General features: G+C 58.2%; 97 protein-coding genes and 3 pseudogenes (2 of these 100 running past the window's edge). 53 read left to right on the top strand and 47 right to left on the bottom strand.

Going from position 1 to position 115,343, the window contains the following annotated elements; translation table 11 throughout:
* The 7 genes and pseudogenes from AC13Q5_RS16065 to AC13Q5_RS16035 form a co-directional block, all read right to left on the bottom strand.
* A pseudogene (locus AC13Q5_RS16065) lies at nucleotides 1-158 on the bottom strand (PIN domain-containing protein) (it extends 264 nt beyond the left edge of the window).
* A pseudogene (locus AC13Q5_RS16060) lies at nucleotides 155-426 on the bottom strand (type II toxin-antitoxin system Phd/YefM family antitoxin). Before AC13Q5_RS16060 ends, AC13Q5_RS16065 begins: the two co-directional pseudogenes overlap by 4 nt.
* Before the next feature lie 146 nt (nucleotides 427-572).
* Nucleotides 573-1,730 carry a site-specific integrase gene (locus tag AC13Q5_RS16055; protein ID WP_488502358.1) on the bottom strand — a complete coding sequence of 386 codons (1,158 nt, stop codon included), beginning with the start codon at nucleotides 1,728-1,730 and terminating at the stop codon, nucleotides 573-575.
* A complete protein-coding gene (locus tag AC13Q5_RS16050) occupies nucleotides 1,727-1,981 on the bottom strand; it encodes a type II toxin-antitoxin system Phd/YefM family antitoxin (protein ID WP_488502447.1) in 255 nt (84 codons plus the stop codon). Before AC13Q5_RS16050 ends, AC13Q5_RS16055 begins: the two co-directional genes overlap by 4 nt.
* A gap of 6 nt (nucleotides 1,982-1,987) precedes the next feature.
* Nucleotides 1,988-2,365: a type II toxin-antitoxin system VapC family toxin gene (locus AC13Q5_RS16045; protein WP_488502357.1), complete on the bottom strand. Its 378-nt coding sequence runs from the start codon at nucleotides 2,363-2,365 to the stop codon at nucleotides 1,988-1,990.
* Nucleotides 2,362-2,646 carry a type II toxin-antitoxin system Phd/YefM family antitoxin gene (locus tag AC13Q5_RS16040; RefSeq protein ID WP_488502356.1) on the bottom strand — a complete coding sequence of 95 codons (285 nt, stop codon included), beginning with the start codon at nucleotides 2,644-2,646 and terminating at the stop codon, nucleotides 2,362-2,364. The genes AC13Q5_RS16045 and AC13Q5_RS16040 overlap by 4 nt, the downstream gene beginning before the upstream one ends.
* A 240-nt stretch (nucleotides 2,647-2,886) precedes the next feature.
* The gene (locus AC13Q5_RS16035; protein WP_488502355.1) at nucleotides 2,887-4,041 is read right to left on the bottom strand and encodes a site-specific integrase; all 1,155 of its coding nucleotides are present in this window, start codon (nucleotides 4,039-4,041) and stop codon (nucleotides 2,887-2,889) included.
* 124 nt (nucleotides 4,042-4,165) lie between these two features.
* On the opposite strand from AC13Q5_RS16035, the gene AC13Q5_RS16030 reads away from it, so the two are divergent.
* Nucleotides 4,166-5,119 (top strand): DUF1403 family protein, encoded by a 954-nt coding sequence (locus AC13Q5_RS16030; RefSeq protein WP_488502354.1) that lies wholly within the window; start codon nucleotides 4,166-4,168, stop codon nucleotides 5,117-5,119.
* A gap of 2 nt (nucleotides 5,120-5,121) precedes the next feature.
* Nucleotides 5,122-5,811 (top strand): SMC-Scp complex subunit ScpB, encoded by a 690-nt coding sequence (scpB, locus tag AC13Q5_RS16025; protein ID WP_488502353.1) that lies wholly within the window; start codon nucleotides 5,122-5,124, stop codon nucleotides 5,809-5,811.
* Between the two features lie 221 nt (nucleotides 5,812-6,032).
* On the opposite strand, the gene AC13Q5_RS16020 is transcribed toward scpB, so the two are convergent.
* The 3 genes from AC13Q5_RS16020 to AC13Q5_RS16010 are packed head-to-tail and all read right to left on the bottom strand — an operon-like array spanning nucleotide 6,033 to nucleotide 9,369.
* On the bottom strand, nucleotides 6,033-6,890 hold the full coding sequence (locus AC13Q5_RS16020; protein WP_488502352.1) for an aldo/keto reductase: 858 nt from the start codon (nucleotides 6,888-6,890) through the stop codon (nucleotides 6,033-6,035).
* A gap of 40 nt (nucleotides 6,891-6,930) precedes the next feature.
* Nucleotides 6,931-7,914, bottom strand: coding sequence for an aldo/keto reductase (locus tag AC13Q5_RS16015; protein WP_488502351.1), 984 nt, complete (start codon nucleotides 7,912-7,914; stop codon nucleotides 6,931-6,933).
* Nucleotides 7,915-7,929: 15 nt separating this feature from the next.
* On the bottom strand, nucleotides 7,930-9,369 hold the full coding sequence (locus tag AC13Q5_RS16010) for an MFS transporter (protein ID WP_488502350.1): 1,440 nt from the start codon (nucleotides 9,367-9,369) through the stop codon (nucleotides 7,930-7,932).
* A gap of 131 nt (nucleotides 9,370-9,500) precedes the next feature.
* Between AC13Q5_RS16010 and AC13Q5_RS16005 the strand changes: the two genes are divergently transcribed.
* From AC13Q5_RS16005 to AC13Q5_RS15995, 3 genes are all read left to right on the top strand, one after another.
* Nucleotides 9,501-10,394, top strand: a complete 894-nt coding sequence (locus AC13Q5_RS16005; protein WP_488502349.1) for a LysR family transcriptional regulator — start codon at nucleotides 9,501-9,503, stop codon at nucleotides 10,392-10,394.
* A 115-nt stretch (nucleotides 10,395-10,509) separates the two neighbouring features.
* Complete coding sequence (locus AC13Q5_RS16000) at nucleotides 10,510-11,586, top strand: alpha/beta hydrolase (protein WP_488502348.1); 1,077 nt, start codon at nucleotides 10,510-10,512, stop codon at nucleotides 11,584-11,586.
* A 150-nt stretch (nucleotides 11,587-11,736) separates the two neighbouring features.
* Nucleotides 11,737-12,234, top strand: coding sequence for a GNAT family N-acetyltransferase (locus tag AC13Q5_RS15995; RefSeq protein ID WP_488502347.1), 498 nt, complete (start codon nucleotides 11,737-11,739; stop codon nucleotides 12,232-12,234).
* A gap of 292 nt (nucleotides 12,235-12,526) precedes the next feature.
* On the opposite strand, the gene AC13Q5_RS15990 is transcribed toward AC13Q5_RS15995, so the two are convergent.
* From AC13Q5_RS15990 to AC13Q5_RS15955, 8 genes are all read right to left on the bottom strand, one after another.
* Nucleotides 12,527-13,582: a Fic family protein gene (locus AC13Q5_RS15990; protein WP_488502346.1), complete on the bottom strand. Its 1,056-nt coding sequence runs from the start codon at nucleotides 13,580-13,582 to the stop codon at nucleotides 12,527-12,529.
* Between the two features lie 483 nt (nucleotides 13,583-14,065).
* Nucleotides 14,066-15,067: a glycine betaine ABC transporter substrate-binding protein gene (locus AC13Q5_RS15985; protein ID WP_488502345.1), complete on the bottom strand. Its 1,002-nt coding sequence runs from the start codon at nucleotides 15,065-15,067 to the stop codon at nucleotides 14,066-14,068.
* 137 nt (nucleotides 15,068-15,204) lie between these two features.
* Entirely contained in the window at nucleotides 15,205-16,134 is a 930-nt protein-coding gene (locus tag AC13Q5_RS15980; protein ID WP_488502344.1) for an NAD(P)-dependent oxidoreductase, read from the bottom strand.
* Nucleotides 16,135-16,636: 502 nt separating this feature from the next.
* The gene (locus AC13Q5_RS15975) at nucleotides 16,637-17,707 is read right to left on the bottom strand and encodes a quaternary amine ABC transporter ATP-binding protein (protein WP_488502343.1); all 1,071 of its coding nucleotides are present in this window, start codon (nucleotides 17,705-17,707) and stop codon (nucleotides 16,637-16,639) included.
* Nucleotides 17,700-18,587, bottom strand: coding sequence for an ABC transporter permease (locus tag AC13Q5_RS15970; protein ID WP_488502342.1), 888 nt, complete (start codon nucleotides 18,585-18,587; stop codon nucleotides 17,700-17,702). The genes AC13Q5_RS15975 and AC13Q5_RS15970 overlap by 8 nt, the downstream gene beginning before the upstream one ends.
* A gap of 124 nt (nucleotides 18,588-18,711) precedes the next feature.
* Nucleotides 18,712-20,181, bottom strand: a complete 1,470-nt coding sequence (gene betB / locus AC13Q5_RS15965) for a betaine-aldehyde dehydrogenase (protein ID WP_488502341.1) — start codon at nucleotides 20,179-20,181, stop codon at nucleotides 18,712-18,714.
* A 51-nt stretch (nucleotides 20,182-20,232) separates the two neighbouring features.
* Nucleotides 20,233-20,550, bottom strand: a complete 318-nt coding sequence (locus AC13Q5_RS15960) for a hypothetical protein (RefSeq protein WP_488502340.1) — start codon at nucleotides 20,548-20,550, stop codon at nucleotides 20,233-20,235.
* Complete coding sequence (locus AC13Q5_RS15955) at nucleotides 20,528-22,216, bottom strand: choline dehydrogenase (protein ID WP_488502339.1); 1,689 nt, start codon at nucleotides 22,214-22,216, stop codon at nucleotides 20,528-20,530. The genes AC13Q5_RS15960 and AC13Q5_RS15955 overlap by 23 nt, the downstream gene beginning before the upstream one ends.
* A gap of 136 nt (nucleotides 22,217-22,352) precedes the next feature.
* Between AC13Q5_RS15955 and AC13Q5_RS15950 the strand changes: the two genes are divergently transcribed.
* The 7 genes from AC13Q5_RS15950 to AC13Q5_RS15920 all read left to right on the top strand — a co-directional run bounded on the left by AC13Q5_RS15950 (nucleotide 22,353) and on the right by AC13Q5_RS15920 (nucleotide 37,594).
* Entirely contained in the window at nucleotides 22,353-23,216 is an 864-nt protein-coding gene (locus tag AC13Q5_RS15950) for a LysR family transcriptional regulator (RefSeq protein ID WP_488502338.1), read from the top strand.
* A 615-nt stretch (nucleotides 23,217-23,831) separates the two neighbouring features.
* Complete coding sequence (locus tag AC13Q5_RS15945; protein WP_488502337.1) at nucleotides 23,832-24,416, top strand: GNAT family N-acetyltransferase; 585 nt, start codon at nucleotides 23,832-23,834, stop codon at nucleotides 24,414-24,416.
* A gap of 80 nt (nucleotides 24,417-24,496) precedes the next feature.
* On the top strand, nucleotides 24,497-25,063 hold the full coding sequence (locus AC13Q5_RS15940) for a hypothetical protein (RefSeq protein WP_488502336.1): 567 nt from the start codon (nucleotides 24,497-24,499) through the stop codon (nucleotides 25,061-25,063).
* Between the two features lie 1,338 nt (nucleotides 25,064-26,401).
* On the top strand, nucleotides 26,402-33,382 hold the full coding sequence (locus AC13Q5_RS15935) for a beta strand repeat-containing protein (protein ID WP_488502335.1): 6,981 nt from the start codon (nucleotides 26,402-26,404) through the stop codon (nucleotides 33,380-33,382).
* 75 nt (nucleotides 33,383-33,457) lie between these two features.
* The gene (locus tag AC13Q5_RS15930; protein ID WP_488502334.1) at nucleotides 33,458-35,653 is read left to right on the top strand and encodes a type I secretion system permease/ATPase; all 2,196 of its coding nucleotides are present in this window, start codon (nucleotides 33,458-33,460) and stop codon (nucleotides 35,651-35,653) included.
* Complete coding sequence (locus tag AC13Q5_RS15925) at nucleotides 35,650-37,125, top strand: HlyD family type I secretion periplasmic adaptor subunit (protein ID WP_488502333.1); 1,476 nt, start codon at nucleotides 35,650-35,652, stop codon at nucleotides 37,123-37,125. Before AC13Q5_RS15930 ends, AC13Q5_RS15925 begins: the two co-directional genes overlap by 4 nt.
* 55 nt (nucleotides 37,126-37,180) lie before the next feature.
* Nucleotides 37,181-37,594 carry a hypothetical protein gene (locus AC13Q5_RS15920; RefSeq protein ID WP_488502332.1) on the top strand — a complete coding sequence of 138 codons (414 nt, stop codon included), beginning with the start codon at nucleotides 37,181-37,183 and terminating at the stop codon, nucleotides 37,592-37,594.
* A 333-nt stretch (nucleotides 37,595-37,927) separates the two neighbouring features.
* Here the strand turns inward: AC13Q5_RS15920 and AC13Q5_RS15915 are convergent, their stop codons facing one another.
* The gene (locus AC13Q5_RS15915) at nucleotides 37,928-38,956 is read right to left on the bottom strand and encodes a LacI family DNA-binding transcriptional regulator (RefSeq protein ID WP_488502331.1); all 1,029 of its coding nucleotides are present in this window, start codon (nucleotides 38,954-38,956) and stop codon (nucleotides 37,928-37,930) included.
* Between the two features lie 295 nt (nucleotides 38,957-39,251).
* Between AC13Q5_RS15915 and AC13Q5_RS15910 the strand changes: the two genes are divergently transcribed.
* From AC13Q5_RS15910 to AC13Q5_RS15850, 13 genes are all read left to right on the top strand, one after another.
* Nucleotides 39,252-40,274 (top strand): sterol desaturase family protein, encoded by a 1,023-nt coding sequence (locus tag AC13Q5_RS15910; RefSeq protein WP_488502330.1) that lies wholly within the window; start codon nucleotides 39,252-39,254, stop codon nucleotides 40,272-40,274.
* 124 nt (nucleotides 40,275-40,398) lie between these two features.
* Nucleotides 40,399-41,367, top strand: a complete 969-nt coding sequence (locus tag AC13Q5_RS15905; RefSeq protein ID WP_488502446.1) for a substrate-binding domain-containing protein — start codon at nucleotides 40,399-40,401, stop codon at nucleotides 41,365-41,367.
* 119 nt (nucleotides 41,368-41,486) lie between these two features.
* Nucleotides 41,487-42,509 (top strand): ABC transporter permease, encoded by a 1,023-nt coding sequence (locus AC13Q5_RS15900; RefSeq protein ID WP_488502445.1) that lies wholly within the window; start codon nucleotides 41,487-41,489, stop codon nucleotides 42,507-42,509.
* Between the two features lie 8 nt (nucleotides 42,510-42,517).
* Entirely contained in the window at nucleotides 42,518-43,345 is an 828-nt protein-coding gene (locus tag AC13Q5_RS15895) for an ATP-binding cassette domain-containing protein (protein ID WP_488502329.1), read from the top strand.
* A 39-nt stretch (nucleotides 43,346-43,384) separates the two neighbouring features.
* Nucleotides 43,385-43,699 (top strand): MocE family 2Fe-2S type ferredoxin, encoded by a 315-nt coding sequence (locus AC13Q5_RS15890; RefSeq protein ID WP_488502328.1) that lies wholly within the window; start codon nucleotides 43,385-43,387, stop codon nucleotides 43,697-43,699.
* Nucleotides 43,700-43,703: 4 nt separating this feature from the next.
* A complete protein-coding gene (locus AC13Q5_RS15885; protein ID WP_488502327.1) occupies nucleotides 43,704-44,483 on the top strand; it encodes a TIM barrel protein in 780 nt (259 codons plus the stop codon).
* A 4-nt stretch (nucleotides 44,484-44,487) separates the two neighbouring features.
* Nucleotides 44,488-45,312, top strand: coding sequence for a 3-methyl-2-oxobutanoate hydroxymethyltransferase (locus tag AC13Q5_RS15880; protein ID WP_488502326.1), 825 nt, complete (start codon nucleotides 44,488-44,490; stop codon nucleotides 45,310-45,312).
* Between the two features lie 18 nt (nucleotides 45,313-45,330).
* The gene (gene iolG, locus AC13Q5_RS15875) at nucleotides 45,331-46,332 is read left to right on the top strand and encodes an inositol 2-dehydrogenase (protein ID WP_488502325.1); all 1,002 of its coding nucleotides are present in this window, start codon (nucleotides 45,331-45,333) and stop codon (nucleotides 46,330-46,332) included.
* 411 nt (nucleotides 46,333-46,743) lie between these two features.
* Nucleotides 46,744-47,970 carry an NAD(P)/FAD-dependent oxidoreductase gene (locus tag AC13Q5_RS15870; RefSeq protein WP_488502324.1) on the top strand — a complete coding sequence of 409 codons (1,227 nt, stop codon included), beginning with the start codon at nucleotides 46,744-46,746 and terminating at the stop codon, nucleotides 47,968-47,970.
* Between the two features lie 39 nt (nucleotides 47,971-48,009).
* Nucleotides 48,010-48,894: a formyltetrahydrofolate deformylase gene (gene purU / locus AC13Q5_RS15865; RefSeq protein WP_488502444.1), complete on the top strand. Its 885-nt coding sequence runs from the start codon at nucleotides 48,010-48,012 to the stop codon at nucleotides 48,892-48,894.
* A 3-nt stretch (nucleotides 48,895-48,897) separates the two neighbouring features.
* Nucleotides 48,898-49,803: a bifunctional methylenetetrahydrofolate dehydrogenase/methenyltetrahydrofolate cyclohydrolase FolD gene (folD, locus tag AC13Q5_RS15860; RefSeq protein WP_488502323.1), complete on the top strand. Its 906-nt coding sequence runs from the start codon at nucleotides 48,898-48,900 to the stop codon at nucleotides 49,801-49,803.
* Nucleotides 49,804-50,085: 282 nt separating this feature from the next.
* Nucleotides 50,086-50,772, top strand: coding sequence for a response regulator (locus tag AC13Q5_RS15855; protein ID WP_488502322.1), 687 nt, complete (start codon nucleotides 50,086-50,088; stop codon nucleotides 50,770-50,772).
* A gap of 10 nt (nucleotides 50,773-50,782) precedes the next feature.
* Nucleotides 50,783-52,711, top strand: a complete 1,929-nt coding sequence (locus AC13Q5_RS15850) for a sensor histidine kinase (RefSeq protein ID WP_488502321.1) — start codon at nucleotides 50,783-50,785, stop codon at nucleotides 52,709-52,711.
* Nucleotides 52,712-52,816: 105 nt separating this feature from the next.
* Here the strand turns inward: AC13Q5_RS15850 and AC13Q5_RS15845 are convergent, their stop codons facing one another.
* From AC13Q5_RS15845 to AC13Q5_RS15825, 5 genes are all read right to left on the bottom strand, one after another.
* Nucleotides 52,817-53,278: a hypothetical protein gene (locus AC13Q5_RS15845; protein WP_488502320.1), complete on the bottom strand. Its 462-nt coding sequence runs from the start codon at nucleotides 53,276-53,278 to the stop codon at nucleotides 52,817-52,819.
* A 25-nt stretch (nucleotides 53,279-53,303) separates the two neighbouring features.
* The gene (locus AC13Q5_RS15840) at nucleotides 53,304-54,149 is read right to left on the bottom strand and encodes a hypothetical protein (RefSeq protein ID WP_488502319.1); all 846 of its coding nucleotides are present in this window, start codon (nucleotides 54,147-54,149) and stop codon (nucleotides 53,304-53,306) included.
* Between the two features lie 65 nt (nucleotides 54,150-54,214).
* Nucleotides 54,215-54,520, bottom strand: coding sequence for a hypothetical protein (locus tag AC13Q5_RS15835; RefSeq protein ID WP_488502318.1), 306 nt, complete (start codon nucleotides 54,518-54,520; stop codon nucleotides 54,215-54,217).
* Between the two features lie 137 nt (nucleotides 54,521-54,657).
* Nucleotides 54,658-55,362, bottom strand: a complete 705-nt coding sequence (locus AC13Q5_RS15830; protein WP_488502317.1) for an outer membrane protein — start codon at nucleotides 55,360-55,362, stop codon at nucleotides 54,658-54,660.
* Between the two features lie 183 nt (nucleotides 55,363-55,545).
* Nucleotides 55,546-56,718 carry a helix-turn-helix transcriptional regulator gene (locus tag AC13Q5_RS15825; protein ID WP_488502316.1) on the bottom strand — a complete coding sequence of 391 codons (1,173 nt, stop codon included), beginning with the start codon at nucleotides 56,716-56,718 and terminating at the stop codon, nucleotides 55,546-55,548.
* Between the two features lie 271 nt (nucleotides 56,719-56,989).
* On the opposite strand from AC13Q5_RS15825, the gene AC13Q5_RS15820 reads away from it, so the two are divergent.
* On the top strand, nucleotides 56,990-57,664 hold the full coding sequence (locus tag AC13Q5_RS15820) for a hypothetical protein (RefSeq protein ID WP_488502315.1): 675 nt from the start codon (nucleotides 56,990-56,992) through the stop codon (nucleotides 57,662-57,664).
* Between the two features lie 731 nt (nucleotides 57,665-58,395).
* Nucleotides 58,396-59,217 carry an LON peptidase substrate-binding domain-containing protein gene (locus tag AC13Q5_RS15815; RefSeq protein ID WP_488502314.1) on the top strand — a complete coding sequence of 274 codons (822 nt, stop codon included), beginning with the start codon at nucleotides 58,396-58,398 and terminating at the stop codon, nucleotides 59,215-59,217.
* A 301-nt stretch (nucleotides 59,218-59,518) separates the two neighbouring features.
* On the opposite strand, the gene AC13Q5_RS15810 is transcribed toward AC13Q5_RS15815, so the two are convergent.
* The 3 genes from AC13Q5_RS15810 to AC13Q5_RS15800 are packed head-to-tail and all read right to left on the bottom strand — an operon-like array spanning nucleotide 59,519 to nucleotide 62,572.
* Nucleotides 59,519-60,361, bottom strand: coding sequence for an ABC transporter ATP-binding protein (locus AC13Q5_RS15810; protein WP_488502313.1), 843 nt, complete (start codon nucleotides 60,359-60,361; stop codon nucleotides 59,519-59,521).
* Nucleotides 60,358-61,152 carry an ABC transporter permease gene (locus AC13Q5_RS15805; RefSeq protein ID WP_488502312.1) on the bottom strand — a complete coding sequence of 265 codons (795 nt, stop codon included), beginning with the start codon at nucleotides 61,150-61,152 and terminating at the stop codon, nucleotides 60,358-60,360. The genes AC13Q5_RS15810 and AC13Q5_RS15805 overlap by 4 nt, the downstream gene beginning before the upstream one ends.
* A 7-nt stretch (nucleotides 61,153-61,159) precedes the next feature.
* Nucleotides 61,160-62,572: an ABC transporter substrate-binding protein gene (locus AC13Q5_RS15800; protein ID WP_488502311.1), complete on the bottom strand. Its 1,413-nt coding sequence runs from the start codon at nucleotides 62,570-62,572 to the stop codon at nucleotides 61,160-61,162.
* A gap of 357 nt (nucleotides 62,573-62,929) precedes the next feature.
* Here AC13Q5_RS15800 and AC13Q5_RS15795 point away from each other — a divergent pair, with 357 nt between their 5' ends.
* A complete protein-coding gene (locus AC13Q5_RS15795) occupies nucleotides 62,930-63,751 on the top strand; it encodes a Crp/Fnr family transcriptional regulator (protein ID WP_488502310.1) in 822 nt (273 codons plus the stop codon).
* A 25-nt stretch (nucleotides 63,752-63,776) separates the two neighbouring features.
* On the opposite strand, the gene AC13Q5_RS15790 is transcribed toward AC13Q5_RS15795, so the two are convergent.
* From AC13Q5_RS15790 to AC13Q5_RS15770, 5 genes are all read right to left on the bottom strand, one after another.
* Nucleotides 63,777-64,733, bottom strand: a complete 957-nt coding sequence (locus AC13Q5_RS15790; RefSeq protein WP_488502309.1) for a HEAT repeat domain-containing protein — start codon at nucleotides 64,731-64,733, stop codon at nucleotides 63,777-63,779.
* Nucleotide 64,734: 1 nt separating this feature from the next.
* Nucleotides 64,735-64,968 (bottom strand): 4Fe-4S dicluster domain-containing protein, encoded by a 234-nt coding sequence (locus AC13Q5_RS15785; RefSeq protein ID WP_064841978.1) that lies wholly within the window; start codon nucleotides 64,966-64,968, stop codon nucleotides 64,735-64,737.
* Between the two features lie 11 nt (nucleotides 64,969-64,979).
* On the bottom strand, nucleotides 64,980-66,716 hold the full coding sequence (locus AC13Q5_RS15780) for a fumarate reductase/succinate dehydrogenase flavoprotein subunit (RefSeq protein WP_488502308.1): 1,737 nt from the start codon (nucleotides 66,714-66,716) through the stop codon (nucleotides 64,980-64,982).
* A gap of 10 nt (nucleotides 66,717-66,726) precedes the next feature.
* Nucleotides 66,727-67,029, bottom strand: coding sequence for a gamma-butyrobetaine hydroxylase-like domain-containing protein (locus AC13Q5_RS15775; protein WP_488502307.1), 303 nt, complete (start codon nucleotides 67,027-67,029; stop codon nucleotides 66,727-66,729).
* Nucleotides 67,030-67,200: 171 nt separating this feature from the next.
* The gene (locus AC13Q5_RS15770) at nucleotides 67,201-68,154 is read right to left on the bottom strand and encodes a sulfonate ABC transporter substrate-binding protein (protein ID WP_488502306.1); all 954 of its coding nucleotides are present in this window, start codon (nucleotides 68,152-68,154) and stop codon (nucleotides 67,201-67,203) included.
* Nucleotides 68,155-68,760: 606 nt separating this feature from the next.
* Between AC13Q5_RS15770 and AC13Q5_RS15765 the strand changes: the two genes are divergently transcribed.
* The 7 genes from AC13Q5_RS15765 to AC13Q5_RS15735 all read left to right on the top strand — a co-directional run bounded on the left by AC13Q5_RS15765 (nucleotide 68,761) and on the right by AC13Q5_RS15735 (nucleotide 76,179).
* Nucleotides 68,761-69,045 carry a hypothetical protein gene (locus AC13Q5_RS15765; RefSeq protein WP_488502305.1) on the top strand — a complete coding sequence of 95 codons (285 nt, stop codon included), beginning with the start codon at nucleotides 68,761-68,763 and terminating at the stop codon, nucleotides 69,043-69,045.
* A gap of 734 nt (nucleotides 69,046-69,779) precedes the next feature.
* Entirely contained in the window at nucleotides 69,780-70,772 is a 993-nt protein-coding gene (locus tag AC13Q5_RS15760; protein WP_488502304.1) for a sugar phosphate isomerase/epimerase family protein, read from the top strand.
* Nucleotides 70,773-70,815: 43 nt separating this feature from the next.
* Complete coding sequence (locus AC13Q5_RS15755) at nucleotides 70,816-71,880, top strand: sugar ABC transporter substrate-binding protein (RefSeq protein WP_488502303.1); 1,065 nt, start codon at nucleotides 70,816-70,818, stop codon at nucleotides 71,878-71,880.
* 52 nt (nucleotides 71,881-71,932) lie between these two features.
* Entirely contained in the window at nucleotides 71,933-73,471 is a 1,539-nt protein-coding gene (locus AC13Q5_RS15750; RefSeq protein WP_488502302.1) for a sugar ABC transporter ATP-binding protein, read from the top strand.
* Entirely contained in the window at nucleotides 73,464-74,438 is a 975-nt protein-coding gene (locus AC13Q5_RS15745) for an ABC transporter permease (RefSeq protein WP_488502301.1), read from the top strand. The genes AC13Q5_RS15750 and AC13Q5_RS15745 overlap by 8 nt, the downstream gene beginning before the upstream one ends.
* Nucleotides 74,435-75,307 carry a MurR/RpiR family transcriptional regulator gene (locus AC13Q5_RS15740; RefSeq protein WP_488502300.1) on the top strand — a complete coding sequence of 291 codons (873 nt, stop codon included), beginning with the start codon at nucleotides 74,435-74,437 and terminating at the stop codon, nucleotides 75,305-75,307. Before AC13Q5_RS15745 ends, AC13Q5_RS15740 begins: the two co-directional genes overlap by 4 nt.
* Nucleotides 75,304-76,179 carry a ribokinase gene (locus AC13Q5_RS15735; protein ID WP_488502299.1) on the top strand — a complete coding sequence of 292 codons (876 nt, stop codon included), beginning with the start codon at nucleotides 75,304-75,306 and terminating at the stop codon, nucleotides 76,177-76,179. Before AC13Q5_RS15740 ends, AC13Q5_RS15735 begins: the two co-directional genes overlap by 4 nt.
* Before the next feature lie 770 nt (nucleotides 76,180-76,949).
* Here AC13Q5_RS15735 and AC13Q5_RS15730 read toward each other — a convergent pair.
* A complete protein-coding gene (locus tag AC13Q5_RS15730; protein WP_488502298.1) occupies nucleotides 76,950-77,849 on the bottom strand; it encodes a LysR family transcriptional regulator in 900 nt (299 codons plus the stop codon).
* A gap of 113 nt (nucleotides 77,850-77,962) precedes the next feature.
* Here AC13Q5_RS15730 and AC13Q5_RS15725 point away from each other — a divergent pair, with 113 nt between their 5' ends.
* Nucleotides 77,963-79,273, top strand: a complete 1,311-nt coding sequence (locus AC13Q5_RS15725; RefSeq protein WP_488502297.1) for an MFS transporter — start codon at nucleotides 77,963-77,965, stop codon at nucleotides 79,271-79,273.
* 2 nt (nucleotides 79,274-79,275) lie between these two features.
* Entirely contained in the window at nucleotides 79,276-80,406 is a 1,131-nt protein-coding gene (locus tag AC13Q5_RS15720) for a mandelate racemase/muconate lactonizing enzyme family protein (RefSeq protein ID WP_488502296.1), read from the top strand.
* Nucleotides 80,407-80,473: 67 nt separating this feature from the next.
* On the opposite strand, the gene AC13Q5_RS15715 is transcribed toward AC13Q5_RS15720, so the two are convergent.
* The 4 genes from AC13Q5_RS15715 to AC13Q5_RS15700 form a co-directional block, all read right to left on the bottom strand.
* Nucleotides 80,474-82,057, bottom strand: coding sequence for a carboxylesterase/lipase family protein (locus AC13Q5_RS15715; RefSeq protein WP_488502295.1), 1,584 nt, complete (start codon nucleotides 82,055-82,057; stop codon nucleotides 80,474-80,476).
* Nucleotides 82,058-82,108: 51 nt separating this feature from the next.
* A complete protein-coding gene (locus tag AC13Q5_RS15710; RefSeq protein ID WP_488502294.1) occupies nucleotides 82,109-83,812 on the bottom strand; it encodes a carboxylesterase/lipase family protein in 1,704 nt (567 codons plus the stop codon).
* 167 nt (nucleotides 83,813-83,979) lie between these two features.
* Complete coding sequence (locus AC13Q5_RS15705) at nucleotides 83,980-85,611, bottom strand: carboxylesterase/lipase family protein (protein ID WP_488502293.1); 1,632 nt, start codon at nucleotides 85,609-85,611, stop codon at nucleotides 83,980-83,982.
* 843 nt (nucleotides 85,612-86,454) lie between these two features.
* Nucleotides 86,455-87,354 (bottom strand): LysR family transcriptional regulator, encoded by a 900-nt coding sequence (locus AC13Q5_RS15700; RefSeq protein ID WP_488502292.1) that lies wholly within the window; start codon nucleotides 87,352-87,354, stop codon nucleotides 86,455-86,457.
* Between the two features lie 94 nt (nucleotides 87,355-87,448).
* On the opposite strand from AC13Q5_RS15700, the gene AC13Q5_RS15695 reads away from it, so the two are divergent.
* From AC13Q5_RS15695 to AC13Q5_RS15665, 7 genes are all read left to right on the top strand, one after another.
* The gene (locus AC13Q5_RS15695) at nucleotides 87,449-88,747 is read left to right on the top strand and encodes an ABC transporter substrate-binding protein (protein WP_488502291.1); all 1,299 of its coding nucleotides are present in this window, start codon (nucleotides 87,449-87,451) and stop codon (nucleotides 88,745-88,747) included.
* A complete protein-coding gene (locus AC13Q5_RS15690) occupies nucleotides 88,747-89,640 on the top strand; it encodes a carbohydrate ABC transporter permease (protein ID WP_349961819.1) in 894 nt (297 codons plus the stop codon). The genes AC13Q5_RS15695 and AC13Q5_RS15690 overlap by 1 nt, the downstream gene beginning before the upstream one ends.
* Entirely contained in the window at nucleotides 89,637-90,419 is a 783-nt protein-coding gene (locus tag AC13Q5_RS15685; RefSeq protein ID WP_174173602.1) for a carbohydrate ABC transporter permease, read from the top strand. Before AC13Q5_RS15690 ends, AC13Q5_RS15685 begins: the two co-directional genes overlap by 4 nt.
* 30 nt (nucleotides 90,420-90,449) lie before the next feature.
* Complete coding sequence (locus tag AC13Q5_RS15680; RefSeq protein WP_488502290.1) at nucleotides 90,450-91,217, top strand: SDR family NAD(P)-dependent oxidoreductase; 768 nt, start codon at nucleotides 90,450-90,452, stop codon at nucleotides 91,215-91,217.
* Between the two features lie 42 nt (nucleotides 91,218-91,259).
* Complete coding sequence (locus AC13Q5_RS15675) at nucleotides 91,260-92,567, top strand: MFS transporter (RefSeq protein ID WP_488502289.1); 1,308 nt, start codon at nucleotides 91,260-91,262, stop codon at nucleotides 92,565-92,567.
* Nucleotides 92,564-93,223 carry an HD domain-containing protein gene (locus AC13Q5_RS15670; protein ID WP_488502288.1) on the top strand — a complete coding sequence of 220 codons (660 nt, stop codon included), beginning with the start codon at nucleotides 92,564-92,566 and terminating at the stop codon, nucleotides 93,221-93,223. Before AC13Q5_RS15675 ends, AC13Q5_RS15670 begins: the two co-directional genes overlap by 4 nt.
* A 291-nt stretch (nucleotides 93,224-93,514) precedes the next feature.
* Nucleotides 93,515-94,651 (top strand): hypothetical protein, encoded by a 1,137-nt coding sequence (locus AC13Q5_RS15665; RefSeq protein ID WP_488502287.1) that lies wholly within the window; start codon nucleotides 93,515-93,517, stop codon nucleotides 94,649-94,651.
* Here AC13Q5_RS15665 and AC13Q5_RS15660 read toward each other — a convergent pair.
* The 4 genes from AC13Q5_RS15660 to AC13Q5_RS15645 are packed head-to-tail and all read right to left on the bottom strand — an operon-like array spanning nucleotide 94,629 to nucleotide 99,302.
* Nucleotides 94,629-96,152, bottom strand: coding sequence for a sugar ABC transporter ATP-binding protein (locus AC13Q5_RS15660; RefSeq protein WP_488502286.1), 1,524 nt, complete (start codon nucleotides 96,150-96,152; stop codon nucleotides 94,629-94,631). The genes AC13Q5_RS15665 and AC13Q5_RS15660 overlap by 23 nt on opposite strands.
* Before the next feature lies 1 nt (nucleotide 96,153).
* The gene (locus AC13Q5_RS15655; protein ID WP_488502285.1) at nucleotides 96,154-97,113 is read right to left on the bottom strand and encodes a sugar ABC transporter substrate-binding protein; all 960 of its coding nucleotides are present in this window, start codon (nucleotides 97,111-97,113) and stop codon (nucleotides 96,154-96,156) included.
* A 21-nt stretch (nucleotides 97,114-97,134) separates the two neighbouring features.
* On the bottom strand, nucleotides 97,135-98,121 hold the full coding sequence (locus AC13Q5_RS15650) for an ABC transporter permease (RefSeq protein ID WP_488502284.1): 987 nt from the start codon (nucleotides 98,119-98,121) through the stop codon (nucleotides 97,135-97,137).
* A complete protein-coding gene (locus AC13Q5_RS15645) occupies nucleotides 98,121-99,302 on the bottom strand; it encodes an ROK family protein (protein ID WP_488502283.1) in 1,182 nt (393 codons plus the stop codon). Before AC13Q5_RS15645 ends, AC13Q5_RS15650 begins: the two co-directional genes overlap by 1 nt.
* A gap of 106 nt (nucleotides 99,303-99,408) precedes the next feature.
* On the opposite strand from AC13Q5_RS15645, the gene AC13Q5_RS15640 reads away from it, so the two are divergent.
* The 3 genes from AC13Q5_RS15640 (at nucleotide 99,409) to AC13Q5_RS15630 (ending at nucleotide 102,098) form a co-directional block, all read left to right on the top strand.
* Complete coding sequence (locus AC13Q5_RS15640; protein ID WP_488502282.1) at nucleotides 99,409-100,653, top strand: metal-dependent hydrolase family protein; 1,245 nt, start codon at nucleotides 99,409-99,411, stop codon at nucleotides 100,651-100,653.
* A gap of 192 nt (nucleotides 100,654-100,845) precedes the next feature.
* Nucleotides 100,846-101,214, top strand: a complete 369-nt coding sequence (locus AC13Q5_RS15635; RefSeq protein WP_488502281.1) for a YybH family protein — start codon at nucleotides 100,846-100,848, stop codon at nucleotides 101,212-101,214.
* 263 nt (nucleotides 101,215-101,477) lie between these two features.
* Entirely contained in the window at nucleotides 101,478-102,098 is a 621-nt protein-coding gene (locus AC13Q5_RS15630) for a periplasmic substrate-binding domain-containing protein (protein WP_488502280.1), read from the top strand.
* A 575-nt stretch (nucleotides 102,099-102,673) separates the two neighbouring features.
* On the opposite strand, the gene AC13Q5_RS15625 is transcribed toward AC13Q5_RS15630, so the two are convergent.
* The 5 genes from AC13Q5_RS15625 to AC13Q5_RS15605 form a co-directional block, all read right to left on the bottom strand.
* Complete coding sequence (locus AC13Q5_RS15625; RefSeq protein ID WP_488502279.1) at nucleotides 102,674-103,171, bottom strand: peroxiredoxin; 498 nt, start codon at nucleotides 103,169-103,171, stop codon at nucleotides 102,674-102,676.
* A 99-nt stretch (nucleotides 103,172-103,270) separates the two neighbouring features.
* Nucleotides 103,271-104,038 (bottom strand): amino acid ABC transporter ATP-binding protein, encoded by a 768-nt coding sequence (locus AC13Q5_RS15620; protein ID WP_488502278.1) that lies wholly within the window; start codon nucleotides 104,036-104,038, stop codon nucleotides 103,271-103,273.
* A gap of 14 nt (nucleotides 104,039-104,052) precedes the next feature.
* Nucleotides 104,053-105,489: an amino acid ABC transporter permease gene (locus AC13Q5_RS15615; RefSeq protein ID WP_488502277.1), complete on the bottom strand. Its 1,437-nt coding sequence runs from the start codon at nucleotides 105,487-105,489 to the stop codon at nucleotides 104,053-104,055.
* Nucleotide 105,490: 1 nt separating this feature from the next.
* Nucleotides 105,491-106,768, bottom strand: a complete 1,278-nt coding sequence (locus tag AC13Q5_RS15610) for an amino acid ABC transporter permease (protein WP_488502276.1) — start codon at nucleotides 106,766-106,768, stop codon at nucleotides 105,491-105,493.
* A gap of 128 nt (nucleotides 106,769-106,896) precedes the next feature.
* Nucleotides 106,897-107,919: an amino acid ABC transporter substrate-binding protein gene (locus AC13Q5_RS15605; protein ID WP_488502275.1), complete on the bottom strand. Its 1,023-nt coding sequence runs from the start codon at nucleotides 107,917-107,919 to the stop codon at nucleotides 106,897-106,899.
* Between the two features lie 731 nt (nucleotides 107,920-108,650).
* Here AC13Q5_RS15605 and AC13Q5_RS15600 point away from each other — a divergent pair.
* From AC13Q5_RS15600 to AC13Q5_RS15590, 3 genes and pseudogenes are all read left to right on the top strand, one after another.
* Entirely contained in the window at nucleotides 108,651-109,061 is a 411-nt protein-coding gene (locus tag AC13Q5_RS15600) for a hypothetical protein (protein ID WP_488502274.1), read from the top strand.
* A 50-nt stretch (nucleotides 109,062-109,111) separates the two neighbouring features.
* Nucleotides 109,112-110,222, top strand: a pseudogene (locus AC13Q5_RS15595) (amidohydrolase).
* A gap of 43 nt (nucleotides 110,223-110,265) precedes the next feature.
* Nucleotides 110,266-111,060 (top strand): aldolase, encoded by a 795-nt coding sequence (locus AC13Q5_RS15590; protein WP_488502273.1) that lies wholly within the window; start codon nucleotides 110,266-110,268, stop codon nucleotides 111,058-111,060.
* 16 nt (nucleotides 111,061-111,076) lie between these two features.
* Here the strand turns inward: AC13Q5_RS15590 and AC13Q5_RS15585 are convergent, their stop codons facing one another.
* Entirely contained in the window at nucleotides 111,077-112,276 is a 1,200-nt protein-coding gene (locus tag AC13Q5_RS15585; protein WP_488502272.1) for an ROK family transcriptional regulator, read from the bottom strand.
* A 489-nt stretch (nucleotides 112,277-112,765) separates the two neighbouring features.
* Here AC13Q5_RS15585 and AC13Q5_RS15580 point away from each other — a divergent pair, with 489 nt between their 5' ends.
* The 3 genes in view from AC13Q5_RS15580 to AC13Q5_RS15570 are tightly spaced (at most 42 nt apart) and all read left to right on the top strand, a layout consistent with a single transcriptional unit that may run on beyond the window.
* Nucleotides 112,766-113,776, top strand: a complete 1,011-nt coding sequence (locus AC13Q5_RS15580; RefSeq protein WP_488502443.1) for an ABC transporter ATP-binding protein — start codon at nucleotides 112,766-112,768, stop codon at nucleotides 113,774-113,776.
* A gap of 24 nt (nucleotides 113,777-113,800) precedes the next feature.
* Entirely contained in the window at nucleotides 113,801-114,916 is a 1,116-nt protein-coding gene (locus tag AC13Q5_RS15575) for an ABC transporter substrate-binding protein (RefSeq protein WP_488502271.1), read from the top strand.
* A 42-nt stretch (nucleotides 114,917-114,958) separates the two neighbouring features.
* Nucleotides 114,959-115,343, top strand: partial view of an ABC transporter permease subunit gene (locus AC13Q5_RS15570; RefSeq protein ID WP_488502270.1) — the 5' portion only. Its footprint extends 1,313 nt past the window's final position; the window shows 385 of its 1,698 coding nt (coding positions 1-385); its start codon is at nucleotides 114,959-114,961; its stop codon lies off the right edge, out of view.

Raw genomic sequence — 115,343 nt, 5'->3', positions numbered from 1 at the left:
ACGTCCATCAAGGCGACGCCCCGGCGAATCTCTGCGATCGATATGACGCTGATGAACGCACGATCTTCATCGAGCCGATCCAGCCATTCAAGAACACGGGCTTCCGGGACAGGCCTTGTCACTTCTGACAGAACGTTGGTGTCAAGCAGGAGTCTCACAGCGGCAGGTCACGCGGTTCGTCGCGTTGACGCTCAACATCGAGGTCGGGTCGGCATCGCGCAGTGGCGATTCCATCAAAAACTGTGCGAGCGAGCCTTTGCGTGACGTCTTCTTCTGCCACTCTTCGGCAGAGACGACAACGACGCTTGGCTTTCCATTTCGTGTAATCGTCTGAGGTACGGATTGAGCCCGCTCGATGACTTCGGAAAGTTTGGCCTTTGCATTGGCGACGGTCCAAGTTTCATCGTCGTGTGGTGATGGCTGCATTGGAGTTCTCTTAACTATATTGGCCAATAACGACTATATGGGCCAGCCCAGCAAAGGCCACAAGCCGCTTGTGGGATGGGCGTCCCAGCAGGGACGTCTCCCTCGGGCTCAAGATACGGCAGCCTGAGCATTCCTTTTGCCAAGGCCTAAATTACCAGACGAGCGGCTCGACCATTCTTCCGTTCGGCGTTGTTATAGTAGCTTGCGGCCTGGGCCACCGACTTATGCAACGACTGTTGCATGGCCTCCTGCAAGGAAACGCCGCGGCGCGCCGCCTCGGTCAGATAGCCAGATCGCAGCCCATGCGCCGAGAATGCTTTCGGATCCAGTCCAGCTTGCTTGCAACGACTCTTGAGGACCAGATTGACCGATTGCGGCGTCAGTGCCCGCCGGTCGATGTTGCCCCATTGATCGATACGCCGGAACACGGATCCCGCGTCGATCTTGGCCTCCGCAAGCCATTGCTTCAGGGAGACGACCGGCCGCCCGATCAAAACGACGTGGACTCGATTTTCCGCCGTTGTTGTCTTCGTGCGGCCGAGATGAATGGTGAGGCAGGGCAAGAGAGGGGAGGCGGGATTGTTCGGATCGGCCCGCACCGGTTCCTCGTCGACCAGATCCTCGATGCGCAGATCAGCAACTTCGGAGCGCCGGCGGCCGCCGGAGGCAAAGGCGGTTAGCAACAAGGCACGATCGCGAAGATCGACTAGGCGTTCTCCGGCACAGGTGGTAAGAAGCTTTTCCAGCACATCACCGGTGACGGCTCGTCTGCTCTTGCGGCGGCGCCGCCGCGGCGTGGCCCGGACCGCCAGCTTGAGAGCAGATTTCAGAGAGGGAGCGGCAAAAGACCCGGTCAGGCCACGCCAACGGGTGAGGATTGACCAGGATGTCAACCGCCGGCGTACAGTGTCCGGCGCATGCGGACCGTCGGCGCGTAGCACCCCTTGGACTCGCAATCCCGTCTCGACCTCGGCCGGCATGCCGTGGTCGGGATTGTCGGCTCGTTTGACCGGATCCCAGAGATGATGGGCGATGAATTTTAGCAACAGACTTTCCGGCGCCGGCCAGGGGAGGGGTGTACCGATCGAAAGCGCGCACCAGGCTTCGAGGTAGCCGAGATCGGAGGCGAGCGCGCGCAGCGTGTTTTCGCCCATGCCCTCCTTGGCCAGATGTTTGAGGGTGGCGACGTCCTCGTCCGTCAGCAGCGTCGCCAGTTGGTCGCGGCGGGCGAATGGCAGGATGGCGCCAAGCGCATCGAGCTCCTCGGCGCGCCTTTCAACCAAAATTGATGACGCGCCGCTCATTTCGGCAGTCCGTTCTCGTCATAGAGATCGTCGTGGTTTGACGTCTGATCACCATTCGCCGGGCGACCCTCGGCTGCCAGCGCCAGGAAATCATCCATCGTGCTTTGGCTGAGCTTCGGGATCGCTGTGAGAATAGCGATAGGCTGCCCGGCACGGCAGATGACGATCTCATCGTTGCGCCGGGCGAGATCCACCAGCTCTTCGAATCGTTCGGCTGCTTCGTGAATATCCGTAAAAATCTTCATCGCTATTGCCCCTCACCAGACCCGTTCGTGCAGCACCGTGTCGAAAGCCACGTCCAGCGATACGAAAGCGCAATGTTCCAGCCGCGTTTGGGCGGCGAGAATGCGATCCCAGGGATCGCGGTGATCCCAGTCGAAGCTTGCCGCCAGCTCGGCATGCAGATCGCTGATGGCGAGCGTCTGTAGGCCGCTGGCGGTGATGGCGGCGCGCAATTCCTGCGGCTTCAGGTCGAGCTTCTTCAGCCGCATCTTGTTGTCGAGCTCGTAGAAGGAGACGGCGCTGACCAGAACGGTGTTGGCCTTGTCCTCGATCAGGCCTCGGGCCGTGTCGGACAGCCGGTTGCTGCCGGTCGTCCACCAGTAGACGGCGTGGCTGTCGAGCAGCACCTTCATGGCTCGCGCTCGGCTGGTCGGCCCTGCCAGATACCGACATCGTCGTTGAAGTCGCCTGCGTCGATCGCCGCCTGCTCAGTGTCGACATCGTCGAACAGGTTGTCGGGCAGGCCGCGCTGGCGCAGCAGGCCGAACGGTCGTTTGCCACCGTCGGCCGGGCCGATGCGGGCGTAGACTTCATTGCCGCGCATGATAACAATTTCTTCACCCTGGTTGGCTCGTTCGAGCACCCTGGCGAAATTCTTGCGCGCTTCGCTGATCTTGTAGCTGGTCTGGGGCATTGTGCGCTCCGATAGTGGCTTTTGACGTTACTGTAGCAGCGTGAACGCTCGCGTACAAGGCGTTTGTACTGATCACTATCGATACTTGATACCTATCGATAATTAACGCTGCAGAAAATCACCGTCCGAGCAACAGAAGTAATGTGGATTTTACTTACCGATTTCAATTGAAGCGCTAAGCTAAAAATCCAGCGCTCAAATTTCATCTAACCACTTCACACCGGGCAGGGGAGGGGCCGCTCAAAGGCCTGACGCTTTGGTCAGATTGACGCGGAAGCGATCGCGCCGGCGCTGGTACTTGCGGGTCATTTCCGCGCTGGCATGCCCGAGCTGCTTTTGAACGTAGCGCTCGTCGACCTCGGCCGAGGAGGCAAGGCCGGCGCGCAGCGAGTGCCCCGAGAATTTTTCGGCGCGTTCGGCCTCGCTGAGATCGCCTCTGACGCCGGCGGCGAGTGCTGCCGTCTTGACGAGGCGGGCCACCTGCTTATCCGTCAGGCGATCGGGGCCAACGTTCTTGCCTTCGCCCGTTACGCGGCGGAAGAGGGGACCGTGGGCGATCTTCGCCAGCTTCAGCCAGGTCTGTAGCGCGATGACAGGGCAGGTGGCGTCCGAGGATCCCCGGCCGATCTCCACTTCGCGCCAGCCGGTTTTTCCGCGCAACGTCAGCAGCAAGCCCTTGTCCATGATCTCGATCCAGCCCGACGAATCCTCGGTCTGGTCGCGCGCGACATCCAGGCCGACAATTTCCGAGCGCCGTAGGCCGCCGGCAAACCCGATGAGCAGCATCGCCCGATCGCGCAAGCCGCGCAAGCTTCCCCTGTCGAGTGTTTCCAACATGGCGATCAGATGTTCTGGCAGCACGGCTTCCTTCTGCCGGGGCGGGGCGGCATGGGTGTTGCGAATGCCGGCGAGCACTGTGGCGATATGGCGGTCCTTGCGATCGAGCGGCGTGCCGCGCTGGGCATAGTTCCAGGTGAGGGCGGAAAGGCGACGCTCGATCGTTGTCACCGAATTCGGCTTGCGATCGGCCGTGGCAGTGCCGGAGGCCAACGCCGTGATATAGAGGCCGACGGTGTGTGGGGCGGGCGGCAGGTGTGCCAGGCCCTGGCGCCGGCACCAGCCGCTGAAATGTTTCCAGTCCGAGGCATAGGCCTTGCGGGTGTTGGTGGAACTCGCCGCCTCGACATAGCCGCGCGCCCGGTCCGCCAGCCGTTCCAGGTGGGCTGGTAGTCTTACCGTTGCTTGCGGAACAGGGGAGGGGAGTCCGGCGCAGCCGGCTAATTGCTCGGCCGACGGCTGCGGCGCGGAATCGTCGTCGCCGGCGGCCGCGCTCTCTGACGGCGCAGAACTCTCCTCGAGGTGATTTTTGCTGTTTTGCTCGATGATTTGGCGCATTTCCCTATAATGACAAAAACGCCCGATAATGCAAGATTATCGGACGTATTTAGTTGTCGACGGGGCGTGCGGTTTGTGGCGATATTTCTGGCATAAACTGCACGCATCGTGTAGCCTCGGCGCCATGGATTCGCCCGTGACCGTTCCCTCGCAAATCACCTCCTGGTCCTCCCGCGTGCCGGACTGGGCCTTGCCGCGCGGCGGCGATCCCAGCGAAACGGATGCCGCCTTTGCCGCCGGCACCGCGCTGAAATCATTGGACGATCTCCTCCGCACCGATTCGGCCTGGGCCGGCTGCTGGCGATCCCGCCAGGCCTTGACATGCGCGGTGGAGGCGGTGCGATTGATGGGGCGAAACGAGGACGAACGGGCGCTTCGTGATGCGGTTTTGCTAACCGCGCCGGGTGACGATCCCGGCCCGGCCGGACGCGTGTTTTTGGCCTACAAAAGACTGTGCAGCCGAAAACCCAACGTTTCGACGAAAATCGTGGCTGAACTGGCCGACCTGCTCGGGCTCGCCTGGGACGACGGTTTGGCGGGCGCCGTCGATTTTGCCGATGCGGCGTCGCAGTCCGGCCGGCCGGCGCCGTTCGCCGCAGCGGCGCTGGTGACGGCGATTTGTGCGACACGTTCAGATGTCGAGCCGCTCGCCTGGGCGCTCGCCGATCTGCTGATCGCCGCGATGCTGCAATGGGAGCGCCCCGTGCCGATATTGATGGCGGAGCGCTATGGCCCGGCCTTCAAGACGATTGGTGGGCGAGGGCGGGTGCGGCCGGCGGAACCCGGTTTTCCACGCGCCGTCTGCCTGGCGTTGGCCGGCGGCGCCGACGCTGCACTGCGCTCGGCTGGCGAGATCAGCCGACGAGCGGAAAGCCTCCTTGCCGTCGCCGCAAAGGTCCGGACCAAGGGCGGCGCGACCGTCATTCAAAAACTGCTGGACGAGGATGCGCTGTCGGCGTCCGCGCGCGGTGCCAACCTGTCGCGCTGGGCGAGTGCCAGGCTGTTCGAACGACTGGAGGCGCTCGGGGCCGTACGCGAGCTATCCGGCCGGTCGTCCTTCCGGATTTATGGGCTGTGACGATGGCGGGGGCGAACGCAACAAAAGCCAGACGACGCAAACCAGGCGAAACGTCGGGACACGATGTGTCCTTTGATCGGGAGCTGGAGGAGCTGCCGGCGGAATTACGCTGGCGGGAATGGATGCTCAGGGTCGAGGCGGTGATTTTTGCCTCGGCCGAGCCGGTCACCCGCGAGACGCTGGCGCGGGTGGTGGGAAAAGACTGCAGCGTCGAGCTACTCATCGATGATTTGCGGGAGGAACTCAGTTCCCGGCCCTATGAACTGGTGTCGGTTGCCGGCGGCTGGCAGCACCGAAGCCGTCCGGCTTACGCGGACGCGATCCGGGCGTCGCAGGCGCCGACGCGCGGCGCGGCAACGATGTTGTCGGAGTTCGAGGCGATGGTGCTGATAGCGGTCGGCTATTTCCAGCCGATCACGCGGGGTGACCTCAGCAAGATTTTCGGCAAGGAAGTGAGCCGCGACACCATCGCCAGCCTGCGCGATGCCGGCTTCATTGGCTCCGGCCCGCGCAGCCCGACGCCAGGGGCGCCCTACACCTATGTGACGACCAAGTATTTCCTCTCCTCCTTCGGCATGCAGACACTGGGGGATCTTCCCAACATCGAAGCGCTGGAGGATGCGAGTCTGCTCGATCGTCACGCGGTTCTCGCAGAATTGTTGGCGGCCGAACCGGAAGACGATGAGGAGTAAGGCAGCCTATTTTGCCTGCATTTGATGCCCTCGCCATTGAGAATACCCCGATATCATTCGCTCTACGGCGTCACAGAGCCTCGGGGATAATCATGTCAGCTAAATCGCCGAGCGAAACGAGCTCTGAGTCTGGCTGCCAGAGGATGAGAGGCGACTGCTCGTCGCCTCCGGAGCTGCGTTGGTCGAGAAAACATCGCGCGAGCAGCATTCGGGTCTCTTGATCAGAGCTTGCGCGTGCCGAGCCACTTCACTTTTTCCGGATCGCGATGATCGAAGAAACTGCTGGTCTTCTGGTCAAGCGCGCTAATCGAGGCGACATCGTCCCGGTCGAGTTCGAAGTCGAAGACCGAGAAGTTTTCGGCCATGCGGTCTTTCCGCACGGACTTCGGGATCGCGACGATATTGCGCTGGATCAGCCACCGAAGCACGACCTGCGCGACGCTCTTGCCGTGCTTCTCGCCGATCGACTGCAGAAGCTCGTTCGTGAACAGCCCGTTCTTCCCTTCCGCGAATGGACCCCAGGCTTCAGGCTGCACGCCGTATTCTTGTAGAATTTGCTGTGCTTCGTCCTGGTGATGAAATGGGTGGATCTCGATCTGGTTGACCGCGGGGACGACCTTGTTGTGGAGCACGAAGTCCACCAGGCGGTCGGGATAGAAGTTGCTGACGCCGATCGCGCGGATGCGGCCCGCCTCGTATAGCTCCTCCATCGCGCGCCAGGCGCCGTAGACGTCGCCGTAGGGCTGGTGGATGAGCCAGAGGTCGAGATAGTCGAGCTGCAGCTTGTTCAACGAACGCTCGAAAGCGGCCTTGGCTCCCTCGTACGTCGCGTCCTCGATCCAGAGCTTGGTTGTGACGAACAGTTCCTTTCGATCGATGCCGTGGTTGCGGATCGCGGTGCCGACCGCTTCTTCGTTGCCGTAGGAGGTCGCGGTATCGAGCAGCCGGTAACCGACGTCGATCGCGTCGCGGACGCTGCGCTCGCATTCGGCGGGATCGGGCACCTGGAACACGCCGAATCCTAGGATCGGCATCTGAACCCCGTTGTTCAGGGTGACAGTAGGTACAGTGGTAGTCATCTTTATATCCTTTGTTTGGATGAGAGCTTGTGCTCTGGCATTATTTTCCAACGCGTGCCTGAAGGTGCGCGGGGTATCTGTCTCCGACGATGTCGATCTTCGCGAGGGCGTCGGCGATGTCGGAAGCGTCGGTGGCGGTGAGCTCGACCGAGGCGGCGCCGAGGTTTTCCTCCAGGCGATGCAGCTTGGTGGTGCCAGGGATCGGCACGATCCAATCCCTCTGTGCCAGCAGCCATGCAAGCGCGATCTGGGCGGGCGTGACGCCTTTGGCTTCGGCGATCTGCGTCAGCGCTGCCACAAGCGCCTTGTTCGCCTTGAGGTTCTCCGCCTGGAAGCGCGGAACCACACTGCGGAAGTCGCCGGGGCCGAAGGTCGCCGTCTCGTCGATCTTGCCTGTGAGGAACCCCTTGCCGAGCGGGCTGAACGGCACGAACCCGATACCGAGTTCCTCGAGCGTCGGGATGATCTCCTTCTCGGGCTCGCGCCAGAACAGCGAGTACTCGCTCTGGAGGGCGGTCACCGACTGGACAGCATGGGCCTTGCGGATGGTCTGCGCACCAGCTTCAGATAAGCCGAAGTGCCGGACCTTGCCCTCGGCAATGAGATCCTTGACCGTTCCGGCGACGTCCTCGATCGGCACGTTCGGATCGACGCGGTGCTGGTAGAGAAGATCGATCATATCTGTTCGCAGCCGCTTCAAAGATCCCTCGACGGACTGACGGATGTAGGCGGGCTGGCTGTTCATGTGCTGGCCGCCATCCGGGCTCGGAAGCTCAAAGCCGAACTTGGTGGCGATCACGACCTTGTCCCGGATCGGCTGGAGAGCTTTCCCGACGACGTCCTCGTTGGTGAACGGGCCGTAGACCTGTGCGGTGTCGAAGAAGGTCACGCCGCGGTCATGTGCCGCCCGAATGAGCGCAACGGCATCCTTCGTGTCGGTCGCCGCTCCGTAGCCGTGGCTGAGGCCCATGCATCCGAGGCCGAGCGTCGATACCTCGAGCGTTCCGATAGTTCGTTTCTTCATGGTCATTCTCCTTGATCAGGCCGCGCATTCGGTCGGCGTGACGTCTTCCTGCGACTGAGACTGCCGTCGTGCGGCGGGAACGATGGTCAGAAGCGAGATCACCAGCGTCGCGATCAGCATGACGGTGCCTGCGTCGAACGCATGGGAAACTCGATACGCTGTCAGGTCGGCTCCATTGAGACCATTCGATCCGATGGCGGCAATGGCTATGAGAACGCCGAGGCCAACCGAGCTGCCGATCTGGTGGGCAACGTTCACCGCGCCGGACGCTGCTCCCGCGTCCGCATGATCAACCCGTGCGACGCCGGACGATGTCAGTGGACTCAGTGTCAGGCCTTGGCTGATCCCGATCAAAACCATCGGCAGCGCCACCGCCGTCCAGTAGTTGGAACCTACTCCCGCTCTGCTTAGCCAGGCCATGGCAACGATGCCGATCAGCATCCCCACGACAAGAACGGCATTCCGGCCGAAGCGTCTGACGAGGCGGGGCACGACCACCGCGACGGGAACATGCAGTATCGTGGCGGGGACGAAGGCAAGACCCGCCAGGGCTGGGCGCAGACCCGCGACCTGCTGCAGATACAGCGTGCTGAAGAAGAAAAAGCCGACCATGGCGCTGATGTAGAGGACACGGGCACCATAGGCGCCTGAGCGCTCGATGTCAGCGAACAGGCGAAGTGGAAGGATCGGCTGCTTCGCACCGCGCTCGATCAACACGAATGCTCCGAGCATGATGAAGGCGGCGACCAGCGTTGCGAGAGTTACGACGTCCCATCCAGCCTGTGCGGAACGGATGAATCCGTAGACGAAAGCGGCCATGCCCAGCGTCGAAGTCACTGCACCGGGCAGATCGAACGCTCCCGGACGCTTGTTTGTCTCGTGGATGTAAATGCGGGCCGCGGTAACCGTGGCGATGCCGATCGGCAGATTGATAAGGAACCCGACGCGCCAGGAGAGCCAGTCGGCAAGCAATCCGCCAACGACGAGACCGACTGTCGCGGATACGCCGGCGGCGGCGCTATAGAGCGAGACGGCCCGCACGCGTTCGTCGCCTTCGTCGAACGTGGTCTGCAGGAGAGCAAGCGTCGTTGGCGCGAGGATCGCGGATCCCAGTCCCTGAATCGCACGCCATGACAGCATCCACGCTGCCGACTGCGAGGCTGCGATGGCAACGGACGCGACGGTGAATATCGTCATGCCAACTACAAACATCCGACGGCGGCCGAGTATGTCCCCGGCACGTGCGCCGAGGAGGAGGAAGCCACCGAAGGTCAGCGTATAGGCGCTCTGCACCCAGGCAAGCCCGGCGTCCGTGAAGCCGAGTTCGTTGTGGATCTTCGGCAGGCCCGTGAGGACCACCGAGATGTCGAGCACGATCATCACGTAGCTGATGAGGATGATCGCAAGGATCGCGGTCTTGTTCGATGGCGAGGTAGCTGTGTTTGCGTCAGACATTGCAGTCCCATTGACTTGCTTGCTTGACCGTCCTCCGCGGCAAGCTGCGTTACGATGACGGGAAGATAGCTCTTGCTCACCATATCGATTAGGGGCAGTAATCGGGATGAAGCTATAAGGAAGCCTAATGAATGCCGCAGGAAAACTTCAACGATCTGGTTGCCTTCGTAACCGTCGCGCGCGAGGAGAGTTTCACGCGGGCAGCGGTGAAGCTCGGAGTGTCGCAGTCGGCGCTTAGCCAGACCGTCCGAGGACTTGAAGAGCGGTTGGGCCTCCGCTTGCTGACGCGGACGACCCGCCGCGTGTCACCGACGGCGGCGGGCGAACGTCTTCTCCAGACGGCCGGGCCGCGCTTCGAGGAAATACAGGCGGAGCTTGCGGCCCTCACCGAGATGCGTGACAAGCCAGCGGGGACGGTCAGGATCACGGCTGGAGAGCACGCCGCGATCTCAGTCCTCGCGCCCTCGCTCGACAAGTTCCTGCCTGACAATCCCGATGTCAATGTCGAGATCACCGTCGACTACGGCCTGACCGATATCGTTGCGGAGCGCTACGATGCGGGCGTCCGGCTCGGCGAGCAAGTTGCCAAGGATATGATCGCGATCAAGATCGGACCAGAGATGCGCATGGCCGTTGTCGGCGCGCCCTCCTACTTCCGCCAGCACCCGTGGCCGGAAGTCCCACAGGATCTCACCGCCCACAACTGCATCCAGATGCGCATGCCGACACATGGGAACATTCTGCAGTGGGAGTTCGAAAAGGACGGCCATGAACTGAACGTCCGGGTCGATGGGCAGATGGTGTTCAACAACATCGCGATGCGTCTCGACGCTGTTCGGCGCGGTCTCGGCCTTGCCTACATGCCAGACGATCTGGTGGCCGAGGATCTCGCCAGGGGTAGCTTGATCCGGGTTCTCGAAGATTGGTGCGCGCCGTTTCCCGGATATCACCTCTACTATCCGAACCGTCGCCACGCTTCCCCTGCGTTCCAGCTCGTCGTCGACGCGCTCCGGTACAGACGTTGATAAAATGAATTGATAAGGAGGGCTAATACCCCCAATCGGAAATGCCTCCCTAATTATCTGAATGCTGGTCCGGTAATCTCCTGCCAGTTTCAACGTTTCAAGGCAGGTACCGAACATGTTTGCCAGAACACTATCCGCCGTCTCGCTTTCCGTGCTGCTATTCTCATCGGGCGCGGCCGGCGCCCAGGTCGCTTCGAAGCAGGAGCCGCTGACAATTCAGGAGCAAGGAAGTTTCGCCGTCGGCGGCACCGTGTCGAGCACGCCGGGAACGTTCGACAACAACGCTCCCACGGCAGCAGGGCAAAGCCTGCATGGCGACCACGCCTATGTGTTCTATCAGATCCCGCCGAACCCCAAGCCCCTGCCGATCGTGATGCTCCACGGAGCCTTCCAGTCCGCCCGGAGCTGGGAGACGACGCCCGACGGGCGCGAAGGTTTCCAGAACATCTTTCTTCGCCGCGGTTACCCGGTCTATCTCGTCGACCAGCCGCGCCGCGGACGCGCAGGCAACAGCACCGTCGCAACGACGATCGAGCCGACACCCTACGACCAGCTTTTCTTCGACCAGTTCCGTATCGGCAAATGGCCGGAGTATTTCCCGAACGTCCAGTTCTCCCGCGACCCCGTGGCGCTCGACCAGTTCTTCCGCTCCGTCACGCCCAACACCGGACCGTTCGACGCAAACGTGATCTCCGATGCCATGGCCGCGCTCTTAGAGAAGACAGGCCCGGCCATCCTGTTCACTCATTCACAGGCGGGCGGCCCCGGCTGGTTGACGGCGATCAAGAATCCGAACGTCAAGGCTATCGTCGCGCTTGAGCCGGGAAGCGGCTTCATCTTTCCGGAGGGCGAGGTTCCGGCCGACATGCCGAGCGCCGCTGGAACACTCAAGGGCGAAGCGGTGCCTGTTACCGATTTCGAGAAGCTGACCAAGCTGCCGATCGTCATCTACTACGGTGACAATTTCCCGAGCAAGCCGACGGCCGAACGCGGCCAGGACAACTGGCGTGTGCGGCTCGCGATGGCGAAGCTTTGGGTCGATGCGGTCAACAGGCACGGCGGCGACGCCACGCTCATTCACTTGCCTGACATTGGCATTAAAGGCGGCACGCACTTCCTGATGTCGGACCTTAACAATGTCGAGATCGCCGACCAGATCTCCAAGTTCCTGGCGGAAAAGAAGCTGGACTGATCGATTGAGACCCCCGTGGTTGTCGCGACGAAAGACGCTTGTCGCATCACACTTGCAGGCGCACAAGATTTCGAACGATCCCCCGGCGAATACGTTATGAGGGCTCGAAGACCATCGCCGGGCCTCCGGTGCCTATCTCGCGGTATCAACATGTCCGGTCAGCACCTCGAATCGATCACCATAAGACCCGCAGTACGAGCCGATGCCACAGTCCTCGGATTCTATGGCGCCGCGCTGATGTCGCTTCACAACACGTGGGATCCAGCTCGCTTTATTCCCGCCGGGCCAACCACCCCAGACAAATACGCTTCGTGGCTCGCGAGCCAGATTGTCCGCGAGGATGTCGTCGTCCTCGTAGCGGAGGATCGGAATTCTATCATCGGTTATGTCTACGGTGCGCTGGAGGGCGCCGACTACATGGCTCTCCGAGGTCCTGCGGGAGTTCTTCACGACATTTTCGTTGATCCGCAGAGACGCAGGGAAGGTGTCGGCAGACGCTTGCTCGAACAGGCCATCACGATGCTTGCAGGAAAAGGCGCTCCGCGGATCGTCCTTTCAACCGCCTACAAGAACAAGGGCGCTCAAGCTTTGTTCGACCGGATGGGTTTCCGAGCGACAATGGTCGAAATGACGAGGGACGTCGAGTGAACGGACATTCCGCCATCGGCGTCCGTTCAAGAATGGCCTCTTTCTAGCCAACCACCCGAAGCCTTTCTACGGCTATTCCCGCGACCGGCAGAGCATACCGCAGGCCGTCCTTCTTAATCCACGCCGAAGCCCGTCGTTCAGCCACGGGATATGTTCGTGCCTGATCTTCATATCGACACGCTGAAGGTGAAGCGCAGGAATTTTCATTGAATCACGGCTGACGACTTGCAGGTCGCGTGTTCATCTTGGTTCAAGAGCAAAACCGCCTATAGGCGGACCGACATCCGATTCATCAGGAAAGACCGTACCAGGCGCCGCGGCCGGCACCGTGCAGGATGAGGTGTCCTTGATCCACAAGTGCCTTGAGATGGTCCTTGATGGTGTGACGGCTTGCATCGGTGATCCGGGCAGCCTCCGCGACCGTAATGCGCCCGTGCTCGCGCGCCAACTCGAGCAATGTGACGGATAATTCCGGCATGTCGGCGAGGATAATACGCTCGCGCTCCATTTTCTTCTCAAGCCGGGTCTTCTGCCGATGCAGGGCTCTCAAAAAGAACTCGATCCAGGGATTCCAGTCGGGCTCCGCGCTGCGGATCGTTCCCTGCGTGCGCCGAAGCGAGATGTAATAGCTCTCCTTGCTTTGCTCGATGATGCTTTCGAGCGAGCTGTAGGGGACGTAAGCGTAGCCAGCCCGCAGGAGCAACAGGGTGGTCAGAATACGCGATAGGCGGCCATTACCATCCTGGAAAGGATGGATTTCGAGGAAAACGACGACAAAGATCGCGACGACTAAAAGGGGATGGAGCCGCTTTTCTCGCCCTTGCTCATCCAGCCAGACGATCAGTTCTTCCATTCGACGCGGCGTATCGAACGGCGATGCCGTTTCGAAAACGATGCCGAGGCTCTCGCCGTGTTCGTTAAACGCTTCGACATTGTTGGGGACGGTTTTGTATGCTCCTCGATGCCGCTCATCCTTTGTCGAATGCGCAAGAAGGTCGCGGTGGAGCTGACGGATATGGTTCTCGGTGAAAGAAATAGCCTCGTAAGCACCGAAGATGGTCTCCATCACCTCCGCATAGCCGGCAACCTCTTGCTCGTCGCGTGTCGTAAACGATCCCAGGCGGATGTTTGCCAGCAGCTTTTCGACCTCTCGGTCGGTGAGGCGTGCGCCTTCGATACGTGTGGAGGAACCGACGCTTTCGATCGTGGCGACACGCCGGAGGCTGGACAGCCGCTCAGGTGCGATCCGGCCGATCGCGCGCCAAGCACCTTTGAATTCGTCGATTTCAGCGATCAGCGACAGGATTTCGGGCGTGATCCGGACGGTCGCCGTATTTAGAATTTCCATTTACCCATCCATTCCCATCCAATTCCTGAGACGCTTCATGCACTATTTATCCATCCATTTCCATCCAATTTCCACGGGGGAGTTTGTCAGATCTGTTAGTTGATCGCGAGCTAGATGACTGGCCAGTATCACACAAGCGGATTCAGACTTTGCAGCGAGAAGAGAAGATGTACGAGGACGACAGCTATCAAAAATGCGAGCCGGTCCTCATATGTCATTGGCAAGGCACTCGCGGCCGAAAACGAGTACTGGGATTCCCAAGCCTCTGACGTCTCTAGGAGCCCGGATGAGATATACGCGAAATAACAGCGGGGTCGCAGGTTCGACCCCGCTCAAGGCGAAGGTATGAAGGGCAGTGGTCGAACGGTTCCTCGGTGTGAAATTTCCTTTTGATCATCAGCGAAAGACATGTTCGCGGAAGCCGGGAAGCAGACAAGTCGCGATCGCACGAAGCCTGTTGGATAGTGCGATCGCAAACATGCATCAGATCGAAGCTTTAATCTTCGCCGCAATTTCCGGGGACACCCACTTCCCCCAGATTTCTGGGTGTTCCTTCAGGAAGTGCTTGGCGCCTTCTTCTCCAGTTGCTTGGTTTTGGGTCATCCAGGCCATGAGGGCGTTGACCGCCTTGTTGTCCCAGCTACGAGCCTTGAAATAGTCGATTATCTCCGGGTCCGTGCGTTCAATGAACGCCTTGGAAGCGGTCGTGTAGACATGATCCTTCGGGAAAGTGTTGGGTTTAGGATCCGGGCAGCTTTCAACAGAGATGCAACGCTTCCACTCTGCTGCGTCATGATCGACACCGAAGTCGACCCTGACCATGTCATACATGCCGAGAAGCGAGGTAGGTTCCCAATAAAATCCGAGCCAGGGTTCCTTATGCTCATAGGCCTTGGCCATCGAACTATCAAGCGCCGCGGCCGATCCGGTGTCGACAAGGGTGAACCCCTTATCCTCGGCTTTGAATGCCTTTGCCAACTGCTTCGTGGCAATCGTGCCGCCCCAGCCAGTCGGACCGTTTATGATCGCACCTTTCGACGGGTCTTCCTTGGACGGGAATGCTTCGGGATGAGCCAGAATCTCACTAATCTTATTGATGTTAGGATCCTTCTCCAGCATGTAGCGCGGAATGAACCAGCCCGACTGACCGCCGTCCGATAATGAGGCAGACAGCTCCACGATCCGGCCGTCGGCGAGCGGTGGCTTTATGATTTCTGGAAAGAGATCGACCCATGCTTCAGGGATGACGTCAGGTTTTCCTTTTTCGGATTGGGAGGTGATCCCCGAGGCCGCGTCGACGACGACAATCTCGGCGCTGCATCCGAATCCTGCGTTAAGGATGATTTTGTCGAGATTGGAGAGCACCTCGGCACTCTGCCAGTTCATGCTTGCGATCGTGACCTCCCCGCAGCTCGCCGCGAGGGCAGCGTGCGAAACGAACGACATCGACAATGCAAGCATGGCCCCATAAATAGTCTTCTTCATGTTCCTTACTCCGTTGGTTGTTTGTTTTCGTTTTCTTCTGGTGACGGCCGTCAGGATTTTTGCCTCGACGGGAAATGCAAACGTCCTAAGGGGCGACAGCCGTCAATTGCCGGCCCCGAAGGTATTTTTGATGTGAACTATTCCGCCGCCTCGTGGGTGACGAGCCAGGGCGCAATCCAGTCGCCGCTCACTCGCAGCTCGATGCGCGCGTCGTCCTCGACGATTTTGCAAACGGTCATTTCGCCAGCGTCATCGCCATACCTCTTGCTTGCCTCCCGGAAGCGCGCGTAGCAGGCGTCGGTCATGTCCGAACGCGTGCCGGTCTCGTCCATCAGCTCCTTGATGAGCGAAAGGTCTTTCAGGCAGAGCTTCAATGGGAAAGAGGGGTCGTAGTGTCCCGCAAAGATCGATGGGACGTCGTGCTGCATGACAAAGCTGTCGGCTGCGCCACCCTTCATCACCTGCCACCAAACGTCTGGTTCTAGTCCTGCTTTCTTGGCGCACACCATGGCCTCGCCGATGGCGGCCGCGTGGACCTTCCAAAGCTGATTGTTCACGAGCTTCGCGACGTAGCCGTTCCCGTAGCATCCGACCTTGCGCAATTCGCCCATCGCCTCGATCACAGGACGAGCAGCCTCTACATCCTCATCACTTCCACCGACAAACATCGGCATATCGCCGCGGATCGCGGCATCGACAGAGCCGGTGACGGGGGCATCGACCGGCCTGCCGCCTGCTGCCACGAACGGCTGGATCAGTTCGCGCATAAAGCGTGGCGAAGACGTTGTGAGGTCGATCCAAAGCTTGCCGCGACAGTCGCCTCGGATCAGACCGTCAGGTCCGTTCAAGACCGCGTCCAGATGTGGAGGTCCAAAGACCATCGACACGACACAATTGACTTGATTGATCATATCGCGGGGACTGTCCACCCATGTTGCACCCATCGTGACGTGTTCGGCGGCCGCCTCCCGCCGCAGATCGAATACATATGTTTCGAAGCCGGCGCGGATCACGTTCTTGGCGGCATTGCCGCCCATCATGCCGAGCCCAATAAAACCGACCCTCATTAATGCCTCCCCGGAACCATTGGATGCCGGGAGTGTAGGGCCACGCTTCCCTATTAGTAAAATGAGAAGAGTCTATAACAAGAATTGGTTTTCTTAATAGGGTAGCACAATGCGTGCGACGTGAAATGAGTGAGGAACGTCGGTCGCACATTGTTCAAACGAAAGCGCAGGCAATCGCTTGCGATCGTCAGAGCAATTCCACCATTCGCCTTTTCCAGATGGTAGAGGCGGTAACGCTCCTTCGGCATTCCATCCTCCGAATAGGCGGGCTCATGCGATGTCGACATGATCCGGTTTTTCAGGGCGAGGTGCTTTGAACGGCTGGAGAAGCGGGTCTTTTGATGCCGACATCGTGTGAGCTCATCGTAGCGGGCCAGGAGGAAGATCCGGTGCGGATGCGAAAGATTGCGAGGCCGTTCCATTTGAAGACCGGGAGTCATGGATGGAACGGCCTCTTCGACGACCTTGGGACGTCGTCGATCGGAGCGGTGGTGTCTGAAGGTCAGATTGATGCCGATGCCGGCGTCATTTCCGCTTGCACCTCGTCGTGACATCCGACGACGGCTGCGGCGAGCTGTTTGAAGGAGACAGTGCCAACGGGCCGTCCAGCCGAATCAAGAACCGTGGCATCATTTTCAGAACGAGTGGCTAACCGCCTGAGGGCTTCTTCGATCGTCGAATTGGAGGGAACTGTCATCGCCGTCGGCACGATATCCGTATGCCATGGCCGCATGACTGCATCCACCTGGATGATGCGGCCACGATTCACCTCCTTGACGAACGCTGCGATATAGTCGTTTGCCGGGTTGAGTACGATATCAGCCGGAGTGCCCTGCTGAATAACCTCGCCGTCGCGCAGAATGGCGATCTTGTCGCCGAGGCGAAGTGCTTCGTCGAGATCGTGGGTGATGAAGACCACAGTCTTCTTCAGTTCCTTCTGCAGGTCGAGAAGCACGGTCTGCATATCGACTCGGATCAATGGATCGAGAGCCGAGTAGGCCTCGTCCATCAGAAGGATATCCGCATCGTTGGTCAACGCGCGGGCAAGCCCAACACGTTGCTGCATGCCGCCCGAAAGCTGGTTCGGGTAGTGGTTCGCGAAGCCTTCCAGCCCGACCCGTCTGATCCAGATATCGGCGCGCGCTTCGCGCTCCGCCTTCGGCATACCCTGGACTTCCAGGCCATAGACCGTGTTCTGCAGCACCGTACGGTGCGGCAGCAGGCCGAATTTCTGGAAGACCATCGCCGTCTTGTGGCGGCGGAATTCGCGCAGTGCTTCCTCGTTCATCTTGCAGACGTCGGTGCCCCCGTAGAGCACTTCGCCCGAAGTTGGATCGATCAGCCGGTTGATATGGCGGATCAGCGTCGACTTGCCGGAGCCGGACAGCCCCATGATGACGGTGATGCTGCCCCCCGGCATGCTGATGTTAATATCCTTCAGGCCCAGGACATGGTGGTGCTCTTTGATGAGGTCCGCCTTTGACGTGCCATTTTTCACGACCTCAACAAGTTCACGGCCACGCGCGCCAAAGATCTTGTATAGATTTTTGATCTCAATCGACTGACTAGCCATGAACAACCTCCCGATGCTTTTGCAGGCGCAGGCCATAAGCCTGGCTAATGCGGTCGAAGATGATGGCGATGCCGACGATGGCTAGGCCGTTGAAAACGCCGAGTGTGAAATACTGGTTGGCAATCGCCTTCAGAACAGGTTGGCCGAGACCCTGAACGCCGATCATCGAAGCAATGACCACCATGGCGAGCGCCATCATGATCGTTTGGTTGATGCCGGCCATGATGGTCGGCAAAGCCAGGGGAAGCTGGACCTTGCGCAGCATTTGCCATCGCGATGAGCCGAAGGCATCCGCCGCTTCGAGTACGTCGCTGTCGACCATACGAATTCCGAGGTTGGTCAACCTGATCATTGGTGGCAATGCGTAGATAACGACGGCGATCACGCCGGGCACACGACCAATGCCGAGTAGCATGACGACTGGTATGAGATAAACAAAGCTCGGCATGGTCTGCATCACGTCGAGGATTGGAGTGACCACTTTCTGCAACCGATCCGAGCGTGACATTGCGATGCCGATCGGAATGCCGATGGCGATCGACAGGACGGTACAGACGAAGATCATCGACACCGTCCGCATCGTGTCGTCCCACATGCCAAAATAGCCGATCAGGAGCAGGGTGATCGAACAGCCGACCATCACCTTCCAGCTCCGGCTGGCGAACCACGCGACGCCAGTCACCATGAGGATGATGAGCGGCCAGGGAGCTCCGGTCAGTAGCTTTTCGGACCAGATCAGAAAGCTTTGCAGCGGACTGAATAGGGATTCGATGCCGTCGCCATAGGCGCGAGTGAAGGCACGAAAGCCTTCGTCCACGCTCTTTTTCAACTCGCGCAGCATGTCGTCGTTCATGGTTGGGAATTTCCAGAGCCAATCCATGTTGGTTCCCCTTTTTCTTTTGTCGCAGCCCACGCGGCTGATTGCTCACCCTTGTCTCCCTGGCGCGATGGGTGAACCCGGGCGCTTCTCCCGCGTGAGCCGCAGCTGCCCACGCATCAAAAGTTCAATAAGGCGCCTGTACCGGCCCCATGCCGACATAGACGGTCTTCAGCTCCGAATAATGCTCCAGCGCCGCCAGCGAGTTCTCGCGGCCGAAGCCGGATTGCTTGGAGCCGCCGAAGGGGATTTCGACCGGGCAGAGATTGTAGGTGTTGATCCAGAGCGTGCCGGCCTCGAGCTGGTCGACGACGCGGTGGGCGCGGGTGAGGTCGGCGGTGAAGACGCCGCCGGAAAGGCCGAACTCGGTGGCATTGGCACGAGCGATCACCTCGGCCTCGTCATCGAAATCGAGAACGCACATGACCGGCCCGAAGATCTCTTCGCGGGCGATCGTCATATCGTCGGTGACGTCGGCAAAGACGGTCGGCTGGATGTAGTAGCCTTCGCCGGAGACATTGTTCGGAATGCCGCCGCCGGTCAAAAGCGTCGCGCCCTCGGCCTTGCCCTTTTCGATATAGGCGAGCACCTTTTCGCGCTGCGCCCAGGAGACCATCGGGCCGATCTGCGTTGCCTCGTCCATCGGGTCGCCAATGAGCATGGCGTCGGTGCGGACTTTCAGGCGCTTCAGGAATTCGGGCTTGATCTTGCGGTTGACGAAGACACGCGTGCCGTTCGAGCAGACCTGGCCCGTCGAATAGAAGTTGCCGAGCATCGCGCCGCCGATGGCGCTGTCGATGTCGGCATCGTCGAAGACGATCAGGGGCGACTTGCCGCCGAGCTCCATGGTGACATGCTTGAGGTTGCCGGCAGCAGAGGCCGCGACCTTGCGGCCGGTCGGCACCGAACCGGTCAGCGATACCTTGGCAACGTCGGGATGGTTGATGAGGAGCGGCCCGGTTTCGCGATCGCCTTGGATCACGTTGTAGAGACCCTTGGGCAGGCCGGCCTCGATAAGGATTTCGGCGATCTTCAGCGCGCCGAGCGGCGTGTTTTCCGAAGGCTTGAACACCATGGCGTTGCCGGCGACCAGCGCCGGCGCGCCCTTCCAGCAGGCGATCTGCTGCGGGTAGTTCCACGCGCCGATGCCGACGCAGACGCCGAGCGGCACGCGCTTGGTATAGGCGAAGTCGCCGCCGAGCGGGATATAGGAGCCGTTGAGGCCGGCGGCCGCGATGCCGCCGAAGAATTCGAAGCTGTCGGCGCCAGACGTCGGGTCGGCAACGACGGTTTCCTGGATCGGCTTGCCCGTATCCAAGGTCTCCAGCTCGGAAAGCTCGCGGTTACGCTCGCGCATAATGTCGGCCGCCCGCTTCAGGATACGGCCGCGCGCCGTCGGGCTCATGGCGGCCCATTCCGGCTGCGCGCGGCGGGCAGCGGCGATTGCCCTTTCGACGATGGCAGGTGTCGCCGCGTGCAGGCGGGCGATCACCTCGCCGGTCGCCGGATAGATGCTTTCGATAACGGTGCCGTCGGTGTCCTCGACATATTCCCCGTCGATGAAATGCGAGGCTTTCGGTTGTGCTTCAAGTTTCATTGTACTGCTTCTTCCATTCGATCGTCCGGCTGGGCTTTCGTCTGCGCCTGCTTAAACCCCGCTCTTGGTGTCATGATACATGTAGAGGTTTGCGATCGGCTCGATGATGTTCCAGACACCCTTTATGTCGGGAGTGATCGTGACGAAGTCGTCAGCCTGGATGTCGAGCCTGGTTCCATCGCTGAACTCGATTCGCGCACGTCCGCCAGCGACGAAGAAGGAGACCGCGCGGTTGTAGTGAATCTCGAAGGGTTCTGGCCCGGTAGCTTCCCATTTCGTCCACGCGGCCGTTTCCCGCTTCGTGTCTTGCGACGCGGTCTCCCGGCGAATGCGATCCGTGGAAAAATTACGATCCGACTGCACGGTCATGGTGCACCTCCGCGTGGGCTTTGAAATAGGGGACATCGACAGGCGCCAGCGGCCTGCGGCCGCGAATGATGTCGGACGCCTTTTCGGCGATCATGAAGGTGGCCGCGTTGATGTTCGCGCTCGGGATGGACGGGATGACCGACGCATCGACGATACGCAGCCCTTCCGCTCCGATAAGACGGAGGCTGAGATCGACAACCGAACGTGGATCGGTCGTTCGGCCCATGCGCGCGGTCCCACACGGATGGAAGGAACTGGACACGTCCTGCCGGATAAACGCTTCCAGATCGGCATCGGCTACGCACCGCGCGCCCGGTGCATCTTCCCGCTTGCGGTATGGAGCGAAGGCGGGCTGCGCAAGTATTTCTCGGCCCATTTTCAATCCTTGCAGCGTTTCGCGCCTGTCGCGCTCGGTTGCGAGGTAGTTCGGATCGATGAGCGGAGGCTGCGAAGGATCGGCAGATCGAAGCCGGACCGATCCGCGGCTCTCCGGACGCATCGGGCCGACGCCGAGCCGATAGCCACCAACGCGCGGATCAGGGATCCAGTTCGGGCCGAAAAATACCGGGAAGAAGTGGATCTGAAGATTGGGATGGGTAACCGAGCTGTCGCTTCGAAGAAAGGCGCCGACATGGCACTGGTTGACGGCTGCCGGTCCCTTCTTGAAGGCGAACCACTGGAATCCGGCCGACACCATCTTGTCGAGCCGCAAATGTTGGTTGAGGCTGTACTTGAGGTCGGACTCGACCTGGATATGGGTCTCGAAATGATCCTGCAGGTTCTGTCCAAGCATGGGCACATCAATGACCGGTTCGATCCCCAAGCGGCGAAGATCGTCTGCAGGTCCGACACCCGAGAGCATCAGCGCCTGGGGGCTGCCGAACGAACCGGAACTCAAGATGACTTCCTGGGAAGCGAATACGTCAGTGATTTCCGAGCCGCGCTTTGCGCGAACGCCGATTGCGCGGTTCCCGTGGAAGAGAACCTTTAGAACCTGGCATCCAGTCTGCACGTGGAGGTTCTTCCGCGCCGGTTGCGAATGGAGGTATGAGTTCGACGAGCTTGATCTGACGCCGGCGCCCACGCTCATCTCGAACTTGCCGACGCCTTCCTGACGGAAGCCATTGAAGTCCGCAACTTCTTCGTGTCCTGCTTGACGGCCGGCATCGAGAAAAGCCTGGTTCAGGGTACCAAGATGCTGCTGGCCCTTCACCCGCACCATTCCTTCGGACGAACGAAACGGACCCTCGGCGCCTTCGAGCCGCTCGAAACGCTTGAAGTACGGAAGGCAGTCCCGGTAGCCCCAGCCATCGCAACCATCCCGGTCACGCCAGTCATCGAAGTCCCGCGGATTTCCCCGCAGGAATGTCATTCCGTTGATCGAGGAGGAGCCGCCAAGCACTCGACCGCGTGGCTGATCGATCTCGCGGTTGCCGAGGTTCGCCTGGGGCGTGGTCTTGAACCAGTAGTTATAGGTGCTGGTCGGCTTGAAAGCGGAGCGAAGGCCGGCAGGCATGCGCAGGATCCAACTCTTGTCCGACGGGCCTGCTTCGAGCAGCAGTACAGAAGCGCGCTCGTCTTCGCTGAGCCGGCTGGCGAGGACACACCCCGCGGTGCCCGCGCCAACTATGATGAAATCGTATCCTTCGGCGCGGAAGGTTTTCAATGAGGTTCTCCAATATTGAAGGATAGCTGTTTCGCACGTCCACGAGCTTGTCCTAACGCGGCGATAGGAGACTAGACTGATGTCCCGCGATTGGTAAAATGAGAAGTCTCTATGAGCAGAATTGGGGATCTTAATAGTGATCGACCTCGACCTCAGATTGCTGAGATCCTTCGTTGCCGTCGCGTCGGAAAGAAGCTTCTCAAGAGCAGGGGAGAAACTCGCCTGTTCTCAGGCTACGGTGTCGCTTCGGATCAAAAGCCTCGAGGACAATCTCGGACGGAAATTGTTCGATCGAAGCTATCATCTGGTGGAGTTGAGCGCCGCGGGCAGGGAACTGCTGCCGCATGTTCGCGGCCTCCTCGACCGTCACGATGCGTTGGTTGATCATCTCCAGAACGGCAAGCTTGCGGGCACCGTGAACCTCGGCATCGCAGAAGACTACGGCGAGGCATTTCTATCCCGATTGATGCGCGTGATGGACGAATCTTTCCCAAGCATCGAGCTAAGTGTGACCTGCTTGATGAGCATAAAGCTCGAAAAGCTTCTGGAGGCGCGGAAGCTTGACTTGGCGATCGTCACCTTGCCAAACCGTAAGATCCACTCGACAATTCTTAGCCTGCCGAAACTCGTGTGGGTAGCGTCCAACGATTATGTCTTCGATAAGAAAAGGCCACTGCCAATGGCCTTCTATGCCGAAGGGTGCGCGTTTCGCGCCGCTACGCTAGAGGTTTTGAAGAGCGAGGGCCTCTCCTACCGCGAAGTCGTGACGACTGGCAGCGGCGAGGTCATCAAGAGCGCTGTTAGTTCCGGAACGGCGATCACGGTGATGGCGGAGGGGACGGTGCCGCATGGCTTCTCGGTGCTTCCAAGAGAGATAGGTCTTCCGGATCTTCCAAAAAGCTGCATTCAATTAGTCGAAAGAGAAGACGGGCTTTCAAAGGCGGCGCAGCAGGTCAAGTCATCGGTGATGAAGCTGCTCGGCGTTCAGGCGGGTGTATAAACCGACAGTGTTCATTTGCGTCGAGATTTCATGACAAGCCGAGAGGGTATGATTCGATACAGAAGTCAGAACTTTGAGGCAAAGGTAAAGGCAGCGAGTCGCAAGTATTGACCTCGCGGTTCTGCAGATCCTGGGAGCCACAGCCTTTTTGGCTGCGATAACGACAACCCTTAGTCGGGTTCGTTGATACGCACTTCCGCAATCACCGGCACCATCCTCGGATGGCGCCGAGTGTGCAGGTAGGGATCTGATATGGTTCCACAAATCGTACCACGCCGGATCGGATGCCTAAGTCATTGATAATGTGGGATGCGACATGAAAGCAGCGGTTCGATTCCCTTCACATCATGCCAGCCCATTTTGCACTCTCGCAACGTCGCTCGGATCGAAGTTCCACCGTTTAGCTGTTGCCAATTATCCACTTCGCGCTGAAAAAATCTATGTTGCGCAACCGAGTAAAATGCTCGCTTGACTTGCGTTAAAATAGTATTGTACCGATTAGATCGGTCATGCTGTGGAGGCATGACCCATTCTGCGTAGGGGTGGCGTAACCTCTTGGAATGCAAGGCTTGCCGGCTGATGGGCGTTGCAGTTTGCGAGCAATGTGGGGCGTACTTGGATAACAGTTTTGTCTCTGAAACGGAGCATGTCGCTGACGCGTCTGCTCTCGACGATATTGGTGTGCCTTCTGTTGATGATCTGAGTGATCAGCCACAAGGCGCCCGGTCGAATATCATGATTAGGTTACCGCGAGACGGTGACTGGAGCGCACTTCGTGATCTTGTGCGCAAGGTTCACGAACGAACGGTGTTTTCGCACATCCCATTTTCCGATCGGAAGTATGCCGCAATCGAAGCTCAGGCACGCAATCCTCAGCCGCATCAGTGCTTGCTGGTTGCGGAGGTTGACGGTCGTGTTGTCGGTCTCGCGTGGTTTTCGGCCGGGGAATATCTGCTTGGTGAAGGCACGGTCTTGACGACAACGCACCTGCTCGGGGTTGATTCAGAGTTCTGCGGTCCGTTTCGAGCGGCGAAGGTCTTTGTCAAGCTATTGCGCGGGGTGGCGGCCTGGTCGAAGACGCGTGGTGCCCACCAAATCTTGGTTCATGTTACCACTGGTTACGCGCTCAAGCAGACGGATCGGCTCATTCGAGCAGGCGGCGGCGTTTGCATCGGCGGAAGTTACATGATCGATGTCTAGATCGCGGGATGACTGGGGCGGTGTGCGCAGTCGGACTGAATATCGAGGGTAGTATGTGTCTATCAATATAGGGAAACCAGATGACCTCGTTTGATCTGCCCTGGACCATCGGCCCTGTGCCGATCATTTTAACGATTTGGTCGGCCATTATCTTTGGAAGAACTGTCAGTTCCAGGCGTGCGCTCAAGATCGGGAGCGGAAATATCGCTTCAGCATTTCTCTTGTCGATGGCATTCTCTTCTGTCCTATTTCAGGTTCTATATCCCTACGGCGGATTTGAAATATCAATATTCAGCCAATTTTTGGCGGCAATTGCCTGCTGTCTTTCTACAAGTATTGTTAACTCCATTAGCGCGGAAGAAACTGACTTCCCCCGGAAGGATTTGCCCATGATTACCGGGTTGAAGGTTTCCATTGTTAGCATAGTTATATTTATTGCATTCAACGCTTGTTATTTCCTATTGGGCGGCGAAAACTCATGCGTTGGGCCGAGATGTTATGTATTTTCATATTTGTTTGGAAGAAACGACAGGATATTCTCTACACTATATATTGGATATGCTGCTCCGGCTATATTCTTGACTCTCTCTCTATTTATCATCTTGGAAATGCTGAAAAAGCTTCGTTTGCATTTTCGCACGCGTTAGTCGTGCGACCACTTGGGGGATACTATGGCTGATCTGAAGAGCTATGACGGCAGTGATCTCTTTGGCGATTTCGCGCAGACCCAAAGGGAGAAAATCAGTAATTTCTTCACCTATACACAGTTCGCGCTTGGCGTGGGTCAAACTGTTATAGGCTTTAATATCTTGAACCAGTACACTGCTGCACCAGCGCGCTACTTGCCGAGTGTCCAAAGGGCGCTTCCACAAATTGACGCATTGGTGAGATCCGCATCGTTTGACGCAATTGCTGCGAGGACGACAAGCTACGGCATCGAGCGCCTCGCGACGACCGCGGCTCGAATGGGAAGCTTCACCAAAATGGTCGTGCCGCTGACGATCGCTGAGGGTGTGGCTGACGTCGCAACTTATCAGGGACCAAGTAAAACCACCAGAGCCGTAGGCGTCGCCGTCGATGATGGGGTTGGCATTGGCGTAGGTGCGATGGTCGCAGGGGTTGCTGGATGGGCGCTGGGGGCTACTGCGGTTGCAACCCCACCTGGTTGGATCGCGCTTGGGATTGGCGCCGTTGCAGGCCTTGGTTATTCGATCGTCGCAAGCAATAAAGTACGAGACGGCGTGACTGCTTTTCTAGATAAACCAGTGCCATCGGTCATGATGACTCCGATGCCGAACGTTGATTTGTCGCGTTATTATATGGCTGTGGATGGTCCGTCGGCTCCTTTCCCCGGCAAATTCGCCGATGATCTCGGCATCGGTGCTCCTCCCGCTGCTGGGGGGCTCAGGTCCGCCAGCACGCCGAGCTATGGTGGTCCGGGTTTTGATGGTGCTTACGGTGGGTCATACGGAGGACAGGACGAGGGCAGCCGTGCTCGGGCTGCGCAATCGCTAGGGGCAGGGGCTTTTAGCAGTCCCGCTAGCGCGCAACCTAGTGCATCCAAGTATAACTATGACGGCAGCCCGGCCTATAGCTATTCGGATCCATATTCGAACTCATATACCGCCGGCGTTTATTCGCCGACGCTTGGCCTCGGCCTTGGGACCCCAACCGATTTCGCACCCGCGGTCGGTCAGACAGCGAAATGGGCAACAGCGGATGTTTATGACACCGCATCCCTCACCGGACTTTACTCTGGCGCCGTATCCGCGCCTCGAGTCCAACCGCCGCCGGCTCCGGTTCCGGTCGCGCCAGTTCAGCCGCAGTATGCACCGTTGCCTTATTATGGGCCGGTGCCAGCGGATCGTCCCAGTGATTTTTCACACGCGATCGGCCAGTTCGCGCCCGCTCTTGGAACATTTGCTGCCGGCTTTGCTCCGACCCTGGGGGCTGCGGCAGTTGGCTTTGTTTCGGGTATCGCCGGCGTGGTTGGCGCGTTTGTGCACGATGCCTTTGGTGGCAGCTCGAGCGGCAAGACCAAGCCGGTGCTTCTCGATCTCGATGGCAATGGCGTGTCGGTCGACACTCTTGCCTCGTCGAACACGTTTCTTGATCTCGACAACAGCGGCTACATGCGCCGTACGGCATGGGCCGGCAAGGGCGATGGCGTGCTGGTGTTCGACGCCGATGGCAACGGCAAGATCAGCAGCTCGAAGGAATTTGCCTTTACCGAATGGGACGACGCGGCGAACGGCGACCTCGAGGCGCTGCGCAACGTGTTCGATACCAACGGCAACGGCAAGCTCGACGCCGGCGATGCGCAATGGGCGAAGTTCAAGGTCATGGCCGATGGCCAGATGGTGTCGCTCTCTTCGCTCGGGATTACCTCGATCGATCTGACCGCCAAGGGCAGCGGCCAGACCTTCAGCGATGGTTCGGCGATCACCGGTACGACCACCTTCACGAAGTCGGACGGCACAACAGGCATTGTTGGGGACGCGGTCCTGTCCAACGAGACGGACAGCCATATCATCAAGAACACGGTCGTCGTTAACGCTGACCAGTCGAGCACCCGGACCATCCTTGGCTATAACGCCGACGGTACTCTGGCTTTCCAAAATCTGGTCACCACGAGTGCGGACGGTAGAACCGTCCAGACAAAGTTCGACGACGATGGCAACGGCACCTACGACCGCTCGCAAACGGATGTGACGACAATCGCGGCTTCCGGCGAGCGCACGCGCGTCATCTCCAACTTCAATGCCGATGGTTCGCTGGTCGAGCGGACGACCACGGTAACGAGCGCGGACCTGAAGACGATCACGACCTCGGTCGATAAGGATGGCGACGGCAGAGACGATCAGACCCAGATCTTTACGACCAATGTCGATGGGTCGAGTGTGACGACGACCAAGGAGTTCAGCACTTCGGGCGCGCTCCTGCAACAGAAGCTCGTCCAATCGAGCGCTGATGGTCTGACGAAGACAACCAAGACGGACGCGAACGGTGACGGCGTCTATGAGGCGGTCACGACGGAGACCACGCTGATCGGGTCCGACGGCTCGCGGACGCGGACGGTCAATAATGCAAGTGCCAATGGTACGCTCCTGTCGGGCGACACGACGGTCATGAGCGCCGATGGCCGCACCCGAACGACCAGCAGTGATCTCGATGGCAACGGTACGCTGGATGATCAGGAGCAAACGCAGCGAACGATCTCGGCCAATGGCGATGTCACGACCGTGGTGACCACGACCAACGGAAACGGTTCGCTTCGCGGGAAGGTTACGACCGTTGCGGCTGCGGATGGGCTGTCGACAACGGTGTCCTCGGACCTCACCAGTGATGGCGTTGCCGATCGTGTTCATTCCGACGTCACATTGGTTGCCAGCGATGGGACGCGAACGCAAACGGTCCAGGATGCCAGCGCCAGCGGCGTGGTTCTGTCGAAGAGCGTCACGACCACGAGCGGCGACAGCAAGGTGAAGACGATTTCCGTCGACGCGAATGGGGATGGAGCGGCTGATACCATCACCTCCATCACGATGGCGACGGATGGCTCAACGTCCCAAGCCGATAGCAAGTTGAACCCCAACGGCACGCTCGTCTCCAAGGCCGTCACCGCGACCAGTGCTGATGGGCTGTCTAAGACCTTAAGTACTGACCTCAATGGCGACGGATCTTTCGATACGGTTCTGACTGATGTCATAACCGCAGGGGCCAATGGCGCTCGCGTCGAGACGGTAACCAACAAGAGCGCCAACGGCACTGTCGTTGCCAAGACGGTGACGACGACGTCTGCCGACAGCCTGACACAGACGGTGCAGTCCGATCTCAACGGCGACGGCGCGTTCGATAAGACGGTCACCGATGTGATCACCCTCAACGCCGGCGCTCGCACGGAAACGGTCACGACCAAGAGCGGCAACGGCGCGCTGCTGAGCCAGACTGTGACGACGGTCAGTGCCGACCGCAAGACGACATCGGTGACGAAGGACCTCGATGGCGACGGTCATATCGACACCGCATCGGCCCAAATCATTGCCGCGGACGGCAGCCAGACGACGACCACGGTACAGGGCAGTGCCGACGGTTCGCTCCATCGCAAGACGATCGTGACGGTCAGCGCTGACAAACTGACGACGACGACCGTGGATGATCTGAATGGCGACGGTACGGTCGATGCGACCACCGTCGACCAGACCGTCATCAATGCCGATGGCAGCCGCACAGAGACGGTGACGGACAAGAGCAATACGGGCGTTCTGCTCGACAAGGCGACCACCATAACCTCAGGCAATGGCCTGACGGTCACTGTTCAGAAGGATGTAAATGGCGATGGCATCGTTGACACCAAGACGGTGAAGGCGACCGTCCTCAACAATGACGGCTCCAAGACGACTACGACATCGGATTATGCCGGCGCGGCGCTCACCGATCAGACGAAGGTGACCGTCAACGCCAATGGGCTGATGACCAAGACCGATTACGACTACGACGGCAATGGCACGGTCGATCGGTCCGAGACGTCGACGAAGACGTTGAATGCTGATGGTTCGACCTCGCTGGTGGATGCCGTCAGCACTGCCAGTGGCACGCTTTTGTCGAAGACGACCAATACCGCGACCTCGGACGGCAAGACGGTGACGAGCCAGGTCGATCTCGATGGCGACGGCAAGATCGATACGAAGACGACGACTATCATCGATGCGACCGGCCAGACGACCAAGACCGTCGAGACCTACAAGACCGGCACGACGACGCTCGCCAGCCGCTCAGTCACGATGACATCGGCCAACGGCCTCTCGGTCACAACAAAATCCGACCTGGATGGCGATGGTACTTACGAGCAGGTACTCAGCGACGTTACTACGCTGAATGCAGATGGTTCGCGTACGGAGGCCTTTGCCCGCTCGGCCAACACGGCCCCGGTCGAGTTGACGAAGGTCACGACATCCGCCAACGGGTTAAGCAAGACGACCGTCGTGTCCGACGATCTGATTGGCTCCGCGACACGGAGCGAGATCTATCGCTTGTATCATGCGATTTTGGGTCGAGATCCCGATGTCTCTGGGTTTCAGAATTTTTCTAATGATTTCAATAATGGCATATCAGCGGTCACTATCGCCGCCAATCTGCTCAACTCTCCTGAATTTGCACAGAAATACGGAACCCTTACCAACGTCCAGTTCGCTACGCTGCTTTACCAAAATGCCTTGGGAAGGGCTCCAGAGCCTGGCGCCGCCGAAGGCAGAGACGCTCAAATCAATGCGGGAACCTCGCGAGCAGCAGTTGCTCAGCAGATTGCCGATTCTCCGGAAGGGCAAGCACACACCGCGGCTGGGGTGCAGGCCTGGGCAATTAACAATCCGAGCATTGTGCTTTCACCCGTCAGAACCACCACCGATGTCACGACGCTCGGCGCGGATGGTTCGACAACCGAGATCGTCACCAATAGCGGCGTGATCGCCAACAAGACGACGACCACGACGAGCGGTGACGGCAAAACTGTCACAGTCGCCTACGATATCGACGGTAACGGCGTCCTGGATCAAAAGTCCGTCACGACGAAGAATGCCGACGGAAGCGTGACGCAGACCCTGTCCGATCTGACGTCGGCGGGTGCCGTGTCGCACTCCAAGACGGTGACGACGGGCGCGGGCGGCTTCAACACGTTGGTGAGCTACGACACCGACGGAAACGGCGCCGCCAACAAGACCGTCACGGATCTGACGACGCTAAATGCCGATGGCAGCAAGACAACAATCGAAAAGACCTATACCGTCAACGGTAGCGGTTCGCTGGTTCTGAGTGCGGTCACCCAGACCGACACCTCCGCCGATGGTCTGACCGTGACCACGAAGTGGGACCAGACGGGCTCCGGCACCTTCACCAAGAGCCGCACTGACGTGACGGTTCTCAATGCTGACGGTTCGCGTACCGAGACCGTCAGCTATTTCACCGGCGCGACGCTGACGAGCCGTTATCTGACCACGACCAGCGCCAATGGCCTGTCGATCACTTCTCAATCGGATTTGACCGGAGCTGGCACCTATGCCCAGACCTCGACCGATGTCACCGTGGTTAACGCCGACGGAACCCGGACGCGGACGGTTTCGAGCACCAAGGCAGATGGGTCGCTGATCTCGAAATTCGTCACCACGACAAATGCCGACGGCCTGGTCGTTTCGACCAATGAGCAGCGCACCGGGCTCGCAACCCAGACGATCAGCGATACAGTGGAGGTTCTCGCCGACGGCGCCAAGCGCGAGACTCTCGCGACAACGGATGCGTCCGGCAAGCTGCTGGACAAGACCATCACGCTCACCAGCGCCGACAAGAAGACGGTGACGATTGACCGCGATGCCAATGGCGATGGTGTCATCGATCAACATCAGCAGACGGTCACGGCAGACTCCGGTGTCGTGACGCAAACTGTTACCGATTATAAGTCCGCCGGCGTCAAGGGCGACAGCTCGACCAGCACGACCACAGCTGACGGCCTGCAGACAACGACCAATTGGGACCTTGATGGGAACGGTACCGTCGACCGCCGCCGTGTCACGGTCAATACCAACAATGCCGATGGCAGCAAGACCACGGTCATTTCCGATACGGATTTGACCACGGGTAAGCTCGCTTCGAAGACGACGATCCAGCAATCGTCCGACGGCATGGTGCGCACGACTTCCAAGGATGTCGATGGCGACGGTACGGTGGATCAGGTCGAAACGCTGACCGCCGATACGACTGGAGCTACGGTCTCGATCATCACGAACAATGCCACCGCCCAGAAGATCGATTATCTCCTGGCCGGCCAAGTCTACTGGAAACAGGCGATTGCCGCCAAGGTGGGAACTGATAGCTCCGCCGATGGCCGCACGAAGACGGTGAAGTATGATTATGACGGGAATGGCACCTTTGAAGTCGTCATGCAGTCGCAACTTCAGGCCGATGGCTCGACGGTGGTGACCGTCACGGAGACCAATGCCAGCGGCGCGGTCGTCGCTAAGGGCACGATCACGACCAGCACGGATGGCCTGATCACGGTTCTCAGCAAGGATACCACCAATGACGGCGTCATCGATCATAAGGAAACCTCCATCATCCACAATGATGGCTCGATCACATTGACGAAGGTCGATCTCAACGCAAGCAGCGCGGTGACGCAGACCGTCGTCGACACCGTTTCGGCGATGGGCAATCTGACGCTGCGTGTGACCAGCAATGGACAGGGCCAAAAAACCTCGCAGGTGGCGATCGCCGGTGACGGAAGTTCGGTGACGACAAATTATAATGCTGCCGGTGGACAGGTCACGAGCGTCATCAATGCCAACAAGGCTGGTATTCCCACCTCAGCCGTCCTTTACGATCCACTGAATACCAACCCATGGACCCGTGCGGAGCAGTCTTTCGATGCATCCGGCAAGAAGACGTTGGAAAAGCAATACAACGACGATGGCTCGCGGACGGAGATTACCTTCTACACCCCGACCGGTGATCAGCAGCATATCGATTTCTTCAATAGTGCGGGACAGAAAATTGCGACGCGCGACTTCGATGTTACCAACGCCACGGATTGGAGCCAACTCGACAAAAGCTTCAATGCCAACGGACAACTGGTCTCGCAAGCCGCTCAGTTCCATGATGGTCACAAGGCCAACTGGTTCTGGGACCCCACCAATGCCCAGTCATGGTCTCAGATCGTGCAGAACTACGATGCTGCCGGCCGGATGATCTGGCAGACCGTTCAAAACGACGACGGTACGAATAGCAGAACCGATTACGATGTCACCAATGCCAGCAATTGGAGCCGGCTTGAGCAATATTACAATGCCGGCGGTCAAAGGGTCTCGCAAATCGCCTACTACGACGATGGCACGAAGGGCATCTGGATGTGGGATCCCACCAATGCCCAATCCTGGTCCGAGATCGACCAGTCATTCAACACCGCCGGTCAGATGACCAATCAGAATGTCATCTATGACGATGGCAGCAAGGTGCTTTATGCATATGACCCAGGCAATACTCAAAGTTGGTCGCAGATCGTCGATGCCTATACATCGTCCGGAAAACTGATTTCCGATACGAACTATTCGGATACGAACGGAAAATACACCGTCACGACCTATGACGTGAACAACAACCAACCCTGGACAAGCTTGGTTCAGAATTTCGTTAACAACGTCATCAACACGGCAAGATCCAACAATGATGATGGTGGCTATACGAATTATCAATACGACAGCTCGGGGAAAAACACGGCTTGGCAACGCTACGCGTATGGAACCGGCGGTGGCGGAGGAAGCTCTGGCCTTCATATGGTCGATCAATGGCCCCAGTCAGGTTCCGGTGGAGGCAATAGACCGGTCCTTCTCGATCTGAACGGTGACGGCCATATCGACCTGCGGCCTCTCGATACCAATGCGCTCGCTACCGGCTCATCGGTCACCTTCGACTGGAATAGTGATGGAGCAAGGGATGGCACCGCTTGGGTGGGGCCGCAGGATGGCTTCCTGGCGATCGATCTCGGCGAGGACGGCCAGTCCGGCCCGGATGGCAAGATTGATCAGTCGAAGGAGCTTGCCTTCTCCGAATGGGCAACGCCGGATCAGGTGGCGGCCAATGGCGGCTCGGTCTCCGACCTTGAAGGTCTCCGTCTTGCCTTCGACAACAACCATGACAACGTGCTCGATGCCAGCGATGATCGATGGAGCGAGTTCCGTGTCTGGCGCGATGCCAACCAGAATGGCTCTGTCGACGATGGCGAGCTGCAGACCATGTCGGAGGCCGGCATTAAGCTGATCAATCTGCTCCATACGCCGGAGGGCAGCCAGTCCTTCTCCGATGGATCGGCGATATCAGGCACGAGCTCCTATCAGACGAGCGATGGCACGTCGCATTACCTCGTCGGCGATGCCACGCTCGCCTATCAGCCGACAATCTCGAAGCAGAATGCAGCGTGACGAGCCTTCAATAACAACCAGGATGTCGGCTCCTTTGCCCGACATCCTCACTTTCAGCCTCTGGCATAAATCTCCATGGACGAAACAATCACCGCCGATTCGGAACAGTCGACGACCACATCATCACCATCAGCAGATGATGTGATACGCCCCGACAGCGGTCTTGCGGCGATTGCAGCGATTGCCGGCTACTTCCGCATCGCTTCCAACCCGGATGTTCTGGCACGTGACCTGGCTCTGTCGAAGCCCGCGGGACGCAGTGACCTGCTGCGCGCCGCCAAGCTTGCCGGGCTGAAGGCAAAGCATTTGGAGATTGGAAGCGATGCCCGATTTGCGACCTTGCCGACGCCGGCGATCGCCTGTTTGACCGATGGCCGCTTTGCCGTCTTCGGCGGAGCAGCAGCGGACAATGCCTGGCGCATCATCGATCCGACGGACTTTTCCAGCCGCAATCTCGGGGCGCATGAGCTGCTCGCCGAGACGGCCGGTCACTTCATCCTCTTACAGCGGCGACTGGCAGGTCCCGGAGCTTCGCGCGGCAATTTCGGCTTCCGCTGGTTCCTGCCGTCGATCTGGCGCTATCGCCATGCCTTCGGTCATGTCCTGCTTGCCTCGCTCATCGTCCAGATTTTTGCATTGGTGACGCCGCTGTTCTTCCAGGTCGTGGTCGACAAGGTGCTTGCCCATCGCAGCTATTCGACCCTAATCGTACTTGTTGTCGGTCTGGCGGCCGTCGGCCTGTTCGATGTGGTGCTGCAATATCTTCGAACCTATGCGCTGTCGCATACCACCAACCGCATCGATGTCGAGCTCGGGCGACGGCTGTTCCGGCATATGCTGAACCTGCCGCTTTCCTATTTCGAGACGCGGGCGACAGGCCAGACGATTGCCCGCGTGCGCGAGTTGGAGACCATCCGTAATTTCCTGACGGGGCAGGGGCTGTTCTCCGGTCTCGATCTCATCTTCACCATCGTCTTCATCTTCGTGCTGTTTTCCTATTCAGCAAAGCTCGCCTGGATCGTCGTCGCCTCCATCCCGTTTTATCTGGCGATCGGCTTTCTGGTGCGGCCATTCTTGAAGGAGAAGATCGACGAGAAGTTCGAGCGCGGCGCCTATAGTCAGCAGCTGCTCGTCGAGACCGTGGTCGGTGTGCAGACCCTGAAGGCGTCGGCCGTCGAACCGGTCGTCGCGTCGCAATGGGAAGAGCGCCTGGCAGGCTACGTGCAATCCTCCTTTGCCACGACCATGCTGGCCGCCAAGGGCCAGAACGCCATACAGTATGTCAACAAGATCACCTCGGCAGCCCTGCTTCTCTTCGGTGCCCAGGCGGTCATCAATGGCGAACTGACGGTCGGCGCGCTCGTCGCCTTCAACATGATCGCCGGCCAGGTCTCGCAGCCAATCCTGCGCCTGTCGCAGCTCTGGCAGGATTTCCAGCAGGTGCAGGTCTCGGTCGCCCGTCTTGCCGACATCCTCAACGCCCCGCCCGAGCCGCGGCCGGAAGTCTCCGTCAGCCTGCCGAAGCCAAGAGGCGCCATCTCCTTCAAAGGTGTCAACTTCCGCTACACGGCCGATGGCCCGGAGGTGTTGCGTGACATCTCCTTCTCTGTCCGGCCGGGCGAAGTCATCGGCATCGTCGGACCATCCGGATCGGGCAAGTCGACGCTGACGAAGCTGGTGCAGCGCTTCTATATCCCGACCCGCGGTCAGGTCTTCGTCGACGGCCAGGATATTGCCCAGGTCGATCCGGCCTGGCTCCGATCCAACATCGGTGTCGTCCTGCAGGAGAACATGCTGTTCAACCGGACGATCCACGACAATATCTGCCTGGTCAATCCGTCGATGTCGCGGGCGGCCGCCATGCAGATGGCGCGGCTGTCGGGGGCCGACGAGTTCATCGCCAAGCTGCCGAAGGGCTATGACACGCTGATCGAGGAGCGCGGCGCCAACCTTTCCGGCGGCCAGCGGCAGCGTCTGGCGATCGCCCGGGCGCTGGCCACCAATCCGCCGATGCTGATCCTCGATGAAGCCACAAGCGCCCTCGACTACGAGAGCGAGCGTATCATCCTCGGTAATATGCGCGAGATCGTCAAAGGCAGGACGGTCATCATCATCGCCCATCGCCTGGCGACCGTTCGCCATTGCGACCGCATCATCGGCATGAAGGATGGGCGCATTGTCGAAGAAGGCACACATGACAGCCTGCTTGCCCGGCCGAACGGTCTCTATGCCCATCTCTGGCAGTTGCAGACGGGGCTCAACCAGCCATGAACCAGGTGGTCAAACCTCCCAAACGACCGAACAGGCCACTGCGCCGCGGCAGGATCGAGAACGAGTTCCTGCCGGCAGCACTTGAGATCCTCGAGACGCCGGCCTCGCCTGTTCGTACCGCCTTCATCTGGTTCATTGCCATTGTCGTGGCGGCCACACTCCTGTGGAGCTATCTCGGCACCTTCGACATCGTCTCGACCGCGCAAGGCAAGATCCAGCCGACCGGCCGGGTCAAGGTCATCCAGTCGATCGAGGTCGGCAAGGTGAGGTCCATTCCCGTCACCAACGGTTCGCATGTGAAGGCGGGCGACATCGTCGTCCAGCTCGACGATACAGAGCTCAGGTCCGATGAAGAGGCGATTACCGTCAATCTGCAGGCGCTCCGCGCGGAAATCGCACGCCGGGATCTTGAACTTGCCACTGCGCGGAGATGGCTCGTCAGCGATTTTTGGAGCGAGGTGCGGGTCATACCGGTCGATCTGTCGTTCGATGCACAGACACCCAATAACATCCAGGCTCGTGAGCGGACGATACTTGCGGCCGATTTGTCGTCCCTCAGCGCCAATCTCGACAATCTCACGGCGCAGCGTTCACAGAGCCAGGCAACGATCGAACGATTGAGCGCGACGATCGATGCGCGCAAGGCATTGATCGCGACCTTGGCGCAGCGCGTCACCATGCGTTCCTCTCTTGTGGATCAGGCGGCCGGCTCCAAATCCAATGTCATCGACGCCCTGCAGTCACAGCAATCGGAAGAGACGGATCTTGCCGAACAGGTCGGACAGCTTTCCGAAGCAAGGGCAGCGCTCACTGTTGCGACCAGCGAAGGCCGGAAGGCCATTCAGACGTTCATCGCCGACAATGCGGTCAAGCAGGGCGACGCCTCCAGGCAGGTGGATGAGCTTGAAAAGCAACTCATCAAGGCAAGCAAGCGCCGGCAGTCGATGACGATCGCAAGCCCGATCGATGGCATCGTGACGGCGTCGGCGCTCACCACCGTCGGCCAGGTCGTCAATCCGGGCGCCGAACTGATGCGCATCGTCCCCGCCGATACCGAGCTCGAAATCGAAGCCTTCCTGCCAAACAAGGACATCGGCTTCGTCGCAACGGGCCAGGAGGCCGTAATCAAGATCGAGGCCTTCCCGTTTACACGATACGGTGTGTTGCACGGGCAGGTCACATCGGTTGCAACGGACGCCGTACCCGAGCCGGACGCGCAGCAGATGGAGGGCGAACCGGCCAAGCAGCTGCAGAGTCTCATTCCGCTCGGCAATGTCCAGCGCATGCAGAATCTGGTGTTTCCGGTAACGGTCAGGCTGGATAGCGACACGATCGTGGTCGATGGGGTCCGTCAGCCTCTGTCGCCAGGCATGGCAGCTACCGCGGAGATCAAGACGGGCAGGCGGCGGATCCTCGAATATCTCTTCTCGCCAATCGTCGAGGTTACCTCGCAGGCCATGCAGGAGCGGTGACATAGATGAGGCTGCGCCACTTGCCAGAGAATTTAGAGGCCAATCTGGAGAGATCATGCCAGTCATCATGACATATAGAACCGCTCTCAACATCGGCGTGCTGTCAGGTTTCGTTTTCCTGCTCGCCGGTTGCGTTGCTGTAACAACCGAAGAATCTCAAACAAGAACGGTGAAGTCCGGCAAGCGAACGGCGATAGCGGCAGTACGAGGTGTCACGCCGGGATGTCGGGACATCATCAGCATCTATCCCGATACGCTTGAGTACCCCCGGCATGGGCAGGTGAGCTTTGAATGGAAGGAAGTGCGTGTGAAGGTGGTCAAGGAAGGCCCCCTCAAAGGATGCGCCGGGAAGGAGGCAGGGATAGCTTTCGTCTACTATCGTCCTGATCCGAGCTTCACGGGAGAGGATCACGCCACGTTTCGGACTGGTTCCACAACTACAAAGATGAGCATCAAAGTTGTGAAGTAGGGAAGCGCATTAATATCGTCTGCGATCTACGGGTAGCAGCCACACGCCGGTTCAAACAATTCTTTGCCACCCTCGATGACATAGTGTTTGCGTCGGTTCCACAATACGGCGTTGTGCAAACCGAATTGCCCCACTGGGTCGCCGGTTCGAATCCTTTCACATCAGCGGATCTCATTTTTTGGCTATAGGTTGTCGTCGTTAAAAGAGTGGAGTCGCTGCCGAGCGAGGGACGATTGCTTTGCGCCCTCACATCGGCCGTTGAAATCGGAGCATCGTGCAGCCTTACATAATCCGCTGGGTTGCAAGTTCGATTTCCTTCAAAAGCTTCATCATCTAGACATTCTCGCGAGTGTAGATCTCAAAGGGAACGATCTTTGTATAGCTCGCATTCTCCCCTTTTGTCGCGACAGCCGCGATCATGCCGTTCATGGCTTCGCTGGCAAGCCGGGCAAGGGGATGGGCGATGGACATCGTGACAGTGCCATCGAGCAGAGCTGCTTTTACATTGTCCATGAGTTCGTAGCCGACGACGGTCAGTGTGCCGGCCCGTCCGGTCGTGCGCAGCGCCGCCAGCACGCCGGAAATGCCGCCGCCAGCAACGTAAAGGCCGGCTAGATCGGGATGATCCGCCAGCAGGCGTTCGGTCATTTCCTGTGCAACGGCGGAGGATTCGAAGGTCGATAGAGGCTCGAGCAACACGAAATCTCGGGCGTGCTCGCGAAAATAAGAACGAAAGCCGGTCTCGTTCATTTCCTGATTCCGGTAGCGCGGATTGCCCATCAACAAGCCGATTTTGCCCGGGCTTTTGCAGATATGGTCGAAGGCCCAGGCCGCGGTGCGCCCAACTTTCCAGTTATCCAGTCCGATATAATGGACCTGGCCAGTCGCAGCGACTTGCGAGATCAGCGCAAAGACGGGGGTGCCTCCAGCCTGGATCTTTTCCAGCGCCTGAAGGACGATGGGATGGACTGCGGTTGTTATGCAGAGCGCATTACATTCCTCGGCCAGCGCCAGCGCCCGGTCTGCGGTGTTCTGGGGCGAGAGGTCTTCCAGATGCTCGATCCGAAGATCGAGTTCGGCAGTTTCTATCGCTGTGGCTGCTTCCCGCAGGGCACGCGCGACGAGCTGATAAAATGGCCGGTGCGGTTGCAGGAGTAAGAAGCCGAACCGATATTTCGGCCGGGCTGCCGCATTGCGTGCCTCGATGGCTCCAAGCCCGTAAAAGCCAATGCTTTCAGCAGCCGCGCGGACTGTCTCTCGCGTCTGAGCCCGCACATTCTCCGCACCGGAGAGGACCCGATTGGCCGTGGCGATCGAGACTCCTGCAGCCTCTGCGAGATTTCGGATCGTCGGTCTTCTCATTGAAGCTCCAATGATATGAAATGTATCAATTTGTCGATTTTGTGAGACAAATGATACGATCGTCTATCAGAAGAGAAATGCGCCTTGATTTCAGGGCCGTCAAGTTGGCATTGTCCTCGTCAAAGGACGGCGGATGAACGCACACGCGGTTCACTGGCCTTCGGGAGAGAAACGCTATCGACATTGCTGGCTTATGCGCTTTGGGCCTTGCCCGAAGAGCGCGATGTCTTGCCATGCGATCTGTAGCGCCCTCCCTATCACGAACTGGGACGCTCGATGTCCGGGAGGCATGACGATGGACGACCTTAAGCACGGAACTCGGAACAAGCGCGGCGACTGGGCACCTAATGGACGGATCGAAATCGCGCCCTTCTGGTCCTGGCCGCCGAAGATCCCGTCCGTGCTGAAGTGGGTACCGGAATATATCTGGCCGTGGAATGCCTTTCACATGGCAACAGCACTTCTCTACTGGTTCTACGTCGTGCCTAACGTCGACGTCATGAAGACTTTAAGTTGGGGCTGGGCGCTCTGGCTCTACGCGGTTAATGCGGCTGCGATCTTCGTCTTCTATGGCTCGATCGAGCTCTTTTTCTACGTGAAGCGCAAGCAGGGCAATCGCTTTAAATACAACGTCAAGTTCCCGAGCGAGCAGCCGTCCGATGTCTTCTGGTTCAAGAGCCAGAACATCGACAATTTCCTGCGTTCGTTCTTCTTGTCGATCCCGCTGTGGACTCTCGTTGAGGTCCTTTTCCTGTGGGTGTTCGCCAATGGCTGGGTGCCCTGGCTGAGCTGGTCGGGCCATCCCTATTATCTGGCGTTTCTCGTCGCCGTCGCGCCGATGATCCATGAGGTCCATTTCTTCATTATTCACCGCCTCATTCATTGGGGGCCACTCTATCGCTGGATCCACTCGGTCCACCATAATTCGGTGAACCCGTCGCCCTGGTCCTCGCTGTCAATGCATCCGGTCGAAGGCTTTCTCTATCACGCCGTTGCCCTCTGGCACCTCGTCATTCCGTCCAATCCGATCGTTGCGCTGTTCCAGCTCCACATCGCCGGCTTCGGCGCGGTCAATGGCCATATCGGCTTTGACAAGCTGGAGATCACCGAAGAAACGCCGCTCGATACTCATGCCTATGCCCATTACCTGCACCATAAATACTTCGAAGTGAACTATGGCGGCGATGGGCTGATCCCACTCGATAAGTGGTTTGGCACCTGGCACGACGGCACGAAAGAAGGCGACGTGCAGATGCAGGCTCGCTTTGCCAAAAAGAAGGAGCGCATGAACGCAAAGACGGTTCGCGCAAACTCCTGAATTCACAAAATTCCCTGATGTCCGCGAGGAGGCGGACACTCTTGGAACAAGGGCTGCTACGCCCCGCTGCGCAATGCTTTTTAAACCCGTCGCATGACGGAAACCGGGAGGAAATTCGATGACAATGCTGACCACCATGACTAAGGCGCTCGCGACCTCGGTTGCCCTCTGTCTTGCCGCAAGCGTGGCGCTTGCCGCCGATATTGCCGTCGTCGGCGGCAAGACCGACGATGCTTTCTGGAACAAGATCAAGAAAGGGGTAGACGACAGTCGCCTCATCGTCACGGCGAACGGTGGCAAGGTGACCTATCTCCAGCTCCAGACCTACGACAATCTCGGCCCAGACGCCGCCGGCCTTGTGCGCACGGCCATCAGTCAGGGCGTCAAGGGTCTCGTCGTTCCTGATTGGGTGCCGGAAGCTGAAGATGAGGCAATCAAGGCTGCCGTTAGCGGCGGCATTAAAGTCATCCTCATGAATTCCGGCTCGCTCGATAAGGCTAAGGAACTCGGAGCCATCAACTACGTTGGCTCGGACGAATATCTCGCAGGGTTCGGCGGTGGACAATATTTCGGCAAAAACGGCCAGAAGAACGTGCTCTGTGTCAATACGCTTCCCGGCAGCGCTAACCAGGAAGCACGTTGCAAGGGTGTTATTGACGGCATTGCCAAAGGCGGTGGGGCGGGCAAGCAGCTGCCGCTGCCGGCGACCAGCTTCGGCGATCCGACAGCCATCGCCGAAGCCGTCAAGGCGACGCTGATACAGGATGGCACGATCGACGGCGTCATTACGATCGGCGCCGGCGATGCGGATGCGGCGGCAAGTGGTATCCAGCAGGCTGGCAAGGTCGAAACGGTGAAACTCGGATCTTTCGACTTCAACCAGGCGGGTCTTGACCGCATCAAGAACGGCGCTCAACTCTTCGCCATCGATCAGCAGCCCTATCTCCAGTCGCTGCTCTCTGTTTCGTTGCTGGCATCCCACATTGACTTCGGCACAGACCTGCCGGTGAAGCCGGTCTTGACCGGGCCGAGCATCGTGGACGCCTCCAATATCGCCTCGACGCTTGCTGGCGTGTCCAAGGGCGCGCGCTGAGCTGCGCGCTATCAGGTCGCTCCCTGTGACCTCCCCAGGGAGCGACCGCAGCCAAAGCACGACACAGCCCGAAAAGGGAAACCACCATGAACTCGAAAACCACAAGTCAACCGATTGCCATGGCGCAGACGCCGCCTGCCTCTCAAGCCGCGGGCGTGTCCATCGGCGGGTTGTTCCGCCGCCCCGAAGCAGGCGCCTTTCTCGGCCTCTTCGGCGTCTTCGTCTTCTTTCTCGTTTTCGGAAGCCTTGATTTCCTGAAGCCGACGGGTGCGGCGAGCTGGCTGAATGTGGCGGCCAATCTAGGCATCGTCGCCTTCCCGATTGGACTTCTAATGATTGCCGGCGATCTCGATATATCCATCGGTTCGATGATCCCCGCCGGTTCCATGACGGTTGCGATCATATCGGGCTATTACGAGCTACCGATCTGGCTCGGCATCGGTGCTTCGCTTGCATTTGGTGTGGTTGTTGGCCTTATCAACGGCATTCTTGTCGTGCGAACCAACGTACCTTCGCTCATCGTAACGCTCGGAACTCTCTTTGCGGTAGCAGGTTTGGTACTTGGCCTCTCGGTGTTGCTCACCGGCACGACGAGCGTTGCCATCAAGGCGCCGGAGCTGGCGAAGTTCCTCTTCGGGCACTTCGTCGCCAATACCTTCCAGGTCATCATCTTCTGGTGGCTGGCGCTGACGGCGCTCTACATATACGTCGTCCATTATTCGATCTATGGCAACTGGATCTTCGCCATGGGCGGCGACAGGATCAGCGCTCGCAACGTTGGTATTCCAACGGCAAAGCTGACCATCGCCCTCTTCGTGCTCTCGTCAACCAGTGCTTCGTTTGTCGGGATGTGCCAGGCGATCTTGTTCAACTCCGCCCAGGTTTCAGCTGGTATGTCCTTCATCTTCAACTCGATCATATCGGTGGTCGTCGGTGGCGTACTGCTGACCGGCGGCTTTGGCTCCATCGTCGGCATCTTCTTTGGTACCATCACCTTTGCCGTCGTCAATCAAGGCATCTATTTCACATCGTTCGACCGCAACTGGTCGAGCCTTATCATCGGCGTGATGCTTCTTCTCGCCGTGCTGATGAACAACACCTTCCGCAGCATGGCGCTCTCCTATTCGCCGAAGAAGAAGTGAGGTCGGCCATGTCTGTTCCCATTCTGAAACTCAGAAATATTTGCAAGTCCTTTGGCCCCATCGATGTCCTCACCGATATTTCCCTGGATATCCGTCCTGGCGAGGTGCTCTGCCTGCTCGGCGACAATGGTGCGGGCAAGTCGACACTGATCAAGACATTGTCGGGCGTCTATCGTCCGAACTCCGGTACCATCGAGATGGACGGAAAGCCCATCGAGTTCACCGGTCCGCGGGACGCCAGCAGTCGTGGCATCGCGACAGTCCATCAGTTCGGCGGCACGTTCCCGTTGATGAGCATCGGCCGCAGTTTCTTCGTCGGCGTCGAACCAACCAAGGGCTGGGGACCATTTAAGATCTTTGATCGCAGACGTGCGAACGAGATTGCGGTCAAGGCCATCCGAGATTTTGGCATTACGCGCATCGACGATGGCGACCGGCTGGTCGGCGGGCTATCGGGCGGGGAGCGCCAGTCGCTTGCAATTGCGCGTGCCGTTCATTTCGGCGCGAAGGTCCTGATCCTCGACGAACCGACTGCGGCGCTTGGCGTGAAGCAGGCGACCCATGTGCTTCGGATCGTCAACGAGGCCAAGCGCCGGGGCCTGGCGGTCGTCTTCATCACCCACCAGGTCATGCACGCCATGGCGGTGGGCGATCATTTCGCCGTGCTGATCCGCGGCGCGATCGCTGCCGATTTCCGCAAGGGAGAAAAGACGCGCGAGGAAATCACCGATCTCATGGCAGGTGGCGAGACCATGGCTGAACTCGAAGCCCAGATCGATAGCTACATGACGACCCATGACGGTCATGCGCCACAGCTTTCCGGTGCGGCGGGTTAGCCCGCTGACCCGTAAGAACCGAAATGCAAAAAGGATGAAATGATGGGGACCTGGACCCGCGCTTGCGCAGCCGAGGATGTCGAACTTGAAGACCTTTACCGTTTCGATAGTGGTGGGCGCACCTTTCTGGTGATCCGCAGTCCCGAGGATGAGTTCTTCTGCATCGATGGCATCTGCACCCATGAACGGGTGCATCTTGCCGATGGCCTCGTCATGGACGGCATCATCGAATGTCCGAAGCACAACGCGCACTTCGACTACCGGACCGGCGAAGCGACCCGGGCGCCCGCCTGTGTCAACCTCAAGACCTGGCCGGTCCGCATCGAGAACGGCGATATTTTTGTAGAGATCTGACGACATGACACAGTTTGCATTGGCGGCTTGCGCCGAGATGATCTGGCGGGACCGCCCCATCGAATGGCGCGCCTCTCGCCTCAAGGAAATGGGGTTTGGCGTCGGCCTTTGGAACTGGCCGCAGCATGATCTGGCCAAGCTCGAAGCAACCGGGGCGACCTTCACCATCATGAACGGCTATCTCACCGGCCGCCTGACGGACGACGAGGGGGCCGATGAGCTTCTGCGGACCGCGCGCGAAACGGCTGAGGTCGGTAAGCGCCTGGGCGTCCAGCGCCTCAACCTGCATGGCACGGGCCTTGGTGAGGGCGGGCTTCCCGTCCAGCCGATCGAGGTCGTGACCGGCGCCATGTGGCTGAAGGCACGTGACACGCTTAGCCGCATCGTCGACATGGCGGAGGAGAAAGGCGTCACCTTCACGCTGGAAAACCTGAACCTGCCGGTCGACCACCCCGGCGTGCCATTCGGCCGCGCTGAAGATACGCTTGCTCTGGTGTCGAACATCGACCAACCGCGGCTCCGGCTCAATCTCGACCTTTATCATGCGCAGATCGGCGAGGGGAACCTGATCGAACTTTGCCGCAAGTGCCTGCCCTTCATCGGTGAAATTCAGGTGGCCGATGTTCCCGGCCGCTGCGAACCCGGCACCGGCGAGGTGAACTGGCATGGCATCGCCAAGGCTCTCAAGGCGATGGGCTATGCCGGACCGGTCGGCATGGAGGCCTTCGCCTCCGGCGATCCGGAAGCGGCTCTCGAAGCTTTCCGCAACGCATTCACGGTATAGTTCCATGGTTCATAAGAATACCCGTCCGACCGTCGCCGACATTCGTGCCATGAAGGCGCGGGGCGAAAAGATTTCCATGCTCTATGTCACGACGCCGGAGGAGGCTGCGGCCGCTGACGCCGCGGGTATCCACATGCTTTCGATCGAAGGTCGTTTCTTCTCGCCGGAGATGCGCGCAGCGGCGGGGCGCTGCTTCGTGCAGGTCGGCCTTCCCTATGGCGGATGGGGCAAATTCGAGGGCCGGCCGCTTGCGACCGCCGAAGACTATCTGCGTGCCGCCTTTCATTTTTCCGCCATGGGGGGAGATTGCTTCTACTGCGCGGCATCGCTGGATATCCAGAAAATGCTTTGCGACAATCACGTCCCGATCGTCGCCCATGTCGGGTTGATTCCCTCCTACATTACCTGGACAGGGTTTCGAGCGGTGGGCAAGACGACACAGGAGGCGCTTGACGTCTTCCGGCACGTCAAGCGGCTCGAGGCAATCGGCTGCTTCGGCGCGGAGCTGGAGGTCGTGCCGGATCGCGTCGGCGAGCTGATCTCCCGGAATACCTCGATGATCATGCTGGGCATGGGCGCCGGGCCAGGTGCGGATGCGCAGTATCTCTTCGCTGAAGACGTGCTCGGCCACACTGACGGCCATCGGCCGCGCCACGCCAAGACCTATCGCAACTTCGCCGCTGAGTTCGACAGGCTACAGAAGGAGCGTATTGCCGCCTTCCGTGAATTCATCGCCGATGTGAACACCGGCGCCTATCCGCAGCAGCAGCACAATGTCGCGATCGGCGACACGGAATTCAACGCTTTCAAAGCCGAACTCGGCCTCTGATCAACAAAGGAAAATCCCATGCTTAAAGTTGGCCTTCTTGGTGCCGGCCGCATTGCCGGTGTGCACGCCAGCGCGATCTCCAGCCATCCGAGCAGCACACTGGTTGCCGTATCCGACATCAACACGGTGGCCGCAGAAAAGATCGCCGGCCAGTACGGCGCCGAGGCGCGAGACACCGACGCCATCCTCGGTGACAGCGCAATCGACGCTGTGCTGATCGCCACCTCCACCGACACGCATTCCGACCTCATCGAAAGGGCGACGGCGGCTGGCAAGGCGGTGCTTTGCGAAAAGCCCGTCGATCTCAGCCTTGCGCGGGCGCTTAGCTGCCAGAAGACCGTTGCGGCCACTGGCCGTCCCGTGATGATCGGTTTCAACCGCCGTTTCGATCCGAACTTTTCGACGCTGAAGAAGGCTGTCGATGCGGGTGAGATCGGCAAGCCGGAGTTGCTGTCGATCACTTCCTTCGATCCTGCTCCGCCGCCGGTTGCTTATATCAAGGTCTCGGGCGGTCTCTTCCGAGACATGATGATCCACGACTTCGACATGACGAATTTCATTATGGGCGTGGCGCCGGTCACGGTGACGGCCGTCGGCTCATCCATCGTCGATCCGGCAATCGGAGAGGCAGGGGATGTCGATACGGCTGTGGTGACACTTACCTATGCCGATGGCCGCATTGCCGTCATCAAGAACAGCCGTCGCGCCGTCTATGGCTATGACCAGCGGGTCGAACTGCTGGGCTCTGAAGGGCTGCTGCAGGCGCAGAACATGCTGGAAAACACCGTCGTGAAATCGACAACGCAAGGCGTGACCGGCGCCAAGCCGACCTATTTCTTCCTGGAGCGCTACATGCCGGCCTATGCGGCCGAATGGGCGGCTTTCGTGGATGCGGTCAATGGCAACAAGGTTTTGCCGGTGACGCTTGCTGATGGCGTCGCCGCGCTTGCCATGGCGGAAGCGGCAACCCTCTCGGTCAAAACCGGTGCTCCCGTCTCGCTTGCGACCGTGCTCGGCTGAGTCTCGCAGCGTCCTCTATGGCGGAAAGACAAATCCAAACGGTCGCGCCAAAGCGACGGAAGTCCCTCCTTCCGCAGTATCAGGAGATCGGAAATGCTGCCATCCTCAGATGTGAAGGCGCCGCCCAGCATACGAGATCTTAAGCAGTTGATAGTCGAACGGCGCATCGATTTTCCGGCCCTTCCGGAACAAGCGATGCGCCTGCTTCTCAGTCGGCCGGAAATCATTGCATTCGGGACGCTGCAGTCGGTCGCGCGAACTTGTGGCGTTTCGCGAACCACCATCATCCGACTTGCGTCTCGAAGCGGATATTCGAGCTTCAAGGAGATGAAGGGCGCCTTTCGCCAACACCTGCTCTCCGTCGCCCGGACGAAGCAATAATCGGCTTGGATAACAGCAAAGGCTCTTGCGATGACTTCTTTCGTTATCATTGGTGCAGGGGAGTGCGGTGCCCGTGCTGCTCTAACCTTGCGTGAGCGCGGTTTTGCGGGAGATGTGACGCTCATCGGCAGTGAGGCACTCCTGCCCTATGAACGACCGCCCTTGTCCAAGGCGGGACTTCTGCAGCGCGCCGAGCCGAAATGGATCGCGGATGTCGGCCGCTACGAGGAGCTCGACATCGCAATTCGGATCGGTACAACCGCAGTTGCCATCGATCGCCTGCAAAAGACAGTCGGGCTCTCCGATGGCACAACACTCGGCTATGACAAATTGCTTCTGACGACTGGCGCGAGACCGCGGGAACTCGCCAATGTCGTCAATTCGCATGGTCACATTTGTTCACTGAGAACCCATTCAGACGCCATGGTGCTGCGGCCATTCCTGAAATCTGGCCGATCCATCGCGATCCTTGGCGGCGGCTTCATTGGTCTTGAACTGGCGGCCAGCGCCAGAACGCTTGGCGCATCGGTCATCCTGCTCGAAGGACTGCCTCGTATTCTGTCGCGAGGTGTCCCGGCGGAGATCGCTGCGCGGATCGCAGATCGTCACGCGGCCGAAGGGGTAGACATCCGCTGTGGCGTGAAAATTCTTTCCGTCACAGATACGGCTGCAGGTGTTTCGATAGCTCTCGAAGGAGCTGATACGATCGCCGCCGACATTCTAGTCGTCGGGATCGGCGCCATTCCAAATACGGAACTGGCTGCGGTTGCTGGTCTTTCGATCGAGAACGGCATCTCGGTGGACAGCAACTTGCGCACGAGCGATCCCGACATTTTCGCGGCGGGTGACTGTTGCTCCTTTCCTTCGGTTCATTTCGGTGACCGTCGGCTTCGCCTTGAATCCTGGCGCAACGCACAGGAGCAGGGGGTTCGTGCCGCGGCTTTCATGATGGGGGCGACCGAGGCATCGCTATCCGTTCCCTGGTTCTGGTCGGACCAGTATGATCTGACACTCCAGGTCGCAGGCCTTGCCGATAGAGCCACGACGATGATCTGGCGCAATCTCTCTGAGGATGCGTTCATCCTATTCCACCTGGATGGAGATGGAAAAATCCTCGCCGCAAGCGGTATCGGACCGGGAAATTCGGTCGCCCGCGACATTCGCCTGGCGGAAATGATGATTGCAGCAGGAAAGCGGCCCGATCCGGCAGCACTTGCGAACCCGGAAATGAAACTGAAGCAGTTGCTCGCCGCCTAGCGGCCTACCCGAAACCTGACGTAGAGAATGACAACAATGATGAGCTCATATGTCCTGACCGTATCCTGCCAATCGACGCGTGGGATTGTTGCGGCGATCTCGAACTATCTGGCCGGTGAGGGCTGCAACATCGTCGATTCCAGCCAGTTCGACGATCTCGATACCGGCATGTTCTTCATGCGCGTCTCCTTCATCTCCGAAGAAGGCGTTGGCGAGGCCGCCCTGGTGGAAGGCTTCAAGCCGATCGCCGACAAGTTTGCCATGGTGTCGGAGTTCCACGATGCCAGGAAGCGCATGAAGGTGCTGCTCATGGTGTCGCGCTTCGGCCATTGCCTCAACGACCTGCTCTATCGCTGGAAGATCGGCGCCTTGCCGATCGACATCGTCGGCGTCGTCTCCAACCATTTCGATTACCAGAAAGTGGTCGTCAACCACGACATCCCCTTCCACCACATCAAGGTGACGAAGGACAACAAGCCGCAGGCCGAAGCGCAGCTTTTGGATCTGGTCGAACAGACCGGCACCGAGCTGATCGTGCTCGCCCGCTACATGCAGGTGCTGTCGGATGCGCTGTGCCGAAAAATGTCGGGGCGTATCATCAACATCCACCATTCCTTCCTGCCATCCTTCAAGGGGGCGAACCCCTACAAGCAGGCCTATGAGCGCGGGGTGAAGCTGATCGGCGCGACGGCGCATTACGTCACGGCCGATCTCGACGAGGGTCCGATCATCGAACAGGACACGGCGCGCATCACGCATGCGCAGTCGGCCGACGACTATGTCTCGATCGGCCGCGATGTGGAGAGCCAGGTGCTCGCCCGCGCCATCCATGCCCATATCCACTTCCGCACCTTCCTCAACGGCAACCGCACCGTCGTCTTCCCGGCGAGCCCCGGTTCCTATGCCTCCGAGCGCATGGGGTAAGTGATGGCGCGCGCGACAGTGATCGACGGGAAACAGGCAGCAGCATCGGTGATCGAGGCTGTGAAAGTTGCAGCGGCAGGGCTTGAGAGTGAGGCCGGCGTGAAGACCGGACTTGCGGTCGTCATCGTCGGCGACGATCCGGCCAGCCATGCCTATGTGAACTCCAAGAGCAAGATGGCGAGGGAATGCGGCTTCAAATCCATCCAGCACACGCTGCCGGCGGAAACGACGCAGGAAGCGCTCGCTGCCCTGGTGCAGTCGCTGAATGACGATCCCTCCATCCACGGCATTCTCGTGCAGCTGCCGCTGCCGAAGCATCTCGATTCCGATGCGATCATCCAGTCGATCAAGCCGGAGAAGGATGTCGACGGCCTGCATGTCGTCAATGCCGGCAAGCTGGCAACCGGCGATCTCGAAACCGGACTGATCTCGTGTACGCCGGCCGGCGCCATGCTCTTGGTCCGCTCCATCCATGGCGAGGACCTGTCGGGGCTCAATGCCGTGGTCATCGGCCGCTCGAACCTGTTCGGCAAGCCGATGGCGCAATTGCTGCTCAATGCCAATGCGACTGTCACGACGGCGCATTCGCGCACGAAGGATCTCGCCTCCGTGGCAAGGGGCGCCGATATCCTGGTGGCAGCCGTCGGCCGTCCGGAGATGGTGAAGGCGGATTGGGTGAAGCCGGGTGCGACCGTCATCGATGTCGGCATCAACCGCATCGATGCGCCGGAGCGGGGCGAGGGCAAGAGCCGTCTGGTGGGCGATGTCGCCTATGCTGAGGTCTCAGACATCGCCGCAGCCATCACGCCGGTTCCGGGCGGTGTCGGCCCGATGACCATCGCCATGCTGATGGCCAATACCGTCAGCGCTGCCCATCGCTCAGCTGGCAGAAAGCCGCCGAGATTCTGACAAACGCTTCTGAGGAGAGAATCTTATGTTCGAATCTCATCAAGAGCAAATAAAAACCCAAGTGTCGCCATCGATTCGTCGATGCCTGTGGGTGGATTAATTGGGGCGTTGTTATGGTACCGCAGAATAAACCGCGGTGAACTGCAAGAGCGAAGCTCCCCGCCGAATCTTTACCATAGCCCATCGGGCGTGACCTTCCGATGAAATTTCGCATTGAAATACTTTCGCGCCGGCGCGAAAGTCTTATTCAAGCAACTTTGGGCGATCCTCAGGGAGGGAGCGATGCGACTCTTGGTGGTTGAAGATGATCCGTATTGGCAGCAGGCGATAGAGGGCATTGTCAGCCATCGGCCCGAGTACCGAATTGTCGCCCTTTGTAGCAATCTTCGCCAGGCGTTGCGCAGCATGCGGACGGAGCACTTCGATCTGATGATCGTCGATCTCGGTCTACCCGACGGATCAGGCATCGAGGCTATCCGAGCAGCGCGGAAATATCAGCCAGACGCCGATGTCCTCGTCGCGACGGTCTTTGCTGACGAGGCAAACGTTGTTGCCGCAATCTTTGCCGGAGCGACGGGATACCTACTGAAGGAGAGCACGCCAACGCAATGGAGCGCTGCGATTGACGATCTTCGAGCAGGACACTCGCCCATCGATCCGAAAATCGCTCGTCACATTCTCGCTGCCGTGCAACAGCGAACGTCCACGGCTCAGCTCTCTCCCAGAAGCGATATCCGTTCATCTCCGGTAAACGCCGTCGCGGGTGATTTCGAAGATCCAAAACTGTCGCCGCGCGAAATTGAAGTGCTCCAACTCGTCGCCAAGGGATTTACACTTGTTGAGGTTGCCCGCTTTCTCAAGCTATCTCCGCATACGACGCGTTCGCACGCGAAGGCAATCTACCGCAAACTTGAAGTCAACACGCGCGGAGAGGCCGTCTTCGAAGCCTCCCTTCTCGGGCTCATCTGAACAGGCGAAAATGGAAATATCGACGAACGCGCCCGTCCTGCAGCCCACAAGCCGACATTTGGCCCTTGTGGCAATCATTATCGCTGTCGTGGCCATCATTCCGCTAGCGGTCGTGCAGATGATGCCGTCTTTCGCCCTGGCCAAATGGCGTCTCGACGAGGCGACGCTCAGTCTGCTTCCCCCGGATGGCAATCCGATCGGTGACCGGGTTTCCGACGGGTCATTGCAGGCTACATCGGTCACCTTGCCGGACGCCTGGAACAAGACCCATCCCAACTTTGGCGGTGTCGGGCGTTATCGATTTAACGTCTCCTTGGGCCAGGACGCGCTCGCCGACCGGGCACTGTATATTCCACGTGTCAGCAATCGCTGTGTCATCATAATCAATGGCGTCCCGCTCGCCGGACTGGCAACTGGCGATAGCGCTTCGTGGCGTTGGAATCGCCCCCTCTATCTTACCATTCCTGCGGACAAACTGCATCCTGGCGACAACGAGATCATCATATCGGTCGCGGGCGTGGCAAATAGCAGAGCGGGACTTTCGGAGAGTTTTTTCGGGCCTCGGGATGTGCTCCACCGGGCGTATCGCTTGCGGTGGTTCTTTCAGGTCGATTTATTGTGGATCGCCAATCTGACGGTCATCGTGCTTGCCATTCCATTATTGTTCAGTTGGCTCCGCGATCCGGCCGGTTCGGCAAATTACGGATTATTCGGCGCCGGCTCGATGCTGTTCGGGCTACGCAATTTTCACGGTTTTCTCGACTTTCTTCCGATGCCGGTCGAGTATTGGTGGCCACTCGTCAGCGCCTCGCTGGGCTGGTCTCTTGGCTTCATTTGCGTCTTTTTGCTGCGCTGTTCCGATTGCTGCTGGCGCAGGTTCGAAACTACACTGACGGTATTTACCGTTGCTGGGTCGAGCGTTCTCTTTCTCTTGCCGACCAGTCGCTTCATGGCGTTCTCGCCCTGGGTCTGGTATCTTCCGCAGGTCCTGATCGGTCTGTTTTGCGTTGGCATATTTACTCACTGTACGATTTCGAGGCCGACGCTCCATCGGGTCATTCTTCTGATTGGTGTCTTGGCACAGATCGGACCTGCCATTCATGATGTCCTTTGGATCGGAGGTTTTGGGTCTTTCTCGAGCGTGCTTTGGATGGCGCTCAGCTTTCCTGTCACCCTGATCCTGACGAGCGTTCTTCTTGCGGACGATATGGCGCGGACCAGGGCAACACTCAGCAGTGTGAACAAGGTTCTCGAAACACGCGTTGCTGCTGCCCGCCAGGACCTCGAAATGGTCTATGAGAGCAGGCGGATCGCGGAACGGGAGGCTATCGGTACGGAAGAAAGATTGCGGCTGATGCGCGACATGCATGACGGCGTTGGCACGCGGCTATCCCTACTGCTGAGCGGCCTGACACGAGGCGAAATTTCGGCGATTGAGGTCGAGCATGCCGTGCGCGCGTCGCTTGAGGAGCTTCATCTGCTCCTTGATGCGCGCGGCCCCAGCACTACAACGCTGATCGACGCATTGGCAAATCTCCGCTATCGACTAGGCCCGCGCTTGACGGCGGTTGGGGTGGAAACGCGCTGGGAAATCGATCCGGGCGCAGAAAACCTCACGTTTTCTGCCGAAGCGACCCTGCATGTGCTTCGTATCATACAGGAATGCATCACAAACTCAGTCCGGCATGGGCAGGCGAAGGTTGTAACCCTCAGGCTCGCATGCCCCGACAAAGCTCAGGAGCCAAGTAAAGGTGATGCAAGAGTGGAGTCTTGCGTCGTCATGGTGATCGATGACGGGATCGGTATTGAAAATGCTACAGCCGCCACAAAGGGCGGAGGGCGCGGCCTGGTGAACATTAAAGCAAGGGCCGACGCCCTTGGCGGGACGTTCACGCTGCAATCCGATGCGGCAGGGACGGTGGCACGCCTGGGCCTATAGAGCATCTGTCCGGTGCAGGTCTGCAATGAGATGCGGAACGGCAAGATCGGGAGACGCTGCCTTCATAACGCCCTGGACTCGCTTATAGCGCCACCCGCGGCCCAACTATTTGCCGCGTTCGGGGGCTGGAATTTCAAGAAGAACGCTTTTGGCCGACTCCATCAACCGCAATGGTATTTCGTCGTCGCTCGCCGGCTCGACGGCTGAGCATGTCCCGCAGCGAAAATAGTTCGCGATCTTGCCGGACGAGAGTGTGATCTCGATCGTATGACCGTAGGGGTCGGATCCGTACTGCACACGAAAGCCATTGTTGGAGCAACTATCGCCGCTTGGGGAACATGCCAGGCGGATCAGGCAGGTTCGGACCGAACAGAGAACGTCTCCCTTCATTTTTGCGGTTGCCTGAGCGACCTCGGCACTTAAGCATTTGCGATACTGCGCGTTGTCCGAAGCAGCCGCACCACAGGCATCGGCCATCTTGTCCAGTTGAAACGACACCGCTTCATTCGCGTGCGCGGGGAATGAGGTTGCGAACACCATGGCGACTGCCATGAGGATGGCCTTCATTGACAGGTCCTCTGCGTTGGTTGGGTTATTGGCATGAAAAGACCAGCCTGTTACCGGCAAGCCCCGATACCTTCGGGAAATCTGGAAATCTGCAGGCGGCAAACAGAAGCTCGAACCTATCGGATGCATCGGGAACGCCAGCTCCCATCACAGCTTGTGTCCTGCCGGGACCAATCGTATCGTCACCGTAATTCTGTTTCCTGCAATCGAACAAGCCGGTTCCGCGACCGCTGAGGGAGCAGAACGAAACACTAACCTTGTATTTGCAGGAGTTTCCGAGGATGTTTTCGAAGAAGCCGTGCCCCGCTTTGACCATCCGGACGCACGAAACGGCCGAACTATGCTTGGACTGGGCATCGGTATTGCCGGAACGTTCAGAAACTGGTTTTGAAGTTTGATCGGCGGATGGATCGCTATCGAATCCCGCGAGCAATGAGTCGCTCGCCTTATCCGCAATTGTATCGCGCTGGGCAGTCTTTTTGCGTTCGGTAAGCTCCCGTGGTTCAGGTTGCTGGGCAGTAGGCCCGCCACTCCTTGACGTTCGTTTGTCTGCCTCAGCAGGCTGTGCCAATCCAGTTCCCGACAGGCAGCGTTCCACGTCCTGCAACGCCTGTGCTGCCCATGGATATGCACTGGCTCGCAATTCGAACCGTATGTCGAGAAAGCTCTTGTAAGATCGTGCAACGGCATAGAGAGATCCAATGCCGGTTTCATCGTAGCGAACATCGGCGCAACTACGCATGATGGTAGCGGACACATCCACGAAACCGTCGATTACCCTTCCATTCGGTAGTTGCACCTGTTCTGCTGCAGCATTATGTGCGGCGAAGAGCAAAAGGAGAAAACCCACCGCTGCGATTGTTCGGCGCATGCTACTCTCCATTCGTTGCGATCACCAATGTATTCAAAAGCTCTAGGACACCGATCGACGGGAGGTCAGTTGCAATGCCCTTTGCCGGTATCGTCGAATTTGCAAATCGAGCCATTTGCCAGCTTAACCGAGTGGGCATCGAGCATCTCGCCACGGATCGTCGGCTTGCCTTTGAATTCCGAAGGGCAGGATGCTCCCTGCACGACGATCTTTCCTGTCGCTTTCCAGGTCTTGCCCGCTCGCGTCGTAAATTTTTTGCATCCGTCGACCTTGGTTTCCTTGAGTTGGAGTACAGATGTTGCTGCCTGCGCCATTGGCGTCACAACGGTGACGAGAAGGGCGACGATGATGGGCAATGCGATGGATTTCATGGAGGTCCTCGCCTGTTGTTGAAGCTGCTTTAGGTTGAAAGTGAAATCGGCCTATTTGCATCCCCGCAGCTCAATCGAAAGATGCGAGGATGCCACTCGGTCTGATAGACCGAAGCAAATACCGCGGCCTTTCGCGGTTAGAATTTGTAGGAAAGCGCTACGCGGACAGTGCTCTGATCGAAGCTGACCCTGCGGTTGGCAAACGAGCCAGGCAATGACTGGAAATCATAGGTTTTCCTACCGAAGCCGTCGTAGATGTATTCCAGCCGTCCGATCCAATTGGGCGTGAACGCGTATTCCGCTCCGGCGCCGACGTTCCAGCCTACCAGATCCTTCGTGATCGAATTGGAGACGCCGACGAAGTTATTGGTTTGAGTCACCTTGTCGTCGGCAAAGGAAACACCGCCTGCCGTGTATAACAGCAGGTTGTCGATGGCATAGCCGACGCGGCCGCGAACGCGGCCGATGTAAGAGCCTTCGGATTCGGCGTGGCGGGTTCCACCGCGGGCGTTGAGATAGTCTTTGCCCTCCTTCCAGCCGTCGTAGCCAAATTCACCTTCGCCGCCGAAAACAACGGAGCCCACCTGGTAGTTGAAGCCGACCAGACCGCCGCCGGTGAAACCGTCAGGCGAAAGCGAAACGCTCGTCGATCCGCCAAGGCTTTTCAACTTGTTTGTTCCAAAGGCGCCACCAGCGTAGCCCCCAACATAAAAGCCCGTCCAAGTGAATGGTGAAGTCGTCGGTGCTGGTGGCTGGGGAGACTGGGAGCTAAGGTCAGCGGCGAGCCCCGCTACGGGAGAAAAGACAAGCAAGGCGGCAACAAGAATGGCATTTTTTGTCATGACGATCCTTCATTCGGCAAGAGATTTTCAACGGCTGCACAAGACGTGCGCGAGGTTTCGCATGACTATTTTTCCGGATGACGGGATGTATTCGCATCCCGCATTTGAGGGGTCTCACCATTCGATTACGCATCGTCACGGAGACCCGTTGCAATTCCGCAACAGGACAGTGCCGGTCCGCATTTACAATGTACCGATAAGAGGATGAAGGAGGGCGACCAGTTCGCTTTGACGGTGAACGCCAAGCTTTGCGAAGACGGCTTTCAACTGCGACCGGCTCGTCTGATAGGTAATCCCCAAAAAGATAGCCGTTGCGGACAAAGAAGCGCCCTTCGCCAATCCGATTGCCAACCGTGCTTCCGCTGCGGTCAGTTCAAACGTTGCGCGCAATACCTCTGAAGCACTTGCCGCTAATGCGAGCAACGGGCGAATGATCAGCAAAAAACATGGCTCCGCGGATGCGAGCAGATCAAAACCAGCCCGTGCACTCCGCGCCATTGGATGGGCAGCGATCGAGTATAGAGCGTCTGCATGGCGAGCTTGTATGGTTTCATGACCAACAGGGAGTAACTGTCCGCGCACGACCCTCGCCAGCTGCTCCGCGACGGTTGCAGCCGTTTGTGGGGATAGGAACTGCAGCTGGTCGCCAGGTGCTATGCGTACGAGTGTAGCATCGTCCGCAAGCTCCAGTGCGGCTCTGTTTGCCGCCAACACGCGACCTTTGGAAGAAAGCACAAAAGCCGGATCGAGAATCGCTTCAACAATGTTTGCGCGGCTGGCCGCCCTTCCATCAGCTATTCGGGTGCGCAGCATTGACAGCGCTTGCTTCATCGCTGGCGCCAGCGTTCGCATCACTGGCTCAACGGCGAAGTTGATCCGTTCGTTATCCTGTGCAGCATAGTGTACAACAAATTCCGCACTTCGTTCGCGATCGGCACTGAGTTTGATAGCCGTTGCTGCGTCACTATCGGGCAGGTGTCGTAGAAAATCGGTGTAGAATTCGGTGTTGCGGAACGAGGAGGATGGAAGGTAGTCCTCGGTTCTGCGCAGCGTCATCACCGGAAGCGCGAGATTGAACGGCGTCCAGCCGCTAATGGCACCATAGTGTTCGGCAAACTTCTTTATCGCACCGTTTTCAAAACCGGAATGAACCAAGGGGATATCGCGGTAAGCCTCTCGGTCGTTGGCGAGGAAGAGTGTTTTTGCGCCTGGGATTAGTTCGCAAAACGTGTCGGCAAAGAGCTGCCACTGATCGGGATTGAATGCTGCATCCTCGATAATAGCTGAGAGATCGTCGATGATACGTCTGTGATGCTTGTTCAAGTGCAGCACTGTTTCTGGAGGTGAGGTCAGCATAAAGAGGACGCGTCTGCTGCGATTGCAGGAACACTCGAACAATGGCTATGCTGATAGCAGAGCCAATTTATCAGAAGGCTGTGTACTAAGGTTAGGCGCTGAAGTCTCTTAACGCAGTGGCTCTGCACGCACATACCTCATTTAGGGGATGCGCGCCGCTACCTTGATCTTGCATCGTTAGCGACTGATGGATCTGCGTCGTCTTGGATCAATGGCTAAAGCCGCACGATGTTGTGGCTGGGTGGCTCGGAAATTACCGACAGAGGGAACCATGGAGTCGAAATTTTACCTGGCGATGATTGCGTGCAGCATCGCCACGGTGGCAAATGCTGCCGATTGCGATTTCGGCAGACCGATCGGTAAATGTACACCGACGATCACGCTTGAGCGGGCATATGGCTCCGCACCGAGTTATGGCGCGGAGTTGCTGGTGCGAAGCTCGGCGCGGAAATGCTCCAGGGTCGAATATTTCGTCAATTCGACACCCTACGAAACGGTGCTGAAAGATAAGAATGAGGACAGCGAAAATCTCTTTGGAACCAAGCCTATCTCAAGGCGAGATATTCGGATCAGCGGATGCACCGCATTTGCTGCGAAGGGCGAGTCAACCTCTCTTGGAACTGCACCAGCGACTGGCGTGGCGGTAGGCGGCTTTTCCGGTCGTTGGTCGGGGCAGGTGCGCTGGCTATTTGTTTCCGACCCCACTGACATCGTCATCAACGCCCGAGGCTCCGCAGTAACCGGCATATGGCATGATGGCAAAAGTGGGTTCAATACGCCGTTCTCCGGCTCCGTTAATGGCAATACTTTGACGTTCAGCTATGTTGCACAAGGTGACGGGTCCCACGGAACCGCGACCATGATCATCACCGGACAAGATGCCGCGACCATAACATTTGCGGCGGCTCCAGCGACTTTCTCGGGATCGCTCAAACGCTCTCCGTAACGCTGATTTATCGATTTCCATCAAGAATTTGTCCGGCCCGAGGATTCATAAATTCTCACTTGGGGCCGCTTGTGTGGTATCGCAGCATTATTTCACCTCCACGCCCTCTCCTCAGGGCTGGATTTATATAATCATCTGAGGACACAGCCGGTGATCGCAGTAGAATTTTCGCTACTGAAGAATTTCATACGGATAACTCTTGTAACAATCGGGCCTTGGGTTCGATTCCTTTCACATCATTACAGATCCGATTTGGTTGACTGCGGGTCGTGGTCTTTGAAAGTGGCGTTGCAGCCAAGCGCGGGGCCAGCCATGCGGTCAAGATGCTGCTACGCGCCAGCCAGCGCGACCAACTCTTGATGCATGCTCACTACCGCCGGCGCCAGAACGGCAGACCGAAAGCTGCCTAGCCGATCAGAAGGGATCGTTGGCAAACGTGGCTCAGAACCAAGGGCCGATTTGCGCGAAAGGGGCATGCGCTATCGCAGAACTCCATATTCTGCGACAGGGAAGCGGTCGCTCCGATTCTAAAAGGACTCGCGGCAAGCCAAAGATTGACAGTTAACAAAGCTTCTGCAAATAATTGGTACCAGGTCGATACAGCCTGCTGCTTGCGCCCCATCGGGGTTCGGTGAATGTATCGAGCCGCTTATGGCTCCCTTTGCCCGAACGAACAGGTCAGCAACGCAAGCCCCTGACACTTACCGTTCGTTTTAGCAAAGGATCATCTCATGCGCGATTTCCGCGATGCCAAAGCTATGGCGCAAACGCTACGTGAAGCGCTTCACGCCAAATCTGTCGTGTTCACAACCAGTGAGAGCCAAGAACTCGTTGCTCGAATTCTTGGCTTTCGAGACTGGAACGTCTTGGCCGCAAGGATTAAGGCAAGCCCGTCGTCTGCGACCTTCGTTAACGCAAGTACGTCAATTCCAGCCGGAGCTGGCATTCCCATCGTTCCCATGCGGGATCTAGTCCTGTTTCCGCATATGATCTCGCGGATTTTCGTGGCACGCGAGAAAACCCGCCAAGCCGTGGAACGAGCTATTGTCAGCGATCAACGCGTTCTCGTTGTTGCCCAGAGAAATGGCAGCGACGATCATCCAAGCACTCTGAGAGCCCTCAATCCGGTGGGGGTCATTGCAAACGTGATAGATCGCCAGACACAGGTGGACGGGACGCTCAAAGTTACCGTACGCGGACTTCAGCGAACGGGCATCGTCCGTTTGACTGATGATGGTTTCCTAGCGGCGCAGGTTAGGCCGATGGACGATGAACGCGGCCAGTCGACGGAGGCGGCCGCCCTTTCGCGTGCGGTTCTTGATGCGTACCAGACTTACGCCAAAGTCGACTTTTCTGCACTTCCGCCGGGATCCAAAGTCAGGTTTGGCCTACCTTCGATCGGGAACCCCAGCCTGTTAGCCGACACGGTCGCCCCGTTGTTGTCGATCACCATCGAACAGCAGCAACAACTCTTGGAAACCAGTGACGTGGTGACTCGTCTGGAAAGACTTATTGAGCTGATGAGCGCTGGCCGCCCCAAAACCGCCGCATAACTCCTAACTTTCGCGACAAAAGCGCCGAGGCTGAAGCCTAAGAGGAGTTTGTGTCGCATAACTCAGTCGCGGAAATCAGGGTTTCACGACCGATTTCCGCGACTGCCAATGACCGATTTCGGCCCCAAATCGGTCATTCCGTAGATAAAGCGGGTGTCCGCTACGGAGGAATCTCAAACGAACAGCGTTTGCAATAACAGGGTTGTCGGTTCGAGTTGGTTCAAGAGCAGATACAGTTTCCGGCGTTCGAAATCCTGCCTAAGATTGCCAAAGCGCCTCACTGTGATGATGTGACGCCGCCTCAGACCGCTTTCCCCAAGCCGAGTGGCGTTAAGCGGGGCAGCGTGTCGGTGCCTTTATCTTCATGGAGTAGTTCGAGGCAATGACGTTTCAGCCGCGAAAACTCGGGCGACGCGACGATGTCGGTGGAACGCGGACGCGGGAAGGGGACTATGATCTCTTCGTGGATGCGGCCGGGTTGCGCCTTCATCACGATGATGCGGTCGGCGAGCAGCAGAGCTTCGTCGATATCATGCGTCACAAACAGGATCGTCTTGCGAAGCTCTTCCCATATGGCCAGCAGCAATTCCTGCATCTTCAGCCTCGTGAGGGCGTCGAGCGCTCCGAAGGGCTCATCCATCAGGAGTAGGCGCGGCTGGTTGACCAAGACGCGGGCGATTTCCACCCGTTGCTGCATACCGCCGGAAAGTTGGGCCGGGTACCGATCGGCAAAGCCGTTCAGGCCGACGAGGTCGAGCATCCTTTGCGCCTCGCGCTGTCGCTCTTGCCTTCCGACGCCGCGCATCTTGAGCCCAAACGCAACGTTGTCGCGCGCGCTCTTCCAGGGAAACAGGGTATGGTGCTGGAAAACGATCCCCCGTTCGAGATGGGGGCCGCTAACCGAGCGACCATCGACATGTAATCGGCCGCCGGCGATCTCGATATGGCCGGCAAAGGCGCCAAGGAGCGTCGATTTTCCACAACCGGACGGACCGAGAAGACAGATGAACTCTCCGGGAGTGACGGAAAAACTGACATCTGAGACTGCTTCGAAGGAAGTTTTTCCTTTCCCCAGACGGATGGAAACCCGTTCCGCCAGAATTCTCCCGGTCTCGGATCGGGGCAGACGCTGATGGGTGTTCATCGGGTCTTTTCCTTCTTCTGCCACGGGATCAATGCATTGCCGGCGGCTCGCAGCAAGGTGCTGCTGCCCATGCCAAGTACGCCGATCACCACCATTCCGACGATAATTTCGGGATAATTTTGCAAGGAGTATGCTTCCCAGGTGTAATAGCCGATGCCGAATTGGCCGGAGATCATTTCGGCCGTTACCAGACAGAACCACGACGTGCCCATGCCGATTGCGAGGCCCGTGACGATGCTCGGTGCGGCGCCGGGAAGGATGACTTCGAAAAGCATCGCACGTCGGGTACTGCCGAGGCTGCGCGCTGCTGCGATCAGGCGCGGATCGACGCCCTCGACGCCATGGATCGTATTGAGCAGGATGGGAAACAGGGCGCCGGTGAAGGTGATAAAGATCATCGACAGCTCGGACGACGGAAACATCAGCACTGCAAGCGGTATCCACGCAACTGCCGGGATCGGCCGCAGCAATTCGAGGGGCGCGAGCAGGAGATCTGAAGCATAGCGCGACCGGCCGATGATCAAGCCGAAGGCTATGCCGACGACGCTGGCGATCACATATCCGGCAAATACTCTTTCGAGACTGCTGGAAACATGCGCGAAGAGCTTCGGCGATTGGGCAAAGCCCAGGGCGGCCACAAGGACCTCCATCGGCGAAGGCACGTTCCGGAAAGTGACCAGGCCGAGGTCGAGCCGCAGGGTGGACGCGATCTGCCATAAGAGAAGACAGATAGCGATCGAACCTATGCGGCGCAGCCAAGATCCGTAGTCAGGACGCGTCCACGTCGTCATCATAGCCTCAATTGCTTGCCACGACAGAGGATTTTGCGGTGAGGAAATCAAGTACTGCGCCGCCGTGGGCCTTGGCCCAGCCTTCGGCATTCTGCTTGAGCAGAAAGGCGCTGATCTCCCCGTTGTCGCCGCGTACGAACCAAGCCTGGTTGCCGAGCAGTTTGATGCCACTCTCCCGATCCTGCGCATAGAAAACGCGGATGGTCTTGCCTTCGCCTTCGAGCGCTTTCAAGGTCCTGAATGCATTTTCCGCCGTGGCGTAATGGCGAACAAGGGGCTCGCCCTTGACCCAGATCTCGGCGACGCGCTTTGGATCCTTGATCGGTTCGCCAGTCGCCGCATCCTTCGCATCGAGCGGAAGCTGGTCATAGTTGTTCAGGCTCGCCTCGTAGTCGAGCCCGGACGCCTTGAAGGCAGCCTTGATGAAGCGGTCGTCGATGAAACTGTCGACGTCGAGCCCGGTGTCGGCCTTCTTCAGGTATTTCAACGTTTCGATCGCCGTGCCGACAGCCTGCCGATATTCTGGCTTCCAGGTCAGATCACGGGTCTGGAGACCCAGCGGACCGTGAAACAGATAATCAACCTCTGCTTCGACCCCCGTCACCTTGGCGATGAGCTCACTATACTTCTCCGGCTCCTTGGCGATCAGTTGATCGGCTTCCAAGGCCGCGCGCAGGTAGGCCGTGACGACCTCGGGATATTTTTCGGCATAATCCGCATCGACCAGCGCGCCATGGAAGGTCGGACCGTTCGCCTGCGCGCCGTCATAGATCTTCCGCGCGAAGCCGCGCCAGGGATAAAGCTCGGCAAAGGGCACAAAATCGGCATGTGCTTCGATCTGGTTGGACTTCAGAGCGGCGCCGGCGACTTCAGGGGCTTGAGCGATGATATTGACATCGGTTTCCGGATCCCAGCCTTGAGCCTTGATGGCACGTAGCAGCAGACCATGCGAGGTGGAGGCGAAGGGAACCGAAATCGTCTTGCCCTTAAGCTCCGAAATGGACTGGATTGGGGAGTCTGTCGGCACGACGATGCCGTTTCCGCTCCCTTTGACGCTACCCGAAAGGACCGAGATGAACAGGCTTTTGCGTCCCGCCTTTAGATGAGCGAGGCCGTTGAAGGAACCGGGGAAATCCGCCATTACGCCGAAATCGAGCCTGCCGGCAATCTGCTCGTTGGTGATCGGCGCACCACTGGTGAAGTTCTTCCATTGAATGTCGTAGGTCGCATCCTTGTATTTGCCGTCATGCGGCAAGTATTTTTCGAGAAGGTGCAGTTCCCGGATCAAAAGGCCGCCGGTTGCCGTATTGATCGTGGTGTCCTGCGTACCGATGGCAACGCGAATAGTTTCGGCACGAACTGCGCCGGTAAAACTGATCGCAATCAAAGCTGCAACTGCCAATGTTAAGCGAATATGCATTGTGCCACCCCATGTGATCCCGCGATGGGAAATCTCCGAATTCTTGCCGAGACAGCCAGCCGTCGTTCATTGGCAGGTGTCGTGCAAACTTATGTGGCGTGGGCAGTGACGGCGGAAGCAATTAATTTGCATTGCTAGGACGGCAGCGCCGCAGCGGACCTAGCGGGCGAGAGTTCTCGGCCGCGTGAGAAAGTTATGTAGCAATGTCAATGGCTTGCTATAGTAATGTTGGAAGAAACATGCCGGAGCATCGCGATAAACGACCACATTCACAGCCGAATTCGCAATTATATTTCTTTATAATCCATAGATTTTATATTTATTGGCCTCGTCTTGGACAGCAGAGGGCTGACGACGATGAGCTTGGATGTTGAAATCGCACAGCCGGAGTCGCTAAAGCCGGAGCGTAAGCGGGAATTGCGCGGCATTGGTCCCGAGCTGCGTCGGCAGGCGATCTTGCCCGGCGCACAGTCGTTATTTCTCAGTGAGACGGTCGACGGGCTCGACGAGGGCGCGCATTTTCTCGATCCGCTCAAACCCGATGAGTGGGCAATATTGAGGAGCCACGGACGGCAACTCAGCTTTTCAGCCGGCGAAACAATCTTTACGCAGGGCGACAAGCATGGAGGTATCTTCATCATCGAACGCGGTTCCGTGCGTGTCTTTTATTCAGCGCCTTCTGGCCGGGAGATCACGCTTGCCTACTGGACCCCAGGCAATTTCATAGGCGGACCCGAGATGACTGGCGGCGGCACGCATATCTGGTCGGGCGAGGCCATGGATGATTGCGAAATCTTGTTCCTACCCGCTCATGTCCTGGGAAAGCTGATCGTCGAACTGCCCAATTTTGCGCTCTGTCTTATCCAGGGCCTGGCGTCGAAAGGTAAAAGCTATTCTGCCATGGCTCAGATGCTCGGCACCCGCTCGGTCATCGAGCGATTGGCCCAGTTTCTGATGAACCTCGGGAAGCTACATGGCGTGCGGGATGGTCATGCCGTCATCATCAATGCCAAGGTGACCCACGACCAGATTGCCGCGATGGTCGGCTCTACCAGGCAATGGGTGACGATGATGATGAAGCGTTTCCAGAAGGAAGGATTGCTGACCGTCACGCCGCGGAATATCCGCATCGAACGGCCGCATCTGCTGATGGCAATGGTTTCGAAAGGCGGCGTCTAAAACACCGCCCTTCCTTGAGAGTTGCTTAACCCAGACGAGTAAGCGCCCAGCGCACGGTCTTGCGCACATCTGGATCCGGATCGTCGACATGCATGGCCAGTGCTTCCTCGGCACGATGGTCGCCGATCTCGCCGAGCGCGGCCGCCGCCTCCTTGCGTAAGGTTGGCATCTCTCTTTCGAGCAGAAGGGTGATCCGATGCAGGGCGGTATCTGCTTTCAGCTTGCCAAGCGCGCCGAGCGATTTCTGCTGCACCTGCCAATAGTCATCGGAAAGGGCCTGGCCGAGCGCCTCGACCGCTGATTCATGGCCGATACGGCCAAGCGATTCCGCTGCCGCCGCCCGGACTTGCCAGTTCGCATCGCTAAGAGCGGTTGCCACGGCTTCCGCTGCGACCGATTGCGTCGTGAACGTCAGGGCATTGACCGCGGCGGCTCGCACTTCGATGTTCTCGTCGCGCGTTGCCGCAATGAGGGACGGTATCGTCGAGTCGAGTTTGAGATAGGCGATCGTGCCGAGCGCCTGCACGCGGACCGCCGTGTCGGCGTCGCGCAGCGCGATGAGGGCGGGACCGAGCGAGTTCGGCAGCCGCAGCCCCTTCAATCCGCGAAATGCCGCCGCGCGCACGAAGGCGCTGGCATGATCCAGCAACGGCAGCAGCCTGGCGCCCGCCTCCTGATGCTTCAACTCTGCCAGACCATCTGCTGCGGCTTGCGCGACGGAAGGTTCGTCGTCGACGACCAGCCGCGCCAAGCCGCCGGCAGCGCCGGCGCCATCGAATTCGCCAAGGGCGATCGCCACCTGAAGGCGGACCTCGCCGCTCGCATCGCCGGCGGCGTCGATCAGGTGCGGCAAGGCCTCGGGACTCGCGGTTTCGGCGAGCTCGATTACCGCGAGGCGGCGAATGGCGGCATCCGGATCGAGCAGGCGTTCGGAGATGATCTCTATGTCGCCGAAGGCTTCGAAAGGTTCAAAGACGCTCATATCAGCGCAACAGATAGGGAATGTTGACGGTGACGGCGCCCGTCGGGCAGTCCGTTTCGCAGGGCATGCAATACCAGCATTCGTCGAACTTCATGTAGGCCTTGCCGGTCAAATCGCTGATGCGCAGGACATCGAGTGGGCAGACGTCGACACAGACCGTGCAGCCCTTGTCGGCGATGCATTTGGCGTCGTCGACAGTCACCGGGACTGTGCTTGGAGAGAGGGCGAGTGGCATAGATCTTCCTGTCAGGCTTGTTTTTGGACACGCAAACGGTCGTAGGCGGTCCGTTCCTCGGTTTCGATCGGAACGAGATAGGGTTCTACCTTCCGCTTCTCCGAAACCATGCGGCCGTCGACCTTCTTGAGAAGTGTGTGGCAGAACCAGTTGTCGTCATCCTTCTGCGGATAGTCGACACGGTTGTGATAGAGACCCCAGCGGCTTTCGGTTCGGAACAGCGAGGCGTGAGCTGCCATCTCCGCGCAGTCAAGAATGGACGAGACTTCGAGCGCTCGCATCAGTTCGTGGGCATCCCGAGCAACCAGCGCCGTCTCGAGGTCGTTTCGAACTTCACGCAGTCGAGCCTGGCCGATCTCCATCTTGGCTGTCACCTTCGGGGGCTGCAGATAGTCGTTGACCAGGCGGCGGGCCTTGTATTCGAGCTGATTGGGCGGAATGCCGTCGTCACGCCGCGTCGGCGCCAGCACGCGTTCACGTTCGCGTGCGACGAACTCGCGATCATAGTCGGGAAGCTCGGTTTCGGTGGCGACGTCGGCCGCGTGCTCTCCGGCGACGGCGCCGTTGGTGAAGGCGCCGAGCATGTAATTATGCGGGACATTGGCCATGTCGCCCGCCGCATAGAGGCCCTCGACGGTCGTGCGCGCGAATTCGTCGACGAACACGCCCGAGGCGCTATGACCCGAACAGAAGCCGATTTCGGAAATGTGCATCTCGATCATCTTCTCGCGGTAGTCAGTGCCGCGCGCTTCGTGGAAGCGCCCGCGCGAGGGACGTTCGACCTTGTGCAGGATCTGCTCGATCTCGCCGACCGTATCATGGTGCAGATGGCTTAGCTTCAGGAACACCGGTCCTTTGCCGGATTGCAGTTCGTTATAGAATTCCTGCATCATCTGACCCGACCAGTAGTCGCTTTCGATGAAACGGTTGCCTTCGCTGTTGGCGGTATAGGCGCCGAAGGGGCCCGCAACATAGGCGCAGGCCGGGCCGTTATAGTCCTTGATCAGCGGGTTGATCTGGTAGCATTCGAGGTTAGCAAGCGCAGCACCCGCATGATAGGCCATTGCATAGCCATCGCCCGAATTGGTCGGGTTCTCATAAGTGCCGAAGAGATAGCCGGAATGCGGCAAGCCGAGCCTGCCCGCAGCTCCCATGCAGAGGATCACCGTCTTGGCGCGGAGAACAAGAAATTCCGCCGAGCGCGTGTTAACGGCGATCGCGCCGGCAATCCTGCCGTCTTTCGCAGTCAACAGCCGCGTCGCCATGTAGCGGTTGGAGATCAGGATGCGCTCACGGCGAAGCTGTCGATAAAGCGCCTTCTTGACGGTATCTCCGTTCGGCATCGGCAGAACATAAGTGCCGAGGTGATGCACTTTCTTGAGGTCGAAATCGCCATTGGCATTCTTCTGGAAGCGGATGCCGAAGCGATCCAACTCCTCAATGATCTCGTAGCAGCGTGAGGCGTATTTATAGACCGGCGCCTGATCGACGATGCCATCATTTGCGATGGTAATTTCCTTGGTATACTGCTCCGGCGTCGCATAACCCGGAACGACGGCATTGTTCAGGCCGTCCATGCCCATGGAGATCGCGCCCGAGCGCTTGACGTTGGCCTTCTCAAGCAGGATGACATTCAGCTCAGGATTACGCTGCTTTGCCTTGAGCGCAGCCATAGGGCCTGCCGTGCCACCGCCGATCACGAGCACGTCGCACGCGACCTCGGACAGGCCTTCTACAAAATTGTCCATGCCTCATTCCTCAAGCCAATGAATCCGCGATTTCGCGCAGGTACTGCCAGGGATAGATTCCTCGATCGTGCCCATCCGAGAAAACCAGTCGGACGGCATAGGAACCAATCGGCTCGATGCCGGCCACCGTCACGTTCTCAAAGCTCGCTTCGCGCCCATCGAGCGAAGCCCGAACCGCCTGGGCGGCGCGGCTACGACGACGCAGCACGGAAGCGGGAATGAAAGAGGTGTCGCCACCTTCCCAGGTAATGGCGAGGGTGCGACGTTCTGGTTTGAGCTTCAATTCCAACGGTGTCATGATCGTCCCTGTCAATTGAAACCCACTCTAAGAGAGTGCGAGACAGAGACACGCAATAAATTGCCTTGTAGGAATTTGCAGAGACAGGCATCGCAATCTCAGCGAAGGTGGTGTTGCGGGCGAATATTAAGCGAGAAGACGACCTGATCTCCTCGCTTGAACTATCGTCGCAGATTCAAGGAAGGCCTACGCCTTGCTCTTGCGGACAACGTCTGCGACTGTCACCTTCTTGGGAATGAGCTTGAGCTCGAAAAAGGCGTCGGCAATGGCTTGCTGCTGCGCCACGACGGAAGCATCTAGGCTGCTGACGCCATAGGATTGACGCTCGAGCGCCTTGACGAGGATCGGTTCCGGGATGCCAACCGACGGTGATAGTTTCGCAGCCGCAGCCGCAGTGTCGGACTTAGTCCATGCATCGATCTCGGAGATTGCGTCTATCAAGACATCAACCGCTTTGGCGTGATTGTCGACCAGCGCGCTGGTACCTAGATAGAACTGGTAATTGGGAACGATGCCTTCGCCGTTTCTAAGCTCTCGCGCTTCGACTGCTACTTCCGCGGCGGCCTGGAAGGGATCCCAGATGACCCATGCATCGACTGCGCCCCTTTTGAAGGCTGCACGGCCGTCGGCCGGTGCTAGGAAGGATGCCTCTACGTCCTCATAGGTCAGCCCCGCTTCTTCGAGGGCTTTGACGAGCAAGTAATGCACATTCGATCCCTTATTGAAGGCGACCTTCTTTCCCTTCAAGTCTGCAACAGACTTTATGGGGCTATCTTTCGGAACAAGAATGGCTTCGCCGCGCGGGGCAGGTGGTTCATGTGCGATGTAGACAAGCGGAGCGTTGGCGGCCTGGGCGAAAATCGGCGGCGTTTCGCCGGTCGAGCCGAAGTCAACAGCACCTGCATTCAGCGCCTCGAGAAGCTGGGGGCCGCCAGGAAACTCTGCCCACTCAACCCTGTAGTTGATTGCTTCGAGTTTCTTTTCGAGCGTTCCCTTGCCCTTGAGAAGCACGAGAGTTCCATATTTCTGGAAGCCAATGCGGACGACCTTGTCGGCCGCCCTTGCCGTTTGAATATTCGCCAGTGGCGTCGCGATGGCACCCGCCACAACCGCAGTGAAAGCTCGTCTTGTGATTTTCATCATGACCTCCCAAACAAGGCTACATCAAACTAAAGTGTCTTTGAGAACGCAGAACACGGTTGAGGTTCAGCGGATGCTCGACTTGAAGTGTTCGTTACGGTGGTTCGTGCAATGAACCTTTCCGAGAGATTGTTGACGACCGAGATTGTGCTCGGCCGCCTCCAGGCAGGAGCGCCTCGAGCGTGAGTTGCCTTTGCGATGCTTTTTGTCCCCAATTGACCAGTTGCGCGATTGCGATTGATCGCCTGCCGCATCACAACGCGATACAAATTTCTATATTATCCATACATTTAATAGGTTTTTAATTTCGAAGAATTGTGATCACTTCGAATTATTTTTCAAACCTCCGGCGTTTTCAGGATGTTTCTGGTGACGCTGCATCTTTTATGCGTGCCACGCCACCTAGTTCTCGAAATGCATATACTGTTCATTTGCGTCGCGATTTCACCCCGTTTTACATTTCATCGCGCCCCTGTTTCGATATAGATATAGCAGGTTGATCAACGGGTTTCTCTTGACCTAATGGATCAACGTCAAATGAAAATCCGGATTAAAGCGTCGTGAAACTCGACAACCTGGTTCCAGCGCGTTCCGGGCGGTTTCGGGGTGAGCGTTGGCCGCGACGCAGTCAGCGCAGGGCAGGGGCTAACTTACGTCGTCGTTGAGACTGTAGCGCAAGTCGCGGAGTTTCTCGATGATCTCGCCCAGTATGCTGAACAAGATCTCGATTTCCAGAAGGCGCTCGAGGAAAACCGCGCCCGCCGGGCTGCGGTACTGAATGCGGCAAAGGCGCGGTCCAAGGCAGCGAAGTCCGATGCGGTGAAATCTCCCGCCAAGGCTCCGCGGGCGAAGACGGGCCCGAGAAAGACTAGGGCCAAGGCGGACGAATAAGCCAGACGCTGAAATCCCGCCAAATGCAATGTTGAGCCCGCTTCGCGCGGGCTTTGCGTTCCCGGCGCTTCGGACAGCTGATCAAGCAAGCTGTCATCCTATTGATGAGGCATGAAGCCATAGAAGCGGCAAGGGCTCGGTGGGCAATCTGTCGATGGGCAGCCGTATCAGGGCTAGCTCATTAAGGAAGTCACTCCGATCAGACTTAGGTCCGTGTTCAAGGCTGGTCTATTCGGATAGTGGATGGACGCCCCCGGTCGCCGACACTACTGCCACCCGTCGGCGGTCCGCCCTGTCATCGGACTAACCTTCGATGACAGGGCAAACGTTTGGACGACTGACTGTGGCCGAGATCATCTTTGCAACGGTACGATAATCATCGCGGTCGGGGCAACGTGAGGTCTATAAGGGGTCGTAACCGTCGCCCGATAATCTCCCGCTCGGCAACGGCTGACTTCATGGCCTGCGCTGGGTCAGTTTTGCCACGAGTGCTGTCGCGAGCGATCTGATCACGAAATCACAAAATTAGGAAACTACGTGAAGTTTGATTGCCGGCTGGGCAATCGTAATCTGTGCAGGCTAGTGTATTGAATTAAAATAATTATTTCTTCACATTGGTTCCAATGAAAGATAGCTGCACACCGTTATGTTGCGCTGCAATAACTATTTTACTTTACAGAATAGAATGAATTTGTGATGTTCTGGCTAGTCGAAATTCAGATAGGGCCAAGACATTGTCCAGCTTACGCTTCGCTACACGTCTCAACTCGTTCGCGTCCAATCCCCGGGCGGAATGGCCGGAGCTGAGAGGGAAGCCATCCGTCCTACAGATGGCCGCGCGTGCCGCAAAGGTTACCGGCTTGACTGACCTGGACCTGAACTATCCTGACCACGTTGGTGAAAGGCCCTCGGAACTGGCCGCCAGGCTCCAGGATATGGGCCTTGCGATCAATGGCTTTGCGATGCGCTACTACACCAACCCCGCCTTCAAGATCGGTGCGTTTACCAACCCCGACGAGAACGTCCGCCGCGAAGCTATCGATCTTACCAAGGCAGGGATCGACGCTGCTCGCGAGGCGGGCACCAACCTCATGACTATCTGGCTCGGCCAGGATGGCTTCGATTATGCGTTCCAAGCCGACTACGACCGGATGTGGCAACACGAAATCGATGGTATCCGTGAAGTCTGCGAACATGATCCCGATTGCCTTATAAGCATCGAGTACAAGCCGAACGAGCCGCGCTCCTACAGCCTGATGCCGGACTGCGCGACGACACTGCTGGCCATCAAGGAGGTGGGTTGTCCCAACCTCGGCGTGACGCTCGATTTCGCTCATGTTCTCTATGCCGACGAGCAGCCCGCCTTCGCGGCGGCCATGATCGCCCGCCACAGCCGTGTCCTCGGGGTCCATCTCAACGACGGTTACGCCAAGCGCGACGACGGCCTGATGGTCGGCGCAGTCCACTCGATCCAGACTATCGAACTCCTGCGCCAGATCCGTCGCGACGGATACGACGGTGCGATCTATTTCGACACTTTCCCTGACATGACCGGGCTCGATCCGGTTCACGAATGCGAGGTCAACATCAAGACGGTGAAGCGGATGCTCAACGTCGTTGATCGCCTCGAGCAGGACAACCGCCTCGCTGGCGCGATTGACCGACAGGATGCCGTTTCGGCCCAGGCAATTCTTCAGGAAGTGATGCTGGGCGCCTCGGCGCAATAACCTGGCCTCTGGCCACTTTCATAGACCCATTCGGGAGGAACCGATGAAGAGACTTTTGACATCCGCAATCGCGGCAGGCCTTGCGGCAACACTTTGGGCTACGGCCAGCTTTGCCCAGGAACTTGCACCGCTGAATTCGGATACCGAGAAAGACCGTATCGACTGGTCGCAGCTCGAGACCAAGTTCGGCGCACTGCCAAAACCCGCAGAAGGCACGAAGGCAGGCGGCGTATCGAAGACGCTGACCAACGAGTACTGGCGGTCGCTGGGCGAAGGCTATCAGAAATACGCGGACAAGGTCGGTGTCAAGGTCGCCTATCAGGCGGCCCAGAGCGAAGGCGACCAGCTCGGTCAGTTGACCATCGCTGAAGGCATGGTCACCCAGGGCTTCAACGTTCTGCTCGTTTCGCCACAGACAGACGCCAACCTGCAGCCCGTGATGGAGCAGGCGAAGGATGCCAAGATTCCTGTCGTCAACGTCAACGACGCCGTCATTCCTCAAGCCGAACACTATGTCGGCAACGTCCAGCGGGACAACGGCGTGCGCGTTGCAAAGTGGTTCATCCAGAACCGTCCGGAAGGCGGCAAGGTTGCGATCATCGAAGGGCAGGCAGGCGTCTACGCTGCCGTTCAGCGCACCGACGGCTTCAAGTCCACGATCAGCAGCGACAGCAAGTTCCAGGTCGTCGCCAGCGTGCCCGGCAACTGGGACCGCCAGCAGTCCTATGACGCTGCTACCAACATCCTCCAGCAGCATCCGGATCTGATCGGCTTCTACTGCAACAACGACGGCATGGCGCTCGGTGTCGTCGAAGCCGTGAAGTCGGCGAACCTGCTCGGCAAGGTCGCGGTCTTCGGCACGGACGGCATCTCGGACGCCTACACGTCGATCAAGGCTGGCGAGCTGACGGGCACCGTTGACAGCTTCCCGGTTCTAACGGGGGAAGTCGCAATGGAAACCGCGCTTCGTCTCGTCGCAGGCCAGAAGCTGCCGCGCGTCGTTGCCACCCCGCAGGCTTTGATCACCAAGGATAACTTCGCAAGGTACCAGGGCGATGAAGCCAAGGTGCGCGAAGTCCTCCTGAAGGACGCAGCAAGCGCACAATAACCGAAACACGTGCCGGTCGTTTCGGCCGGCACGCTCTCATCGAGTGACTGATATGGCATCGACACCACGACTGAAATTCGAAGGCATCACCAAGGAGTTCCCAAGCGTAAAGGCGCTGTCGAATGTCTCCTTCGAGGTCATGCCGGGCGAAATCCACGCATTGCTCGGAGAAAACGGCGCTGGCAAGTCGACGTTGCTCCGCATCCTTTCCGGCGTATTCCGGCCGACGAGTGGCGAAGTCTACATCGACGGCACGCAGGCTCAGTTCAAGCGCCCGGAGAGTGCGCGTGTTGCAGGGATCGCGATGATTCACCAGGAACTGCAACAGGTGCCGCACCTCACGGTCGCGCAGAACATGTTTCTCGGGCATCCGATAAAGACGGCAGGCGGGCTTCTGGTTAACCGGTGGGAGCAGGAGAGAAGGGCTGCCTCGGCTCTTGCCATGATCGATCCCACGATCGATCCGTCGCAGCCTATCAAGAACCTCAAAGTCGCCCAGCGTCAGATCGTCGAGATTGCCCGCGCACTGCTCGATAACGCCAAAGTCATTGCGATGGACGAACCGACATCGAGCTTGACTCCAGCCGAGTTTGACAGCCTTTCCGCCGTCATCGAGAAGCTCGCAGCATCCGGCGTCTCGATCATCTACGTCTCGCACAAAATGGACGAAGTGTTCCGCATCTGCCACCGCGGCACCGTCATGCGTGACGGTGCGGTCGTCGGTGTCGTCGACCTCAAGAAGACGCCCGAGAAGGACGTCATTGCGATGATGGTCGGCCGCGAACTCATGCATGAGGAACACAATTCGTTTGTGAAGGAGGACGTTCGCGTCGAGGTGCGTGGCCTCTCCTCCCGCGTCACGCACGTCCGCGACGTCTCCTTCACAGTGAGACGTGGCGAGGTACTTGGCATCGCCGGACTGGTGGGTTCCGGCCGCACGGAACTATTGCGGCTGCTTGCTGGCGTGGATCCGATCGGGTCCGGAACAGTTTCAGTCGATGGCAAGATTCTCAAGCTGGCGAACCCGCGCTCGGCGATCTCCGCCGGGATTGGTCTTCTCCCGGAAGAGCGCAAGCGCGAAGGCATCATCCCCATCCGACCTGTCTCGACCAACATGGCTCTGCCGTCGCTGGGCGAATTTTCCCGAGCTGGTCTCATCAGGCATGGCCACCTGAACGGCACCGCAAGCGATCTTCTCAAGCGGGTCAACCTACGGCCATTCCAGATCGATCGCCCCATCAAGCTCTTTTCGGGCGGCAACCAGCAGAAGGCTATCATCGCTCGGTGGCTGGCCGCAGGCTCCGAAATGCTGCTATTTGATGAGCCAACTCGTGGAATCGATGTCGGCGCCAAGTCGGAAATCTATCACCTGATCGAGGAGCTCGCGGCCGAGGGTCGGTCAATCATCGTCGTCTCCTCGGAACTTCCCGAAATCATGCGCGTGTCGGATCGTGTCCTCGTGATGCGCAACGGACAGATCGCTGCCCAGCTCGAACGCCACGAACTATCCGAACAGACCATCGTGGCCCATGCCGTTGGCGAAGCCGGCCTCAACGCGCTTTCCTCCGAACCGGAGCATTCTCATGTCTGATATCATCACGGGCGCGACCGCGCGTCCTTCCAAGCTTTTCTCATCGTTCTCGGTTCGTGACGCGGGCACGCTCATCGGACTGATCCTGATCGTGGCGGTCTTCGCAACGCTCGTCCCGGGATTCATCTCGGAACGCAACCTGATCAACATTCTGCAGCAGTCGAGCATCAATGCCTGCCTCGCGCTTGGGATGACGCTTGTCATCATCTCGGGTGGCATTGATCTCTCGATCGGGCCCACCGCCGCAATCGCAGCGGTCATCAGCGCCTCGCTGATGATTGCCGGATATCCAATCCCGCTCGCCATCGCTGCGAGCCTCAGCATCGGTGTCGTATGCGGCTTGGTCAACGGCTTCTTGGTCGCCTTCGTCGGCCTTCAGCCATTTATCGTTACACTCGGTACGCTTAGCACATACCGGGCGATCGCATTGATTTACACGGGGGGCAATCCCGTCCTTGGCTTGCCGCAGGGTTTCCGCACGATCTTCAATGGATCGATTGGCGGCATCCCAAACTCGGTAATCATTGTCGCGGTCGTCGCGATTCTTGCCTGGATTCTTCTGAAGAAGACACCCATCGGCGAATATCTCCTCGCTGTTGGCGGAAACGAAGAGGCGTCCTACGTCGCAGGTGTCCCGATTGCTCTGACCAAGATCACCGCTTACGTCATCTCCGGTGTGCTAGCCGCTCTCGCATCCCTGATCCTCATCGGTCGTCTCGGCGCTGCCGAGCCAATCCTCGGCAACCTCTGGGAGCTTGACGCCATCGCTGCGGCTGCAATTGGGGGAGCTTCGCTGATGGGTGGCAAGGGCAGCGTGATCGGCACGATCCTCGGCGCGATTATCCTTGGTGCGATGCGCAACGGTTTGACGTTGATGAACGTCCAGGCTTTCTATCAATTGCTCGCGACCGGCCTTATCATTCTTGTCGCGATGATGATCGATCGCCTGACAAGGGGACGTGGATGAACCTGGAAACCGATCTGAAGGCCGTCGGCCCACGGATACGCATGATGATGCCGCTTCTGACACCGCTGGAAGCGCGTGTTGTGGAGACTGTCTTCGCTTTGCGGACCTTTGACGACGAGACGTCGCTCAAGGAGATCGCGACCGAGGCCGGCGTATCGGAAGCCATGGTCGTCAAGATCACCAAGAAGTTGGGGTTCGCGGGCTATCGCGAGTTCCGACATGCGGTTGCCCAGTACAATCGGCTGCCGACTGCGGAAATGCACCAGGAGCTGTCACTCGAAGATACTTCACAGGAGATTATCCAGAAGGTCTTCCGGACATCCATCCACGCCCTCGAAGAAACCCTCTCGATTATGAATGTCGAGGACTTCGACCGGGCTGCCGATCTGATCCACGGGGCGCGCAACCGTGATTTCTATGGTGTGGGAGGGTCGGCGCAAATCGCCCGGGACACCTCGCATAAGTTCCTGAGAATTGGTGTGCGGACCCAGGTTTACGACGATTCGCATATGATGCTGATGTCCGCCTCGCTTCTGGGCGACGGCGACATCGCTATCGGCTTCTCCCATTCCGGTAACACGGTCGCGGTCATCGAAGCCATCCAGCTTGCCCGCAAGAATGGTGCGCGCACGATTGCGATCACCAACTACAATGGATCGCCGCTTGCCCAACAATGCGACATTGTCCTGTGCTCGACCGCTCAGGGGTCGCCGCTGATGGGCGAGAACGCTGCGGCGCGCATTGCTCAGCTCAACATCCTGGACGCCGTCTTCGTCGCGGTTGCCCAGCGCGACTACAAGGCCGCGGAGAAGAACCTCTCCAGGACCATGGCAGCAGTCGCATCCAAACGGAAAGACAAATTTCTATGACATCGAATTCCGCCGTCGTCGTCTTCGGCAGTCTCCATTACGACATCATCGTCAAGGGACCGCACCGTCCCCGCAAAGGCGAGACCGTTGCAGGTTCCGCATGGTATCCCAAGTGCGGCGGCAAGGGCGGCAATCAGGCGGTGTCCGCAGCAAAACACGGCGTTTCGACGGTCATGATTGGGGCGGTGGCAGACGACGAGTTCGGTCGGACGTTGATCAGGAACCTCGACGATTACATGGTCGATCGCCGCTTTGTCAGAACTCTTGCAGGCGCCGCCTCTGGCATGAGCGTGGCGATCTTCGATGCGGAAGGTGACTATGGCGCCGTCTTCGTCTCCGGCACGAACCTTGAACTGGGAGCGGGTGATGTCGAAGCAGCATCGACGGCGTTCAAAGGCGGATCGGTTCTCGTGCTGCAGAACGAAGTTCCTGACGAAGCGAACGTCGCAGCGGCGTCCGCGATGAAGAAGGCTGGTGGAACCGTCGTGTTGAACGCCGCACCGGCGCGAAGGCCGTCGGATGAACTGACGTCGCTGATTGACATTGTCGTGGTCAATGCCGTTGAGGCAGAGGCTCTCGCATCAGTTCCGAGTGTCGAGTCCCTCGATACCGCTCTCACGGCAGCTCGAATCCTTGCTGAGCAATATCCGGTGGCTGTTGTAACCGCAGGCGGCGACGGCGTCGCTTTCGTAACGCGTGGAGAGGAAAAGGCGATCCCAGCGATTAAGGTCAAGCTGGTGAGCACTCACGGCGCCGGAGACGAGTTCATCGGAGTTCTCGCAGCTCAGGTCGTCGGGGGCGCGTCGATTGAGACTGCGGTCAGAAAGGCGAATGAGGCTGCAGCTATCCTGGTAAGTACGGTTCAAGACTGACCCGTCATCAATCGGCGCCAAGCTACGGTTGTCCCTGCGAGGCCACCTGCGCGAGCAGGCAGGATGTTCCGCAGGTCTGAAATGCTTCGCCCGGATCGAGGGCGAAAGAACACATGTTCCAAGGGCATTGTCGGCAGTCAGCGATTCCTTAGTCGATGCACGCGCATCATAAGGAGGTATCTCGTAGCACGAGGTAGCTCCTTTGCTATCCACTCTCATCTCAAGGTTGCGCAACGGATTTTGCGTTCTTCACCCACAACAAATTGAGGGGTTTCCTCCGGCCGAACGGGTTGATGGCCGCATACAAGGCTTTTGCGAAGGAGGAGGTGGAGAATTCCGCACTGCCGATCTGTCTCTTGAATCGGCACCCTGCGGCAAATCGAGCTCAGCCATTTTCTGCTCGACCACTCGGCTTCCAGTTCAGCAGGTAGTGTTGCAGATCCTGTTTGCTTGTGAAGCCACTTGATCGAATATTCCTTGTCTATGCCTGCGTCGGATGGCTATGCTTGCTCTGGAGATTGAGGAACAGTCGCGGGGGTTATTGTTCCAGTATTGGTGCCACGCCTTGCCGTCGTTCCCGCGATCGGCGGACCGCCGGGCTTAACGCAATTCCTCTATGGTTGGCTGCTATCTGCCGCGCACCCAATCATCCTCACCGGCTGCGCTTTTCACCGGCCAAGCATGGATGAGCTCTTCGTGTGCTTCCAAACGCCAATGGCACTAGACATGCCCGTCGTGAAGATTGGAATAAAGATCTGCAACGTCAATAATCAATCTGTAGAAAGATATCCGATCTCTCGCAGGACGCGTTCGGTCGTCCGTTCGAAAGCGAATATCTTGGCATCGACGATGTCTGCTCGAAACCCGATGAAGAGCCTTCCGTTCTCGATATCCGGTGTGCAGGAGAGGGATTGGACCGTTCCGGCCGCCACATAGCGCCGGGCCATGGACGCCGGCAGAATGCCGGCACCGAGGGCTGCGGCAACGAGCTCGCCAATGACCGCGACGCTGTTGCAAATGATGATGCGCTCCGGTTTCAAGCCCTCGAGTGCAAACCAATGCGTCACCTGCCGGTACATTGCGGATGGGGGCGGGTTCGAAATGATCGGCCTGTCGGCCAGGACCTTCGGTGTGATCTCGCCCGGCAGGGACCATGCTCTCGGAGCGACCCATTGTGTCGGCTGCGGTCCGAGCGGCCGCAGATCGAGCTTCTCGTCACCCAGCGGATTCAACAGCACCGCCACATCCAGCCGGTTGTCGATCAGCATCCCCTCCAGGAGGGTGCTGGTCGTGACCGTCCACTCGGGCTCCAATGCGGGATGATCTTCGGACAATCCGGCAAGCAACGGCGCAAGGCAGGTGACGGCGAAACCTTCTGCAAGCCCCACGCGCAGCTGGCCGACAACCTTCGGATCGAACTCCCGCTCCTTGATGCCACGCATCTCGGCCATGATGGTTGCCGCGCGTGGCAACAGATCGCGCCCCTGCGCCGTGATTTCCAGTCCGCGGCTTCCCCTGTGAAACAAGTCGCTCGCGAGCGTCGTGCTCAACTCCTTGAGTCTCAGGGAAACCGTCGGTTGGGCAACGTGAAGCTGGTCCGCCGCCTTCTGGACTGAACCCAGCTGGGCTGTCCAATAGAAGGCCTCGATCTGGGCAAAGGTGATCCGCATTATTTAAAAAACCTATATTGGAAGCTCAGAAGAACAAATTTGATCAGCAAAATCAATGATCCTATAGAAATATCTCAACGGCATGTGAATGGCCGATGGGGAGGAACAAGATCATGACTGAGCGTTCGGACATCATACTCAAAGTAAGGAAGAGGATCATTCCGATCCTGTTGCTATGCTATTTTGCAGCCTTTCTCGACCGCGTGAATATCGGCTTTGCGGCGCTGACCATGAACGCCGATCTCGGCTTCAGCGCATCCGCTTTCGGTTTTGGCGCGGGAATATTCTTCCTCGGTTATGTCTTATGCGAGCTGCCGAGCAACCTCATGCTTGCAAAGGTCGGAGCGCGGCTTTGGATTGCGCGCATATTGATCACATGGGGCGTTTTTTCGGCGCTCACCGCATTCGTCTGGTCACCCGCCAGCTTCTATGTGGTCCGGGTGCTTCTCGGTGCCGCGGAAGCAGGTTTCTTTCCGGGCATCATCTTCTACATTACGCTTTGGTTTCCAAGAGCATATCGCGGCTCGACCTTCGCCCTCTTCAATGTCGCCGTTCCCTTGGCCTCGGTGATCGGCGCGCCCCTGTCAGGATTGATTTTGCAAGGGTTCGACGGCGTGGCAGGCCTGCACGGCTGGCAGTGGATGTTCCTCATCGAGGGATTGCCCGCATTCATCATGGGCTTCGTGGTCCTCTTCGCCCTGCCGGAATCACCTGAAACGGCGCAGTTCCTCACCCGCGATGAACGGGGCTGGCTTGTCGACACCTTGCGAAGCGATCGGCAGATGCAGGAAGCGTCCGGACGTTTTTCCGCCTTGCAGGCACTCGTCGATCCCAAGGTATTGTTGATGTGTCTGATTGCCGTCGGGCTGGTCATGGGCACAACAGGCATTGCCATCTGGATGCCGCAGTTCATCAAGCAATTTGGCCTTTCCAATCTGCAGACCAGCTTTGTCGCTGCTATTCCATCTGCCTTCATGGCAGTTGCAATGATCGTGGTGGGCCGGAGTTCGGATCGCAGGCGTGAGCGCGTCTGGCATACTGCAGGCCCGTTTATCGCAAGCGCTCTCGGATTTCTGATCGCTGCCTTCTCCAGCAATCCGATTGTTTCGGTGGCGGGCTTGACTCTGGGCGCGGCTGGAATTGGCGGCGCGTCGCCGACCATCTGGACATTCCCGTCGACGCTGCTGACGGGCACGGCGGCAGCCGCCGGGATCGCCCTCATCAATTCGGTCGGCAGTACCGGCGGCTTCTTCGGGCCTTCGATTATCGGCTGGGTTCGTGACGCGACGGGTGGCTTCCAGGGAGCACTCATATTTCTGGCAATCGTCATGGCAGTGACCGCCAGTCTCATCCTCATTCTCGGTAGAAGCATGCGAGAGCTCCTTTCCCCGCTCGGTCGGGACGAGGCTCCGACAAAGGCATAATCATGAAGATCGACGAAATACGCCTCTATCATTTGGCTGCCATGTTGCCGGAGCCGATCGGCAACGCGCTGGTCTCCTTTCCGAAGCGGGAAACCTTGCTGGTGGAGGTCGTGGCCGGAGACCTGGCGGGCTGGGGGGAGGCGTGGCTCTCACCCAGAACCGCGGCTGCCGCCATCGAATTCCAGCTGGCGGCACGGATACTCGGGCAGGATCCCTCCCACATATTGTCCGTGTGGCGGAATTTACGCCAGGCTGTCGAAGGAGAAACCGCCGCACCTGCCATCGCCGCTCTGGATATGGCGTTGCACGATTTGACCGCACGCGCCTACAAGATACCGGTGTCCACGCTTATCGGCGGTGCCAGGCGTCAACAGGTGACAGCCTATGCAAGCGGGCCTTTTTTCAAGCCTGGCGGACATCCTTACCGCGACTTTGAGCGGGAGATCGATGGATATCTGGAGGCGGGCTTTCGAGCCGTCAAGCTGAGAAGCGGATACAGGATTGAAGACGATGCCAAGACGGTCCTTGCCGTTCGACGGCAAATCGGCGCTGATCGCGATCTGATGGTCGACTTCAATCAATCCTGCTCGGTCCGGCGCGCCATGCGAACCGCCGATCTCATGAAAGATGCCGATCTGCTGTGGATCGAAGAGCCGACTAAGCCGACGGATGCCGCCGGTTATCGCGCTTTCGCTACTCATGCCGCAACCGCACTTGCCGGCGGAGAGACATTCACCAATGCGTCGGCGTTCCTCCCGTTCCTGACGGGCGGATGCCTGGATATCCTGCAACCCGATATCGCGATCTGCGGTGGGCTGACCGGGGTCTCACAGGTAGGCGTACTCGCCGACCTTTACGATCGACCGCTCATACCGCATGTCTGGGGAAGCATCGTCAATTTTCATGCCGCCCTGCACTTCGCCTCGACACTGCCGGAACATAGAGGCGGTGGGCAAGCGCATTTTCCCTATCTGGAATTCGACGTCGGTCCCAATCCCTTACTCGAGCTGGTGCAAAGACCTGTCCTGAATGCCGATGGAACGATCAGCGTGCCGGACCTGCCAGGCCTCGGCGTGAACCTGAAGGCTGAAGACTTGCAACCCTATACCGCCGAATTCAGGAGGATCGCCTGATCGGACACTGCATGTCCGGTTTGCTCTTGCGCCTGGCACTTGGACGGCCTGACCAAACTTCTTCCATCTAGTTCGTTTTGCCGCCGAATAGATCGCAATGTCGCGATGCTCTATAGTCGCGCTCGGCAACGACTTCGGTAACTCCGCCAGCCTTGAAGATGATCCGTCTGGGTTCCTGTCCCTCAAAGGCTGGCCAATCACCGGCATTGGCGAAACCGGTTGGTGCGGTCAAGCTGCTCCAATAGCCCCGCATCAGCGAAGCGAGTTTCTCCTGTGACGCAGTCAGTCCGCCCGCGACGGTATCTTCGCCCCAGACATAGGGCAGCTCTGCGCTATGCGGCACGCCTAGATCGAAGGAAGAGGGAACGTTTGCATAGGGTCTGATCGGTGCGCTCACATCGGCAAATTCATAAACATGCAGGGGTGTCCATTTCGCCAGAGCGGCGACGGCGATGCCCGTCGGGCAGATATATTTCTGTTCTGCATCCAGTTGTCCCAGGGCCAGTCCCGGATTGGTATCGGCGCCATCGCCATAGATCTTGAACGCGGCATCGGCCTTGTCGCCCATTCGCGCTCGCACCTCGGACTCATACTGCGCCTTATCGACGGGCTGATCGAGCAGATCATTCGCTTCGTAGATAAACACGCGGGTCTCGTCGCGCGTATTGCCGACGATCATCGGCACACGATTGAATTCGCCTGTTTCAAACGCCTTCAACGTTTCCAGCGGTTGTGCGTAACCGCCATAAACCGTGCTGATGGTCATTTTGGACTTCGTCTGCGCATCCAGAATCTCGGCAGGGGATTTGGCGCGCAGGCAAGCCAGCCTGTCCGCGGAGGCCGAGCAGCCGATAGCTTCGACGAATTTCTCGCCCGACTTGACGGCCTCCTCGTTGGAAATGCTCGGGCAGTCCCGACCGCTTTCGATGATGGCGCCCTGAAACAGCCCTTTGGCTTCCGGAGAGGCGACGGTGAAGCAGACGCCTCTGGCGCCGGCGGATTGTCCTGCGATCGTCACACGCCCCGGATCCCCGCCGAAGGCTGCGATATTTTCATGTACCCAGCGCAGCGCCTGGATCTTGTCGAGATCGCCGTAGTTTCCACTGCTCTTGCCGTCCTTCGACTCCTTGTTGAGTTCCGGCAATGCAAGGAATCCCGCCGCGCCCAGGCGATAGTTGATCGTGACGACGATATTGCCCTCTTTGGCAAGTTCCTTGGGGTCCCAGTCCGTCTTGGCGCCGTTCACCGACCCGCCACCGTGAAAGCCGACCATGACGGGCAGGCTCTTCCCGCCGGCGGACGGCACATAGATATTGAGGCTGAGGCAATCCTCGTTCCAGCTCGCTGCCTTGCCCGGCCTCCAGTAAATGGCCTTCTGAACGCACTCATTGCCAGGCCGGTCTGCAGTGAAGGGCTGTTTGAATGGTTCGGCGGGACGAGGTGCAGCCCAGCGCAAATCGCCAACAGGCGGCGCAGCATAGGGTATGCCCTGGAAGAGGGCGAGGCCATCGGATTGCGTGCCGATGATCTGCCCGACCGGAGCATAGACCGTCTGTGCCATCGCCGGGCTTGACAGAAAAATCAGGCTGGCGGCGCTCATGCAGGCGGCAACACGCAAATGACGGCGGCCGCAAGGCTTTCCGTTGGTCATGTTTCACTCCTCAACGTTCAGGATCTGGATAGTTTGCCGAAGGTGCCGCGTTTACCGAGGCAGGTCGGAACCGGAGAGATGCTGGGTTTCCATGACGGCGCGACGGTTGAGACCGTCCCGCTCCGGATAGGGGGTCTGGTTTGCGGCATGGGCGTAGCCGTCGCGGAACCACATGAAGGTTCCACCGGTATCGGCGGAGGTCTGTTGCCATTCGGGGAGACCGCTTCCGTTCGGATTGCCGGTTTTGACGAAATTCGCCAGGTAGGACGACATGATCTCTGCCATTCGATAGTCGGCTCCGGTCCATGCCCGCTGACCCGGCACGTCCCGCATCGAATTCATGAAATACCAGAGGTCCGACGAATGGAACGAGCCATAGAATTCGGAATCGCGGCCGGGCGGCGCGTGGTTGAAATAGAAATCATAGACGTGCAGGTTCCGGTTTCTCGATTTCACCAGTTCCGAGGAGACCAGATAGTTCTGCAGATTGTAGTCGGCCCGGGCGCGCAGCCACATGCGATAGGCTTCACGCGGATCGGAGGGTCGATAGACTTTTTGCCAGCCGTCGTCATAGCCGATCTTCTTCATGGCATCGTCGAATTCGGACTGGGACATGGTCTTGTCGGGGCCGCCGTTCAGCGAGCTATATTCGTTCGAGGTGCCGCCGATCATGATATCGAGGCCGTCAAGCGCGCCGGGACGCAGGAGATCGATGGACTCATTGGTGAAGACGTAGCCGTCGATGGCATGCTGGGCAGGAATGTTGGTTGCCTTGTGCAGCGCTTCATAAAGCTGCGTCTTGCCGTCGGCCGCCATTTTGGAGATGAAGTCGTCCGTTGGAATTCGACGCAGATCGGCAAGCGTCATCGGCTTGCCGAACACCTGCTCGATGGCTTTCGCATTTGCTGTTTCCCGCTCGGCGAGCGGCATCATCGGCGAGGCGAAGAACCCCGTGAAGCCACTTTCGATGACTGCGCGGTGAAAGAGGCCCTTGGCCAGCGGCGACCGCAGCAGCATGGTGGAATTGCGCGCTCCCGCGGATTGACCGCCGATGGTGACGTTGTCTGGATCGCCGCCGAAGCCGGCAATATTGTCGTGCACCCATTGCAGCGCCTTGATCTGATCCAGCATGGCATAGTTGCCGGAGACCTTCTGCGGGCTTTCCTGCGATAGTTCGGGAAGTGCCAGAAAGCCGAGTGCGCCGACACGGTATTGGATCGCAACGACGATGATTCCCTTCGCCGCGAGTTTGGATGCGTAAAACTCCATCTCGGAAGCGTAGCCATGGTGGTTTGCACCGCCATGAATCCAGACATAGACCGGCAGCTTGTCGGTGGTGCTGGCGGCCGGTGTCCAGACGTTGAGGTTGAGACCCTCTTCACCGGCCTTGGGCATGAAGGCCGGATCGAAATAGAATTCATCCCCCCAGAACTGGCCGACGGGATTTCCATGGATATCCTGAAGCGCTTGATCGCCCCAGTGGTCCGCTACTTTCACTCCATCCCACTTTTGCACCGGCTGCGGCGGCTTGAAGCGGTTTTCGCCTCCGGTCGGGCCGGCAAAGGGGACGCCTTTGAAAACCTGAACTCCCGGCACATCCGTCGCCACGCCTCGCAGGAGACCACCTTCAACCTTGACGACGTCGACGGGCGATCCTGCATTGGCCGCGCCGACAAGCGGCGTGATCGATAGAGCGATAGTTGTGGCCAAAAGCCGAACATAGTTCCCTATCGTCGACGTCAACACTGGCTGCATTGGCTGGATCCTCCTCTTGGGTCGTGGCCGAACCAACTTCAGACAGCGCCTGGCCGTGTTGCCTATTGGTTGGATGGTTTGCATTGCGGTCTTGAAAATGGCGTCCCGCCAGCTAGGCGTTTCCTTAGGGAGCGGAGCAGCCATCCTGTGACTGTTGTCGCCGGTCGTCATTCGCTCAAAAGAGCGCCTGCCGCCTGCAGCAGCTTTCGATCCGGGTCCTCGGCGACCCGCGTTTGCTTGTCAAAGATCATGGTCGCGCCGTGTCCGATCGTATAGGCAGGCCAATCCGGCAGGCCTTGTGCGCTCGGCTTGCCGTTACGGGCAAAATTGACCCACGCCTGGCTCATCTTGTCCGATAGGGCAATCGCATCCGGTCCGCCGCCGGTCGAGGTCTTGACCAGCGCGGCGTTGGCAAAGACGTAAGGAAGCTCGGAGCAATGCCAGGCCATGGCTATGCCATCCATGACGGGCGACTCATAGGCGAACATATAGGAATAGACCGGCGCTCCGCCCTGCTTGGCCTTGAGATCGAGATCACGGATGGTGCCGGGCCGAAACCGAAGATCGACGAAGAAGGCATCGCCGAGCTTCTTTTCCGGATAGGCTTCGAGGAATGCCTTTCCGACGGTGTCGGCCTTGTCGCCGAAGCGCTGTGCGAGCTTTGACCGGGCCTGCTCCTCGCTCCAATCGTTCTTGCTGTCGGCGAGAAGATCGGCAGGTTTGTTGCTGATCACGGTTTCGAACTCATTGAGCGTGTTACCGACCATCAAGGGGATGTCCCTGGCCTGATCGACCCATTTTGTTCCGACCGGATTTTCCGGAATGAAATTGCCGTCGAGGACCGGTGCCCAACGGGCGTCTTTCGCGCCTTGGGCCGCGGCATCCCTGATCGCCTTGTCCGATGCCGCCTGGAGCTGGTAGTAGTCGACATCGGCAAGCTTATCGACGTCTTGGGGCTTCAGGCCCAGATTCGCCAGGGTAAGTTCGGCAATTTTGCGCGAGGATGCCTGATCGGTGACCGAGTCAACTCGCGACCCGCTTTCCACGATTGCCTTCTGAAATAGGCCTTTTGCCGAAGGGGTGCCCATCAGCGCGCGGACCTTGTAACCGCCGCCCGACTGGCCGAAGATCGTCACGTTTGACGGGTCACCACCAAAGGTCTGGATGTTTTCGTGCACCCATTTCAACGCGGCCACCAGATCCGTCATGCTGGCATTGCCGGAAAGCTTGTATTTGTCTCCATAAGCCGAAAGATCGAGAAAGCCGAGAACATTCAGCCGGTGGTTAAGGGTTACGACGACTACGCCCCCCTTTTTACTGAGATTCTGGCCGTCATAGGCGGCAAGCTCGATTCCGGAGCCATTGGTGAAGCCGCCACCATGGATCCACACCATGACCGGCCGCTTGTTTCCGTCATTGACGCCTGGCGTCCAGATATTCAGGAATTGGCAGTTCTCGCTCATCGGCAAATAGCGATGGGGATTGAACAGTTCATCCCCGGCGACGGCTTTCATCGGCGGAATGAAGCAATTTTCGCCGTAGGTGACCGCAGGCCTTACCCCGCTCCAAGGCTTGACGTCGGCGGCGGGCATGAAACGCTCGGCTTGGGCATAGGGAACTCCGAGATAGCTATAGATCCCGTCGCTGAGAGCCCCGAGAAGGGCGCCCTGCTTGGTTCGCACCACGGTCTTGTCTTGCGAGGCGACAAACTCGTCTGCGGAAGAAGATGCCAATGTCAGGCCAAGAAAGGCTGCGCAAAGCGCTATCGCCTTGAGATTTATTCCAAATTTCCGCTGCATCGAACGTAATCCTCCCATTTTTATGCCCAGATCGGCAGTTGTTTTTCGAGCCACTGGCAAAGGAGTTGTGACCGGAAACGCAATTGTTGGCTTGTCAGCCCCGGCACCGGCCCGCTTACCTTCGCTTGTCGGTCGAGTTTCCGCGCCTCACATGAAAGCCGGCTTCAGGCGAGACGAGGGGAAGCCTGGACTGCGATGGCGTCGGCTCCCCGCGGAGCGCGCCGACAATGAGCTCGTAAAGGTGCCCTAGATCCGTATGTCCGGCCGAGAGCCCATATGAATGACAGAAACGATGTAGATCCAGGAAAAGCTGGAAAGTCAGTAGCCCGTCTCAATGGAGAGGATGCCGAACTTATGCGCAATGGAGCACGGGCCATTGGAAAGCAGTCTTCGGCCGGCACAGCAGCCGATGATCTCGGAAAAGTCAGAAATCCGATACGGTTATGCGTCATCATGGGTTCCTCCCGCCATGGTGCCTGAAGACGCATATTTAGGGCATCAGCCCATATGTCTAATTGGAATTATCACACAAAAACGCATAGGATTTTTCAATGAATGCCGTTCATTGGCGGGGCCGGGCATTGGGTGCACCCCAGGGGGTTGACCGAGGTGCCTCCCGGGGGTGCCACTTCTGTCCGATTTGTGAGAATTTCGGAAATTCTCGCGTAGAACAAAATTCCAGACTTCGAACTCGCCGAATTTAAACATGTGAGCGAGGGGAAACGCACCGTTAGTTTTACCGAATGGAATGTGGTCGAGGTGCATCATCGACTGGAAGCTGACTTTGGGAGAATTGTCTTCGCAACCTGATCGTCTGCGCTCGGATAGAAAACCGCAAGATCGTCATTCTTCGAAGTATTTCAATGACCTTGCAGTATCCTCGATCACCGTGATCAAGGCGTTTGTCTGCATTTGATCCGAGGTAACCCTGTCGGCGACGAACACGCGTCCGTCCCTTAGGTCGGGATCGGCTTCCAGTTTGCGGAGGGCACCCGGCAGAGGATAGGCATCGATCACCTTGGTTGGAAAGATGCCGATACCAAGGCCGGCCGCGACGAGTTGAAGGGCAGCATTTAAGCTCGAGCAAAGGCAGACATTCTCGGGCATGACCTTTTCTTCGGAGAACCAGCCTAGCGTTCCTCGATACATTGCCGTTGGCGGTGGTGTCGTAATGACGGGCAGTTTTGCAAGCTCGCGAGGGTAGGCGCCGATCTCCGGAAAGGCTGCAGCCGACGCAACCCAACTGTTAGCCTGGCGGCCGAGTGCGAACAGGCGCACTTCGCGCAGCCCGATCGGGTCGACGAGGATAGCAAGATCAATCTCGCCGTCAGCCAGCTGCTGTTCGAGGCCGGCGCTTGTCGCAATCGTCCATTCGGGTCTTAGCAGTGGGAAGTCCCTCTGGAGGGTAGCAATGAGCGTTGCCATGCAGGCAACAGCAAATCCCTCGGCCATGCCAATCCGAAGCGTGCCCGAGATTTCCGGCACCCGGGATGCCCTCTTCAGATCCTCATAGGCGTCGAGCACGATCCTGGTGCGCGACAGGAATGCGTGTCCTTGGCGCGTGAGGCGTAGCCTGCGGCCGTATTTCTCGAACAGCGGAGCCGGAACTTCCGCTTCCAGTTGTTTCAGACGAAGGGACAAGGAGGGTTGCGTCACGTTCAACCGGTCCGCAGCCTTTTGAACGCTGCCGAGCTCGGCCGTCCAACGGAATGCTTCGAGTTGGCCAATGGAGAAGTTATTCATAGCATTCACCTATGCATTAAGGCCAGTTTTTCCAATTGGACATGTCAAACATATATGTGGCTATTTCCTCTCCGGGAGCAATAGGGAGGATCACATGAAGACAATCACGCAAGGTAATGGGCCTTCGCTATCGCGGCGAACGCTTCTGAAGAGCGCTGCTGTGCTCTCTGGTGCCGCCGTCGCCGGCGAGCTTTTTCCCACTCCGGCCATTTCCGCGACCACGACGATCAATGTGCTTTCGCTCGGCGAAGGCATGTTCGGTCAGCCATTCGTCGATCTATCGCCGGAATTCACCAAGGCGACCGGGATCAAGATCAACAACATCACCATGGGCTACAACGAGGCGATCCAGAAACAGGTCGCCGCCTTTGCCGCAGGCAGCTCGTCCTACGACGTCGTCCAGGTGGATTCGATTTACCTCAAGGGCTATGCGAAGGCCGGCCATCTTCTGGCGCTGGATGATCTGATCCCAGCCGACGAGCTGAAGGACTTCTTCTCTGATATCCCGCAGACGTTCAGGGACATGTACGGCGCCGATGGCAAGACCTATGGCATGGCGACGATCGGCAACTGCCAGCGCCTGATCTACAACAAGGCGAATCTCGACGCCGTCGGCCTCGACCTGCCGCAGACCTGGGACGACCTTCTCAAGGCATCGCAGAAGGTCGTGGATCCGAAGACTTCCCGCTTCGGCTTCATTGCCGGGACCGAGCGTCTCGCCAAGGCCTTCGGTGTCTGGTTGCCGATCTACTGGGCGAATGGCGGCGTCCTGTTCGACGACAAGATGAAGCCGATCTTCGCCGATCAGAACGGCGTCGACTCCCTGGCTTTCCTGTTGGAACTCGTCAAGACCATGCCGCCGGGAGGTGCTGCCTACACGGAAGGTGACGAAGTCAAGGCAATGGCAAGCGGTCTTGGCACGCTCGATCCGGTCGCGTGGATTCCAGATGCGCAAGTCACCGCGGATGCTAAGACGAAGCCGCAGCTGCAGAGTGCGGTGCCGCCGAAGGGCAAGGTCTGCAGTGCGCCGGTCATGGGTGGTCTTGGCCTTACCGTATCGAAATACTGCCAGGATCCGAAGCCGGCTGCCCAATATGTCGCCTGGTTCAACAGCCGCGACGTCCAGTCGAACATGATCGTCCAGCATGGCGGTCAGCCGTGCCGCAATTCCGCCTGGGCCGCGAATGCGACCGCCAAGCCTTGGTTTTCGGCGGTTGCGGAGAGCCTCAAGCTGGCGAAGGTGCGACCGCAGATTCCGGAATGGAGCCAGGTCGACGGCGAGGTCGGCATCCAGCTTAGCCGCGCTTTTGCAGGAGAAATATCGCCGAAAGAGGCATTGGAGACCGCGCAGAAATCCGTCGACCAGATCATGCGCGATGCGGGTTATTATTGATGCAGATGACGTCACGACGCGTCGCCTACGCTTTCATCGCGCCCAGCCTTTTGTGCCTGCTTGGCATCATCGGCTGGCCGCTGGTGCAGGCCGTGTCGATCAGCCTCTATCGCTGGAACCTGATTTCCGGCGTCAAGCGCTGGAATGGACTTCAGAACTTCATCGATATTCTGACCTCCGCCGACACCTTGCGCGTTGTCGGTGTCACTGTCGTCTATACCGGTCTCTCCGTCCTTCTGGAACTTGTGCTGGGACTGGCGCTTGCATTGCTCGTCAGGCATGGCCTGCAGAAGAACTGGTCGGGTTTTGCGGTTTTCCGCGTCGTGCTCTGCATCCCGATCATGATAGCGCCGCTGATCTGGGCCTTCTATTTCAAGAGCATGTACAGTCCGCAGTTCGGAATGTTCAACATCGTTCTTTCGTGGCTCGGCATCTCTCCGGTTGCCTGGGTCAACAACCCGAGCATTGCCATTTACAGCCTGATCGTCGCCGATGCCTGGCAGTGGACGCCTTTCATGTTCGCAGTCCTGCTTGCCGGCCTGCTGACGCTGCCGGAAGAGGTGATAGAGGCAGCGGTCATCGACGGGGCGAGCCGCTGGCAGATCCTTCGTCTTGTCGAACTGCCGCTGCTGAAGCCGATCCTGATGGTCGCGCTGCTGCTTCGCCTGATCGACTCGCTGAAGAACATAGATCTGATCATCGTCATCACGCAGGGCGGCCCCGGCACGAGTACCGAGATCCTGAACTACTACGCCTACAGCACCAGCTTCCAGGGCTTTCAAATGGGTTCGGGCGCGGCACTTGCTCTCATCGTCTTCGTCGTCATCATGGCGCTCGTGCTTGTCTTGATGGCAGCGCTCAATCGCACTGGCACCAAGGAAGCTCGGGCATGAAGACCAAGTTTCTCTATGCTCTCGCCTTGGTCGCCTGCGCCCTTACAATCCTTCCCCCGCTCTGGGCGCTGTTTGTCTCCTTCTCCGTGCAGACGGATGCCGGCCCGGGGCTCGGCCTGGAAAACTATCGCGACGTCCTGTCCCAGGAGCAGTTCTGGGCCGCACTTTGGCATTCTTTTCTGACGGCGACCGCAAGCACGCTGGTTTCGATCGTGCTCGGGTCGATGGCAGCCTTCGGCATGACCCGTCTGGGAAGCCGGTTCGACCGCCTGGCGCTTGCCATTCTTGCAATGCGCATGATCCCGAGCATCGTGCTGGTCATTCCGTTCTACCTGTTCTTCCGCAGTACGGGGTTTCTGGACTCGCTCGTCGGTCTGACCACAACCTATCTGACCTTTTCGCTGCCTTTTGCCATTTGGATGATCCAGGGTTTCTTTGCGGCGATCCCCGAGACGATCGACGAAGCGGCGCGGCTGGACGGCGCAAATTCCTGGACGATCCTCTGGCGGATCATCCTGCCGATTGCCGCGGGGCCGATCCTGACCACCGCCGTCCTGATCTTCTGCTTTTGCTGGAACGAGTTCCTGTTCGCTTTGGTGCTGACAGATCGCAATGCGCTGACCTTTCTGCCGCTCCTGATGCGCTACGTGCCGCCTCAAGGCCCGCTCTACGGTCAGATCTTTGCCGGGTCGACGATCTATTTCATCGTGCCGATCGTGGCACTGGCGCTGATCCGCAAGCAACTCGGCCGTGGCTTTGTCGCCGGCAGCGTGAAGTAGATGAGGATTGACCAGATGGGAGACGAGTCCATGAAGCTACTTGATAATAAGGCCTGCATCATCACAGGCGGCAGCGGTAGCGTCGGCCTGGCATCGGCGCGCCTGTTTCTGCAGCACGGCGCCAAAATCCTTCTCGTTGATCTCGACACCGATGCGCTGCGGGCCGCGCGCTCGCAGCTGGGATCACCCGACGTCGAGATCTTCGCCGGCGACGTCTCGGACGCGGAAACGGTGCGGGCCTATGTCGATGCTGCAGCCGCCAAATGGGGAGCAATCGACGTCCTCTTCAGCAATGCCGGCAACCAGGGAGCAATCGGTGAGCTCGAAGATTACGACGAAGAAGCGTTCGATCGCACTTACCACATCCACGTGAAAGGCGCTTTCCTCGCATGCAAGTATGGTCCCCGCAGGATGCGCGATGGTGGCAGCATTGTCATAACCTCAAGCATGGCCGGCACGAGAGGCGGGGAGGGGGCAGGCCAGAACATCGCCTATGTCACGGCCAAGCATGCGCAAACTGGGGTCGTGCGGGCCGCTGCGCGTGCTCTTGCCCCGCGGGGCATCCGGGTCAACTCGCTCAATCCCGGACCGATCGCCAATGGTTTCCAGCAGAACATCGAAGATCGTATCGGGGCACTCAATGGCGTGAATGTCACCCAGCAGATCGACCGGGAGATTCCCCTGGGGCGTCACGCCGATCCGGTCGAGGTCGCCAATGTGGCGCTCTATCTGGCCTCAGGGATGAGCAGCTTCGTTACGGGCCATATCCATGCGGTTGATGGCGGGCTGGCGTCGTGAACAAAGACGAGTTTCGTGTGTGGGAGCAGGGAAGGGGAAGACATGCATCATAAACGGATCTGGATCGCTGCTTTGATTTTTTCGGCCGTCATCATCAACTACATCGACCGTATCGCGCTTTCGATTGCCTCGAAGCCGATAGCGGCCGAATATGGCTTCTCGCCCGTGCAGATGGGCTATCTCTTTTCCGGCTTCCTCTGGACCTATGTGATCTGCCTTATCCCGCTGGGCCTGGCTCTGGAGAAGATTGGTGTCAAGAAGATGATAGGCGGCGGCATCGCAATATGGTCGGCCGCGACCGCCTTGACCTCCGTCGCCAGCGGATTCACCTCGATCCTGGTGGCGCGCCTGGTCATGGGGGCGAGCGAGGCCACCTCCTATCCGGCATCGGGACGTGTGATCCGCGACTGGTTTCCCGAACGCGAACGCGGCGTGGTAACCACGCTGTTCAACGGCGGCTCCACGGCCGGGCCTGCGCTCGGAGCGATCATCACCGCAGGTCTGGTCGAATTCGTCGGCTGGCGGGCCTGTTTCGTGCTGCTCGGCATCCTTGGGTTCGTCTGGCTCGGCGTCTGGCTGTATTGGTACAAGGCGCCCGAGGACGCGCGGTGGCTGTCAGATGTCGAGCGCGACACCATCTTGGGCGAACGCAACGGAGACGTGAGATCCAGCGCATCCGCGTCGCCGTCAACGATCCGGCACCTCTTCGCCCAGCGCAGCATCTGGGGGCTCGTCATCACGCAGGCCTGCCTGGTCTATACCGCCTATTTGTTTCTGACATGGCTGCCTACCTTCCTGCAGTCGACCCGCGAGCTGTCGACCATGAGCACAGGATACCTTACCGCCATCCCCTATTTGATTACGCTCGTCCTCAGCCTCATCATTGCTCGCGCGAGCGATCGGCTTCTGTCATCCGAAGCTGTCCGCAACGGCAAGCGGCGAAATTTCATCGCCGTCATGGCGGTCCTATCCCTTCTGATCGTCCTGGCGCCTTCGGTTGGAAATCTTACCGAACTGCTTGTCGTCCTGACGCTTGTGCTGACCGGTTCGACCACGGGTGCAGGGCTGAATTTCACGCTTGCCAGCGATCTCTTGAGCGATCCCCGCGATGTCTCACGGGTCATTGCCATCACGGCACTCGGCGGCAATCTTTTCGGACTGATCGCGCCCATCATCACCGGCTATGTGGTTGCCGCAACGGGCGGCTATGACTGGGCGTTCGGTATCGCGGCGGTGTTGCTTCTCGTTGGTGCCGCGGCGACGCTCACCATGACCAGGAAGCCTATTCTGCCGGAATTTCCCCTACCGGCGCCGGTTGCGCCGCAAGCAAGCGAAACGGCCACAGCATGACCTACCATTATCCGACATTACGGCGACCCATTACCGAGGCGACGAGAGCAAGCGTAATCGAAGACTTCCCCGAAATCGCCGAGATCGGCGATGCCGAAATCCGTGCGAAGGTGGTCGAGGCATGGAGCTACTCGCTCTGCTGTTCGGATTTCAGGCGCATCAAGGATATCCCGCCCGACGGCAATCCGGGGGCGCCGGTCCTGACACAGGGCACGCAGGCCGATCACGTCCGCGGCGTATTCCGCTACGCGAGCGTCATCGCGCGCGAGTTCGAGGAGGCCTATCCCGAGGTCGTCATTGACTGGACCATATTGCTTGCCGGCGCGGCGTGCCACGATGTCGGCAAGCCTTACGAATTCGATTCGTCCAATAGAAAGCGTTGGGCCACCCTTCCGGCGGATGCGGGGCAGCCGACGTTTCGACACTCCGTCTTCGGAATGTACGTCTGTCTTGTGACGGGTCTTCCCGAAGAGGTCGCCCATATCGCCGTCGGCCATTCATTTGAGGGTAATCATATGGGGGTGAGCGCCGAATGCACGATCGTCCGGCAAGCAGATCATGGCTGGTGGCACGTAGCCGCCGCACTTGGTCTCGTCAGGCAAGAGACGATGGGAGGCCTTGCCAGCAACCTCCGCAGCCGTGTGGGCGGAAAGTGATGACAAGCAGATCACCAGGGCCGCGAATCTGTCCCGACCCTCATAGTCCATTTTTGACCTGTCCAACCTCCCGCGCTACTGCTCGAACTGGGGTACGGTCTCTTCGAGTAAACGGCCACACGTGATCAAAGACCACGTCGCCAATTCGAGTCCCTTGAGGAGCGTAGCTGGCTGGTTGCAGCACACCTGACCCTAAAGGTCATCAATTGGGATACACTCCAGCACTTGGCGCTTGAAACGGCTTGGCCAAAAGGCTGATAAGTCAATCAACGGTAGAAGTGGAGATATGTTTTGAACCTGAGTCGCGGCGTGAAGATTTATGACAATGACTGGTTCTTGCGCCATGGCCTCAGCGCCGAAGAGACTGCCGACCTGCTTGCCGCGTGGGGCATTACCTATGTGATCGCCCAGAGCAAGCTTCTGCCGATGCCAAATTCGGCAGTGACCAGCATGGTCACCGAAGACGATCGCAAAGCCTACAAAGCACTGGACGATCTTAAATTTCGCCGGCTGCTGGCAGACAGGGGCATTGCCTATTTCGCGGTGCTCAACATCTGCTTCGATCCCGGCTATTCCACCACTCATCCCCATGTCGTCGCAACCGACCAGTGGGGCAGGCCGGGCCGGCAGCAGGATTGGTACATCGGCATCCCACCTGACAGACAAGACAATCTCGATCACAAGATTGGCCTCCTGAGCAAGGCCGTAGAGATCCTGCAGCCGGACGCGATCCATCTAGGTTTCATCCGCTGGCCGGGTTTTTGGGAAACCTGGCTCGATGGCGACGAACGCGCCAGCAAGCCGGAATACTGCTTCTCGGCGGAGACGGTCGATCGCTTCAAGGCCGAGACCGGCGTGGATCTCACGTCTGCGGACCCCGTGACGAGCGCCGAAATAATCCTGTCGCACCATCGCGATCAATGGACGAACTGGAAATGCCGCCGGACGGTCGAAGCCATTGGTACGATCCGGGACAAACTGGCGCCGCTGAAGTCGGGGCTCCAATATTCGATCAACACGCTTCCTTTCTTCCGGGAGGATTTCGGCAATGCGGTCGAGGAAGTCTTCGGTCAGAACGTCGCTATGCTCGCCGAAGTCGTCGATATTTTCGAAGTCATGGCCTACCACCAGATTCTGGCAAAGCCGGCAACATGGCCTGCGGCGGTTTCATCCGACATTATCAGGCGCAGCGGTCAAAAGGCCATCTGCACACTCCAGGCGGATGCCCTTTATCTCGACGGCATGCATGCCGGCCGCGGCAGGAGAACGAACATCGACGCGGGCGAATTTTCCGCGGCATTGACGGCCCTGGAAACGACGCCGGTCGAGGGCGTTTGCGTCTTCACATTCACCGACCTGCTCCATCGGCGTAAGACCGATACCGGCAGGACGATGATCGCTTCGCTCAGGAATTTCCGGAACGGCTGATCGCAGCGAGCAATTGCGCGCGTGTCAGATCGGCCTTGCGGTAACTGCCCGTCAGGGCACCGGAGTTCATAACGACAATCCGGTCGCTGAGGTCGAGCAACTCGTCCAGATCGTCCGAAATGACGAGGATGCCGGCGCCCTCGCGGGCTACGGCGCGTATCTGATTGTGCAGTTCGGACTTGGCTCCGATGTCGACCCCGGCAGTCGGCTGGTCGAGAATCATGGCAACCGGCTTTGAAGCGACCGCTCGGGCGAGCAGGACTTTCTGTGCGTTTCCGCCGCTGAGGTTGCCGACGATTTTCTTCCGATCTGGGGGGCGTATGACAAAGCGCCTGATCATTTCGATGGCAAGGCGCGGACGGCTGCCAACACGAACAAAGCCTGCGGCTGACATGAGCTTGCCAAGTGCGCTGACGACGATATTGGCTTCCACCGATGCTCCCAAAGCGAGTCCGGAGACCTTTCGATCTTCCGGAACCAATGCCAGTCCGGCGCGCGTGGCGCGTTCGGGCGTCAAGCGCGTCATCCTCCTGCCGCCGATATGAATGGTGCCGCTGCTGCGCACGTCGCCGATCAATGCGCGTGCCAAGCGTGTGCGTCCCGAACCCACGAGGCCCGCCAATCCGACGATTTCACCTTTATGGACTGAAAGATCGATAGATGGTCGACCATGCACGACGAGGGTGGAGGCCGCAAGCGCCTGGTCTTTGACGGTGATTGCTGTTGTGGCGGAGGCAGCGACAGGCACATGTTGCGGGACATCGTGACCGACCAAAAGTTGTGCCAGCGAATCCACCGTATAGTCCTTGCTCGCGCCGGTCTCGACGACCTGGCCGTCGCGCATCAAGGTGATCCGGTCGGAAAGACGGCAGACTTCCTCAAGGAAGTGGCTGATGTAAACGATGCCGACCTGCCGTTCTTCGGCCATGCGGCGCATGGTGGAAAAGAGGAGTTCGCGTTCCGTTGGCGCAAGCCGAGCGGTTGGTTCGTCCATGACCAGGATGCGAAGCTCCTGTGAGCAAGCGCGTACGATTTCGGTCAGTTGTTGCGCCCCGACGCCCAGCGTGCGGACGGCAGCTTTCATCGGCAGGCTGATGCCAAGCCTCTCGGCTTCCTTTGCCGATCGCTCGCGAAGTCGGCGATGGGCAATCGTGCCGCCAATGCCGCCGCGCGGTTCTCGCCCCAGCGCGATATTGTCCGCTACGGACAGTTCCGGCACGAGCGAGAAATCCTGATAGATGATGGCAACGCCCTTTGCGAGGGCGTCGCGGGGCGTATGCAGGCTTGCCGCTTCGCCGGCGATCAGCACCTCACCGTCATAGTCGGAATAGTTGCCGCCGAGTACCTTCATGAGTGTGCTCTTGCCGGCGCCGTTGTGGCCGACAAGAGCATGGATCTCGCCCGGTTTGAGCAAGAAGTCGACGCCGCGCAGAACCTGAACGCCCGAAAAACTCTTGCGGATGTTCCGCATTTCCAGAAGCATCGACACCTCGCTTGCCATATCAGCCGCCCCAAGCCGCCTTGAATTGCTCGACGTTGTCCTTGGTGATCATAGGAAGATCGAGATAGTGGTTCGGCGCTGGAATCTCGCCGGCCTTGCCCGAAAAAAACAGGACGGCGTCCTCGATTGCCGTCGTGCCCTGCGGTGCGGGATCCTGATTGACCGTGCCGTAGACCGTTCCCTTGATGATCGCATTGCGGACATCGGCCGGGTAATCACCCATAATGAACTTGACGTCGGTTCGACTGCTTTCCGTCGCGAAATTCGCGCCGTTGACCCCTTCCGGACCCTGGTCGACGATGGCGGCGATCGCACCCTGGGGATATTTGCTCAAATAGTCCTGCGTGATGGCGAGCGCCTTGGAGTTGTCCCAATCGGCCGCCTGCTTTTCGACGATCTCGATGCCTGGATATTTCTTCAGCGTATCCATGAGCCCTGCTTCGCGGTCGAGCTGGGCGGAGGTGCCGAGCTTGCCGAGGATATAGGCGATCTTGGCCTTTTCCCCGACTGCCTTGACGATCAGGTCACCCTGGCGCTGGCCAAAGACAAAATCATCAACGCCGACATAAGTAAGGACCTTGGCGCCGGAAGAGACGTCAGCTTTCGTATTGACCGCCATGACCGGAATATTGGCAGCATTGGCCTGGCGGATGACGGGCACGATACCCTTGGGATCGCTGGGCGCGATCATGATCATGTCCACCTGCTGGGCGACGAACTGCTGAACGATGGATATTTGCGCAGACAGATCGCCATTGCCGCTCTGGATGTCGAGCGCGATGCCGTGCTTCTTGGCGGTCTCGTTCACCATCTTGATCAGGTTGGAATAGAACGGAACGGACGTGTTCCAGATCATGAACCCGATCCGCTTGCCTTCCTGGGCACGGGTGAGGCCGGTGCTTGCGAGCAATGCGAGACCGGATGCACCGATCAACACGGTTCTGCGAGTGACTTCAGTCATGGGTTTCCTCCTCCTTGGTTTTCAGCGCGTTTCGCGCCGCTTGCGTTGATAGGCATCGAGGCCGACGGCCACGAGGATTACGGCGCCGGTAACGGCCGGCTGCCAGAATGGCGACACGCCGAGCAGATTGAGCGCATTGGCGATGATCCCGAGCAGCAGCGTTCCGAGCACCGCACTCCATACCTGGCCGACACCACCCGACAGCGGCACGCCGCCGACGACGACGGCTGCAATGGCCGTCAGCGGCCAATCGGCGGCGCTCGCAGGCTGGCCGATGTTGGTCTGTCCGAGGAGAACGATGCCGGCGACGGCGGCGAAAAAGCCGCCCAGCGCATAGGTGGTGAGCAGTACGCGATCGACATTGATGCCGGCCAGGCGCGCGGCGGTTTTGTTGCCGCCGACGATATAGATGTAGTGGCCGAGTGTCGAAAATCGCAGGATTGCCCAGGTGACCAGAGCGACGGCCGCAAAGATGATCGTCGGGATCGGGATTGGCCCGATACGGCCGAGCCCGAGGACGGTGAAGGATTCCGGCACGCCGTAGACCGGCTGGGCGGATGTGCCGACGAAAAGAAATCCGGTCACGAGAACTTGGGTCGCAAGCGTCGTGACGAAGGGGTTGATGCCGATCTTGGCGATGAAGAAGCCGTTGGCAAGGCCGACAATCAGGCCGAGCACGAGTGCAACGACGATTCCGAGCGGCATCGAATACTGGACGATGACCGCGGCCGCCACGACGGAAGACATCGCTCCGACCGCTCCGACGGAGAGATCGAACCCGCCGGTAGTGATCATCAACAGCATACCGCAGGCGACGATCCCGATGATCGAATTACGCGAGAGCACATTGGAAAAATTGGCCCAGGTTGCGAAGTGCGGCACGGTGAGGCTGAAGCCGATCAGCAGCAATACGAAAATGATCAGCAGTGCGTAGCTCGAAAGGGCAGCCCAGCGCGCGCTGGCGCTCAACTTCTGTTCCTGGATTGCGTTGCCCTGCGCCGATGACATTATGATTGTTCTCCGAATATTTCTGCGGCGGTCGCGGCTGTGCGCGCTCTTTCGCCCGCAAACAGCAATGTGCCTATGAGTTCCGCCTGCTCGCCGAGTGCGGCCGGCACGACGCGGACGTTTTCGATCGCGCGGGCGATCGAAAAACGCCGCATTGCGTCTTTCAGCGGGTTGAGCAAAGTGTCGCCGGCGCGCATCAATTCGCCGCCGACGATGACGATTTCAGGATTGAAATAGCTGCAGAGCGCGCCGACGGATCGTCCGACCAGCGCGCCGGCATCGGCAACGATCCGGCTTGCACCGACGTCACCTTCGACCGCGCGCCGCAACATCTCATCAGATGAAATGTCGCCATGGGAGGCGCTGAGCGCCCTGGCCAGGGCATGAACCGAGATCTTGGCTTCCAGGCAGCCACGGCTGCCACAACGGCACACGTCGCCGTGCTCGTCGACGACGACATGGCCCAACTCGCCAGCAATGCCGCTGGCGCCCCGGAAGACCTTTCCGTTGATCGCGATGCCAAGCCCGACGCCGATGGACAGGAGAACATAGAGCGCGACGTTCGATTGTTTGGCCATTCCGTAAGTGCTCTCGGCAAGCATGCCGAGATTGGCGTCGTTGTCCATATAAACGGGCAGGCCAAGCCGTCTGGAGAGGCCGCCGGGAACGTCGGTGCCGACCCAGCGTGCGAGGATGGAGCCCGCATGCAGCCTGCCGGTGGAGGAATCGACTGGACCGGGCACGCCGATGCCGACAGCCTTGATTTTAGTGCGGTCGATGTTTGACCGGGAGATGATCTGCTCCACCTGGGAAGACGCAAAATCAAGCGCTGCTTCCGCCGGCATGTCGATGTCGAAATCGCCGGCCATCTGATCGATGATCCGATAGTTCGCATCCGACACCGCCGCCTTGATGAAGATGCGGCCGAAGTCGATCCCGACATAGTAGCCCTCAGGCTTTGCCAAGGCGACCCGTGTGCCCGGCCGGCCAGCAACCTTGGCGGCTTCAGCCTCATCATCAAACTCCCGAACAAGGCCATCGTTCATCATCGCCCCAATGGCGGTGGACATGGTCGATCGGGAAACGCCGAGCTTGCGCGCCAGTTCGGCTCGGGATTGCGGGCCGTTGGTCTCGAGCAAGTCGATAATATTCCGACGAAGTCGCGTTTGTGCGGGGATCATTTCATCCTCTCTCCTTGTTGACCGTTTGACATGAACAAATTGATATGTCAAATCCGGACATATAACAATTTTAATTTGTTTGATTTTGAACAAATTGGAGGAGGAAATGTCGGATATGCTCTATCTGCGCGCCAAGACAATTCTCGCCGGTCCTCGCCTGGATCCTGTGCGTGACGCGGCAATCTTCATCGATCGGGGGTGCATCGTGCAACTTGGCGAGGCTGCGGCAATGCAGGCCCCGGAAGGGGCGCGCATTATTGATCTTGGCGATGCAACGCTCATGCCGGGCATGATTGACGCCCACATGCACACTTTCGGTGTCGACAGCTTGCGCCTGCATACGCTTGGGACGGAGCACGAAAGCTACCGGGCCGTGCGCGCGCTTTCGGAATTGCGGGACTTGCTTCTCGCAGGATTTACGTCGGCACGCTGCCTGGGCTCCTCCATCGGGCCACAGCTTCGCCGCGCCATCGATGAAGGCCTTTCAGTAGGGCCACGTCTTAAGGCCGCTGGCGGCTTTATTTCTTCGACATCGGGGACATGGGACGCAAGCGCTACGCCGCTTGCGACTGTACAGGCAAGCGGTGAGCTCGCTGACGGCCCCGATGAGCTGCGTCGGGCTGTGCGTGCGCGTGTTCGGACAGGTGCTGATTTTATCAAATTGGGCCTCTCGAAAGGCCGTATCCACGACCGCTACCACGCTTGGGGTGACGATCCGTTTGCGCAGATCGCAGCCTATAGTCTTGAGGAGGTTCTTGCCGCAGTCGATGAGGCGCATCGCAACGGCCTCAAGGTCAGCGCGCATGCCATCGGCGAAGCCGCTGTTCGACTGGCGCTTGATGGAGGCGTCGATATCATCGAACATGGTTACGGCATATCGGAGGAAACCCGGGCGCGGCTGGCCTCCGAGCGTAAGATCGTCGTGACCACGCTCTCGCAGGTGCAGTATCACCGTAACGCCTATGATCGCTTTCACTATCCGCAATGGGAAAGAGACGTCTACGAGCGGCACTGGGAAGCCATGGCACGGGATTTCCAACTCGGATTGGCGGCAGGCATTCGCTTTGCGCTCGGTACAGATTTGATCGGCGCGCCAACGCATCCGCTAAAAGAGGCCGGCACGGAATTCATACTTGCCACAGAATTGGGAATGCCCATCCGCGATGCCTTGATCGCCGGCACAATGACTGCGGCGGAAGCTTTGGGCATCTCCGATGAAACCGGTTCGATCGAGAAAGGAATGCATGCGGATCTGGTGGCTTTTCCGGGCAACCCGCTTGATGATATTGCAATGGTGAAGCACCCCACCTTCGTCATGAAGGATGGGCTCGTCTTTTTGCCGGACGTGTAGGTCGCGCCGATACGGAAGAATTTCGGGTACTTCCCGGCAGGCCCACCTACGGAGCGCCGCAGATAGACGTTGTCATCGAAGTCTGCCGAGGAAGATCCGGCATAGAAAGCGTATCTGCGGCGTATGAGAAAGCCGGATTGCGATGCGAGGCGTTTTTGATACTGCGGGCATTCCGGCAATCGAGGTGCAGCAATGAACCCCGCTGATCTTCTCCGGCTCTATGAAGAAAAACTGAAGTCGCGCGATCTCGAAGGGCTTGCGCTCCTCATATCAAGGGATGCGATTTTCTGGTTCACCGATGGAACTTATCGAGGTATCGACGAGATTAAGGCCGCCTTGGAAGAGACATGGCAAAGACTTCGAAACGAACGCTACTGGTTCGAAGATGTGCGGTGGGTCACTGTCGATGAGATCACCGCAAGCTGTATCTATAGGTTTTGTTGGAAGGCAGACATCGACGGCACGTATTTTAAAGGACAAGGCCGTGGCACCGCAATCCTGCGCCGCGAAAGCGGCGACTGGAAAATCCTCCATGAGCATCTCAGCCGATTTCCAAGATGAGACTTCATTCTTGTCCGATTAGTTCGTTTTGCCGCCGAATAGAGCGCGATGCGCGGTTCCCTATAGTCGCTTTCGGCAACGACTTCAGTATCGCTAGCGCGATCGACTATAAGGTTGCAAATCTGATGAAGCGGCTGCCAAACGTCTGGCTTGTTGTGACAGAAGGTAAGCAGCACTTCACATTCCCGATGGATGCACGGACGCCGCCCTTCGAAAATATCGATGCTGTGCTAGCACTCAAAAGTGCGGTTGATCGCGAATAGATGGTCAAGCTCCTGATGTTCGGTATGGCAAGATCGGCAATGATCAACCGATCCCGCAGTCCGATCCCCGACTTCAACCCGAACATCCCACAGCGGGCATACGATCCCGATAGGGCGAAGTTCCATTTGAAGAAGGCAGGGTTAAGCGAGCTAAGCGCCTCCTCGACACCTTTCGAACAAGCAGTCAACGCTGCCGAGCTTATGTCGGAACAAGCAAAGGGCAGCGGGATTGCGATCACCGTCAAGAGGGAACCCGATCACGGGTATTGGAACAATGTTTGGATGAAGCGGCCATGGGCTGCTTCCTTCTGGGCGGGACGTCCGTCCGCAGGAATGATGCTGGCCTCAGTCTACCAATCGGACGCACCCTGGAATGAAACCCATTGGAAAAACGAGCAGTTTGATAGCCTGCTGTTGCAGGTGCGGTCCCTCGACGATCCCTCTCAACGGCGCGAGATCTACTTCTCGCTTCAACAGATCATCCACGACGAATGTCCGACGATCATTCCGGTCTTCGCGAGTTGGGTAGATGCCGCGAGCAAGAAAGTAAAGGGCTTTGTTCCCAACCCGAACTTCATGCTGAGCGACCATCGCGTTGCGGAGCGCATTTGGCTCGACTGATATCGAGTGACTTTGGGAAGCACTGTGCGATGTTGGCGGCCATACGTTCTTTGTCGCAGCAATCCGCAGCATGAGCTCATCAATCGATGTGTGCGAGACCACCTCGATGTCGCTTCGGTTCATTCGATGTCAATCATCGGTGCGGTCATCTCGATAGATGACGCAGACACAGATGCGACTCAGCTGCAGAGACATCAAGGTGGGCACGATGCGCGTCTTGCAGCTACGGGTTGCTTTAACGACGGCCAACTCGGCTCCTGCCATCGCTCGGGCGATCCGTCGGGATAGCCCTTGGAGACGAGAATGTCGACCATAAAGCCTTCTACGGAGGCCACGCACCCGGGTTGTGGCGCGCGGAACTACTATTACTAGCATGGCCAATGCGGGCTGAGGTTTCATCGCCGACGATCTGATCGGTCAGAACGGATGGCACAACCTGTAATTACTTAGGTAACATGGACCCTTATTCGCCGTCGCGTTCCCCGTGTGGAACATTGGTTGGGGTGAAACCGACCTGCGGCAAGACCTCTACTTGGTGAAACTCTGATCGCCATTAATGTTGGTCCATAGTGCACTTAAGCTCTCTTCAGAAGGGCGAGAACCTCCTGCGCATTGCGGTCTGGCGCCGGGATAGGATAGATCACATGATCAATGTGGCCATCGCGCACAATTAAAGTTAGCCTTTCCAGCAGCGTCATACCGCCCACGGTGAATGTTGGGAGATCGAGTTTGGACGAAAGCTTAAGTTCAGCATCCGACACGAGAGCGAATGGTAGCTGCAGGCGTTCAACAACCTCCGACTGATAGATGGTCGTCTGTGTCGAGAGGCCGAATACGAAGCCGGCGCCGGCTCGGCGGAGTTCGAAATAATGGTCTCTGAACGCGCAGGCCTGTGGGGTACAGCCTCTAGCACCCGGGATTAGGTCCCACCCTTCAATAGGTGGCACGTTGGGCGGACTTGTCCGGGGATATGCATAGACAACCCCAATTCCTTCCAACTTCGACAGATCGATGAGCTCACCATTCGTAGTTGGCAGGAGAACGGAAGGCAATGCCATTCCTTCGATAATCATTTTTGTTCTCCCTTGAAACTAGCTGGGTTATGCTGGAGCCCGCGTCCGGTGTCGGCCAGAAGTTCGCCGACTGGTTGTTTAGCTGCCAACAATATGGGCTCAATGACCGAGAATCTGCGATAGAAAAAGCCTTGTCCGGCTGTTCTGGGGATTTGAGAAGAACTCTTTTGGAGCGTTCTGCTCAACAATCTGGCCCTGGTCCATGAATATGACCCGGTTGGCCACGGCTTGGGCAAAACCCATTTCGTGGGTTACGCAGAGCATGGTCATGCCTTCTTCGGCAAGCGCGATCATCGTATCCAGGACTTCTTTGATCATCTCGGGATCGAGGGCTGAGGTCGGTTCGTCGAATAGCATGATGCGAGGCTTCATGCAAAGCGATCTGGCGATTGCCACACGCTGCTGCTGGCCACCTGAAAGCTGACCGGGATATTTATGCGCCTGATCCGGAATTTTCACCTTTTCAAGGAAATGCATTGCCAGTTCCTCGGCCTGCTGCCTTGGGACTTTCCTGACCCAGATCGGAGCGAGCGTGCAGTTCTGAAGGATCGTCAAATGGGGGAAGAGATTGAAATGCTGGAAGACCATGCCCACTTCGGAGCGGATCTTGTCGATGTTTTTGAGATCAGATGTCAGCTCGATCCCGTCGACGACGATCTGGCCCGATTGGTGTTCTTCCAGACGATTGATGCAGCGGATCATCGTTGATTTGCCAGATCCTGAGGGGCCGCAGATGACAATGCGTTCGCCGCGCTTCACGGAAAGGTTGATATCGCGCAACACATGAAAGGCACCATACCATTTGTTCATGTCGCCGATCTTTATGGCGATATCGCTCAGGATGTCGATTTGCTGTGCCGAAGCCATGATTGTAATACCTCTTAACGATGATCGGTCTTCAGCCTACGCTCAAGATACATCGAGTAGCGCGACATACCGAAGCAAACGACGAAGAAGATAGCGCCCACATAGATGTAGGGCTCCCAATAGATGCCTTTCCAACTGGGATCGGCGCGCACGATCTTGGTGACGCCTTGAAGCGGATCCATCAGGCCGACAAGTGCGACCAATGTCGTATCTTTGAAAAGGCCGATAAAGGATGACACTATGCCAGGAATAGAAATTTTGAGCGCCTGCGGCATGATGATCAGCCGCTGTGCCTGCCAGTAATTGAGTCCGAGCGCATCGGCCGCCTCGTATTGTCCGCGCGGGAGGGCAGCAAGACCACCGCGTATTACCTCGGCAATATAGGCAGACGAGAAGATAATGACCACGATGATGACGCGGAGGATCAGATCGAAATTTGTCCGCGGGGGCAGAAAGTAAAGAAGTAGGAAGTTCGCCGAAAACAAGACCGTAATCAGTGGTACGCCGCGGATGAATTCGATGAATGCGACAGACAATGCACGAACAAGCAACATCTCAGACCGTCTCGCGAGCGCAAGGACAATCCCAAGGGGAAGGGAAGCTGCAATTGCAGTTATGCCGATAACAAAGGCGAGTAGAAAGCCGCCGAAATCATCCGAGCGGATATAGGTTAGTTGCAGTGGAAGCAGGTCGGCAAGCTTGTTGGTAACAGCCGGTTGTAGCCAGGCCCACCAGATGATAGCAGTTATGCACGAGATACCGGCAGCGATTGTGTTCCCCAGGCGCGATTGCAAGGCAACCCAAAGAGCTAGAGAGAGGCCGAAGACGATTAGTACATCGATGGGGTTCCAGATCGACCCACCCCAAAGAAGCCAATAGCCAATAAGAGGATAAATCAGTGTAAGCCAGAGAAGCTTTGTTGGCTTAAAAGCGGCCGTTCCGAGAAGGACAAGGAAAACAACTCCCGTGACCAAGACTGGCTGTGGCCCTGCTCCTAGACCCCAAAGAGCGAGGAATAGAAAGACTGCTGCCACGCCGGTGATCGTGGTCCCTTGCCGGCTCATGCCATAATAAAGTATAGGTGCCAATGAGATCATAAGCAGCGCTAGCGCAACCGCTGGCCGCCAATAGGCGTCGGCGGGATAGAGACCGAACAGGAACTGGTTCCAGCGAACGCGAATCATAGCCCAGCATGGGCCAAAGGCGTCTGACCCAAACGTGCTTCTGATCTGTTCACGGCACCCAGCAAGGGATGATGCATTCCAGACGCCGTGAGAAAGCCAGATCACAAGGTTGATCAGGATGTAACTCGTCAAAACTAGCGTTATGACGCTCGCAACGGAATTCAAAGGTGAAGAAAAGAGATTCTGTCGCATCCAGTAGAGCGCGCTTCGGTCGCGTGCTTGCGGAGGCATCGGCTTGAGCATTTCGGTGCGGACGAAGGCAGTCATGTCAGCGTCCCTTCAGCTGCACGGTGTTGTTGTAGAAATTCATAAACGAGGAGATGATCAGGCTCATCACCAGATAGATTAGCATCATCAGAAGCATGCATTCGAGCTCACGGCCGGTCTGATTGAGCGTAATGCCTCCGAGCGTGCCTTTGAGATCAAGATAGGAGATGGCCATCCCAAGCGTGGTATTCTTGGTGATATTGAGATATTGGCTAATCAGCGGAGGCACAATCACTCGAAGCGCCTGTGGCAAGACGATGAGCCTCAAAGTGCGGCCTGGATGAAATCCCAATGCATAGGATGCTTCGGACTGGCCCCGTGGTATCGAGGCGATGCCGGCACGGACGATTTCCGCGATATAGGTTGCCGAATAGAGCGTTAGCGCAATGACCAGAGCGGTGAAACTGTTTCCCAACTTTAGGCCGCCCTGGAAATTGAAGCCTTTCATAACGGGATAATCCAGGTGAAAGCCCATTAGAACGAAAAAAAAGATTGTTGGCATGAAAAGGACAATCAGGGATTTCCACCAGGTAGTCGGCCTATTCCCATCTGTCTCCTGTAGGGTGCGCGCGTGACGGAGGATCCGCTTGTTTGCCCAGAACGACAAAGCGAAAACGGCGAACGCCGCAATTACCGACAGATGGATGGGTACGCCAAATATTTCAAAGCCGCCTAGTGATCGTTCGAACACCGGTGCTGGAATGTTTGTTCCGCGGTTCGTGAGAGCAACGGAATCCCAAAACCACATGGATGCAGCCGGCTTTTGGCCTGCCGCCAGCATCGCGTCGGTAACCTTAAAATCCTTGGGCGAAGGGCTGGTTTCTCCAAGGACGACAAAGGCCAGAAGAATCCACAGAAGCAGCGGAATGTTGCGGAAGATCTCAATATATAGGGCGCTGAGACGTGAAAGGAGCCAGTTGCTCGAAAGCCTTAGTATGCCGACAAGCGTCCCGAGGATCGTCGCCATCAGAGAGCCGAAAAATGCAACGACCAAGGTGTTCAGAAGACCGACAATCAACGCCCGTCCATGCGTGCTGTCATTGCTATAGGGTATCAGCTGTTGCTCGATGTCGTAACCTGCACGCTGCCAGAGGAAGCCAAAGCTGATATCTTTGTCACGTTGCGCAAGGTTTTCAATAGTGTTGTTCGCCAACCAGCCGAGAAACAGCAGGAACCCGATGAGCACGATCACCTGGATGGTGGTCGAGCGATAGCGGGTGTCGTTAAACAACTGCTCAAGCCGAAAGCCGTGTCTCGGCGCATCGGTAATCGTTGCCATAAGTTTCCCCAGATTTTATTGTTACGCGCCTTACGCTTCTCGATCGGGTCGGCCATTTTTCAGGCCAAGGTTTAACTAGCGGCGGCTGCGGCCACGGATTGTCGTCCCGTGACCGCAGGATGGCCGGATTAGCGCAGCGGCGGTGCGTATTGTAGACCGCCTTTGGACCACAGAGCATTCAGGCCCCTTGGCAAACCAACGGCCGTCTTGGTTCCGAGGTTGGCCTCGAAGATTTCGCCATAGTTGCCGACCGCCTTGATGGCGTTATAGGCCCAGGCATTGTCCAGACCCATCATTTTGCCCATTTCGCCCTCGGTGCCGAGGAGACGTTTGACTTCCGGGTCGGTCGCGGATGCTTTGATCTGGTCGACGTTGGCTTTGGTAATGCCTTTCTCTTCGGCGATTAGGAGCGCATTGAAGGTCCAGCGCACAATGTCGCCCCAGTTGTTATCACCATGGCGGACCACCGGACCGAGCGGTTCTTTCGAAATGAGTTCCGGAAGGATAACGTAGCTTTGCGGATCTGATAGCGCGGCGCGCGCGGAAGCGAGACCCGAAGCATCGGTCGTGTAGGTATCGCAGGCGCCGGCAGTGAATTGGCGTAGAGCCTCGGCATCATCGGCAACGTTGACTGGCGTATACTTGATACCATTCGTCTTGAACCAGTCTGCAAGGTTCAGCTCAGTCGTCGTTCCCGTCTGAATACAGACGGTTGCGCCATCCAGCTGTTTGGCGGACGTGATGCCTGAATCCTTCTTCACCATGAAGCCCTGGCCATCATAAAAATTGATAGCTACGAAATCGAGCTTCAGATCAGTGTCGCGAGAAAATGTGTAGGTGGTGTTGCGCACCAGTATGTCCGTTTCACCGGAGGCCAAGGCAGTAAAACGTGTCTCGGAAGTGGCTGGAACAAACTTTACCTTCGTTGCATCACCGAGAACAGCGGCAGCGACCGCGCGGCAGAAATCAACGTCAAAGCCGGTCCAGTTGCCTTTGGAGTCGGGTGTACCGAAGCCGGTGAGGCCGGTGTTGGATCCGCAGTTCAGTTCGCCGCGTGCTTTGACGTCGTCAAGCGTGCCAGCCAAGGCTGCACCAGCACCAGCAAATACGGTGCTTGCAATCAGAGTGGCTACGAATAGAGATCTTTTCATGTATCGTGCTCCCAGTTTTGCCGTGCGGACGCGCGAAATCGCCGTCCGATTGACGGATGTTCGGATCGAAATTGGATTGGAGCCCATTAGTGGGACACATCAGTCGGCTTGAGACACCGCTTCTATTTTACATTCTTGATCATTCAGAAAAGACGATAGGCGCTTGATGGCCGCCTGTCAGTCCTGATTGATCTCGAAATTATTGAGCCTGCTCCGTGAGACTGAATGCACAGATGCAAAGCAGACCGGACCGAAAGGATTGAGGTAAAGCCTTAAGGGAAGACCAGGAGCGATAAGGCCCTGCAAACCACTTCGCCAACAGTCGAAGCAGGTTTTCCGACGCGAGTCTCATGGCGGGTGGGACAATGTCTCCAACAACTGCTTTAAAGATTGAATTGTTCATATAGTCCTCCCTGTCGGAACCCTTTAACCAATAGACTTTCGCTCGACCAATCGGAATCTTTGCACTGCCATGTGCAAAAATAGACGCGGAAGATGCTGCCTTGGGTCGCCGGCATCGTTTCGGCTCCCTGCTTCTTCGTAATGGAAAGATCAGGCAAACAAGGCAGGAGGCCCACGTTTGCTGAATCTTTTCCAGCTATAGCGGAGAGATCAGCGAATTCCGATTGCACAAATGCCGTTGACCGCGGGGTGGAGCGTGCTCTTGAATTTGCCCTGAACTTCCGAAAGGCTGTTCCAGTCTGTCATGCTCGAGCTAGCATCGGCCGACGGTGAATTTGCAGTCAGGCTATTTGGGGAATTACTCGCAAGGGGCCAATTATGCGTTACCTGACTATGCTATTTCCAAATTCACGCGCGTCGTAAATTTCACTGTTTGCATCGCGACGTGCGTCGTAAACGACTTCACATTCTTGTCTGGAAAGAATGCGCTTTCTATTATGAGGATACTTGCCAATCCCGCAAATGGTGATCCGGCGATCGTGTGCGGGGAAAGTGGTGGCGTCGGGCTGGTGGCATTCCTCAAAGCCGCGGCCGATCCCCAGATCAAGTCTGCATTGCGCATTGACGCCGGCTCTCGCATTTTCGTGGTAAACACCGAAGGTGCCACCGATCCTGCGAAGTACGAAGAACTAGTTGGAAGACCGGCGGCAACTGTTGTGTCACAGAAGGGAACGGCATGACGATCGACAGACACGCGCTAAAGTCGGAGTTGACCGCCTGACGGCACCATCTGCATGCGCATCCGGAATTCGGTTTTGAAGAATGTCGGACTTCAGCCTTTGTGGCGGCGAAACTCCGGGAATTTGGTCTCGACGAGGTCGTCGAGGGCGTTGGAGGGACTGGTGTCGTTGGCACGTTGAAACGAGGCACTGGCAACAGGTCCGTCGCGTTGCGCGCAGATATGGATGCACTGCGTATCACCGAGCAGGGCGACAAGCCATACCGCTCGACCAACCGGGACGTCATGCATGCCTGCGGCCACGACGGCCATACGACGATGCTGCTCGGAGCTGCCAGGACGCTGGCCGCGGACGGCGGCCTTGACGGAACTGTCCGCTTTATTTTTCAGCCGGCCGAAGAATGGGGGAAGGGGCGATCTCCATGCTCGATGACGGGCTGATACGACGATTCCCTTTTGACGAAATTACGGCATCCACAATATGCCCGGTCTTCCCCTCGGTCATTTCCAGACGCGGGCAGGCGCCTTCATGTCGGCGGAGGACAATTTTGAGATCGAGCTCAAGGGCATCGGTGGTCATGCCGCACGGCCGCATTCCGGCAACGAGGTTCTCGTCGCCGCTTGCGCGCTAGTCGCCAATCTTCAGACCATCGTCTCCCGCCGCCTGAGCCCCACGGATATTGCGGTAGTGTCTGTTACCGAACTTATCACCGACGGCACGAGAAATGTGCTGCCGGGTCTCGCGCGGATATTGGGAGATGCCCGCAGCTTCCGACCGGAGGTTAGCGCCGAGATCGAGAAGCAGATGCGCGTCATTTCGGAGGGCACCGCATTGACCCACAACGTCAAGGCCGAGGTGACCTATACGAGAGAGTTCGTGCCTCTGGTCAACGACATCGTACTTGCCGAGGAAGCTTTCGCGGCCGCTCGAGAAGTCTTCAAGGCAGCCAATGTGAACGTCCGACGTGAGCCAATGACGGGGTCGGAAGATTTCGCGCGCTTCCTCGAGCATGCGCCGGGCTGCTTCGTCTTCCTGGGAAATGGCGAAGATTCCGCGCCGCTTCACAATCCCAGTTACGACTTTAACGATGATGGGCTGCTGCACGGTACGGATTTTCATACAGCTATCGTCCGACGCCGATTGAGCGTGGAGATTTCGTAGAGAAGCAGAGATAGACTTTAGAATTTGATTGGAGGAAGACCGAATGGCCCACTCGCTGAACACGCCGTCCATCGCACGGCTGAATGGCCCCAACCAGCCCGACCTTGAGCGGGATGATGTCTGGCAGGCCCGCATCGATCTGGCGGCGTGTTTCAGGATGGCTGTACGATACGGCATGGAAGAAGGCATCTGCAACCACTTCTCGGCTGTTGTTCCCGGCTATGAGGATCTGTTCATCGTCAACCCTTACGGTTATGCCTTCGCCGAACTGACAGCATCGATGCTTCTGATCTGCGATTTTCACGGCAATGTAGTGTTGGGAGAGGGCAAGCTCGAGGCGACCGCCTTCTACATCCATGCCCGCATCCACAAAAATATTCCGCGTGCCAAGGCGGCCTTTCACACGCATATGCCGTATGCGACAGCGCTATCCATGACCGAGGGCGACCCTCTCATCTTCGCGGGTCAAACCGCGTTGAAATTCTATGGTAGAACGGCGGTCGACAAAAACTACAATGGTTTGGCGCTGGATGAGCGGGAAGGTGACCGCATCGCATCTGCCATTGGCGATGCCGACATCGTGTTCATGAAACATCATGGCGTCATGGTCTGCGGCCCAACAATCGCTGAGGCATGGGACGACCTCTATTATCTCGAGCGCGCATGTGAGGTTCAAACTCTCGCACTGTCCACGGGCAGAAAGGTAGTGCCGGTGGCTTCTGAGATCGCAGAGGCTGCCTTTCGCCAGATGCGCGAGGGCGATTCGGAGTCCGCCCGGCTGCATCTGGCCTCGATCAAGCGCGCACTTGACCAGATTCAGCCCGACTATAAGAACTAGCGATAGGCGCCCCGAATTATTCGGCGGCTACGTCCCACGGGGCGATCCCCGAGCCAATTTCGCTAGTGCAGCCATCCAGCGCAATTGCGATCCCACCCAAAGGATACTCCTCCGAGTCAGAGGCGGCAGCTCTAATTCTGAAGCCTTCGGCGATCGGCGGCAACGCTGTCTCAACAAGAGCTGCCATGATCGGTTGTTCGAGATACTCGAACAACCGAGCGAAACTACCGCCGAGAACAATCTCCTGAGTGTCGATCGCATTCAACAGATTTCCAAACACCAGGCCTAAGTACTTCCCTGAATTCGTGACAATGGAAACCGCATCTTCGTCACCAGCGCGCAGGCTCCGATAAAAGTCGGAGATTGCCAGCTGGGCGTTTCGTGATTGGGAAAAGTCCGCAAGCATGCTCATCTCGTCGGCATACTGTGCCAAACATCCGCGCTGACCGCATGTGCACGGACGTCCATCGGGCACCACTTTCATATGTCCCACCTCGCCGGATAGGCCTCGTGCCCCACGATGTATTGCTCCATCAACGAAGATTGCGGCGCCGATGCCGCTTTTATCTCCAGCCGCCTCGCCTTCAACATAGAGGAAATTGGGAAGGGGTTTCTTTGGTGAGAAGAATAGTTCCGCCAGCCCGGCACCATTTGCATCATTGTCAACAAAAAGCGGCACGCCGAGGTGGGCTTGTCGGAGGTATTCGAGCGTCACGTCCGTACCGTAGAGCGGCGGCATCACCTCGTCTGGCGAAAATCGCGACACCATGCCCGGTGCGGACAGGCCAACCGCCCGCACATGCTCGATCGACCTGCCAATACTTTGCGCACCCGCGACAATACCGTTGCGCAGGTCGGTTACCATTTGACTTGCCTCTTTCGCTCTCTCGCGGACTAGCGTGGAAACAGGAACTCCATCCAGCCCCGCCACGACGATACGCAGCTCGCGGCGTCGTATATGCACACCAATGAGCAGGCCGCCATCCCGCGAAAGCTGCAGGACGTTGCTTGGACGCCCGCGCCTGGTGGAGTTATCTCGAGTGACTTCGATCAGGCCTGCAGCGTGGAAGTTCTTGATAATTTCGGATGTGGTAGATCGGTCGGTGCCAACGATGTGAACGAGGTCACGCTGTGTCACCTTAGGATTTTGTCGGATAGCATGGAAAACCGCTAACGCATGCACGTGTCTGATGTCGGTGGATTTCAATTGGCTCACTTGGGGTTATCAAGAAGACGGCGAAGAAATTTTTTAGCGTTGGAACAATGCCACCCATCGTTCAGAGAAGCAATGAAAAGCAAGATTTTTCAGGGCATCGGAAAAATTAGCGATCCGTTCGACTACTAAAGTTTGTTCGCTTTCATGGACTTGGGTATCCTTCCAAGCTGCAAGCTTACTTAGTATATGAAAAATAATATTTTTACCCGATTCTTCGTTAACTCTCTCTCAAGGGAACATCGACGAATTCCGCTCATGTTCTTATTGACTTTTTCCGACCCTCTGATTTAAAAATAGAAGGTCGAGTTGTCGCGGTGACGCGCTCCTTCGAGATCAATCAACTCCCGATGGGAAACCATCGCTCCAACCGTCGAGTAGGAACCCAATGGCAAACAACCGACGTTCAATCGCTTTAGGAAGCGTGCGCAAGTGTTGAGTGTTCCGATTACGATCGACCAGGTCAGTAAGTCTTATGGTTCCGTCAAGGTGATGAACGATATCTCTTTGACAGTGAGTGCTGGCGAGTTCCTTGCCCTTTTGGGTCCCAGCGGCTCCGGTAAGACCACGATCTTGATGTCGATTGCTGGCTTTACGGACATCGACGAGGGTGTGATCAAGATTGGTGATACGGACGTCACTCGCCTGCCACCTCGCAAGCGAAACATCGGCATGGTTTTTCAGAAATATGCCTTGTTTCCCCACATGACCGTGGCTCAGAATGTGGCCTTTCCACTGCTTCAGCGCGGAGTGTCCAGGGACGAAATTGCCGGCCGCGTCGCGGACGCAACGAACATGGTAGGCCTGAAGGGGTTGGACGAACGTTTGATCCCACAGTTGTCAGGCGGCCAGCAACAGCGTGTCGCGCTTGCCCGAGCACTGGTGTTTCGGCCGCCCGTTCTCCTGATGGACGAACCGCTGGGCGCGCTCGACAAGAAGCTTCGCGAGCACCTGCAGGTCGAGATCAAGGACATTCAGCGCAAGACTGGCACGACCGTTATCTTCGTGACGCATGATCAGGGCGAGGCGCTTGGCATGGCCGATCGATTGGTCGTGCTCAACCGCGGCCGGATCGAGCAGGTTGGCCGCCCCGAAGATCTTTACGAGGCGCCGGAAACGGCCTTCGTGGCCGACTTCATCGGCGAAACAAATATCATTTCGGGAGAAATAGATGGCGTGAGCGGTAACGAAGTTGCTGTTCGCATAAAGGGAGGGGAGAAGGTTCTCGCCTTGGCGCCCGTCGACGTCAACGCGATGGGAAGGGCCGTCGACGTCATCGTTCGGCCCAACAAGATCCGTGTCAGCCAAGACACGGCGACCTGGTGTCTCCCGGCGACAGTTGTCTCGTCCTCGTACTTCGGGGAATTCGTGAGTGTGCGTATGCAACTCGCGAATGGACAGGCGCTAACCGTCAAGGAAGCGCCTTCAACCAGACGCTCGGCCGGAGATGCCGTTAGCCTAACATGGGAGACCACAGCGGCGCGAACATTCGTTCGGCCCTGATCAAACGTATTAAGGGAGCAGAAAATGGGGAACTTTACATTAACTCGTCGCAGTGCATTGGTGGGAACGACCAGTCTTGCCATCATCGGCGCCATTGACCAACTGACTGGCAAGGCTTTTGCGCAAAATCTTAAGGGCACGGGCGAAGTCGTCGTCTACGACGGCGGAGGGGCCTGGGGCGAGGCCCAGCGTGCCGCATATTTCGAGCCTTTCGAAGCAGAAACCGGCATCAAGGTCGTTCCGGCAGCGGATCAGCCAATCGGAGCGACACGGACCAGCGTTCTCGCGGGGGCGCCCGCTTATGACGTCACCGACATGGCCGGTGGTAACATCGACCGGTTCGTCAAAGACAGCCTCCTCGAGCCGATCGACTGGTCGCTCATGGCGCCGGGAACAAAGGAGCTCTTCTCGCCGATTCCGGCCACCGATTACGTAATTCCATCGCTTTTCTACTCGATGGTTCTCGCATTCGACAATGAGGCGTTCCCTGGCGAGAAGCCCAAAAACTGGGCCGACATGTGGGATTTCAAGCGTTTCCCCGGCAAGCGTGCACTCTTTGATGGCAGCAAGGATGCTGTGGGTGGCGCTGTTTTCGAAACGGCGCTGCTGGCCGATGGCGTGGCGCCCGAAAAGCTCTATCCACTGGATCTCGACAGGGCGTTTGCCAGCTTGACCAAACTCAAGCCGGAAGTGCTGAAGTTCTGGGTCGCGGGCGCCGAACCCGCCCAGATGCTGGCCGATGGCAGCGTAGCGATGACGGGCGCCTTCAACGGCCGCATTGCCGCGCTGAAGCAAAAGGGTGCCGACGTCGACCTCAGCATGGAACAGGCCATTCTCGAATGGGATGCCTGGGTCGTCCTCAAGGGCGCTAAGAACAAGGAAAACGCCATGAAGTTCATGGCCTTCATCGCGCGTCCGGAACAGCAGGCCAAGTTCTCCGAACTCATCAGCTACGGCCCGACCAATCCGCGCGCCTTCGATTTCATCGCGCCCGAGAAGGCAGCCATGCTGCCGGGCAATCCCGCGACGGTGAAAACCCAGGTGGTGCAGAACTACAGCTGGTGGAACGAGACCGACTCGGCTGGCAAATCGAATATCGATCGTGCCGTCGAGATGTGGCAGAAGTGGGCAACCAAGTAAATGGCCAGGCCCATTCATGCCATCAGCAGGATCGGTGGGGGGGTGCGTAGCCCCCTCTCTCTTCCTCTTGCCTATCTCGGACTTTTTTACGTGTTGCCCGTGGCGATGATCGTCGGCGTCAGCATCCTGCCTGACGGACACCTGTCCTTCGATCGCTACGTCCTGATGCTGACCGATGGCGTCTATCTCAGGGCCGTCTGGCGCACCATCTACCTGTCGGCAATAGCCTCGCTCGCCTGTCTGCTGATCGGCTATCCCTATGCCTATATGCTGACCAAGATGAGGGGCGTGGTTCAGCGGGTCTTCCTGCTACTGACCCTGATCCCCTTCTTCACAAGCATCCTCATCCGCACCTATGCCTGGATCGCCATCCTGGGCAACAGGGGTCCGGTCAATGCGGCGCTCAAGTTTCTCGGACTGATCGACT

It is taken from the genome of Martinezella sp. CNPSo 3964 (assembly GCF_057784375.1).
The sequence above is the reverse complement of the archived record's forward strand: the minus strand, read 5'-3'. Positions and strand labels throughout refer to the sequence as shown.

Excerpts from the sequence above, each read along its gene's own strand:
- AC13Q5_RS15640 (WP_488502282.1), top strand. The coding sequence starts at position 99,409 with ATGTCGGATATGCTCTATCTGCGCGCCAAGACAATTCTCGCCGGTCCT.
- AC13Q5_RS15890 (WP_488502328.1), top strand. The coding sequence starts at position 43,385 with ATGATGGGGACCTGGACCCGCGCTTGCGCAGCCGAGGATGTCGAACTT.
- AC13Q5_RS15930 (WP_488502334.1), top strand. The coding sequence starts at position 33,458 with ATGGACGAAACAATCACCGCCGATTCGGAACAGTCGACGACCACATCA.
- AC13Q5_RS15770 (WP_488502306.1), bottom strand. The coding sequence starts at position 68,154 with ATGAAAATCACAAGACGAGCTTTCACTGCGGTTGTGGCGGGTGCCATC.
- AC13Q5_RS16005 (WP_488502349.1), top strand. The coding sequence starts at position 9,501 with ATGCCGCAGGAAAACTTCAACGATCTGGTTGCCTTCGTAACCGTCGCG.
- scpB (WP_488502353.1), top strand. The coding sequence starts at position 5,122 with ATGGCGGGGGCGAACGCAACAAAAGCCAGACGACGCAAACCAGGCGAA.
- AC13Q5_RS15605 (WP_488502275.1), bottom strand. The coding sequence starts at position 107,919 with ATGAAAAGATCTCTATTCGTAGCCACTCTGATTGCAAGCACCGTATTT.
- AC13Q5_RS15805 (WP_488502312.1), bottom strand. The coding sequence starts at position 61,152 with ATGACGACGTGGACGCGTCCTGACTACGGATCTTGGCTGCGCCGCATA.
- AC13Q5_RS15645 (WP_488502283.1), bottom strand. The coding sequence starts at position 99,302 with ATGATCCCCGCACAAACGCGACTTCGTCGGAATATTATCGACTTGCTC.
- AC13Q5_RS15735 (WP_488502299.1), top strand. The coding sequence starts at position 75,304 with ATGACATCGAATTCCGCCGTCGTCGTCTTCGGCAGTCTCCATTACGAC.
- AC13Q5_RS15625 (WP_488502279.1), bottom strand. The coding sequence starts at position 103,171 with ATGATTATCGAAGGAATGGCATTGCCTTCCGTTCTCCTGCCAACTACG.
- AC13Q5_RS15575 (WP_488502271.1), top strand. The coding sequence starts at position 113,801 with ATGGGGAACTTTACATTAACTCGTCGCAGTGCATTGGTGGGAACGACC.
- AC13Q5_RS15785 (WP_064841978.1), bottom strand. The coding sequence starts at position 64,968 with ATGCCACTCGCCCTCTCTCCAAGCACAGTCCCGGTGACTGTCGACGAC.
- AC13Q5_RS15825 (WP_488502316.1), bottom strand. The coding sequence starts at position 56,718 with ATGCTGACCTCACCTCCAGAAACAGTGCTGCACTTGAACAAGCATCAC.
- AC13Q5_RS15900 (WP_488502445.1), top strand. The coding sequence starts at position 41,487 with ATGGCGCAGACGCCGCCTGCCTCTCAAGCCGCGGGCGTGTCCATCGGC.
- AC13Q5_RS15850 (WP_488502321.1), top strand. The coding sequence starts at position 50,783 with ATGGAAATATCGACGAACGCGCCCGTCCTGCAGCCCACAAGCCGACAT.
- AC13Q5_RS15590 (WP_488502273.1), top strand. The coding sequence starts at position 110,266 with ATGGCCCACTCGCTGAACACGCCGTCCATCGCACGGCTGAATGGCCCC.
- AC13Q5_RS15830 (WP_488502317.1), bottom strand. The coding sequence starts at position 55,362 with ATGACAAAAAATGCCATTCTTGTTGCCGCCTTGCTTGTCTTTTCTCCC.
- AC13Q5_RS15750 (WP_488502302.1), top strand. The coding sequence starts at position 71,933 with ATGGCATCGACACCACGACTGAAATTCGAAGGCATCACCAAGGAGTTC.
- AC13Q5_RS15905 (WP_488502446.1), top strand. The coding sequence starts at position 40,399 with ATGCTGACCACCATGACTAAGGCGCTCGCGACCTCGGTTGCCCTCTGT.
- AC13Q5_RS15720 (WP_488502296.1), top strand. The coding sequence starts at position 79,276 with ATGAAGATCGACGAAATACGCCTCTATCATTTGGCTGCCATGTTGCCG.
- AC13Q5_RS16055 (WP_488502358.1), bottom strand. The coding sequence starts at position 1,730 with ATGAGCGGCGCGTCATCAATTTTGGTTGAAAGGCGCGCCGAGGAGCTC.
- AC13Q5_RS16030 (WP_488502354.1), top strand. The coding sequence starts at position 4,166 with ATGGATTCGCCCGTGACCGTTCCCTCGCAAATCACCTCCTGGTCCTCC.
- AC13Q5_RS15580 (WP_488502443.1), top strand. The coding sequence starts at position 112,766 with ATGAACGATATCTCTTTGACAGTGAGTGCTGGCGAGTTCCTTGCCCTT.
- AC13Q5_RS15755 (WP_488502303.1), top strand. The coding sequence starts at position 70,816 with ATGAAGAGACTTTTGACATCCGCAATCGCGGCAGGCCTTGCGGCAACA.
- AC13Q5_RS15800 (WP_488502311.1), bottom strand. The coding sequence starts at position 62,572 with ATGCATATTCGCTTAACATTGGCAGTTGCAGCTTTGATTGCGATCAGT.
- AC13Q5_RS15915 (WP_488502331.1), bottom strand. The coding sequence starts at position 38,956 with ATGAGAAGACCGACGATCCGAAATCTCGCAGAGGCTGCAGGAGTCTCG.
- AC13Q5_RS15695 (WP_488502291.1), top strand. The coding sequence starts at position 87,449 with ATGAAGACAATCACGCAAGGTAATGGGCCTTCGCTATCGCGGCGAACG.
- AC13Q5_RS15650 (WP_488502284.1), bottom strand. The coding sequence starts at position 98,121 with ATGTCATCGGCGCAGGGCAACGCAATCCAGGAACAGAAGTTGAGCGCC.
- AC13Q5_RS15700 (WP_488502292.1), bottom strand. The coding sequence starts at position 87,354 with ATGAATAACTTCTCCATTGGCCAACTCGAAGCATTCCGTTGGACGGCC.
- AC13Q5_RS15710 (WP_488502294.1), bottom strand. The coding sequence starts at position 83,812 with ATGCAGCCAGTGTTGACGTCGACGATAGGGAACTATGTTCGGCTTTTG.
- AC13Q5_RS15995 (WP_488502347.1), top strand. The coding sequence starts at position 11,737 with ATGTCCGGTCAGCACCTCGAATCGATCACCATAAGACCCGCAGTACGA.
- AC13Q5_RS16010 (WP_488502350.1), bottom strand. The coding sequence starts at position 9,369 with ATGTCTGACGCAAACACAGCTACCTCGCCATCGAACAAGACCGCGATC.
- AC13Q5_RS15670 (WP_488502288.1), top strand. The coding sequence starts at position 92,564 with ATGACCTACCATTATCCGACATTACGGCGACCCATTACCGAGGCGACG.
- AC13Q5_RS15815 (WP_488502314.1), top strand. The coding sequence starts at position 58,396 with ATGCGCGATTTCCGCGATGCCAAAGCTATGGCGCAAACGCTACGTGAA.
- AC13Q5_RS15730 (WP_488502298.1), bottom strand. The coding sequence starts at position 77,849 with ATGCGGATCACCTTTGCCCAGATCGAGGCCTTCTATTGGACAGCCCAG.
- AC13Q5_RS15610 (WP_488502276.1), bottom strand. The coding sequence starts at position 106,768 with ATGGCAACGATTACCGATGCGCCGAGACACGGCTTTCGGCTTGAGCAG.
- AC13Q5_RS15940 (WP_488502336.1), top strand. The coding sequence starts at position 24,497 with ATGACCTCGTTTGATCTGCCCTGGACCATCGGCCCTGTGCCGATCATT.
- folD (WP_488502323.1), top strand. The coding sequence starts at position 48,898 with ATGGCGCGCGCGACAGTGATCGACGGGAAACAGGCAGCAGCATCGGTG.
- AC13Q5_RS15745 (WP_488502301.1), top strand. The coding sequence starts at position 73,464 with ATGTCTGATATCATCACGGGCGCGACCGCGCGTCCTTCCAAGCTTTTC.
- AC13Q5_RS15990 (WP_488502346.1), bottom strand. The coding sequence starts at position 13,582 with ATGGAAATTCTAAATACGGCGACCGTCCGGATCACGCCCGAAATCCTG.
- AC13Q5_RS15835 (WP_488502318.1), bottom strand. The coding sequence starts at position 54,520 with ATGAAATCCATCGCATTGCCCATCATCGTCGCCCTTCTCGTCACCGTT.
- AC13Q5_RS15680 (WP_488502290.1), top strand. The coding sequence starts at position 90,450 with ATGAAGCTACTTGATAATAAGGCCTGCATCATCACAGGCGGCAGCGGT.
- AC13Q5_RS15880 (WP_488502326.1), top strand. The coding sequence starts at position 44,488 with ATGGTTCATAAGAATACCCGTCCGACCGTCGCCGACATTCGTGCCATG.
- AC13Q5_RS15885 (WP_488502327.1), top strand. The coding sequence starts at position 43,704 with ATGACACAGTTTGCATTGGCGGCTTGCGCCGAGATGATCTGGCGGGAC.
- AC13Q5_RS15980 (WP_488502344.1), bottom strand. The coding sequence starts at position 16,134 with ATGAGGGTCGGTTTTATTGGGCTCGGCATGATGGGCGGCAATGCCGCC.
- AC13Q5_RS15870 (WP_488502324.1), top strand. The coding sequence starts at position 46,744 with ATGACTTCTTTCGTTATCATTGGTGCAGGGGAGTGCGGTGCCCGTGCT.
- AC13Q5_RS15810 (WP_488502313.1), bottom strand. The coding sequence starts at position 60,361 with ATGAACACCCATCAGCGTCTGCCCCGATCCGAGACCGGGAGAATTCTG.
- iolG (WP_488502325.1), top strand. The coding sequence starts at position 45,331 with ATGCTTAAAGTTGGCCTTCTTGGTGCCGGCCGCATTGCCGGTGTGCAC.
- AC13Q5_RS15820 (WP_488502315.1), top strand. The coding sequence starts at position 56,990 with ATGGAGTCGAAATTTTACCTGGCGATGATTGCGTGCAGCATCGCCACG.
- AC13Q5_RS15970 (WP_488502342.1), bottom strand. The coding sequence starts at position 18,587 with ATGGATTGGCTCTGGAAATTCCCAACCATGAACGACGACATGCTGCGC.
- AC13Q5_RS15615 (WP_488502277.1), bottom strand. The coding sequence starts at position 105,489 with ATGACTGCCTTCGTCCGCACCGAAATGCTCAAGCCGATGCCTCCGCAA.
- AC13Q5_RS15960 (WP_488502340.1), bottom strand. The coding sequence starts at position 20,550 with ATGACCGTGCAGTCGGATCGTAATTTTTCCACGGATCGCATTCGCCGG.
- AC13Q5_RS15725 (WP_488502297.1), top strand. The coding sequence starts at position 77,963 with ATGACTGAGCGTTCGGACATCATACTCAAAGTAAGGAAGAGGATCATT.
- AC13Q5_RS16035 (WP_488502355.1), bottom strand. The coding sequence starts at position 4,041 with ATGCGCCAAATCATCGAGCAAAACAGCAAAAATCACCTCGAGGAGAGT.
- betB (WP_488502341.1), bottom strand. The coding sequence starts at position 20,181 with ATGAAACTTGAAGCACAACCGAAAGCCTCGCATTTCATCGACGGGGAA.
- AC13Q5_RS16045 (WP_488502357.1), bottom strand. The coding sequence starts at position 2,365 with ATGAAGGTGCTGCTCGACAGCCACGCCGTCTACTGGTGGACGACCGGC.
- AC13Q5_RS15655 (WP_488502285.1), bottom strand. The coding sequence starts at position 97,113 with ATGACTGAAGTCACTCGCAGAACCGTGTTGATCGGTGCATCCGGTCTC.
- AC13Q5_RS16015 (WP_488502351.1), bottom strand. The coding sequence starts at position 7,914 with ATGAAGAAACGAACTATCGGAACGCTCGAGGTATCGACGCTCGGCCTC.
- AC13Q5_RS15715 (WP_488502295.1), bottom strand. The coding sequence starts at position 82,057 with ATGACCAACGGAAAGCCTTGCGGCCGCCGTCATTTGCGTGTTGCCGCC.
- AC13Q5_RS15690 (WP_349961819.1), top strand. The coding sequence starts at position 88,747 with ATGCAGATGACGTCACGACGCGTCGCCTACGCTTTCATCGCGCCCAGC.
- AC13Q5_RS15630 (WP_488502280.1), top strand. The coding sequence starts at position 101,478 with ATGGTCAAGCTCCTGATGTTCGGTATGGCAAGATCGGCAATGATCAAC.
- AC13Q5_RS15705 (WP_488502293.1), bottom strand. The coding sequence starts at position 85,611 with ATGCAGCGGAAATTTGGAATAAATCTCAAGGCGATAGCGCTTTGCGCA.
- AC13Q5_RS15925 (WP_488502333.1), top strand. The coding sequence starts at position 35,650 with ATGAACCAGGTGGTCAAACCTCCCAAACGACCGAACAGGCCACTGCGC.
- AC13Q5_RS15840 (WP_488502319.1), bottom strand. The coding sequence starts at position 54,149 with ATGCGCCGAACAATCGCAGCGGTGGGTTTTCTCCTTTTGCTCTTCGCC.
- AC13Q5_RS15895 (WP_488502329.1), top strand. The coding sequence starts at position 42,518 with ATGTCTGTTCCCATTCTGAAACTCAGAAATATTTGCAAGTCCTTTGGC.
- AC13Q5_RS15780 (WP_488502308.1), bottom strand. The coding sequence starts at position 66,716 with ATGGACAATTTTGTAGAAGGCCTGTCCGAGGTCGCGTGCGACGTGCTC.
- AC13Q5_RS16040 (WP_488502356.1), bottom strand. The coding sequence starts at position 2,646 with ATGCCCCAGACCAGCTACAAGATCAGCGAAGCGCGCAAGAATTTCGCC.
- AC13Q5_RS15675 (WP_488502289.1), top strand. The coding sequence starts at position 91,260 with ATGCATCATAAACGGATCTGGATCGCTGCTTTGATTTTTTCGGCCGTC.
- AC13Q5_RS15920 (WP_488502332.1), top strand. The coding sequence starts at position 37,181 with ATGCCAGTCATCATGACATATAGAACCGCTCTCAACATCGGCGTGCTG.
- AC13Q5_RS15910 (WP_488502330.1), top strand. The coding sequence starts at position 39,252 with ATGGACGACCTTAAGCACGGAACTCGGAACAAGCGCGGCGACTGGGCA.
- AC13Q5_RS15685 (WP_174173602.1), top strand. The coding sequence starts at position 89,637 with ATGAAGACCAAGTTTCTCTATGCTCTCGCCTTGGTCGCCTGCGCCCTT.
- AC13Q5_RS15845 (WP_488502320.1), bottom strand. The coding sequence starts at position 53,278 with ATGAAGGCCATCCTCATGGCAGTCGCCATGGTGTTCGCAACCTCATTC.
- purU (WP_488502444.1), top strand. The coding sequence starts at position 48,010 with ATGAGCTCATATGTCCTGACCGTATCCTGCCAATCGACGCGTGGGATT.
- AC13Q5_RS15975 (WP_488502343.1), bottom strand. The coding sequence starts at position 17,707 with ATGGCTAGTCAGTCGATTGAGATCAAAAATCTATACAAGATCTTTGGC.
- AC13Q5_RS16020 (WP_488502352.1), bottom strand. The coding sequence starts at position 6,890 with ATGACTACCACTGTACCTACTGTCACCCTGAACAACGGGGTTCAGATG.
- AC13Q5_RS15620 (WP_488502278.1), bottom strand. The coding sequence starts at position 104,038 with ATGGCTTCGGCACAGCAAATCGACATCCTGAGCGATATCGCCATAAAG.
- AC13Q5_RS16000 (WP_488502348.1), top strand. The coding sequence starts at position 10,510 with ATGTTTGCCAGAACACTATCCGCCGTCTCGCTTTCCGTGCTGCTATTC.
- AC13Q5_RS15790 (WP_488502309.1), bottom strand. The coding sequence starts at position 64,733 with ATGAGCGTCTTTGAACCTTTCGAAGCCTTCGGCGACATAGAGATCATC.
- AC13Q5_RS15795 (WP_488502310.1), top strand. The coding sequence starts at position 62,930 with ATGAGCTTGGATGTTGAAATCGCACAGCCGGAGTCGCTAAAGCCGGAG.
- AC13Q5_RS15740 (WP_488502300.1), top strand. The coding sequence starts at position 74,435 with ATGAACCTGGAAACCGATCTGAAGGCCGTCGGCCCACGGATACGCATG.
- AC13Q5_RS15635 (WP_488502281.1), top strand. The coding sequence starts at position 100,846 with ATGAACCCCGCTGATCTTCTCCGGCTCTATGAAGAAAAACTGAAGTCG.
- AC13Q5_RS15660 (WP_488502286.1), bottom strand. The coding sequence starts at position 96,152 with ATGGCAAGCGAGGTGTCGATGCTTCTGGAAATGCGGAACATCCGCAAG.
- AC13Q5_RS15985 (WP_488502345.1), bottom strand. The coding sequence starts at position 15,067 with ATGAAGAAGACTATTTATGGGGCCATGCTTGCATTGTCGATGTCGTTC.
- AC13Q5_RS15855 (WP_488502322.1), top strand. The coding sequence starts at position 50,086 with ATGCGACTCTTGGTGGTTGAAGATGATCCGTATTGGCAGCAGGCGATA.